The organism is Pseudomonas sp. 22526, assembly GCF_052044735.1.
Classification (GTDB): Bacteria; Pseudomonadota; Gammaproteobacteria; order Pseudomonadales; family Pseudomonadaceae; genus Aquipseudomonas; species Aquipseudomonas piscium.
The window spans coordinates 37,390-149,291 of sequence record NZ_JBQENK010000016.1 but is presented as its reverse complement, the minus strand read 5'-3'; the positions used below and the strand labels follow the sequence as shown (position 1 = coordinate 149,291).

105 protein-coding genes, 2 tRNA genes and 1 pseudogene are annotated in these 111,902 nt (G+C 62.7%); 66 read left to right on the top strand and 42 right to left on the bottom strand.

What is annotated here, in order from left to right:
* Positions 1–95: 95 nt before the first annotated feature.
* The 4 genes from gpmI (at position 96) to ACTJKT_RS23045 (ending at position 5,313) form a co-directional block, all read left to right on the top strand.
* Complete coding sequence (gpmI, locus tag ACTJKT_RS23060) at positions 96–1,625, top strand: 2,3-bisphosphoglycerate-independent phosphoglycerate mutase (protein WP_440788704.1); 1,530 nt, start codon at positions 96–98, stop codon at positions 1,623–1,625.
* 136 nt (positions 1,626–1,761) lie between these two features.
* Positions 1,762–3,048 carry a murein hydrolase activator EnvC family protein gene (locus ACTJKT_RS23055; RefSeq protein ID WP_440788703.1) on the top strand — a complete coding sequence of 429 codons (1,287 nt, stop codon included), beginning with the start codon at positions 1,762–1,764 and terminating at the stop codon, positions 3,046–3,048.
* Positions 3,049–3,079: 31 nt separating this feature from the next.
* Positions 3,080–4,390, top strand: a complete 1,311-nt coding sequence (locus ACTJKT_RS23050; protein ID WP_025808279.1) for a S41 family peptidase — start codon at positions 3,080–3,082, stop codon at positions 4,388–4,390.
* A gap of 164 nt (positions 4,391–4,554) precedes the next feature.
* Complete coding sequence (locus tag ACTJKT_RS23045; protein ID WP_440788702.1) at positions 4,555–5,313, top strand: divergent polysaccharide deacetylase family protein; 759 nt, start codon at positions 4,555–4,557, stop codon at positions 5,311–5,313.
* Between the two features lie 146 nt (positions 5,314–5,459).
* Here the strand turns inward: ACTJKT_RS23045 and ACTJKT_RS23040 are convergent, their stop codons facing one another.
* From ACTJKT_RS23040 to ACTJKT_RS23010, 7 genes are all read right to left on the bottom strand, one after another.
* A complete protein-coding gene (locus tag ACTJKT_RS23040) occupies positions 5,460–6,215 on the bottom strand; it encodes a substrate-binding periplasmic protein (RefSeq protein ID WP_440788701.1) in 756 nt (251 codons plus the stop codon).
* 63 nt (positions 6,216–6,278) lie between these two features.
* Positions 6,279–7,049 carry an imidazole glycerol phosphate synthase subunit HisF gene (gene hisF / locus ACTJKT_RS23035; RefSeq protein WP_007921812.1) on the bottom strand — a complete coding sequence of 257 codons (771 nt, stop codon included), beginning with the start codon at positions 7,047–7,049 and terminating at the stop codon, positions 6,279–6,281.
* A gap of 9 nt (positions 7,050–7,058) precedes the next feature.
* Positions 7,059–7,796, bottom strand: a complete 738-nt coding sequence (gene hisA / locus ACTJKT_RS23030; protein ID WP_007921811.1) for a 1-(5-phosphoribosyl)-5-[(5-phosphoribosylamino)methylideneamino]imidazole-4-carboxamide isomerase — start codon at positions 7,794–7,796, stop codon at positions 7,059–7,061.
* Positions 7,797–7,838: 42 nt separating this feature from the next.
* The gene (locus tag ACTJKT_RS23025) at positions 7,839–8,099 is read right to left on the bottom strand and encodes a DUF2164 domain-containing protein (protein ID WP_169915872.1); all 261 of its coding nucleotides are present in this window, start codon (positions 8,097–8,099) and stop codon (positions 7,839–7,841) included.
* Entirely contained in the window at positions 8,100–8,738 is a 639-nt protein-coding gene (gene hisH / locus ACTJKT_RS23020) for an imidazole glycerol phosphate synthase subunit HisH (RefSeq protein ID WP_025808284.1), read from the bottom strand. It lies immediately after the preceding gene.
* A complete protein-coding gene (gene hisB / locus ACTJKT_RS23015) occupies positions 8,738–9,331 on the bottom strand; it encodes an imidazoleglycerol-phosphate dehydratase HisB (RefSeq protein WP_007921806.1) in 594 nt (197 codons plus the stop codon). The genes hisH and hisB overlap by 1 nt, the downstream gene beginning before the upstream one ends.
* A 263-nt stretch (positions 9,332–9,594) precedes the next feature.
* Positions 9,595–11,256, bottom strand: coding sequence for an OFA family MFS transporter (locus tag ACTJKT_RS23010; RefSeq protein ID WP_440788700.1), 1,662 nt, complete (start codon positions 11,254–11,256; stop codon positions 9,595–9,597).
* Between the two features lie 409 nt (positions 11,257–11,665).
* Here ACTJKT_RS23010 and ACTJKT_RS23005 point away from each other — a divergent pair, with 409 nt between their 5' ends.
* The 5 genes from ACTJKT_RS23005 (at position 11,666) to ACTJKT_RS22985 (ending at position 15,885) form a co-directional block, all read left to right on the top strand.
* Positions 11,666–12,076: an acetyl-CoA sensor PanZ family protein gene (locus tag ACTJKT_RS23005; RefSeq protein WP_440788699.1), complete on the top strand. Its 411-nt coding sequence runs from the start codon at positions 11,666–11,668 to the stop codon at positions 12,074–12,076.
* Positions 12,077–12,144: 68 nt separating this feature from the next.
* Positions 12,145–14,373, top strand: a complete 2,229-nt coding sequence (locus ACTJKT_RS23000) for an AsmA family protein (protein WP_440788698.1) — start codon at positions 12,145–12,147, stop codon at positions 14,371–14,373.
* A complete protein-coding gene (gene mutY / locus ACTJKT_RS22995; protein WP_440788697.1) occupies positions 14,370–15,437 on the top strand; it encodes an A/G-specific adenine glycosylase in 1,068 nt (355 codons plus the stop codon). The genes ACTJKT_RS23000 and mutY overlap by 4 nt, the downstream gene beginning before the upstream one ends.
* Positions 15,434–15,706 (top strand): oxidative damage protection protein, encoded by a 273-nt coding sequence (locus tag ACTJKT_RS22990; RefSeq protein ID WP_023970060.1) that lies wholly within the window; start codon positions 15,434–15,436, stop codon positions 15,704–15,706. Before mutY ends, ACTJKT_RS22990 begins: the two co-directional genes overlap by 4 nt.
* A 103-nt stretch (positions 15,707–15,809) precedes the next feature.
* Positions 15,810–15,885 (top strand) — tRNA-Phe (locus tag ACTJKT_RS22985).
* Between the two features lie 87 nt (positions 15,886–15,972).
* Here ACTJKT_RS22985 and ACTJKT_RS22980 read toward each other — a convergent pair.
* Positions 15,973–16,431, bottom strand: coding sequence for a carboxypeptidase regulatory-like domain-containing protein (locus tag ACTJKT_RS22980; RefSeq protein WP_440788696.1), 459 nt, complete (start codon positions 16,429–16,431; stop codon positions 15,973–15,975).
* A gap of 347 nt (positions 16,432–16,778) precedes the next feature.
* Between ACTJKT_RS22980 and ACTJKT_RS22975 the strand changes: the two genes are divergently transcribed.
* Together ACTJKT_RS22975 and ACTJKT_RS22970 are read left to right on the top strand one after the other, a co-directional pair.
* Positions 16,779–17,747 (top strand): alpha/beta hydrolase family protein, encoded by a 969-nt coding sequence (locus ACTJKT_RS22975; RefSeq protein ID WP_440788695.1) that lies wholly within the window; start codon positions 16,779–16,781, stop codon positions 17,745–17,747.
* 104 nt (positions 17,748–17,851) lie between these two features.
* Positions 17,852–18,250 carry a hypothetical protein gene (locus ACTJKT_RS22970; protein ID WP_440788694.1) on the top strand — a complete coding sequence of 133 codons (399 nt, stop codon included), beginning with the start codon at positions 17,852–17,854 and terminating at the stop codon, positions 18,248–18,250.
* A gap of 284 nt (positions 18,251–18,534) precedes the next feature.
* On the opposite strand, the gene gabP is transcribed toward ACTJKT_RS22970, so the two are convergent.
* On the bottom strand, positions 18,535–19,932 hold the full coding sequence (gene gabP / locus ACTJKT_RS22965; RefSeq protein ID WP_169915860.1) for a GABA permease: 1,398 nt from the start codon (positions 19,930–19,932) through the stop codon (positions 18,535–18,537).
* Between the two features lie 565 nt (positions 19,933–20,497).
* Between gabP and ACTJKT_RS22960 the strand changes: the two genes are divergently transcribed.
* The 13 genes from ACTJKT_RS22960 (at position 20,498) to wrbA (ending at position 32,563) form a co-directional block, all read left to right on the top strand.
* The gene (locus ACTJKT_RS22960) at positions 20,498–21,271 is read left to right on the top strand and encodes an ABC transporter ATP-binding protein (RefSeq protein ID WP_009046514.1); all 774 of its coding nucleotides are present in this window, start codon (positions 20,498–20,500) and stop codon (positions 21,269–21,271) included.
* 13 nt (positions 21,272–21,284) lie between these two features.
* Positions 21,285–22,040 (top strand): ABC transporter substrate-binding protein, encoded by a 756-nt coding sequence (locus ACTJKT_RS22955; RefSeq protein WP_009046513.1) that lies wholly within the window; start codon positions 21,285–21,287, stop codon positions 22,038–22,040.
* Positions 22,041–22,117: 77 nt separating this feature from the next.
* Positions 22,118–22,813 carry an ABC transporter permease gene (locus ACTJKT_RS22950; RefSeq protein ID WP_092306006.1) on the top strand — a complete coding sequence of 232 codons (696 nt, stop codon included), beginning with the start codon at positions 22,118–22,120 and terminating at the stop codon, positions 22,811–22,813.
* A complete protein-coding gene (locus ACTJKT_RS22945; RefSeq protein ID WP_007922607.1) occupies positions 22,810–23,499 on the top strand; it encodes an ABC transporter permease in 690 nt (229 codons plus the stop codon). Before ACTJKT_RS22950 ends, ACTJKT_RS22945 begins: the two co-directional genes overlap by 4 nt.
* Positions 23,500–23,636: 137 nt before the next feature.
* Positions 23,637–24,848 (top strand): methyltransferase, encoded by a 1,212-nt coding sequence (locus tag ACTJKT_RS22940; RefSeq protein WP_440788693.1) that lies wholly within the window; start codon positions 23,637–23,639, stop codon positions 24,846–24,848.
* Between the two features lie 354 nt (positions 24,849–25,202).
* Positions 25,203–26,024: an FkbM family methyltransferase gene (locus ACTJKT_RS22935; RefSeq protein WP_440788692.1), complete on the top strand. Its 822-nt coding sequence runs from the start codon at positions 25,203–25,205 to the stop codon at positions 26,022–26,024.
* A 79-nt stretch (positions 26,025–26,103) separates the two neighbouring features.
* Positions 26,104–26,179, top strand: a tRNA-Thr gene (locus ACTJKT_RS22930).
* Between the two features lie 339 nt (positions 26,180–26,518).
* Positions 26,519–27,502, top strand: coding sequence for a helix-turn-helix domain-containing protein (locus ACTJKT_RS22925; RefSeq protein WP_440788691.1), 984 nt, complete (start codon positions 26,519–26,521; stop codon positions 27,500–27,502).
* A 338-nt stretch (positions 27,503–27,840) separates the two neighbouring features.
* Positions 27,841–28,875: a DUF1254 domain-containing protein gene (locus tag ACTJKT_RS22920; protein ID WP_440788690.1), complete on the top strand. Its 1,035-nt coding sequence runs from the start codon at positions 27,841–27,843 to the stop codon at positions 28,873–28,875.
* Positions 28,876–29,021: 146 nt separating this feature from the next.
* A complete protein-coding gene (locus ACTJKT_RS22915) occupies positions 29,022–29,873 on the top strand; it encodes a MipA/OmpV family protein (RefSeq protein WP_440788689.1) in 852 nt (283 codons plus the stop codon).
* 53 nt (positions 29,874–29,926) lie between these two features.
* Positions 29,927–30,754 (top strand): acid phosphatase, encoded by an 828-nt coding sequence (locus ACTJKT_RS22910; protein ID WP_440788688.1) that lies wholly within the window; start codon positions 29,927–29,929, stop codon positions 30,752–30,754.
* A gap of 13 nt (positions 30,755–30,767) precedes the next feature.
* Positions 30,768–31,562 carry a hypothetical protein gene (locus ACTJKT_RS22905; protein ID WP_440788687.1) on the top strand — a complete coding sequence of 265 codons (795 nt, stop codon included), beginning with the start codon at positions 30,768–30,770 and terminating at the stop codon, positions 31,560–31,562.
* A gap of 401 nt (positions 31,563–31,963) precedes the next feature.
* Positions 31,964–32,563, top strand: a complete 600-nt coding sequence (gene wrbA / locus ACTJKT_RS22900; protein WP_038582938.1) for an NAD(P)H:quinone oxidoreductase — start codon at positions 31,964–31,966, stop codon at positions 32,561–32,563.
* Positions 32,564–32,923: 360 nt separating this feature from the next.
* Here the strand turns inward: wrbA and ACTJKT_RS22895 are convergent, their stop codons facing one another.
* Positions 32,924–33,352 (bottom strand): hypothetical protein, encoded by a 429-nt coding sequence (locus ACTJKT_RS22895; RefSeq protein ID WP_440788686.1) that lies wholly within the window; start codon positions 33,350–33,352, stop codon positions 32,924–32,926.
* Between the two features lie 432 nt (positions 33,353–33,784).
* Between ACTJKT_RS22895 and ACTJKT_RS22890 the strand changes: the two genes are divergently transcribed.
* On the top strand, positions 33,785–34,339 hold the full coding sequence (locus tag ACTJKT_RS22890; RefSeq protein WP_063427811.1) for a hypothetical protein: 555 nt from the start codon (positions 33,785–33,787) through the stop codon (positions 34,337–34,339).
* Between the two features lie 30 nt (positions 34,340–34,369).
* Here ACTJKT_RS22890 and ACTJKT_RS22885 read toward each other — a convergent pair whose 3' ends face one another.
* From ACTJKT_RS22885 to ACTJKT_RS22865, 5 genes are read right to left on the bottom strand one after another with little or no spacing between them, the layout of a single operon-like run.
* Positions 34,370–34,687, bottom strand: coding sequence for a cytochrome C oxidase subunit IV family protein (locus ACTJKT_RS22885; protein ID WP_025808376.1), 318 nt, complete (start codon positions 34,685–34,687; stop codon positions 34,370–34,372).
* Between the two features lie 21 nt (positions 34,688–34,708).
* Entirely contained in the window at positions 34,709–35,419 is a 711-nt protein-coding gene (locus ACTJKT_RS22880; protein ID WP_440788685.1) for a heme-copper oxidase subunit III family protein, read from the bottom strand.
* A gap of 4 nt (positions 35,420–35,423) precedes the next feature.
* Positions 35,424–36,101: a cytochrome c oxidase subunit 3 gene (locus tag ACTJKT_RS22875; protein ID WP_440788684.1), complete on the bottom strand. Its 678-nt coding sequence runs from the start codon at positions 36,099–36,101 to the stop codon at positions 35,424–35,426.
* Positions 36,098–37,873, bottom strand: coding sequence for a cbb3-type cytochrome c oxidase subunit I (locus tag ACTJKT_RS22870; protein WP_440788683.1), 1,776 nt, complete (start codon positions 37,871–37,873; stop codon positions 36,098–36,100). Before ACTJKT_RS22870 ends, ACTJKT_RS22875 begins: the two co-directional genes overlap by 4 nt.
* A gap of 40 nt (positions 37,874–37,913) precedes the next feature.
* Positions 37,914–39,380 (bottom strand): cytochrome c oxidase subunit II, encoded by a 1,467-nt coding sequence (locus tag ACTJKT_RS22865; protein WP_440788708.1) that lies wholly within the window; start codon positions 39,378–39,380, stop codon positions 37,914–37,916.
* A 308-nt stretch (positions 39,381–39,688) separates the two neighbouring features.
* On the opposite strand from ACTJKT_RS22865, the gene ACTJKT_RS22860 reads away from it, so the two are divergent.
* Positions 39,689–40,084 carry a c-type cytochrome gene (locus ACTJKT_RS22860; protein ID WP_440788682.1) on the top strand — a complete coding sequence of 132 codons (396 nt, stop codon included), beginning with the start codon at positions 39,689–39,691 and terminating at the stop codon, positions 40,082–40,084.
* A gap of 206 nt (positions 40,085–40,290) precedes the next feature.
* Positions 40,291–40,554: a DUF3077 domain-containing protein gene (locus ACTJKT_RS22855; RefSeq protein WP_440788681.1), complete on the top strand. Its 264-nt coding sequence runs from the start codon at positions 40,291–40,293 to the stop codon at positions 40,552–40,554.
* A gap of 195 nt (positions 40,555–40,749) precedes the next feature.
* On the opposite strand, the gene ACTJKT_RS22850 is transcribed toward ACTJKT_RS22855, so the two are convergent.
* The 3 genes from ACTJKT_RS22850 to ACTJKT_RS22840 all read right to left on the bottom strand — a co-directional run bounded on the left by ACTJKT_RS22850 (position 40,750) and on the right by ACTJKT_RS22840 (position 43,409).
* The gene (locus ACTJKT_RS22850; protein ID WP_102678141.1) at positions 40,750–42,054 is read right to left on the bottom strand and encodes an OprD family porin; all 1,305 of its coding nucleotides are present in this window, start codon (positions 42,052–42,054) and stop codon (positions 40,750–40,752) included.
* A 236-nt stretch (positions 42,055–42,290) separates the two neighbouring features.
* Positions 42,291–42,686, bottom strand: a complete 396-nt coding sequence (locus ACTJKT_RS22845) for a nuclear transport factor 2 family protein (RefSeq protein WP_440788680.1) — start codon at positions 42,684–42,686, stop codon at positions 42,291–42,293.
* Positions 42,687–42,713: 27 nt separating this feature from the next.
* Positions 42,714–43,409 carry a DsbA family protein gene (locus ACTJKT_RS22840; RefSeq protein WP_440788679.1) on the bottom strand — a complete coding sequence of 232 codons (696 nt, stop codon included), beginning with the start codon at positions 43,407–43,409 and terminating at the stop codon, positions 42,714–42,716.
* A gap of 256 nt (positions 43,410–43,665) precedes the next feature.
* Between ACTJKT_RS22840 and ACTJKT_RS22835 the strand changes: the two genes are divergently transcribed.
* A complete protein-coding gene (locus tag ACTJKT_RS22835) occupies positions 43,666–45,759 on the top strand; it encodes a TonB-dependent receptor (protein ID WP_440788678.1) in 2,094 nt (697 codons plus the stop codon).
* Positions 45,760–45,997: 238 nt separating this feature from the next.
* On the opposite strand, the gene ACTJKT_RS22830 is transcribed toward ACTJKT_RS22835, so the two are convergent.
* The 4 genes from ACTJKT_RS22830 to ACTJKT_RS22815 form a co-directional block, all read right to left on the bottom strand.
* On the bottom strand, positions 45,998–46,198 hold the full coding sequence (locus tag ACTJKT_RS22830) for a hypothetical protein (RefSeq protein WP_025808394.1): 201 nt from the start codon (positions 46,196–46,198) through the stop codon (positions 45,998–46,000).
* Positions 46,199–46,444: 246 nt separating this feature from the next.
* Positions 46,445–47,554 carry an agmatine deiminase gene (gene aguA / locus ACTJKT_RS22825; RefSeq protein ID WP_106696271.1) on the bottom strand — a complete coding sequence of 370 codons (1,110 nt, stop codon included), beginning with the start codon at positions 47,552–47,554 and terminating at the stop codon, positions 46,445–46,447.
* 4 nt (positions 47,555–47,558) lie between these two features.
* Positions 47,559–48,437, bottom strand: coding sequence for an N-carbamoylputrescine amidase (gene aguB, locus ACTJKT_RS22820; protein ID WP_440788677.1), 879 nt, complete (start codon positions 48,435–48,437; stop codon positions 47,559–47,561).
* Between the two features lie 308 nt (positions 48,438–48,745).
* A complete protein-coding gene (locus ACTJKT_RS22815; RefSeq protein WP_440788676.1) occupies positions 48,746–51,658 on the bottom strand; it encodes an aminotransferase in 2,913 nt (970 codons plus the stop codon).
* 223 nt (positions 51,659–51,881) lie between these two features.
* Between ACTJKT_RS22815 and rfbB the strand changes: the two genes are divergently transcribed.
* From rfbB to ACTJKT_RS22780, 7 genes are read left to right on the top strand one after another with little or no spacing between them, the layout of a single operon-like run.
* Complete coding sequence (gene rfbB, locus ACTJKT_RS22810) at positions 51,882–52,964, top strand: dTDP-glucose 4,6-dehydratase (RefSeq protein ID WP_440788675.1); 1,083 nt, start codon at positions 51,882–51,884, stop codon at positions 52,962–52,964.
* Positions 52,961–53,836 (top strand): glucose-1-phosphate thymidylyltransferase RfbA, encoded by an 876-nt coding sequence (gene rfbA, locus ACTJKT_RS22805; RefSeq protein ID WP_440788674.1) that lies wholly within the window; start codon positions 52,961–52,963, stop codon positions 53,834–53,836. The genes rfbB and rfbA overlap by 4 nt, the downstream gene beginning before the upstream one ends.
* Positions 53,833–54,378 (top strand): dTDP-4-dehydrorhamnose 3,5-epimerase, encoded by a 546-nt coding sequence (gene rfbC, locus ACTJKT_RS22800; RefSeq protein ID WP_063427800.1) that lies wholly within the window; start codon positions 53,833–53,835, stop codon positions 54,376–54,378. The genes rfbA and rfbC overlap by 4 nt, the downstream gene beginning before the upstream one ends.
* Positions 54,375–55,256, top strand: a complete 882-nt coding sequence (rfbD, locus tag ACTJKT_RS22795; protein ID WP_440788673.1) for a dTDP-4-dehydrorhamnose reductase — start codon at positions 54,375–54,377, stop codon at positions 55,254–55,256. The genes rfbC and rfbD overlap by 4 nt, the downstream gene beginning before the upstream one ends.
* A gap of 36 nt (positions 55,257–55,292) precedes the next feature.
* The gene (locus tag ACTJKT_RS22790; protein WP_023970035.1) at positions 55,293–57,101 is read left to right on the top strand and encodes a sensor histidine kinase; all 1,809 of its coding nucleotides are present in this window, start codon (positions 55,293–55,295) and stop codon (positions 57,099–57,101) included.
* Positions 57,098–58,501, top strand: coding sequence for a sigma-54-dependent transcriptional regulator (locus tag ACTJKT_RS22785; RefSeq protein ID WP_440788672.1), 1,404 nt, complete (start codon positions 57,098–57,100; stop codon positions 58,499–58,501). The genes ACTJKT_RS22790 and ACTJKT_RS22785 overlap by 4 nt, the downstream gene beginning before the upstream one ends.
* A 51-nt stretch (positions 58,502–58,552) precedes the next feature.
* Positions 58,553–59,008 carry a YiiD C-terminal domain-containing protein gene (locus ACTJKT_RS22780; RefSeq protein ID WP_025808406.1) on the top strand — a complete coding sequence of 152 codons (456 nt, stop codon included), beginning with the start codon at positions 58,553–58,555 and terminating at the stop codon, positions 59,006–59,008.
* Positions 59,009–59,115: 107 nt separating this feature from the next.
* Here the strand turns inward: ACTJKT_RS22780 and cysQ are convergent, their stop codons facing one another.
* Positions 59,116–59,943, bottom strand: a complete 828-nt coding sequence (cysQ, locus tag ACTJKT_RS22775; RefSeq protein WP_440788671.1) for a 3'(2'),5'-bisphosphate nucleotidase CysQ — start codon at positions 59,941–59,943, stop codon at positions 59,116–59,118.
* 11 nt (positions 59,944–59,954) lie between these two features.
* On the bottom strand, positions 59,955–60,521 hold the full coding sequence (gene nudE / locus ACTJKT_RS22770) for an ADP compounds hydrolase NudE (RefSeq protein WP_007931715.1): 567 nt from the start codon (positions 60,519–60,521) through the stop codon (positions 59,955–59,957).
* Between the two features lie 89 nt (positions 60,522–60,610).
* On the opposite strand from nudE, the gene yrfG reads away from it, so the two are divergent.
* Entirely contained in the window at positions 60,611–61,273 is a 663-nt protein-coding gene (gene yrfG, locus ACTJKT_RS22765) for a GMP/IMP nucleotidase (RefSeq protein WP_440788670.1), read from the top strand.
* A 102-nt stretch (positions 61,274–61,375) separates the two neighbouring features.
* Here yrfG and lysM read toward each other — a convergent pair whose 3' ends face one another.
* Positions 61,376–61,816, bottom strand: coding sequence for a peptidoglycan-binding protein LysM (gene lysM, locus ACTJKT_RS22760; RefSeq protein ID WP_440788669.1), 441 nt, complete (start codon positions 61,814–61,816; stop codon positions 61,376–61,378).
* A 138-nt stretch (positions 61,817–61,954) separates the two neighbouring features.
* On the opposite strand from lysM, the gene ACTJKT_RS22755 reads away from it, so the two are divergent.
* The 4 genes from ACTJKT_RS22755 to ACTJKT_RS22740 all read left to right on the top strand — a co-directional run bounded on the left by ACTJKT_RS22755 (position 61,955) and on the right by ACTJKT_RS22740 (position 66,942).
* On the top strand, positions 61,955–62,842 hold the full coding sequence (locus ACTJKT_RS22755) for a LysR family transcriptional regulator (protein ID WP_440788668.1): 888 nt from the start codon (positions 61,955–61,957) through the stop codon (positions 62,840–62,842).
* A 94-nt stretch (positions 62,843–62,936) separates the two neighbouring features.
* On the top strand, positions 62,937–63,776 hold the full coding sequence (gene fdhD / locus ACTJKT_RS22750; RefSeq protein WP_440788667.1) for a formate dehydrogenase accessory sulfurtransferase FdhD: 840 nt from the start codon (positions 62,937–62,939) through the stop codon (positions 63,774–63,776).
* Entirely contained in the window at positions 63,773–66,121 is a 2,349-nt protein-coding gene (locus tag ACTJKT_RS22745) for an FdhF/YdeP family oxidoreductase (RefSeq protein ID WP_440788666.1), read from the top strand. Before fdhD ends, ACTJKT_RS22745 begins: the two co-directional genes overlap by 4 nt.
* A gap of 335 nt (positions 66,122–66,456) precedes the next feature.
* Positions 66,457–66,942 (top strand): glycine zipper domain-containing protein, encoded by a 486-nt coding sequence (locus tag ACTJKT_RS22740; RefSeq protein WP_440788665.1) that lies wholly within the window; start codon positions 66,457–66,459, stop codon positions 66,940–66,942.
* 131 nt (positions 66,943–67,073) lie between these two features.
* Here ACTJKT_RS22740 and ACTJKT_RS22735 read toward each other — a convergent pair whose 3' ends face one another.
* The 6 genes from ACTJKT_RS22735 to ACTJKT_RS22710 all read right to left on the bottom strand — a co-directional run bounded on the left by ACTJKT_RS22735 (position 67,074) and on the right by ACTJKT_RS22710 (position 73,998).
* Positions 67,074–67,505: an acyl-CoA thioesterase gene (locus ACTJKT_RS22735; RefSeq protein ID WP_440788664.1), complete on the bottom strand. Its 432-nt coding sequence runs from the start codon at positions 67,503–67,505 to the stop codon at positions 67,074–67,076.
* 218 nt (positions 67,506–67,723) lie between these two features.
* Positions 67,724–69,658, bottom strand: a complete 1,935-nt coding sequence (locus ACTJKT_RS22730) for a RecQ family ATP-dependent DNA helicase (protein ID WP_440788663.1) — start codon at positions 69,656–69,658, stop codon at positions 67,724–67,726.
* Between the two features lie 188 nt (positions 69,659–69,846).
* Positions 69,847–70,971: a polysaccharide deacetylase family protein gene (locus tag ACTJKT_RS22725; protein ID WP_440788662.1), complete on the bottom strand. Its 1,125-nt coding sequence runs from the start codon at positions 70,969–70,971 to the stop codon at positions 69,847–69,849.
* A gap of 69 nt (positions 70,972–71,040) precedes the next feature.
* Positions 71,041–72,216, bottom strand: coding sequence for a tetratricopeptide repeat protein (locus tag ACTJKT_RS22720; protein ID WP_009046468.1), 1,176 nt, complete (start codon positions 72,214–72,216; stop codon positions 71,041–71,043).
* Between the two features lie 278 nt (positions 72,217–72,494).
* Positions 72,495–72,749, bottom strand: coding sequence for a colicin E3-like toxin immunity protein (locus ACTJKT_RS22715; protein ID WP_440788661.1), 255 nt, complete (start codon positions 72,747–72,749; stop codon positions 72,495–72,497).
* A gap of 7 nt (positions 72,750–72,756) precedes the next feature.
* On the bottom strand, positions 72,757–73,998 hold the full coding sequence (locus ACTJKT_RS22710) for a colicin E3/pyocin S6 family cytotoxin (RefSeq protein WP_440788660.1): 1,242 nt from the start codon (positions 73,996–73,998) through the stop codon (positions 72,757–72,759).
* Between the two features lie 191 nt (positions 73,999–74,189).
* On the opposite strand from ACTJKT_RS22710, the gene ACTJKT_RS22705 reads away from it, so the two are divergent.
* Together ACTJKT_RS22705 and ACTJKT_RS22700 are read left to right on the top strand one after the other, a co-directional pair.
* Positions 74,190–74,543 carry a DUF1493 family protein gene (locus ACTJKT_RS22705; RefSeq protein ID WP_440788659.1) on the top strand — a complete coding sequence of 118 codons (354 nt, stop codon included), beginning with the start codon at positions 74,190–74,192 and terminating at the stop codon, positions 74,541–74,543.
* 12 nt (positions 74,544–74,555) lie between these two features.
* Positions 74,556–74,852 (top strand): annotated as a pseudogene (locus ACTJKT_RS22700) (EamA family transporter); the annotation flags it as partial.
* Positions 74,853–74,991: 139 nt separating this feature from the next.
* Here ACTJKT_RS22700 and ACTJKT_RS22695 read toward each other — a convergent pair.
* Both ACTJKT_RS22695 and hslO read right to left on the bottom strand, forming a co-directional pair.
* Positions 74,992–76,533, bottom strand: coding sequence for a phosphoenolpyruvate carboxykinase (locus ACTJKT_RS22695; RefSeq protein WP_440788658.1), 1,542 nt, complete (start codon positions 76,531–76,533; stop codon positions 74,992–74,994).
* Positions 76,534–76,712: 179 nt separating this feature from the next.
* The gene (gene hslO, locus ACTJKT_RS22690) at positions 76,713–77,615 is read right to left on the bottom strand and encodes an Hsp33 family molecular chaperone HslO (protein WP_007931739.1); all 903 of its coding nucleotides are present in this window, start codon (positions 77,613–77,615) and stop codon (positions 76,713–76,715) included.
* Between the two features lie 102 nt (positions 77,616–77,717).
* Between hslO and ACTJKT_RS22685 the strand changes: the two genes are divergently transcribed.
* Positions 77,718–78,521, top strand: coding sequence for a phosphatase PAP2 family protein (locus ACTJKT_RS22685; protein WP_440788657.1), 804 nt, complete (start codon positions 77,718–77,720; stop codon positions 78,519–78,521).
* 127 nt (positions 78,522–78,648) lie between these two features.
* Here the strand turns inward: ACTJKT_RS22685 and ACTJKT_RS22680 are convergent, their stop codons facing one another.
* On the bottom strand, positions 78,649–79,047 hold the full coding sequence (locus tag ACTJKT_RS22680; RefSeq protein WP_038582992.1) for an RNA-binding S4 domain-containing protein: 399 nt from the start codon (positions 79,045–79,047) through the stop codon (positions 78,649–78,651).
* Positions 79,048–79,266: 219 nt separating this feature from the next.
* On the opposite strand from ACTJKT_RS22680, the gene rimB reads away from it, so the two are divergent.
* The gene (gene rimB / locus ACTJKT_RS22675) at positions 79,267–79,749 is read left to right on the top strand and encodes a retropepsin-like aspartic endopeptidase RimB (protein ID WP_007931742.1); all 483 of its coding nucleotides are present in this window, start codon (positions 79,267–79,269) and stop codon (positions 79,747–79,749) included.
* The gene (gene rimK, locus ACTJKT_RS22670; RefSeq protein WP_007931744.1) at positions 79,746–80,651 is read left to right on the top strand and encodes a 30S ribosomal protein S6--L-glutamate ligase; all 906 of its coding nucleotides are present in this window, start codon (positions 79,746–79,748) and stop codon (positions 80,649–80,651) included. Before rimB ends, rimK begins: the two co-directional genes overlap by 4 nt.
* A 108-nt stretch (positions 80,652–80,759) precedes the next feature.
* Here rimK and ACTJKT_RS22665 read toward each other — a convergent pair whose 3' ends face one another.
* On the bottom strand, positions 80,760–82,073 hold the full coding sequence (locus tag ACTJKT_RS22665; RefSeq protein WP_007925244.1) for an ATP-binding protein: 1,314 nt from the start codon (positions 82,071–82,073) through the stop codon (positions 80,760–80,762).
* A gap of 107 nt (positions 82,074–82,180) precedes the next feature.
* Positions 82,181–82,921, bottom strand: a complete 741-nt coding sequence (gene ompR / locus ACTJKT_RS22660; protein WP_007925257.1) for an osmolarity response regulator transcription factor OmpR — start codon at positions 82,919–82,921, stop codon at positions 82,181–82,183.
* Positions 82,922–83,282: 361 nt separating this feature from the next.
* Here ompR and ACTJKT_RS22655 point away from each other — a divergent pair, with 361 nt between their 5' ends.
* The 8 genes from ACTJKT_RS22655 to ACTJKT_RS22620 all read left to right on the top strand — a co-directional run bounded on the left by ACTJKT_RS22655 (position 83,283) and on the right by ACTJKT_RS22620 (position 92,172).
* Positions 83,283–85,607, top strand: a complete 2,325-nt coding sequence (locus ACTJKT_RS22655; RefSeq protein WP_440788656.1) for a Tex family protein — start codon at positions 83,283–83,285, stop codon at positions 85,605–85,607.
* Complete coding sequence (locus ACTJKT_RS22650) at positions 85,607–85,990, top strand: PaaI family thioesterase (protein WP_210475860.1); 384 nt, start codon at positions 85,607–85,609, stop codon at positions 85,988–85,990. Before ACTJKT_RS22655 ends, ACTJKT_RS22650 begins: the two co-directional genes overlap by 1 nt.
* A 293-nt stretch (positions 85,991–86,283) precedes the next feature.
* Positions 86,284–87,867, top strand: a complete 1,584-nt coding sequence (gene gshA, locus ACTJKT_RS22645; protein ID WP_440788655.1) for a glutamate--cysteine ligase — start codon at positions 86,284–86,286, stop codon at positions 87,865–87,867.
* Positions 87,868–88,152: 285 nt separating this feature from the next.
* Positions 88,153–89,130, top strand: coding sequence for a taurine ABC transporter substrate-binding protein (gene tauA, locus ACTJKT_RS22640; RefSeq protein WP_440788654.1), 978 nt, complete (start codon positions 88,153–88,155; stop codon positions 89,128–89,130).
* 109 nt (positions 89,131–89,239) lie between these two features.
* Complete coding sequence (tauB, locus tag ACTJKT_RS22635; protein ID WP_023970012.1) at positions 89,240–90,034, top strand: taurine ABC transporter ATP-binding subunit; 795 nt, start codon at positions 89,240–89,242, stop codon at positions 90,032–90,034.
* Positions 90,031–90,870: a taurine ABC transporter permease TauC gene (tauC, locus tag ACTJKT_RS22630; RefSeq protein ID WP_440788653.1), complete on the top strand. Its 840-nt coding sequence runs from the start codon at positions 90,031–90,033 to the stop codon at positions 90,868–90,870. Before tauB ends, tauC begins: the two co-directional genes overlap by 4 nt.
* A 149-nt stretch (positions 90,871–91,019) precedes the next feature.
* Positions 91,020–91,859, top strand: a complete 840-nt coding sequence (gene tauD / locus ACTJKT_RS22625; protein ID WP_440788652.1) for a taurine dioxygenase — start codon at positions 91,020–91,022, stop codon at positions 91,857–91,859.
* Between the two features lie 97 nt (positions 91,860–91,956).
* Positions 91,957–92,172: a FitA-like ribbon-helix-helix domain-containing protein gene (locus tag ACTJKT_RS22620; RefSeq protein WP_440788651.1), complete on the top strand. Its 216-nt coding sequence runs from the start codon at positions 91,957–91,959 to the stop codon at positions 92,170–92,172.
* 193 nt (positions 92,173–92,365) lie between these two features.
* On the opposite strand, the gene mgrA is transcribed toward ACTJKT_RS22620, so the two are convergent.
* The 4 genes from mgrA to ACTJKT_RS22600 form a co-directional block, all read right to left on the bottom strand.
* Positions 92,366–93,403, bottom strand: a complete 1,038-nt coding sequence (gene mgrA / locus ACTJKT_RS22615) for an L-glyceraldehyde 3-phosphate reductase (RefSeq protein ID WP_440788650.1) — start codon at positions 93,401–93,403, stop codon at positions 92,366–92,368.
* Between the two features lie 589 nt (positions 93,404–93,992).
* The gene (locus ACTJKT_RS22610; protein ID WP_440788707.1) at positions 93,993–94,394 is read right to left on the bottom strand and encodes a type II toxin-antitoxin system HicB family antitoxin; all 402 of its coding nucleotides are present in this window, start codon (positions 94,392–94,394) and stop codon (positions 93,993–93,995) included.
* A 29-nt stretch (positions 94,395–94,423) separates the two neighbouring features.
* Entirely contained in the window at positions 94,424–94,606 is a 183-nt protein-coding gene (locus tag ACTJKT_RS22605) for a type II toxin-antitoxin system HicA family toxin (protein WP_009041685.1), read from the bottom strand.
* A 124-nt stretch (positions 94,607–94,730) separates the two neighbouring features.
* Complete coding sequence (locus ACTJKT_RS22600) at positions 94,731–95,621, bottom strand: LysR family transcriptional regulator (protein WP_440788649.1); 891 nt, start codon at positions 95,619–95,621, stop codon at positions 94,731–94,733.
* Positions 95,622–95,750: 129 nt separating this feature from the next.
* On the opposite strand from ACTJKT_RS22600, the gene ACTJKT_RS22595 reads away from it, so the two are divergent.
* Positions 95,751–96,491: an SDR family oxidoreductase gene (locus tag ACTJKT_RS22595; RefSeq protein WP_440788648.1), complete on the top strand. Its 741-nt coding sequence runs from the start codon at positions 95,751–95,753 to the stop codon at positions 96,489–96,491.
* 169 nt (positions 96,492–96,660) lie between these two features.
* Positions 96,661–96,918, top strand: a complete 258-nt coding sequence (locus tag ACTJKT_RS22590; RefSeq protein WP_097306138.1) for a hypothetical protein — start codon at positions 96,661–96,663, stop codon at positions 96,916–96,918.
* Between the two features lie 75 nt (positions 96,919–96,993).
* On the opposite strand, the gene betT is transcribed toward ACTJKT_RS22590, so the two are convergent.
* Both betT and epsC read right to left on the bottom strand, forming a co-directional pair.
* Positions 96,994–98,958: a choline transporter BetT gene (gene betT / locus ACTJKT_RS22585; protein ID WP_440788706.1), complete on the bottom strand. Its 1,965-nt coding sequence runs from the start codon at positions 98,956–98,958 to the stop codon at positions 96,994–96,996.
* 381 nt (positions 98,959–99,339) lie between these two features.
* Positions 99,340–100,266 (bottom strand): serine O-acetyltransferase EpsC, encoded by a 927-nt coding sequence (epsC, locus tag ACTJKT_RS22580; RefSeq protein WP_025808447.1) that lies wholly within the window; start codon positions 100,264–100,266, stop codon positions 99,340–99,342.
* A gap of 191 nt (positions 100,267–100,457) precedes the next feature.
* On the opposite strand from epsC, the gene ACTJKT_RS22575 reads away from it, so the two are divergent.
* The 11 genes from ACTJKT_RS22575 to ACTJKT_RS22525 all read left to right on the top strand — a co-directional run bounded on the left by ACTJKT_RS22575 (position 100,458) and on the right by ACTJKT_RS22525 (position 111,881).
* The gene (locus ACTJKT_RS22575; RefSeq protein WP_440788647.1) at positions 100,458–101,453 is read left to right on the top strand and encodes a D-cysteine desulfhydrase; all 996 of its coding nucleotides are present in this window, start codon (positions 100,458–100,460) and stop codon (positions 101,451–101,453) included.
* 304 nt (positions 101,454–101,757) lie between these two features.
* Positions 101,758–102,555 (top strand): cystine ABC transporter substrate-binding protein, encoded by a 798-nt coding sequence (gene tcyJ, locus ACTJKT_RS22570; protein WP_025808450.1) that lies wholly within the window; start codon positions 101,758–101,760, stop codon positions 102,553–102,555.
* Between the two features lie 50 nt (positions 102,556–102,605).
* On the top strand, positions 102,606–103,271 hold the full coding sequence (gene tcyL, locus ACTJKT_RS22565) for a cystine ABC transporter permease (protein ID WP_037005081.1): 666 nt from the start codon (positions 102,606–102,608) through the stop codon (positions 103,269–103,271).
* Between the two features lie 4 nt (positions 103,272–103,275).
* Complete coding sequence (gene tcyN / locus ACTJKT_RS22560) at positions 103,276–104,037, top strand: L-cystine ABC transporter ATP-binding protein TcyN (RefSeq protein WP_097306144.1); 762 nt, start codon at positions 103,276–103,278, stop codon at positions 104,035–104,037.
* Between the two features lie 506 nt (positions 104,038–104,543).
* The gene (locus ACTJKT_RS22555; protein WP_440788646.1) at positions 104,544–105,785 is read left to right on the top strand and encodes an SfnB family sulfur acquisition oxidoreductase; all 1,242 of its coding nucleotides are present in this window, start codon (positions 104,544–104,546) and stop codon (positions 105,783–105,785) included.
* A gap of 24 nt (positions 105,786–105,809) precedes the next feature.
* Positions 105,810–107,015: an SfnB family sulfur acquisition oxidoreductase gene (locus tag ACTJKT_RS22550; RefSeq protein WP_440788645.1), complete on the top strand. Its 1,206-nt coding sequence runs from the start codon at positions 105,810–105,812 to the stop codon at positions 107,013–107,015.
* A complete protein-coding gene (locus ACTJKT_RS22545) occupies positions 107,015–108,382 on the top strand; it encodes an LLM class flavin-dependent oxidoreductase (RefSeq protein WP_440788644.1) in 1,368 nt (455 codons plus the stop codon). Before ACTJKT_RS22550 ends, ACTJKT_RS22545 begins: the two co-directional genes overlap by 1 nt.
* 92 nt (positions 108,383–108,474) lie before the next feature.
* Entirely contained in the window at positions 108,475–109,284 is an 810-nt protein-coding gene (locus ACTJKT_RS22540) for a MetQ/NlpA family ABC transporter substrate-binding protein (protein ID WP_440788643.1), read from the top strand.
* Position 109,285: 1 nt separating this feature from the next.
* On the top strand, positions 109,286–110,434 hold the full coding sequence (locus tag ACTJKT_RS22535) for a methionine ABC transporter ATP-binding protein (protein ID WP_025808462.1): 1,149 nt from the start codon (positions 109,286–109,288) through the stop codon (positions 110,432–110,434).
* Entirely contained in the window at positions 110,424–111,068 is a 645-nt protein-coding gene (locus tag ACTJKT_RS22530; RefSeq protein ID WP_440788642.1) for a methionine ABC transporter permease, read from the top strand. Before ACTJKT_RS22535 ends, ACTJKT_RS22530 begins: the two co-directional genes overlap by 11 nt.
* Positions 111,069–111,254: 186 nt before the next feature.
* A complete protein-coding gene (locus ACTJKT_RS22525) occupies positions 111,255–111,881 on the top strand; it encodes a class I SAM-dependent methyltransferase (RefSeq protein WP_440788641.1) in 627 nt (208 codons plus the stop codon).
* The last annotated feature ends 21 nt before the right edge of the window (positions 111,882–111,902 follow it).

The following is a 111,902-nucleotide window of genomic DNA, read 5'->3' as shown; positions in this document are numbered from 1 at the left end:
CCAAACCCCGCCCGGCGGTGACGCCGATGGAACTTGGCTTTAAACTGCCACTCCCTTTTTCCAACATTCTCCCAATCCAGCCACGAGTGGAATCTATGACTACCACGCCTAAACCTTTGGTCCTGATGATTCTGGATGGCTTCGGTCACAGCGAGAGCCAGGAATCCAACGCTATTTATGCGGCCAAGAAGCCGGTCCTCGACCGCCTGTACGCCAGCGTGCCGAATGGCCTGATCTCGGGTTCGGGCATGGATGTCGGCCTGCCGGACGGCCAGATGGGCAACTCCGAAGTCGGCCACATGAACCTCGGCGCCGGCCGCGTGGTGTACCAGGACTTCACCCGTGTCACCAAAGCCATCCGCGATGGCGAGTTCTTCGAGAATCCGACCATCTGCGCCGCCGTGGATAAAGCCGTGGCCGCCGGCAAGGCCGTGCACATCCTCGGCCTGCTGTCCGATGGCGGCGTGCACAGCCACCAGGACCATCTGGTGGCCATGGCCGAACTGGCCTTCAAGCGTGGCGCCGAGAAGATCTACCTGCACGCCTTCCTCGACGGCCGCGACACCCCGCCGAAAAGCGCCGCCTCGTCGATCGAACTGCTGGATGAAACCTTCAAGACCCTGGGCAAGGGCCGCATCGCCAGCCTGATCGGCCGTTATTTCGCCATGGACCGCGACAACCGCTGGGACCGCGTGGCCCAGGCCTACAACCTGATCGTCGACGGCAAGGGTGAATTCAACGCCGCCACCGCCCAGGAAGGCCTGCAGGCCGCCTACGAGCGTGGCGAGAGCGACGAATTCGTCAAGGCCACCACCCTCGGCGAGCCGGTGAAAGTCGAAGACGGCGACGCCGTGGTGTTCATGAACTTCCGCGCCGACCGCGCCCGCGAGCTGAGCCGGGTGTTCGTCGAGGACGGGTTCAAGGAATTCGAGCGCGCCCGCCAGCCGAAACTGGCCGGTTTCGTCATGCTGACCCAATACGCGGCAAGCATTCCGGCCCCTTCGGCCTTTGCCCCGGGCAGCCTGGAAAACGTGCTGGGCGATTACCTGGCGAAAAACGGCAAGACCCAGCTGCGCATCGCCGAAACCGAGAAATACGCCCACGTGACCTTCTTCTTCTCCGGTGGCCGCGAAGAGCCGTTCCCGGGCGAAGAACGCATCCTGATCCCGTCGCCGAAAGTCGCCACCTACGACCTGCAGCCGGAAATGAGCGCGCCGGAAGTCACCGACCGGATCGTCGACGCCATCGAAAACCAGCGCTACGACGTGATAGTGGTCAACTACGCCAACGGCGACATGGTCGGCCACAGCGGCGTGTTCGACGCAGCGGTCAAGGCCGTCGAGTGCCTGGACCTGTGCGTCGGCCGGATCGTCGAGGCCCTGGAAAAGGTCGGCGGCGAAGCCCTGATCACCGCCGACCACGGCAACGTCGAGCAGATGTCTGACGCTTCCACCGGTCAGGCCCACACCGCCCACACCAGCGAGCCGGTCCCTTTCATCTATGTGGGCAAGCGCAACCTGAAAGTCCGCGAAGGCGGAGTCCTGGCTGACGTGGCGCCGACCATGCTCAAGTTGCTGGGCCTGCCGCAGCCTGCGGAAATGACTGGCACTTCGATACTGGTCTGATATCAAAAACGCCGAATAATGGGCCGGAAACGGCTTTTTATGACGAACGCCTCAAAGCAGTTGGCTTTGAGGCGTTTTTTTTGCAGCGAGGGGCGGGCATACTAGGCCGTCCCTTTCCCTGGTGTCGCCCGCCTCTATGCTTCGCGCCCTGATTACCCTTGCTCTGATCTGCCTGCTCCAACCGGCCTTCGCCGACGAGCGCGCGCAAACCCAACAACAGTTGGACGCCACGCGTCAGGATATTGCCGAGCTGAAAAAGCTGCTGGGCAAGCTGCAGGAAGAAAAATCCGGCGTGCAGAAAGACCTGCGCGGCACCGAAACCGAGATGGGCAAGCTGGAAAAGCAGGTCGATGCCCTGCAGAAAGAGCTGAAGAAAAGCGAATCCGAGCTGCAGCGTCTCGATGAGGAGAAAAAAAAACTCCAGAGCGCGCGCATTGAACAGCAACGACTGATCGCCATCCAGGCCCGCGCGGCCTACCAGAACGGCCGTCAGGAGTACCTCAAGCTGTTGCTCAACCAGCAGAACCCGGAAAAATTCGCCCGCACCCTGACCTATTACGACTACCTGAGCCAGGCCCGCCTGGAGCAGCTGAAGAATTTCAACGAGACCCTGCGCCAGCTGGCCAATGTCGAAAAGGAAATCTCCCTGCAGCAAGCCCAACTGCTGGTGCAGAAAAGCAGCCTCGACACCCAGCGCGACGAACTCGACAAGGTCCGCAAGGAACGCCAGGTGGCCCTGGCCAAGCTCAACGACGACGTGAAGGCCCGCGGCGACAAGCTCAAGGCCCGCGAACAGGACCAGGCCGACTTGGGCAAGGTACTGAAAACCATCGAGGAAACCCTAGCCCGCCAGGCCCGAGAGGCAGAGCAAGCGCGACAGAAAGCGCTGATCGCCCAGCAGGAAGCCGAAAAAAAGCGTTTGCGTGAGGCCCAGGCCAATGCCGACGACAGCCCGCGCCAGCCGCCCCGAGCGACGCCCGGCCCCTTGGTCTCCAGCGCAGGCGCCTCCTTTGGAGGCCCTTTTGCTTCATCCCGGGGAAAACTTCCATGGCCGGTTGATGGTCGACTGCTGGCGCGCTTCGGCGAAAGCCGCGGCGACGATACCCGGACCAAGTGGGACGGGGTGATGATCAGCGCCTCGGCCGGCAGCCAGGTGCATGCCGTCCACGGCGGCCGCGTAGTGTTCGCCGACTGGTTGCGTGGCGCCGGCCTGCTGGTGATCCTCGACCATGGCAACGGCTACTTGAGCCTCTACGGACACAACCAGACGCTGCTTAAAGAAGCAGGCGATGTGGTCAAGGCCGGCGAGTCCATCTCCACTGTGGGTAGCAGTGGCGGACAGGGCGCGCCTGCGCTGTACTTCGCTATTCGCCAGCAGGGTCGCCCAAGCGACCCGGCACAATGGTGCCGCGCGCAAGGATAAGCGCGCCATCTCATTCAGGAGTTCGTTCGACATGCTGCATTTGTCCCGCCTCACCTCGCTGGCCCTGACGATCGCTCTGGTGATCGGTGCGCCCCTGGCGTTTGCCGCCGAAACCGCTCAATCGACAGCCGCCACGACCACCAAGGCGCCATTGCCGCTCGAAGAGCTGCGCACCTTCGCCGAGGTCATGGACCGGATCAAGGCCGCCTATGTCGAACCCGTCGACGACAAGACCCTGCTGGAAAACGCCATCAAGGGCATGCTCAGCAACCTCGACCCGCACTCGGCCTACCTGGGCCCTGAAGACTTCGCCGAGCTGCAGGAAAGCACCAGCGGCGAATTCGGCGGCCTGGGCATCGAAGTCGGCTCCGAAGACGGCATCATCAAGGTGGTGTCGCCGATCGACGACACCCCGGCGTCCAAGGCCGGCATCCAGGCCGGCGACCTGATCGTCAAGATCAACGGCCAGCCGACCCGCGGCCAGAGCATGACCGAAGCCGTGGACAAGATGCGCGGCAAGATCGGCCAGAAGATCACCCTGACCCTGGTACGCGACGGCGGTGCGCCGTTCGACGTGACCCTGGCCCGCGCCACCATCCAGGTGAAGAGCGTGAAGAGCCAGCTGCTGGAGTCGGGCTACGGCTACATCCGCATCACCCAGTTCCAGGTCAAGACCGGCGAGGAAGTGTCCAAGGCCCTGGCCAAGCTGCGCAAGGACAACGGCAAGAAGCTCAACGGCATCATCCTCGACCTGCGCAACAACCCGGGCGGCGTGCTGCAATCGGCGGTGGAAGTGGTCGACCACTTCATCACCAAGGGCCTGATCGTCTACACCAAGGGCCGCATCGCCAACTCCGAGCTGCGTTTCTCCGCCACCGGCAAGGACGAAAGCGAAGCGGTACCTATGGTGGTGCTGATCAACGGTGGCAGCGCCTCGGCTTCGGAGATCGTCGCCGGCGCCCTGCAGGACCAGAAACGCGCGGTGCTGATGGGCACCACCAGCTTCGGCAAGGGCTCGGTGCAAACCGTACTGCCGCTGAACAACGAGCGCGCGCTGAAGATCACCACCGCGCTGTACTTCACCCCGAACGGCCGCTCGATCCAGGCCCAGGGCATAGTGCCGGACATCGAGGTGCGCCGCGCCAAGATCACCAACGAAGCGCAGGACAACGAGTACTTCAAGGAAGCCGACCTGCAAGGTCACCTGGGCAATGGCAACGGCGGCGCCGACAAGCCGACCGCTTCCGGCAGCAAGCCCAAGCCGATGCCGCAGGACGATGACTACCAGCTGGCCCAGGCCCTCAGCCTGCTCAAGGGCTTGAGCATCACCCGCAGCAAGTGATGGAACCCGTCGCGAGCAAGCCCATCGCCCCTTCCGTAGGAGCGAAGCTTGCTCGCGATAGCGTCCTGATGACCGCCACACCCCGCCAAGGCCCTACCCGAACCCTATGCTTCATCCCCATGACCCACCAACGCCAATCCCACCCACGGTTGTCGTGGAGGCTCATGATCGGGCTTCTGTGCCTCCTTGCCTTCACCTCGACCCAGGCCGCCGAGCCCGCTCCGCGCAAGGCCTACCTGAGCCTGATCATCGACGACCTCGGGCAGAACCTGCCCCGCGATCGCCGCGTACTCGCCCTGCCCGGCCCCGTGACCACGGCGATCATGCCCGACACGCCCCACGCCGCCGAGTTTGCCCGCGAAGCCCATCGCGCCGGCAAGATCGTCATCCTGCACATGCCCATGGACCCGGCCACCGGCCCCTTCGCCTGGCACCCCGAGCTGCCCATCGAAGAGCTGGAAAGACGCCTCGATGCCGCCTTCAAGGCCGTGCCCTACACCAGCGGCATCAACAACCACATGGGCAGCCGCATGACCTCCCAGCCCCAGGCCATGGCCTGGCTGATGGCCGAGCTGCAGCGCCGCCACAAGTTCTTTGTCGACAGCCGCACCAGCGCCAAGACCGTGGCCGCCGCCGAGGCGCAGAAGATCGGCCTGGCCAGTGTGTCCCGCGATGTGTTCCTCGACGACGAACGCACCGAAGCCGCCATCGGCCACCAGTTGCAGACCGCGATCGAGCTGGCGCGCAAGCAGGGTTCGGCGGTGGTGATCGGCCATCCCTACCCGCAGACCCTGGCCGTGCTCGAACGCGAACTGCCCAGGCTCAAGGCCCAGGGTATCGACTGGATCGATATCGAGCTGATGATCAGCGTGCGCAGTAATAGGGCTATGTCCGGGCACGGCAAGGATGGGGTTTATCGCTGAGGATTGGCGGCGGACGTTCGAATGTCTCGCGGGCAAGCCTCGCTCCTACAGACTCAGGTCATTTGCGGCAACTGCGCCCGACACGGCTTCTGTAGGAGCGAGGCTTGCCCGCGATGACGGCCCCAGGCTCAGGCACAGCCGCCTGCCTACAGGTAGCGCCCCATGACCTCTTCCACCACGCCTTCCTCGCGCAGTTGGTCCAGAGCGGCCTGCAGTTGGGCGACGGTCTCGTCCGGCACTTCTTTGTTCAGCGCCAGGTACAGCTGGGCGCTGTGGAAGCGCAGCACAGTCTTGAGCCCGGTCACGCCTTCCTGCCTGGCCAGATAGCGCCCAGCAGGGTCGCCGGTGGCCCATAGGTCGATCTGGCCGCCCACCAGTTTCCTGGCGTTGTCCTGGTCCCTCAGCACCACCAGCGGCTTGAGTCCTTGCTTGGCCAGGGTCTCGGCGATGGCGTCGCCCTTGTAGGCGCCGATCCGGTATTTGCGCGCCTGCTCCAAGGATTGCAGGGCGATCTTGCTGTCGTCCCGGGCCAGCATGATCCAGTCATCCGGGCCGATGGGGCCGACCCATTTGAACAGCGGCTCCCGGTCCGGCAGCCGCGCCATGACAAACACGCCGTACCCCGGCTGCTCCAGGGCGAGCTTGTAGATGCGCTCCCAGGGAAAACGCAGGGTCAGGCTGTAATTGATCCCGGCACGCTTGAACATTTCGCGGACGATATCCACGGCGATGCCGTTGATATTCTCGCCCTGGGCGAAGTTCTTGCCGTTCCTGGCCATGTTGTAGGGAGGGAAGTTTTCCGTCAGCAGCACCAGGGAGGTGCCAGGCGTTTGCGCTGCGTGAGCGCTTGCGGCGAAGAGAACCGAAGCGCTGGCAAGAACAAGAAGAAGACGTTTGAACATGACGGGCTACCGGAATCCATGGCGTGCTCAAGAGTGCCGCGAGCCCGCCATGCTGTCCAGTGGCTATCTGACGACGATACCGCGGTGCGCCATGTAGGCCTTGGCCTCAGGCACGGTGTACTCGCCGAAGTGGAAGATGCTCGCCGCCAGCACTGCGCTGGCGTGGCCTTCGAGGATGCCGTCGGCCAAGTGCTGCAGGTTGCCGACGCCACCCGAGGCGATCACCGGAATGCCCAGGGCATCGCTGATGGCGCGGGTCACACCCAGGTCGAAGCCGTTCTTCATGCCGTCCTGGTCCATGCTGGTCAGCAGGATTTCGCCGGCGCCCAGGCCTTCCATCTTCTTCGCCCACTCCACCGCGTCCAGCCCAGTAGGCTTGCGCCCGCCGTGGGTGAAGATCTCCCAGCGCGGGGTTTCGCCCGGCCCGGAAACCTTCTTCGCATCGATGGCGACGACGATGCACTGCGAGCCGAAATGCTGCGCCGCTTCGCCGACGAACTCGGGGTTGAACACCGCCGCGGTGTTGATCGAAACCTTGTCCGCACCGGCGTTGAGCAGGTTGCGGATGTCCTGCACGGTACGCACGCCACCGCCTACGGTCAGCGGGATGAACACCTGGCTGGCCATGCGCTCGACGGTATGCAGCGTGGTGTCGCGGCCATCGACGCTGGCGGTGATGTCGAGAAAGGTAATCTCGTCCGCGCCCTGCTCGTCGTAGCGACGGGCGATTTCCACCGGGTCGCCGGCGTCACGGATGTTCTCGAACTTGACGCCCTTGACCACCCGGCCGTTGTCCACGTCCAGGCAAGGGATGATGCGTTTAGCCAGCGCCATGGTGAGTCCTCAGCCTTGGTACGAGTCGCAGAAGGCTTGCGCCTCGGCGACGTCGAGGGTGCCTTCGTAGATCGCGCGGCCGGTGATGGCGCCGATGATCCCCGGAGCCTTGGCATCCAGCAGGGCCTTAATGTCGCCCAGGTTGTGGATACCGCCGGAAGCGATCACCGGGATCTTGGTAGCAGCGGCCAGGGCAGCGGTGAAGGGTACGTTGCAGCCCTGCATCATGCCGTCTTTGGCGATGTCGGTATAAACGATGGCGGACACGCCATCGGCTTCGAAACGCTTGGCCAGGTCGATGACCTGCACGCTGCTGACCTCGGCCCAGCCGTCGGTGGCGACGAAGCCGTCCTTGGCGTCCAGGCCGACGATCACCTTGCCCGGGAAGGCGCGGCAGGCTTCGGCGACGAATTCCGGCTCTTTCACCGCCTTGGTGCCGATGATCACGTAGCTCACGCCGGCCTTGACGTAGTGTTCGATGGTTTCCAGCGAGCGGATGCCGCCACCGATCTGGATCGGCAGGTTCGGGTAGCGCTTGGCGATGGCGGTGACCACTTCACCGTTGACCGGCTGGCCTTCGAAAGCGCCGTTCAGGTCGACCAGATGCAGACGGCGGCAGCCGCCCTCCACCCACTTGGCAGCCATGCTCACCGGGTCATCGGAGAACACCGTGGAATCTTCCATGCGGCCCTGGCGCAGACGTACACAGGCACCGTCTTTGAGATCGATAGCGGGGATAATCAGCATCTGGCAAACCTTCAAATTCGATTGTTCAGCTTCACTCGGAAATCAGTTTTTCTCGAGCGCCCACAGGTCGCTTTCGATGCTTTCGAACCGCTCTTTGAGTTGGGTCTGCACATCGAAAATCGCCCTGTTGTAATAGTGCGGAGCAATTTCGCGGGTAAAGAGTTCAAGAATCTCGGCCGCCTCGAACGAGCCCAGGTCGAGCTCGAAGCGATCTTCCATGAAGCGCTGGATCTTGTGATTGGCCTCACTCTCCTGCTCGGGCGTGAGGGTCAGGATCGGCGCTTTAGCCTTCTTGACCGCCATTTACCAGCGACCGTCCCACGCCGCGAAGTTCTGCAGCAATTGCAGGCCATGGGTATGGCTTTTCTCCGGGTGGAACTGCACGGCGAAACGCGAGCCTTCGGCCAGCGCCGCGGCGAAATCGACGCCGTAGTGACCGCTACCGACCACCTGCCGCGCGTTGCCGGCGGCGATGTAGTAGCTGTGCACGAAGTAGAAACGCGCCAGGTCCGGGATGTTGTGCCACAGCGGGTGGCTCACCGCCTGTTTCACTTCGTTCCAGCCCATGTGCGGGACTTTCAGGTGCTCGCCGTCTTCATGCAGGCCCTTGCCGAAGAACTTCACCTGGCCGGGGAACAGGCCGATGCAGTCGACGCCGTCGTTCTCTTCGCTGTGGTCGAGCAAGGCTTGCATGCCCACGCAGATGCCGAGGAACGGACGGTCCTGGCTGACTTCACGCACCAGCGCGTCGAAGCCCAGGCGACGGATCTCCGCCATGCAGTCGCGAATCGCGCCGACGCCGGGGAATACCACCCGGTCGGCTTCGCGAATCACATTGGCATCGCTGGTGATCAGCACCTTGCCGGCACCGACGTGCTCGAGGGCCTTGGCCACCGAGTGCAGGTTGCCCATGCCGTAATCGATAACCGCGACCGTCTGCATTACAGCACGCCCTTGGTCGAAGGCATCTGCCCGGCCATGCGGTCATCCAGCTCCACGGCCATGCGCAGCGCGCGGCCGAAAGCCTTGAACACGGTTTCGATCTGGTGGTGGGTGTTGTGCCCACGCAGGTTGTCGATGTGCAGGGTGACGTTGGCGTGGTTGACGAAGCCCTGGAAGAATTCCTGGAACAGGTCGACATCGAAGCCGCCCACGGTGGCGCGGGTGTAAGGCACGTGCATCTGCAGGCCAGGGCGGCCGGAGAAGTCGATCACCACGCGCGACAGCGCTTCATCGAGCGGCACGTAGGCGTGGCCGTAGCGACGGATGCCCTTCTTGTCGCCGATGGCTTTGGTGAAGGCCTGGCCCAGGGTGATACCGACGTCTTCCACGGTGTGGTGGTCGTCGATATGCAGGTCGCCTTTGCTTTCGATATCCAGGTCGATCAGCCCGTGACGGGCGATCTGGTCCAGCATGTGCTCAAGGAAGGGAACCCCGATATCGAATCGGGCCTTTCCGGTGCCATCCAGGTTGATCGAGGCTTTGATCTGGGTTTCCAGAGTGTCGCGCTCGACGGACGCCTTACGTTCGGCCATCACCAGCTCCGCAAAATCATTGGGCGAAAAAGGCGATCATTATAGGCCGGACGGCGGCTAAACAGGAACACGCAGGACAAGATCCTGACGGGCTGAACCCAATAAAGCCGGGGGTGTACCTGTCATGACAAGCAATATGCAACCTGTAGCCGCTGCCGCAGGCTGCGATCGGCCGGAACGGCCGTGGCGATTCTGAAATCGCTGAAGGTCCTGCGGACCTTATCGCAGCCTTCGGCAGCGGCTACATCCTTGCCAGCGAAGCCTTAGTGGAACAACACCGCAGTCTTCTGCAGGGTGACCCACACGCCCCACGCCAGCGGAATGCCCACCACCAGCCAGGCAGCAACCGCCAGCGGCACGCTGCCGGACGAGGCTTTCCACTCCAGCACCGTGGTGCTGTCCGCGCCCTTGTCGTGGCCCAGCGCCTGTTCGGCGGCCAGCTCGGCATCAGTCATGAAGTACTTGTCGGCCACCGGACGCACCAGCAGGTTGCACAGGAAACCCAGCACCAGCAGGCCGGCGAGAATGTACAGGGTGATGTCGTAGGCCGCGGCCCGCTCGACGCCGATGCTCAACTGATACTCACGCAGGTAGTTCACCAGCACCGGGCCAAGCACGCCCGCCGCCGCCCAGGCAGTCAGCAGGCGACCGTGGATCGCGCCCACCATCTGGGTGCCGAACAGGTCCGCCAGGTAGGCCGGAACCGTGGCGAAACCGCCGCCGTACATCGACAGGATGATGCAGAACGCCGCCACGAACAGCGCGACGTTGCCCAGGTGCCCGAGGTTCGGGATCAGCGCGTACAGGGCAAAACCCAGGGCGAAGAACACGAAGTAGGTGTTCTTGCGTCCCAGGTAGTCGGAGAACGACGCCCAGAAGAAACGACCACCGATATTGAACAGGCTCAGCAGGCCAGTGAAACCGGCGGCGATCGCGGCGATCGACGCCAGTTGCGAGGCATCCAGCTGACCGAAGGCCAGTTCGTTGCCCAGCAGCTTGCCGGCGAAGACTTCCTGCAACAGCGGCGACGCCATGCCAAGGATGCCGATACCGGCGGAAACGTTCAGGCACAGCACCAGCCACACCAGGCGGAACTGCGGGGTTTTCCAGGCCACGTTCACATGCACGTGGCGGTGGGTGATCATCGCGTTCGCGGCTTTTTTCGCCGGCGGGGTCCAGCCTTCAGGCTTCCAGCCGGTCGGCGGCACGCGGTACGCCAGCGCGCCACCGATCATGAACACGAAGTAGATCGCCGCCATCACCAGGAAGCTCTGCCAGACGCCAACACCGGTTGGCGAAGCGAAGTGGCTCATCAGCGCAGCCGCCAGCGGCGCACCGACCATCGCGCCACCGCCGAAGCCCATGATCGCCATACCGGTGGCCATGCCGCGCTTGTCCGGGAACCACTTGATCAGGGTCGACACCGGCGAGATGTAGCCCAGGCCCAGGCCGATACCGCCGATCACGCCGGAGCCGAGCCACATCAGCCAGATCTGGTGGGTATAGATACCCAGCGCCGAAATCAGCAGGCCGCCGCACCAGCACAGCGCCGATACCACACCGGCCTTGCGCGGGCCGGCGTGTTCCAGCCAGCCGCCCCAGATCGCCGCGGAGCAGCCGAGGAAGATGAAGAACAGGGTGTAGATCCAGCCGAGCATCGAGATCGGCCAGTCGCACTGGGACGAAAAGACCTGAGCGATAAAGCTCATGTCCGGGGCACAGGCCACCGGAGCGGTCACGCCCAGGGCCTTGGACAGCGGCAACCAGAACACCGAGAAGCCGTAGGCCATGCCGATGCACAGGTGGATGGCCAGAGCGGCCGGTGGAACCAGCCAACGGTTGAAACCGGGTTTGGCGATGATGCGTTCTTTGGACAAGAACGCCGGCTGGGCGGCAATGGCGCCCGCCTCGGTGCTAGTGCTCATGAATGTTTCCCCCAATTATTGGAATTATTCGCCGGCCACTCTTCACTCACGACCTTTGCACGCAGACGTGGCCGTTTTATCGAGTGAAGCTCCATAGAGTGCGACTTTTAGTCGCAGAAGGGCAGATGAACTGCGAGAGATTACCATTTGCTCGTGACAGAAAGAGCAAACTGCCATCACCTTTTCCGCGTCATCTGTACTGAAAGCCCGCAGAAACCCACGATCACGCCCTTGTAGGAGCGAGGCTTGCCCGCGAAGCGCATTGCCTGACACACCGCGCAGCGCCCATCGCCGGCAAGCCTGGCTCCTACAGAAGCGCACGGCCCCACCGACGACGCCAGCCCCTCGCCAGCCCGCGCGCTGCTGCCGATAATGGCCAGCCATTCCTTCGCTCTGCACAGGATCCCCCATGCCCATCGTTGTCGAGTCGCTGAAACAAGCCAGCTATCAGGATCAGCAGGACCTGCAGAAGATCTACCGCGATGCCCCGCCCTGGCTGTTCGCGCCGCAACGCGACGACCAGGAACTGATCGAAACCGCCCTGGGCGACGGCAGCCTGATCGCCGGGCGCTTCAACGACCGCCTGCTGGGCGCCGCCCGCCTGCAACGGCACCAAGGCGTCTGGCACCTGTCCCAATTGTGTGTGCGCCAGATCACCCGGCGTCGTGGCGTGGCCGAGCGACTGGTGAGCGAAGCACAGAAAATGGCCACCCGGCACGGCGCCACCTTGCGCCTGCTGGCACCCGCCGGGCACCTCGAAGCCCAGGCGCTGGCGGCCAAGCTGCAGATACCGCTGGATGTGCTCCAAAGCGATCAGTGACCAGTGGCCAGGCCCGGGGCGTTATACTCCCTGGCTAAATTCGAATTCGACACTACAAGGACTCGCCCATGAAAGCGTTCGGCAAAATCCTGGGTCTGGTACTTCTCGGGCTGTTGCTGATCATCGTGGCTCTCGGCTTCGCCCTGACTCACCTGTTTGATCCCAACGACTACAAAGAAGAAATTCGCCAGATAGCCCGCGACAAGGCCCACATCGAGCTGACGCTCAATGGCGATATCGGCTGGAGCCTGTTCCCCTGGCTCGGCCTGGAACTGCATGAAGCCGGCGTCGCCACCCTGGCCAACCCGACCCAGCCATTCGCCGACCTGCAAATGCTCGGCCTGTCGGTCCGCGTGCTGCCGCTGCTGCGCCGCGAAGTGCAGATGAGCGATGTGCGTGTCGAAGGCTTGAACCTACGCCTGACCCGCAACAAGGACGGGCACGGCAACTGGGAAGACATCGGCAAGGTCGCCCCCGCCGACAAGCAGGCCGCAACCCCGGCCACCAGCACCGGCGAAACCACCGCCGCCGCCCCGGCCACCACGGAAAAACCGGCGCAGCCGATCCGCCTGGATATCGACAGCCTGACCGTGAACAACGCCCGGGTGGAATACAACGACGAACAGAGCGGCAAGCAGTTCACCGCCGAAAGCATCCAGCTGAGCACCGGGCCGATCCACGAAGCCACCAATACCCCGGTCAAGCTCACTGCCTTCCTCGCCAGCACCCAGCCGGCCGTGCGCGTGCGCACCGAGTTGAAGGGCGAGCTGCGCTTCGACCGCGTGCTCAAGCGCTACCAGTTCGAAGACATGAAGCTGTCCGGCGAAGCCGCCGGCGATCCGCTGCAAGGCAAGACCCTGACCTTCTCCGCCCAGGGCCAGCTGCTGCTGGACCAGGCCGCCAACGTTGCCGAGTGGAACAGCTTGAAGCTCTCGCTCAACCAGCTGCGCGCCATCGGCGAGCTCAAGGTCAACGACCTGGACAAGACTCCGCAACTCAACGGTGGCATCTCTATCGCCCAGTTCGACCTGGCCAAGTTCGTCGACAGCATCGGCCAGACCCTGCCGGCCATGGCCGAAGGCAGCCTGAGCAAGGTCGAGCTGGTCAGCCGCCTGTCCGCCACGCCGAACAGTATCGCCCTTGAAAACATCAACCTGAAACTCGACGACAGCAGCTTCAGCGGCCGCCTGGCGGTCGAAGACCTGGCCAAGCAATCCCTGCGTGCCCAGCTCAAGGCCGACACCTTCAACGTCGACCGCTACCTGCCGCCGAAGTCCGCCGAAGCCAACAGTGCCGCGGTGGCGCGCAAGGCCGAAGTGCAGAGCAGCGAAGCCAGCGCCGTCGCCGGACCCGCCAACTCGCCGCTGCCGGACGCGCCGACCAAGGGCGCCTGGAGCACCGAGCGCCTGCTGCCGGTGGAGCGCCTGAGCAAGCTGGATGTGAATGCCGACCTGAGCTTCGGCCAGCTGACCCTGGACAAGCTGCCGATCCAGAACGCCACGCTCAAGGCCAACGGCCAGGACGGCCTGCTGAAACTCGAAGGCCTGCGCGGCGAGCTGTACAACGGCAGCTTCGAGGCCAGCGGCAACCTCGACGTGCGCCAGCCAACGCCGCAGTTGAGCCTGCAGACCAAGATCAACCGGGTACCGGTGGAACGCATCCTGGAAAGCCAGGGGCAGACCCCGCCGGTCAAGGGCCTGGTGACCCTCGACAGCAACCTGACCAGCAGCGGCAACAGCCAGAAGGCGCTGATCGACAGCCTCAACGGCAACGCCAGCTTCGTCGTCAACAATGGCGTGCTGCTCAATGCCAACCTCGAACAGCAAGTGTGCCAGGGCATCGCCACGCTGAACCGCAAGACCCTCAGCAGCGAGCCACGGGGCAAGGACACTCCCTTCCAGGAACTCAGGGGCAACCTGACCCTGCGCAACGGCGTGGCCAACAACCCGGACCTGAAGGTGCGCATCCCGGGCATGAGCGTCAAAGGTAATGGCGACATCGACCTGCGCGTGCTGGGCATGGATTACCGCGTCGGCATAGTCGTCGAAGGCGACAAGAGCGACATGCCGGACCCGGCCTGCCAGGTCGGCGAACGTTTTGTCGGCATCGAACTGCCGCTGCGCTGCCGCGGCCCGCTGGAACTGGGCGCCAAGGCTTGCCGCCTGGACCGCGACGGCCTGGGCCAGGTCGCGGCCAAGCTGGCTGGCGATCGCCTCAGCGAAAAGCTCGATGAAAAACTCGGCGACAAGGTCAGCCCGGAACTGAAAAACGCCCTCAAAGGGCTGTTCAAACGATGAGGGCCGAGCAGTTCGCACCGGCGGTACTGGACTGGTACGACCGCCATGGCCGCCATGACCTGCCCTGGCAGCAGGAGATCAACCCGTACCGGGTATGGGTCTCGGAAATCATGTTGCAGCAGACCCAGGTCAGCACCGTGCTCAACTACTTCGACCGCTTCATGGCCTCGCTGCCGACGGTCCAGGCCCTGGCCGCCGCGCCGGAAGACGAAGTGCTGCACCTGTGGACCGGCCTGGGTTACTACACCCGCGCGCGCAACCTGCAAAAAACCGCGAAGATCGTGGTCGCCGAGTACGGCGGCGAGTTTCCCCGCGACGTGGAAAAACTCACCGAGCTGCCGGGCATCGGCCTGTCCACCGCTGGCGCCATCGCCAGCATCAGCATGGGCCTGCGCGCGCCAATCCTCGACGGTAACGTCAAGCGGGTGCTGGCGCGCTTTACCGCGCAGGAGGGCTACCCGGGCGAACCCAAGGTGGCCAAGCAGCTGTGGGCCGCGGCCGAGCGCTTCACCCCGCAGACCCGGGTGAACAACTACACCCAGGCGATGATGGACCTGGGCGCCACCCTCTGTACCCGGAGCAAACCCAGCTGCCTGCTGTGCCCCCTGGAAAGAGGCTGCGAAGCGCACATGCTGGGCCTGGAAACCCGCTACCCGATCCCCAAGCCACGCAAGGCCGTCCCGCAGAAACGCACGCTGATGCCGATGCTGGCCAACCACGAAGGCGCCATCCTGTTGTACCGCCGGCCCTCCAGCGGCCTGTGGGGCGGTTTGTGGAGCCTGCCGGAGCTGGACGACCTGGCGGACCTGGAGCACCTGGCTTCGCAGCACTCGCTGGAACTGGGCAAGCAACAGGCAATGCCCGGCCTGGTGCACACCTTCAGTCACTTCCAGCTGGCCATCGAGCCCTGGCTGGTAGAGGTCCAGGCTGCCGCCCATCACGTGGCCGAGGCCGACTGGCTCTGGTATAACCTCGCCACCCCGCCGCGCCTGGGCCTTGCCGCCCCGGTGAAAAAACTGCTCAAACGCGCGGCCGACGTATTGAACGCAGGAGAGTTGCAATGACCCGCACCGTAATGTGCCGCAAGTACAAAGAAGAGCTGCCAGGCCTGGAGCGCCCTCCCTATCCGGGCGCCAAGGGCCAGGAGATTTTCGAGCACGTGTCCGCCAAGGCCTGGGCCGACTGGCAGAAACACCAGACCCTGCTGATCAACGAAAAACGCCTGAACATGATGAATGCCGAAGACCGCAAATACCTGCAGGGCGAGATGGACAAGTTCTTCTCCGGCGAGGAATACGCCAAGGCCGACGGCTACGTGCCGCCGTCCGAGTAATTGCGCTCAAATCGGGGCGGGAACGTAAGCGGCGGTAATAATTAAACTTTTTTTCAAAACTTGCTTGACGCCCCCCCGAAAAACCCGTTTAATGCGCCCCGTTGCCCAGATAGCTCAGTCGGTAGAGCAGGGGATTGAAAATCCCCGTGTCGGCGGTTCGATTCCGTCTCTGGGCACCACTAATACCGAAACCCCTGAATCGCAAGATTCAGGGGTTTTTTATTGCCTGCGATTAACTGGCACCTGTCTGCGCCCCTCCTCCTCGCTCAATAACCTTCATTCCAATGCAGGTTGAGATCGCGAATGCCCGCTACCTTCATATCCACCGTGTTGCGCTCGGTACGCCCGCCACGGGTGGCGACAACCTGGTACTTGCCGGCCGGCAGTTGCACAAAGACGATCGGACCCACCTGATTCAGGGTCAGGACCGATTGCCCTTGCGGATTCTGGATCGCCAGGTCGACATCCGAGGTGTATTTGTTTTCCGGGCCGACGGAAAAGGTCATGTGCAGGTTATACCCCTTGGTCTGCAAGAGCGCCCGCGACTCGTCCAGGCCGATACCGCCGGACAGATAGCTAATGCCGTTCTGCTGTTGAGGTTCCAGCTGCACGCCCGCCGGGTCGATGGGTTCGTTGCTGGGGGTGGCGGACTGCACGCTGAACGGTGCGAGTGACAGGAACGCCGCGAGAACGCCTGTTACGACACACGAAAAAAAGGATTTCATGATGAGCACTCCCGGTTCGTCTCGAACCACTGAATGGGATGCCACCGCCAAGAGTTCAGCCCAGCGCGGCAGCGTCCGGGTCTCCCCTTTCCTCTCGAATGGCTAAGCCACGTTTCAGCAAGCGATGCTCGAATGAAAAGCCCGTCAGGCGGCTTGCCCGCAGGCCTTGATAGTCAGTGTACGCCCCGATTCCGGGCCGTTTAGATCGATTCGGTGTGATGCTTTTAACCAAAAGTACCTAGCAGCGGCGCCTATCCCGACGGTTGCCAGGCTGCGGACTCTGCGGTTATTAATGCTTGGATCCAAAAGCGTCGCCCCCCCCTTTCCCGGTAAAGGAATACGCGCCGATGACCGTGCAATCCCCACCCTCGCCCCTGCTCCCGGCAAGTGCCACGGCCAGCAGCCCTGGCGCAGCCTTTCGTGAACCCGCCGCCGACAGCTTTGTCCTGGGCGGTTTCACCTGGCGCCATGCAGAGCCGGACCGCGCTCGCCCGGTGGTGATCATCAATGCCGCCACTTCGGTGCGCTGCCGGCACTATTCGCGGTTCGCCGACTACCTGTTCAGCCATGGCTTCGATGTCATCACCTACGACTACCGCGGCATCGGCGAGTCGCGGCCGGCCTCGATGCGCAAGTTGAAGGCGTCCTGGTCGGACTGGGGCAGCCTGGACTTCGAAGCCATGCTGCAACGCGCGCAGCGGGAATTCCCCGGCCAGCCCATCGATGTGGTCGGGCACAGCTTCGGCGGCTGCGCGGCGGGGCTGGGGGCGTCCGGGCAGTTGATCCGCCGCGTGGTGACGGTGGGCGCGCAGTTCGCCTACTGGCGCGACTACGCCCCGGCGAGCCGCTGGCGCATGCTCGGCAAATGGCATGTGGTGATGCCGCTGCTGACGGCGCTTTACGGCTACTTCCCCGGCAAGCGCCTGGGCTGGCTGGAGGACACCCCCGCCGGCGTGGTGCGCGACTGGGCCACGCCCACCGCGCACTATCAACGGCGGCCCAGCGGACGCCACCTGGCGCGCCGGGATCCGGCGCTGCCCTTCGCCCGGGTCAAGGCGCAGCTGCTGGCCATCAGCATCAGCGACGACCCTTACGGCACCGTGCCGGCCATCGAGCGCCTGCTGGATTACTTCACCTCCAGCCAGCGCAGCCATTGGCGCATCGAGCCCGGGGACATCGGCGAGCGGGAAGTCGGGCACTTCGCGTTTTTCCGCAGCCATTACCAGGACCGCCTGTGGCCGATCGCCCTGGCCTGGCTGCAACACGCGGCGCTGCCCACGGATGCGCCGGGACGCCTGATCAGCGGTAGCCATTGAGCGTGCCAGGCGGCGCATTTACTGGCATCCTCTGCCGCCTTAAAGCCAGGCCGGACGCGGTATCGATGCCTGGCCCTCCTATTTGCGCAAAAGGTACGACGCCCATGGCATCTGCGAACAAGCAACACAAAAGAGCCCAGCGGGCGAAAACCAAGGCCAAGCAGAACCGCACCCAGCGCAACGCCGCGCCGGCGGAACTGGACCCGAACGACGACCGCATCGACTTCGAATCGGTGGACCTGACTGAGCTGTTCAAGAAAATGATCGACGCCGAGAAGACCAGCCAGCAGGCGATGTGCGCGGCGTTCCTGGAAGACCCGCTGCTGGAGATCGTCTACGAGCAGGAAGGCGAAGAAGGCGCCATGGACTTCATCCTTGCCGCCCTGATCGAGTACCGCCAGTGGTCCACCGAAACCGACGAGGCCGGCGCCCTGGCCTGGATCGAAAGCCCCGAGTTCCAGGCCGCTTACCTGGCCGCCTCCGAAGCGCTGATGCAGAAGTAAGGCTCAACACCATCTGTAGCCGCTGGCGCAGCCTGCGATCGGCCGGGCACCGGCCGCAAACCCGGCGAACCGATAACGACTGACACACCGCAGACGACCGCTTCGTCGGAGTGCCGCCCAACCCGATCGCAGCCTTCGGCAGCGGCTACAGCGCGTCATGCATGGCCCTCACTGCTGCGTCGAATATTCAATCGTCATCGCGGGNCCCGCGAAAGCGTCGGTACAGACCACAAAAAAGGCCGCTGTCATCGCTGACAGCGGCCTTTTTACTTACCGGGAAAGACTCAGGCGCGACTCAATACACCGGCCGCCTGCTTCTCCAGCTTGCGCCGACGGGCCACCAGCAGGCCCGCCGCGATCACAGTGATACTCAACAGGCCGGTGGCAATGATTTCCATGCGATGGGCATCCTGGAACAGCATGATGGTCAGCACCCCGACGATGAACACAATCACCGCGTAGGTCAGGCCCGGGAACAGCCACATCCGGTAGGCGATCTTCTCGCCGGCCGCGGTGCGTTTCTGGCGCATGCGCAGTTGCGATACCGCGATCACCAGGTACACCAGCAAGGCGATGGCGCCGGAACTGGCCAGCAGGAAATTGAACACCGCAGCTGGTGCTACATAGTTGGCGAATACCGCGAGGAAGGCGGCTGCGGTAGACAGGATCACCGCCCAGTAAGGCGTGCCGCTGCTGTTGGTGCGCTTGGAAGCGGCCGGGGCGTCGCCACGCTTGCCCAGGGAGAACAGCATGCGCGAGGCAGTGTAGAGCGCCGAGTTCAGGCAGCTGGTCACCGCCACCAGCACCACCAGGTCGACGATCAGCTTGGCGTTGGGGATGCCCATGCGATCGAGCACGGTCTGGTAGGAACCGACCTGGGCCAGGCTCGGGTCATTCCATGGCACCAGCGACACGACGATAAAGATCGACACCAGGTAGAACAGGCCGATCCGCCAGATCACCGAGTTGGTGGCCTTGCTGATCTGCTGGCCCGGGTTCTTCGATTCGGCGGCGGCGATGGTGACGATCTCGGTGCCCATGAACGAGAACATGGTGGTCAGCATGGCGGCGAGCACCGCGCCCATGCCGTTAGGCAAAAAGCCCTGGGTATCGAACAGGTGCGACACACCGCTGACATTGCTGGTCGGCAGCAGGCCGAAGATCGCCAGCAGGCCGAGCACCACGAAGCCGATGATCGCCACGACCTTGATCAGGGCGAACCAGAACTCGAACTCACCGTAGTTCTTCACGCTGAACAGGTTGGTCGCGGTCAGCAGCAAGGTGATGACCAGGGTGAACACCCAGATCGCGATGTCGGGGAACCAGGCATGCAGGATGGTCGCGGCGGCGTTGGCCTCCAGCGGAATCACCAGCACCCAGAACCACCAGTACAGCCAGCCGATGGTGAAACCGGCCCAGTGGCCGATGGCGCGGTCGGCATAAGTCGAGAAGGAACCCGTGTCCGGCGAGGCGACGGCCATTTCGGCCAGCATGCGCATCACCAGCACCACCAGGGTGCCCGCGGCCGCGTAGGCCAGCAGCACCGCAGGGCCGGCTTCGGCGATGGCGTGGCCGGAACCGACGAACAGCCCGGCGCCGATTACCCCGGCGATCGACAGCATGGTCACATGCCGCGGTTTGAGCCCCTGTTCGAGGTCATTGGAGGTCTGCGTACTGCTCATTGAAACTACCTTTGCGAAGAAAGCGAAAGCGTCCACCCGGTCTGGCTTTTCCTTTCACACAGGCAGTCGTAAAAAGAATCCAACAAGGCGTTGTTTATTTCTTACGCAAGATTTGCGCCAAAATGTTACAGGCTCCCAGCCGGCGCGGCCTGCGAAGGCGACCGACGGATGATCGCAAGTCCTTGAGATTAATGGCCTTGCGCCAGAACGTTACCGCACCACCCATTTGTAGAACGAACCAGCGCACCAGAAACACACATAAAAAGTGTGCGATGCACAAATAGAGGGCGGATACGCAACCTTTGGCCGTTTTACCCTTCCAACACCCGGCCAAAGCTGGCACCATCGCGCCTTTTTTTACGCGACACCCGCTGGGAACAGGGTTCAAACGGGCGTTCGGTTGTTGATGGGGCGACAGTCTGCTGTGCCGATGCGACAACCTGTCACACGCCGTCTGCTTACACCCTGAAGCGCTGTTGGCTGTCATTCGAACGCTATGCTAGGTTGGCGCCTCGCCAGGAAAGCCGCTACCAGCAGGAGCGCAATGAACTCATGAGGACCGCACATGGCTGAGGCCACGCCCGCGCTTGAAATCCGCAACTTGCACAAACGCTACGGCTCGCTGGAGGTACTCAAGGGTGTCTCGCTGACCGCACGCGACGGCGATGTGATCTCGATCCTGGGTTCCTCCGGTTCCGGCAAGTCCACCTTCCTGCGTTGCATCAACCTCCTGGAAAACCCGCACCAGGGCCAGATCCTGGTGGCCGGCGAAGAACTCAAGCTCAAGGCCGCCAAGAACGGCGAACTGGTTGCCGCCGACGGCAAGCAGATCAACCGCCTGCGCAGCGAAATCGGCTTCGTGTTCCAGAACTTCAACCTCTGGCCGCACATGAGCGTGCTCGACAACATCATCGAGGCCCCGCGCCGGGTGCTCGGCCAGAGCAAGGCCGAAGCCATCGAAGTGGCCGAAGCGCTGCTGGCCAAGGTCGGTATCGCCGACAAGCGCCATGCCTACCCGGCCCAGCTCTCCGGCGGCCAGCAGCAACGCGCCGCCATCGCCCGCACCCTGGCGATGCAGCCCAAAGTCATCCTGTTCGACGAGCCGACCTCGGCACTGGACCCGGAAATGGTCCAGGAAGTGCTCAACGTGATCCGCGCCCTGGCCGAAGAAGGCCGGACCATGCTGCTGGTCACCCACGAAATGAGCTTTGCCCGTCAGGTCTCCAGTGAAGTGGTGTTCCTGCACCAGGGCCTGGTGGAAGAGCAAGGATCGCCACAGCAGGTGTTCGAGAACCCGCTTTCGGCGCGCTGCAAACAATTCATGTCCAGCAACCGCTAACGGAGCAACACGCATGCAGAGCTATAAGAAATTCCTCCTGGCCGCTGCCGCCACTCTGGTGTTCTCGGCCAATGCGATGGCCGCCGACAAACTGAAGATGGGCATCGAAGCGGCCTACCCGCCGTTCAACAACAAGGATGCCAGCGGCCAGGTCGTCGGCTTCGACAAAGACATCGGCGATGCCCTGTGCGCCAAGATGAAAGTCGAGTGCGAAGTGGTCACCTCCGACTGGGACGGCATCATCCCGGCCCTGAACGCCAAGAAGTTCGACTTCCTGATATCCTCGATGTCGATCACCGACGAGCGCAAGCAGGCGGTGGACTTCACCGACCCGTACTACTCCAACAAGCTGCAGTTCATCGCCCCTAAAGACAAGGCCGACTTCAAGACCGACAAGGCTTCCCTCAAGGGCAAGATCATCGGTGCGCAGCGCGCCACCCTGGCCGGTACCTGGCTGGAAGACAACCTGGGCGACGACATCACCATCAAGCTCTACGACACCCAGGAAAACGCCTTCCTCGACCTGACTTCCGGCCGCCTGGACGCGATCCTGGCCGACAAGTACGTCAACTACGAGTGGCTGAAAAGCGAAGCGGGCAAGCCTTACGAGTTCAAGGGCGACCCGGTTGAAGAAAGCGACAAGATCGGCATCGCCGTGCGCAAGAACGATCCGATCCGCGAGAAGCTCAACGCCGCCCTGAAAGAAATCGTGGCCGACGGCACCTACAAGAAGATCAACGACAAGTACTTCCCGTTCAGCATCTACTGATACTGACTGGCCTGCCCGGCGCCCTCCCCGAGGGCGCCGGTCCTTAGCAAAGCCTGCCGCGACTTGAATAACCATCCATGAATATCGATCTCTACGGATTCGGCCCGGCGCTTGCCGCTGGCGCGCTGATGACCGTCAAGCTGGCTCTTTCGGCGCTGTGCCTGGGCCTGGTGCTCGGCCTGCTCGGCGCCTTGGCCAAGACTTCCCCCTACAAGCCGCTGCAATGGCTTGGCGGCACCTATTCGACCCTGGTGCGCGGCGTTCCCGAGCTGCTCTGGGTGCTGCTGATCTACTTCGGCACCGTCAACCTGATGCGCGCCCTGGGTGAGTTCTTCGGCAACCCGGAGCTGGAACTCAACGCCTTCGCCGCCGGGGTCATCGCCCTCGGCCTGTGCTTCGGCGCCTACGCCACCGAAGTGTTCCGTGGCGCGATCCTCGCCATCCCCAAGGGCCATCGTGAGGCCGGCGTGGCCCTGGGCCTGTCGAAATGGCGGATCTTCACCAAGCTGATCATGCCGCAGATGTGGCGCATCGCCCTGCCGGGCCTGGGCAACCTGTTCATGATCCTGATGAAGGACACCGCGCTGGTTTCGGTGATCGGCCTGGAAGAAATCATGCGTCACTCGCAGATCGCCGTGACCGTGTCCAAGCAACCCTTCACCTTCTATATGGTGGCGGCCTTCATGTACCTGGGCCTGACCGTGCTGGCCATGACCGGCATGCACTTCCTGGAAAAACGCGCCGCACGCGGCTTCGCGAGGAGCGCCCAATGAACTGGGAAGTGATCATCAAGTGGCTGCCCAAGCTGGCCCAGGGCGCCACGCTGACCCTGGAGCTGGTGGCCATCGCGGTCATCGCCGGCCTGCTGCTGGCCATTCCGCTGGGCATCGCCCGCTCGTCGCGCCTGTGGTACGTGCGCGCCCTGCCCTATGCCTACATTTTCTTCTTCCGCGGTACGCCGCTGCTGGTGCAGCTGTTCCTGGTCTACTACGGCCTGGCGCAGTTCGACGCGGTGCGCAACAGCGCGATGTGGCCGTACCTGCGCGATCCGTTCTGGTGCGCCACCGCCACCATGACCCTGCACACTGCGGCCTATATCGCCGAGATCCTGCGCGGGGCGATCCAGGCCATCCCGCCGGGCGAGATCGAAGCGGCGCGGGCGCTGGGCATGTCCAAGCCCAAGGCGCTGTTCTACATCATCCTGCCCCGGGCCGCGCGCATCGGCCTGCCGGCCTACAGCAACGAAGTGATCCTGATGCTCAAGGCCAGCGCCCTGGCCAGTACCGTGACCCTGCTGGAACTGACCGGCATGGCCCGCACCATCATCGCCCGCACCTACCTGCCGGTGGAGATCTTCTTCGCCGCCGGGGTGTTCTACCTGCTGATGTCCTACGTGCTGGTGCAAGGCTTCAAGCTGCTGGAACGCTGGCTGCGCGTCGAGCAGTGCCAAGGCCGCTGACGCAATGCTTCTGTAGGAGCGAGGCTTGCCCGCGATAAACGATAACGCGGTATATCAAACAACCCGCGACGGTCTTATCGCGGGCAAGGACTAGGCGTCCCCCCTGCTCCTACAGACCACACCCTGAGCTGCCCGCCATGCCCTCCATCCTCCAAGGCCCCGAACTCCTCACCCGCTTCCAGGCCCTGGACCGCTTCCTGCTCGACCATCAACAGCTCTGGCGTCCACGCCCCTTCACCGAGCTGCAACTACCCTGGGAAGCCCAACACCACGAACTCGCCCAATGGCTGCGCCAGCGCAGCCTGGACGACGCCGAGGCCAGCCATAACCACCCCGAGTTGCTCGACGCGCCCGCGCCCTTCCCCGATCTGGCGCGGACTGCCGCCACCCTGGGCGCCGTGGCCGAGCTGCGGACGCACCAGGTGCCAGCCGCCCGCCAGCGTCTCAACGTCGATGTGCCCGGGCGTAAATGGCAACAGATCGAAGCCTTCGCCGCCTGCCTGGAATTCACCCAGACACCCAGCCACTGGCTGGACTGGTGTTCGGGCAAGGGCCACCTCGGCCGCCGCCTGCTGCAACCCGGGCAACAGCTGACCTGCCTGGAATACGACCCGGCCCTGGTCGCCAGCGGCCGACAACTGAGCGAACACCATCGGCTGCCGGCCAGCCACCTGCAGCAGGACGTGCTCGCCGCCGACGCCGCTGCCCGCCTGAACGCCGAACACACCCCGGTGGCCCTGCACGCCTGTGGCGACCTGCATGTACGCCTGATGCAACTGGCCAGCGCGCGCGGCTGTCGCCAACTGGCCATCGCACCCTGCTGCTACAACCGCATCCACCACGCCGAATACCAGCCGCTCTCCGGCCCTGCCAAGGGCTCGGCGCTGCACCTGTCCCTCGACGACCTGGGCCTGCCCCTGAGCGAGACCGTTACCGCCGGCGCCCGGGTACGCCGCCAGCGCGACAGCTCCATGGCCCGGCGCCTGGCCTTCGACCTGCTGCAACGCCAACTGCGCGGCGTCGATGACTACCTGCCCACCCCGTCGCTGCCCGCCAGCTGGCTGGACAAACCCTTCGCCGACTACTGCCGCGACCTGGCCGCCCTCAAGCACTTATCCACAGTCGGTGCGCAGGACTGGCCGGCACTGGAAGCCGCCGGCTGGCAACGCCTGGCCCAGGTGCGCAACCTGGAGCTGCTGCGCGGCCTGTTCCGCCGCCCCCTGGAGCTGTGGCTGGTGCTCGATCGCGGGCTGTTTTTGCAGGAACAGGGTTACCGTGTGCAACTGGGCCTGTTTTGCCCGGCACCGCTCACCCCACGCAACCTGATGCTGCTGGCGGAGCGTGGATAACTTGGATCCACCACCCCATCCAGCCTGTGGATAACTCTGTTGATGAATTCATGACAAAGCCGCTGAAAGTGCCTGCTACAGGCCTGATACATAGCTGGTCATTTTTTGTTCATAAAAATAAATCAACGCAAAAACAGCCAGTTGCGGCGAATTGAGAACGGATCCACAAAATCGGCCGGAATCGCCGCGCAACGGCAATCGATTGTGCATAAGCGTTAACACCAAAGGACATAACCGCCGAAAACCGGCACCTGGTAGACAGCAAATTGCGCCGGTTGGCGGCGCTTGTTATACAGACGCAGGCGCTCGCGGACGCGTCCGAGCCAGAACCTTTGTGACTGACGGGAAAAGACAGTGACGTTCATTTCTTATGCACAGAATTTCGAAGACATCCGCCTGTGGCGCGCGCTCAAACATGTCGAAAAAGGCTTCTACATCGACGTCGGCGCCAACCATCCCACCACGGACTCCGTAACCCGCGCCTTCTACGATCGCGGCTGGAGCGGGATCAACGTCGAACCGGTACCGAGCTATTACAACGCCCTGTGCCAGGAGCGCCCCCGGGACACCAACCTGCAATGCGCGGCCGGCGACAACGCCGAGGCCCTGACCTTCTACAGCATCGCCGATACCGGCCTGTCCACCCTCGACCCCACCATCGCCCAGCAGCACAAGGACGCCGGCATGCCGGTGCAGACCCAGATCGTCAGCTCGCGCACCCTGAGCGATATCTGCGAAGCCCACGTCGACGGCCCCATCCACTTCCTCAAGATCGACGTCGAAGGCCACGAAGAAACCGTGCTGCGCAGCATGGACTTCAGCCGCTGGCGGCCGTGGATCCTGCTGATCGAAACCCCGTGGAACCGCGACCAGACCTGGGAAAGCCTGGTTACCGGCGCCGGCTATCACCCAGTAGTGTTCGATGGCATCAACACCTTCTACCTGGCCGAAGAACACCTGAACCTCAAGGGCGCCTTCGACCTCCCGCCGTGCAACCTCGACGAATTCCAGTTCCGCCCCGGCCACAGCTTCGTCGCCCCCGACACCGACCTGGAACAGGCCCTGATCGCCGAACGCCAACGCGCCGACCGCGCCGAAGCCGAACTCCACGCCCTGCGCAACAGCCGCTCATGGCGCACCATCGAAAAACTCAAGAAAGTGCTGGTCCGCGGCTAGTGCCCGGCACTAGGCAAAAATAGTCAGATTTCAGGGGTTTACAGAACCCCGCCAATCGCTATAATCGTCGCCCTGACACGCCGGTATAGCTCAGTTGGTAGAGCAACTGACTTGTAATCAGTAGGTCCCGGGTTCGACTCCTGGTGCCGGCACCATACAAGGTTCCAGAGAAGGCTTTCAAAATCTCTGGAACTCCCGAAAAACCCGCCTTCTGGCGGGTTTTTTCGTTTTGGGGCTCTGTCGGGTTATGGCAAAACCTGGTGGATTGCGGCCGTTTTAGGGCTAAGGCAATTCGATACAAGGGGAGTCCCCTTATGTCGCACACCACGGCTCCACTCTCCGATTCGGCTTGCCGCTCAGCCAAGCCCACCAACTGCGCCTACAAGCTTTCGACGGCGACGACCTCTACCTTGGCAAAAGTTTTGCGCTAGTGTTTCCCTGCGGGCTAAGACGGTTTTCACGTGCATTGCCTTTAAAAACAGGTGCAAACGCTTATGACGAATGCTACGCCGTCCATCAAACTCAGCACTCTTCGGCACATAGCCCCCTATCTGAGCATGCGAGGGGTGTCGCCGCTGGAGTTCTTTCGGCGTTATGGTATTTCCCCTCATGTTTTTCAAAACCCTGACGCCTGGGTACCGCGAGCGGCCTGCTTTCATATAGCCAACGAAATGGCAGCTATCGCACAGGACCCCTTCGGTGGTGCATGTGTGGGACACCTGATCGAAGTACGCTCTCTCGGTGCCTGGGGCGAGTTGATATTGGACTCAACCAACCTCGCCCAGGCTTGTGCAGTGGCGTCGATCTATACGGACTTACTGCATCAAGGAGGAGAAGTAGAAATCGTCACCGAAGGCCGTACGACGAAACTGATCCACCAATTTACCGGACAGCACGGGGCTGATCCGAAGCAAGTCATTCTCGGCACTCTTGCGCTGCTTAGAAAAGTACCGCTCATGTCCGGTGAGCCTGGCGCCATACGCGTGCATCTGCAAAACCCAAGGGAAAGAGGAGACGAGGCGCTTGAAGAATACCTGGGGCCGAATCTCGAAATGAATGCGCAGTACAACATGATCGAATTCGACCGTGAGCTGCTAGGCACGCCCCTGCAACCTGTTCGGGATGACGCCTGGAAAGTCACCGAAGCCTTGAGGTCGACAGCGGAAGCGGCAGGCGTGCTTATCGAGCAGATATCGGACCAGGATCAATCCAAACTTACCGCTATTTCCAGAAACATCGGACTGTCTTCTCGAACACTGCAGCGTCGTCTCAAATATTGCGGCATCGACTTCGAAGATTTACGCGACGAGACGCGTCGCAGCGAAGCCCTTCAGCTCATTGCCAGCGGTAAATACACCGCGACCGAAATTGCCTACATGGTGGGTTACAGCGATCAAGCGCACTTTACTCGAGCCTTCAAACGCTGGACTGGGAGTTTACCGTCGCGCTACCGCTCGGCCTTGAAACATGATTATTAAAATTCAAGACAGCGTCTTCGCCTAACCACCTCCCCCCTCCCGCCAGACCATCTGGCCCACTTCGGGCTATGCCTTCCAATAGAGACCCGCGAAGCCTGCAACTACCGGGATATGGCTTGTCGTCCTGATCTCGGCAGCCATTTCTGTGCGAACTCCGCCAACGGCGCTGCGTAATGGCTTCGCCTTTTGGCACCAAATGGCAAGTTTCCATGAAGACGTTCTTATACAGTCTGAAAAGGTAATGCCAACACCAGCGAGCGGTGCAGCAAGCAATCCAGGCACAAGAAAAGTCTGAAGCTGGTGAATGGAATCACTTCTTATAAGATCAAGAGGTTTAAATGTCCTATTCATCCACGGTCTGCATCGTCGCATTGACGCTGGCAACTCTTGCGAGCGCAAACGCTCAGTCATCCTCCGATGCGGCGACGCAGGTGGGTGTCGATAATTTTGTCCGTGCCGAGTCCGACCTCTACATGGGCAAAATGGTGACCAGTGGAGGTTTTGGTCGGTTTGTTCATAGCCGCGAACCGGTTCCCATCGACGATCAGAATGTCATCCGAATGAATCGGGACACGCTTTACTCGTCAGCTGTGTTCGATCTCGATGCCGGTCCAGTCACCATCACATTGCCTGAGGCTGGTGAGAGGTTCCTGTCGATGCAAGTGGTCAACGAAGATCACTACGTAACCGCCGTCGTTTACGGTGCCGGCCGCCATACGCTGACGAAAGAGGATATCGGTACACGCTATATTTTTGTCGCTGTCCGCATGTTCTTCGATCCCACAGATCGGGAAGACCTTGAGCAGGTGCATGTGCTGCAGGACGCAATCAAGGTCAGCCAGGCCAAGCCAGGGGAGTTCGCAGTACCGAAGTGGGATCAGGCGAGCCAGAAAAAGATGCGTGATGCCCTGGCTGTTCTTGGATCGACGATTCCCAACTACAACCAGTCCTTTGGCCCTAAAGGCAAGGTCGATCCGATCCACCACCTGATCGGAACTGCGACGGGGTGGGGCGGAAATCCGAGCAAGGACGCAATCTACCTCGGCGGTGTGATGCCGCAGAACGATGGGAAAACCGTTTACCGTCTCAAAGTTGGACATGTCCCGGTCAACAGTTTCTGGTCTGTGAGTGTTTACAACGCAGACGGATACTTTCAGAAAAACCCATATGACGCCTATTCGTTGAATAACCTCACTGCCAAAAAAAGTGATGATGGCTCGATTGTCATTCAATTCGGTGGTTGCGACGGAAAGATCGCCAATTGCCTGCCTATTACGCCCGACTGGAACTATACGGTCAGGCTTTATCAGCCGAGTAACGAAATACTGAATGGCCAATGGAGTTTTCCACAGCCGCAGCCCGTCGCTCTATAAGTTCAATCATTCGAATAGTCGCTGGTTCGTCAGATTAATTGGCTGGCACCTCAGTAGCGTTAAACGCAAAGGTCACCAAGTTTGATATGGCTTATTAAGTCAGGGATGGCTCTGAACTACAGAGTTCACGCCAAAGGAAATAAACAATGACAACCGAAGATAATCCAAATTCTTTCAGATATCCGGTGATGTTCATCATAGGTGCAGCCCTCGCATTGACGCTGGCGTTGCCTGCACACGCAGCCATTGACGATTCAAACGGCACTCCATCCGTGACGGTAGGTGGCGGAGTTGCCGTTGGCCCGTTGTATGAAGGCTCTTCACATTACGCCGCGTTCCCGTCGCTGAAACTGAAAGCGGTCTTGCCTACCGAAGACTGGGGCACCTTTACCGCGGCCTTCCCGGATGGACTGCGTTGGGACTTGCCGGGGCTGGCGCCTTTCGGGGTGGCTCTGCTGATCGGTTATGACCAGGGGCGCAAGGAAAGAATTCATACCCTGGACGGTCGTGATGACTACTTGAAGGGAATGGGCAACCTGGACAGCACTGCCCTGGTCGGGGCGGAAGTGTACTGGATCCTGCCGGCCGGCCGCCTGTTCGTTCGCGGTCTGCAATCGAGCCAGAACCGCAACTACGGTGGCGAAAGCCTGGGGCATACGGCGTACCTGGAAGCCGGGGTCGCCACTGCATACCCACTGTCTTCGACATTGACCCTGGACTCGACGCTGTACGGCACCTGGAGCAATGAGAACGACATGATGGCCCGCTTCGGTGTCACGGCCCAGCAAGCCGCACGCACCCGGTTCGATGAATACCACCCGGGTGGCGGGATGCGGGACGTGACCTTGAAGCTGGGCCTCACCTGGCAATGGCAGCCACAGCTGGCACTGGAAGGCGGCATCAAGACCTACGCCCTGGTCTCCGACGCCCGCAACAGCCCGCTGACAGGTGAGAAGGTCGGTGCAGGTGCCTATCTGAACGCCTTGTACCGATTTTGATAAACCGCTGGTACCGACACCGTCCGACACATGGATAGACAAGGAAGCAATCGATGAAAAAAGTACAGGAACAGTTGGGGCTGACGCTATCGCTGGCCGGCTTGCTTTGGTCAGGGCTGGTGCTTGCCGACGATGCTGCCACGAAAGTAACGGACCCTGACTTCGAACTGGCTAAAGGCTATCTTGACCCGGCTGATTTGCCAGTACGCCTGGCTTTGCTTGGCGCCCCACCAAAGCCTGACTCTGCGGCGCTTGCACGGGATGAGGAAGCACGCCGTGCGGCGCTGGCGCTACGTGGTACGGCCCGGGAGAAACTCGCAGCAGCGGACGCGGAATTGTCATTCCCGGGCCCGGCGAAAACATTCTCCTGCGCGCTGGGTACGCAGATCACCGAGAAAAGCACACCGCATCTTTATACCTTGATGCAGCGCACCCTAACGGATGCGGGCGGTTCCACCTACGCCGGGAAAAATGCCTACAACCGTACCCGCCCATTCGTGGCGCATAACGAAGGCACGTGCCGCAAGGACATGGAGCCACTGCTGCGCACAGATGGCTCCTGGCCGTCCGGCCACTCCGCTGCGGGCTGGGCGTGGGGCCTGGTCCTGGCCGAGATCAATCCTGCACGCGCCACCGAACTGATGACCCGTGGCCTGTCATACGGCCAGAGCCGGGTGATCTGCGACGCACACTGGCAGAGCGACGTGGATGCTGGCCGCATCATGGGGGCCGCCACTGTGGCGAGCCTGCATGGCAATCCGGCGTTCCTGGCGGACCTCGCGGCGGCGAAGGAAGAGGTCAAGGCTGCTCAAAAGACAGGCCTGAAACCTACAGAGGATTGTGCGGCCGAGAGCGTGGCGCTCTCGCTGACCCAGCACTGACCGGAGAAGCACCATGATGCACAGTGACAACCCGCGCTCGCCGTTGTGGCGTCAGCACGCCCGCCTGGCTCTGCTGTTCAGCGCCTTTACGACCGCCGGATCCAGTCTGCCGATGGTGGCCATGGCGGCAGACGGTGATGGCTGGCAGTTCAACGGCGGGCCTTACCTGTGGGGCGCCGGGATCCGTGGGCACGTGGGCCACCGTAGCACCGGGACCCAGTTTATAAAGTCCGACTTCTCGGACATCGCGCGCACTGTCGATATGTCGGTGATGCTGATGGGCGAGGCGCGACGCGGGCCGTACAGCGTGCTCGCCGACCTGATGTACATCGACACCGACACCCGTAATCGTCTGCCAGAGGGCGCCCCGGCGTCCAAGCTTGAGGTGGAAAGCAAGACAGCTTCCGGATTCCTGGGGGGCGGCTACACCGTGCTGGGGGATGACGATCATCGGTTGGACGTCGCGGGCGGCGTGCGCGTCTGGTACAGCAGCACCACCATCACCCTGCATGGTGGACCTGCTGGCGGCCTGTCCGGGTCCGACAAGGCTACCTGGGCGGACGCCATGGCGGGGCTGCGTGGGCACTATGCCGTGAATGACCGATTCTGGTTGTCATCCTGGGGCATGGTGGGCGCCGGGCAGTCCCGGGAAGACTGGGATCTGGCCGCACTGGCGGGCTGGGAGTTCTTGCCCGGCTTTTCTGCGGTGGCCGGTTACCGGGCCATGGGGGTGAATTATCGCCATGACGGTTTTGTCTACGACATTGTCCAGAAGGGGCCACTGTTGGGTATCAGTGGGCGATTCTGAGGCTTTCATAGAACCTTGTCCGACATCCCCCTCGCTTTCAAATCCCCTTCAGTACTACGCCGCGCTTCAAGCCCCATCAAGGGTGCTATCAATTATTTAATCCAAATATATTTCTTATACTTTTCAATCAATTAAAAACGTATTCCTGCCGCAAAAAATAAAAACATTCATGACCTGCTCCTAAAAGAACAGTCATCCTCATCAGTTATCGTTGTTTTACAACGATCAATTTTCTCGAACATCCCGTTCGATATTTTCTCATATTCACAGAAGCCAATTAGATCGATCATGCGCCACGACTCACGCAGATGCAGGGTGAAACGGTGGGATGGATAACTAATCTGATCGCCTATTTAACAGGCAGTCAGTCAGCTCAAAACACACCTCAAGAGGAAGTACGCATGGCTAAGGTATTGGTTCTTTATCATTCGATGTACGGTCATATCGAAACAATGGCCCAGAGCGTGTCGGAAGGTGCCCGGAGCGTTCCCGGGGTCGAGGTCACCCTCAAACGTGTACCAGAGACCATGGACCCGGAAGCCTTCAAGGCTGCCCATGGGAAAGTGGATCAGAGCGCTCCGGTTGCCACACCAGGCGAGCTGGGCGACTACGACGCAATCATCCTGGGTACTCCGACCCGCTTCGGCAATATGTCGGGCCAGATGCGCAACTTCCTCGACCAGACTGGCGGGTTGTGGGCCAAGGGCGGCCTGGTTGGCAAGCTCGCCAGCGTATTCACCTCGACGGGTACGGGTGGTGGCCAGGAGATGACCATTACCTCCACTTGGACCACCCTGGCTCACCACGGCATGATCATTGTGCCCATCGGCTATAGCTCGCCAGCCTTGTTCGATACTTCCAGTGTCGGCGGTGGCACGCCTTATGGCGCATCCACCATTGCCGGTGGTGACGGCTCTCGTCAGCCTGATGCTCGTGAATTGGACATCGCTCGTCACCAGGGCCAGTACGTGGCACAACTGGCGGTCAAACTGAGCAAGTAACAAATCGCCAGGTGTACGCAGAGGCAGACACTGCATAAGCAGTGTCTGGATTCGACTCCCGGTGCGGCACCCTACAAAACAAAGCCCTCGCAACGATGCGAGGGCTTTGTTGTTTCTACCAGACGTACATTGTTCTAGCGGCTCTTGAGTTATCCACACCTGCCGCTCATACAAAACATAATCGTGGCTCCGTCGCACATCGGTCCGGCTATCCGGGAGCGGGCAACTGATCTTGCAATACGAGTAAGCCGGCATCCATTTTGATCCACGTGCCCAAATGAGGCATCGCGCTCTACCGCCAAAGCTCAATTCAAAAGAGTTACAGGGGCCGCCAGTTTTAGCTACTCCCAAACTTGCTGATCATTGCTTTGGTGGCGGGCAGTCAGCCTGTAGGAAAACCATCGAATAAGTGAAATGCCTATCGAAAGACAGGGGCGGAGTACCGGGGGCGGTCCACTCCGCATAGTTGCCTGTCATGGCGGTAGGGCTGTCCAGCTTACCCATCGCCATGCTCGCAATAGTACCGATCTGGGAGATGGGAATACTTCCATACCAATGGACATCTTTTTCGTTCTTGAACCAGTTGCCGTTCCAATTGGGTTCGCTTGTGGAATACCAGGTGTTATCGGCTTTTAAGCAAACCGTCTGAACAGTCGCCGCCGCTCCGCCTGGAATGGTGAGCGTCGACATCCGCCATAAGCCAACAGGCGAACTATCAGCATGCGCTGCGCCAACAGCCCCAGCAGCAAGGCCAAGCGAAAGCACAAGACGGATAAAGCTTCCCTTCATAAATTCTCTCCATGGAAAAATGTTGCATTGAGTTGAACTGGATAGAATCCCAGCCAAAATAACTGTACATACATACAGTACTTCGACGCAACCCCATGCCGATGAAATTTCTCCGGAAGGCCAATCATTTGTCCCCTGCATGCACAAAAGCTCGGCAGGCTTTAAGCGCAAGGGCTGCCAGGTCTCCTACGGGCAACAAACCGCTAATACCCACTTCACCAGGCCAAATCGAACAGAAGGACTCCCCCCCTCGGATTGCCCTATGTGCCCGTAGCCCCCGGCTGGCAAGGCGTTGCCAAGGTGGGTGCTATACTTTTTTAGCTAGCAACAAGCGTGCAGTGTTATCCAGAGCGACAGGAAAACGGTCTGGAGTTTCAGATAACGACTGCAGAAAAAGGGGGGCCTCTGCGACGATGAAGTAGGAGGTGACTCATGAACCGACACTTTTACATCAGCGATAATCTCGACGATCTGGAAACCGTTGAAAGCGAACTGGAAGCCAGCGGCATCAGTACCGAGCAGATTCATGTGCTCAGCGACCGGGATGCGGACGTGGAACAGCATCACCTGCATGATGTGAACTCACTCATGAAGCAGGATGTCGTTCACTCTGGCGAGATTGGCGCGGTCATTGGCATACCGCTCGCGGCATTGGTACTGCTCGGTGCCTATCTGGCAGGTTGGACCGAGTCCGCGGCAGGCTGGGTGCCGTTCATCTTTCTGGCGATCGTGATCCTGGGCTTCTGTATCTGGGAAGGCGGCTTCTTCGGTATCCAGGTACCCAATGCCCACTTCAGCAATTTGAAAAAGACGCTAAGAGACGGCGAGCACATCTTCTTCGTGGATGTAGAACCCGCTCAGGAAACAGTCCTGGATCGGGTCATCAGCCATCACCCACAGCTACAGCTCGCCGGAACCGGCGCAGCAGCTCCTCACTGGGTAGTGGCCTGGCTGCAGAAATGGCATCAGTTCAAGCGCACGATATAGCGGCGCTTGAATGCCGGAGGCGGAAGCCGGTCATTGCCCGAGGAAAATCCCCCGGGTGGAAAACACGTAGTCCGCCTCGGCTGCCATCAGGCCAACCAGCACCAGCAAGCACAATGGCGGGACGAGTATGGCGTAGACCATCGCCAGGCGTTCCCAGGCCATGTGCATGAAGATGGAAACGATCAGGCCAGCCTTCAACAACATGAGCACCAGGATCATCGACCACCTGAAGTAGCCCTGGAAGTGAAAGTAGTCAACCAAGTAGGACAGGGTACTGAGTACGAACAACAGTCCCCAGATCTTCAGGTACAAGCTCACTGGATGCTGTTGACCTTGTGCATGTGCCATCGCCGGTACTCCTCTGCGGGCTCACCATAAGTAGAAGAAAGCGAAGATAAATACCCACACCAGGTCCACGAAGTGCCAGTACAAGCCGGCTATCTCGACGATCTGATAGTTGCCGGAGCGCTCGTAGTCACCGCGCAATACCTTGAAGGCGACGATGCACAGGTAAATGACGCCGACCGATACATGCAGCCCGTGGAAACCGGTAATCATGAAAAAGCTGGCACCGAATTGCGCGGCGCCCATGGGGTTCGACCAGGGGCGTACGCCTTCGGCGATGAGCTTGCTCCACTCGAACGCCTGCATGCTGACAAAGGTCGCCCCGAAGGCTGCGGTAGCCAGCATCAGGGCCGCGCATTTGCCGCGCACGCGGCGATAGGCGAAGTTCACGGCCATGGCCATGGTGCCGCTGCTGCTGATCAGCACGAAGGTCATGATGGCGATCAGGATCAAGGGGATTTCAACGCCACCGATGGTCAGGGCGAACACTTCGCTGGGGTTCGGCCAGGGAGCGGTGGCACTCATGCGCACCGACATGTAGCCGGTCAGGAAGCAGGTGAAGATGAAGGTGTCGCTGAGCAGGAAGATCCACATCATCGCCTTGCCCCAGGGCACCCGCTTGAACGCATCCTGATCCGAGGCCCAGTCGGTGGCGATGCTCTTCCATCCCGCTACCAGCGTATCGGCTGGGGGCGGGACGGGATCTTCCGGAGGGGTTGCTGAGGGCAATGCCATGGCTTCACCTCAGGCCGCAGAATGCGGCGATGGCTTGATAGGTTTCCGGCGTGCTGGTCAGCAGGGCGAAGAGGACGATCCAGAGCCCCAGCAGGTAGTGCCAGTAGATGGCGCAGAGCTCCACGCTGGGCGCCAGTTGCGACAGCGGAACCCGTCGCAGGAACCTGGCACCGACGCTGCCCCAGGCCGCCAGGCCTCCCAGCAGGTGCAGCCCGTGCACGCCGGTCAGCAGATAGAAAAAGCTGTTGGCTGGATTAGCGGAGACGAAATAGCCCCAGTCGACGAACTGCTTCCAGACCCAGAGTTGCCCCCCCAGGAAGGCAATCGCAAAGACCCCGCCCAGGGTGAAGCCGAGGGTGGCCCCGTTCAACGCGCCCCGCCGAGCGGCCATCCGTGCCCACTGCAGGCTGATACTGCCTAGCACCAGCAGGAGCGTGTTCAACCAGAGTTGCCGTGCGCTGGCCAACGGCGCCAAAGGCTCGGTCAGAGGCTGCCAGTCGGCCATTTGCGAACGCGCGATAAAGGCCAGCAGGAACAGCAGGAACAGCGAGGTCACCACCCCCAGAAACACGCGCAGGCCCACTTTCGCGGCTTTCGCCCTATCGAAGCCTTCCGCTGGGGGCTGGCTCCAACTGCCTCCGGCGCCGGCGCTTTCGGTGTTTTTCAGTAGCGGCCCGTTCATGGTCTTTCGCCCGCGATCCTGGCTTCTGCGTCGCGCTGCCTCATCTGCTCCAACTCCTCGGCGGAGACTGTCTGTGGCACGAAGTCCTGCTCTATCCCGGGCACGCTGTAGTCATAGGCCCAACGGTGCACCACCGGCAGCTCCGCGCCCCAGTTGCCATGGACTGGCGGAGTGTCCGGCGTCTGCCATTCCAGGCTGGCCGCGCCCCATGGGTTCGGGCCTGCCGGCTTGCCTTTGAAGGCGCTCCAGACCAGGTTGAAGAGGAACAGCAGCTGGAATACGCCGACCGTCAGCGCGACAACGGTGATGAACGCATTCAGTTGCTGCGCCGATTGCGGGATGAAGTCGTAGTTCTGCCAGGCGTAATAGCGCCGAGGCATGCCCAGCAGCCCCAGGTAGTGCATGGGGAAGTAGATGCAGTAGGTACCCAGGAAGGTTATCCAGAAATGCAGCTTGCCCAGGGTGTCGTTCAGCAGGCGCCCGGTGATCTTCGGAAACCAGTGATAGATGGCGCCAAATACCACCAGGATCGGCGCGACCCCCATAACCATATGGAAGTGGGCCACCACAAAGTAGGTGTCCGACAGCGGGATATCCACAATCACGTTGCCGAGAAACAAGCCGGTGAGACCGCCGACCAGGAAGGTGACGATAAAGGCCAGGGCGAACAGCATCGGCACCGTCAGGTGAATGTCGCCATGCCACAGGGTCAGCACCCAGTTGTAGACTTTCAGCGCGGTCGGCACGGCGATGATCAAGGTGGTGGCGGCGAAAAAAAAGCCGAAGTACGGGTTCATCCCGCTGACGTACATGTGGTGCGCCCAGACCACGAAGCTCAACACGCCGATGGCGACGATGGCCCACACCATCATGCGATAACCGAAGATGTTCTTACGCGCATGGGTGCTGATCAGGTCGGAGACCAGGCCGAACGCCGGGAGGGCGACGATGTAGACCTCCGGATGGCCGAAGAACCAGAACAGATGCTGGAACAGTATCGGGCTGCCGCCCTGATGCGCGAGCTGCTGCCCCATGGAGACCACCGCCGGCATGAAGAAGCTCGTGCCCAGCAGCTTGTCGAACAGCATCATCACGGCGCTGACGAACAAGGCCGGAAAGGCCAGCAGGGCCAGGATCGAGGCCATGAAGATGCCCCAGACGGACAGCGGCATGCGAAACAGGGTCATGCCGCGAGTGCGTGCCTGCAGCACCGTGGTCACGTAGTTCAGCCCGCCCATGGTGGCGGCGACGATGAAGATCGCCAGCGACACCAGCATCAACACGATGCCCCATTCGGTACCCGGGGTGCCCCGTGTGATCGATTGCGGCGGATAGAGTGTCCAGCCCGCCCCGGTGGGCCCGCCCGGGACGAAGAAGCTGGAAAGCAGCACCAGGACCGAGAGCAGGTAGAACCAGAAGCTCAGCATGTTGACGTAGGGGAAGACCATGTCCCGGGCGCCAACCATCAGCGGAATCAGATAGTTGCCGAAACCGCCCAGGAACAGGGCCGTCAGCAGGTAGATGACCATGATCATGCCGTGCATGGTCATAGCCTGGTAATAGGTGCTGGCGTCCATGAACTCGAGGCTGCCGGGAAAGCCGATCTGCATGCGCATCAAGCCGGACAGCACCAGGGCGACGAGCCCCACGGATATGGCCGTCAGGGAATATTGGATGGCGATGACCTTGTGGTCCTGGCTCCAGATATAGCGCGTGAAGAAGCTCTTCGGTTCGTGAAGAACTTCTGTTTCTGCGTGCTCGACATAAGCCATCAGGTCATCCTCCGGTAAGTTTCGGAGCATTTCCGGCTATCTACGGCGACTTGCCCGATTCCACCTTGCCGGCATCAGCGTCGACAGCAGCTTTCGACTTGATGAAGGCGATCAGAGCGTCCAGTTCCTTGTCATTGGGGGTAAAGGTCGGCATCACTGCGGCATAACCCTTGACGATCGCAGCGCCAGGCTGGCGCACGGAATCCTTCAGGTAGCCCTCATCGACCTTGATCTGAGAACCATCGGCCAGGGTTTCCGTCTTGCCGTACAAACCCTGCCAGCTCGGGCCGATACCCTGGCTGCCATCGACACTGTGGCAGGCCAGGCAACCCAGCGATTCGGCCAGCCGCTGTCCCTGCGCCGCCAACTCATCCTGTGCGCTAGCAGGGCCTTGCTCGTTCTGCCCCGCGGCACTCAGCGACTTGATGAAGGCCACCACGGCGGCCAGGTCATCCTGGGTGAAAGTATAGGCCACCATGACCGGCGGAAAGCCCTGGGCCAGCCTGGCCTGCGGCTCGAGAATCGATTCCTTGAGGTAAGCCTCGTCGACCTGGACGCTGCTGCCATCGGCCAGTTGTTCCGCGCGGCCGTACAGGTCCTTCCAGCCCGGGCCCAGGCTGGCGCTGCCGTCCTGGCTATGGCAGGCGCGGCAGCCATGGTTTTCCACCAACTGGCGGCCTTTTTCCAGCAGGCTGTCCCGGCTCGGCGTGGCGACGCTGGTCAGCGTCTGGGCAAAGGTCGGCTGGCTGGCGAACCATTGGTCGAAAGCGCCCTGCTCCTCGACGATCAGATGGCCGCGCATGTTGTAGTGGCCCAGGCCACAGTACTCCGCGCAAAGCACTTCAAACTTGCCGAGCCGGGTCGGGGTGAACCAGAAGTGGGACACCATGCCCGGCACCATATCCATCTTCGCGCGCATCTGCGGAACATAAAAATCGTGCAAGACATCCTTTGCCCGCAGCAGGACTTTTACCGGCCGATCGATGGGCAGGCGCACTTCATTGTTCATGACCAGCACATCGTCCTGCCCCGCAGGGTCGTTGCGATCAAGACCGAAGGGGTTGCCGGGATCGATCCATTTGACATCCGCCTTGCCGAGCTTTCCGTCCTGTCCGGGAAAGCGAAAGGCCCACTGCCACTGCTGGGCAACCACTTCGAGCTGCGTGGCCTCTTGCGGCACCTGGACGAAATCGTTGTAGACCACCAGCCCGGGCGCCAACATGCCGACGATGCCCAGCGAGGTGAGGATGACCAGCCATCCTTCCAGTTTCTTGCTTTCCGGCTGGTAGTGCGCCCGGGAACCTTCCCGGTGACGGAAGCGAATCACGGCGATGGCCATGAATACCGTGATAGCGATGAAAAAGATTCCGGTGATGACCAGGGTGATCAGCAGCGTGGTGTCTATCGACCCCCAGTTGGAAGCCGCCGGCGTCATCTGCCAGGGAGCAAGCAGGTGAAACAGCACTGAAGCGACAACGACTAGAACCAAGATGATTGCTATCGCCATTTTCTCGTCATCCCGTGCCGGTTGTTCTGTGGCCATGCAAACGCAACGTCGCCCAACCGCAGCGTCACACCGATGCTTAACCCTCCTCCCAAGCCTGCTGGAACATTGCCTCTATCCCCGGGGCAAATCTTTTGAAAAGTATAGTGCGCCCCAACGGACGTGCGGCGCCGGGTCCCTACGCGACACAGGGCCAGGGAGCTGTGGTACCACCCCGTCCCTTTCCCCTGATGACCATCCCCAACACCCGCCAACCATGCTCAAATAGCCCCCCGCTTTTGCCACAAGCCACACCCGATCCGGAGCCGAACATGAAAAGAACCGCCGCCCTGACCTTGGCCCTGATGCTCAGCCTGCTATCGCTCCACGCCCAGGCAGAAGCGGTGGGCGATGCCGAGGCCGGTGGCAAGCTGTTCAAGCGCATCTGCGGTGGCTGCCACAATATCGGGCCTTCGGTGCGCAGTTCCTTTGGGCCGCAACTGAATGGCATTTTCGGGCGCACGGCGGGGAGCGTGGCGGACTATCACTACTCCGACGCGATGAAGTCATCCGGCATCATCTGGACCCGCGACAAACTGGTGGCCTACCTCGAAGATCCAAAAGCAGTGGTGCCCGGTACGCGGATGATCTTCTGGGGGCTGAGCGATCAGGAGAAGATCGATAATCTGCTGGCTTATCTGCAGAGCTTTCAGGCGCAACAGCCCTGAGTGACCTGACAAATCAAAGCGGACAACAAGCGTCCTAAACCTGCGAATTGTCACTTTGCTTTGCCCGCTGTTGTCGCACCCAAATCCTTCACGCTAACCTCCCTCTCGTCGTTGCCCATTCAGCGACCGGGTGTGAGAACTCGAACCAGTCAAGGCGCACGAGCGCCACAAAAAAGTGGCGGCTTCCCATCTCAAGGAGCCAGACCATGTACGCAAGCAATCCACAGGACCTAAAAACCCCCGGCCTCACCCCCTGCCCCCACCACTCAGGCGAACCCCTGTTTCACTTCAGCAGCGGCATTCCGATCCGCGAGGCCCTGTCCCATGCCTCGGACCTGCTGCATATCGCCAAGCGGTTGGCCGAAGACGCGGCCATGGAGCGCAGCACCGACCGCCATGCCTGGGCATCGCATTACTTGCAGGCGATGAGCAAGGCGCTGATCGATGATGTGGTGAGGGTGTTGGAGTAACCGGGCGATAGGGCGGCGGATTTACCACAGCCCCTAAAAGCACGGCTGCTTCGCAGCCGATCGCAGCCTGCGGCAGCGGCTACAGGGATTTTTGTTGCTCTTGGGGTTTGAGTTCGCTGCGCCCACAAAAAAGCCCCGAGCCAGTCGGGGCTTTTTCTATTGCCGGCCTTGCATCAGGCCGCGATCAGACGTGCATCAGAACACGTTGATCGGGTAGTCGACGAACACACGCAGTTCGTTACCGCTGTCGTTGTAGCCGCTGGATTTCTGCGACACGCGCAGGATCGAGCTACGCACCTTGACGCTCAGGTCCTTGGCCGGGCCGCTCTGGACCACGTACTTGAACTGGTTGAAGATTTCGCGCTCGGTGCCGCCAGTGGTGGTGTGGCCCTCGCTGTTGGTGGAGGTGATGTTGTCACCACGCACGTAAGCCAGGTTGTAGGTCAGGCCCGGTACGCCGAAGGCGCCGAAGTCCAGACCGTAGCCCAGCTGCCAGCTGCGTTCGTCTTCAGCGTTGAAGTCGGACCAGTAGGAGTTGGCCAGGTAGATGGTATTGCCACCGTCACCCACGCGGCGCTGCTCTTTCTGGTAGCCGCCGTAGGCGTAGCCCAGGTTGCTGTCGCCGGTGCTGCGCTGGTGCGCCAGGGTGAAGGAGTGCGGGCCGGTGGCGTAGGTGGCCGCCAGGCTCCAGATTTTGTTGTCCTGGCCGCCTGCTTCTTTGAACTCGGCGTAGGATTTGTCCAGCTTGGTGCGGTAGCCGTTGAAGTCGAAGGTCAGGGACTGATCGGTGGCCAGCGGGAACACGTAGTTCAGGTTCACGTACTGCTTCTTCAGCACGTCTTCGACGTCGGAAGCGTACAGCGAGCCCTTGAACTGTTCGGTGAACTGGTAGCTGCCGCCCAATACGTTGATCGACTTCAGGCCACCGCTGTCACGGCCTTCGGCGCTTTTACGCGACTCGGCGGTGAAACGACCGGCGTTCAGCTCCAGGCCCTTGATCTCTTTGGAGGTGATCAGGGTACCGGTGTAGCTTTCCGGCAGCAGACGGCCATTGTCGTAGCTCAGCACCGGCAGGGCCGGCATCTGGTCACCGTAGGTCAGCACGGTGTTGGACAGGCGGAATTTGACCGCGGCGCCGGCCTTGGCCAGGTCGCCTGCCGGGCTCTTGTTGCCGCCTTCGCTTGGCTTGAAGAAGTCGATGCCCTGGCCGCCGCTGTGGCTGCCTTTGTCCAGGCGCAGGCCGTACAGGCCGAAGGCGTCGACGCCCACGCCCACGGTGCCTTGGGTGAAGCCCGACGAGAAGGTACCGATGGCCGCTTGACCCCACTCGCGCTGGTCATCGTTACCGTCTTTCTTGTCGCGATTGATGTAAGCGTTGCGCAGCAGAATTTTCAGGCTGCTGTCTTCGACAAAGCCCTTGGACTCAGCCTGGTCGTTAGCCATAACTTGAGTACTGCTCAGAATCCCCAGTGCGATCAGACCGATCCGCTTGTTCAACATTTTATTTTCCTTATTACGGGTTGATGACGCGCTGTGGTGCTCCTTGGAAACGGCGCTTAAGCGCTCTTTTTTCAGGCCAGAACAAAAAGACCCGCCCACGAAGAATCGCGGCGGGCCTTTTATTTTTTTAATGTTATGGCCGTTGGCCACAGGCGTTGGCGCGAATCCTATCTGCGCCCCGAACAATGTGTCAATTTCAAGAATCGTCTGAAAATAGGCGAAAATCGTCTAAGAACTTAACGATCCTTGATGGCCAGTTGCACGGTATGGCTGTCGACGAACTGTTCGAAGTGCGTGACCTTGCCATCCTTGAGGGTCCACAAATGGGCCACGCGGGCGTTCAGCGGTTTGCCCGTAGCTTTATAGACGCCGCTGTAATTGCCGTAGGCGAACACCTTGTCGCCCTGGGCCACATAGTTCTCGACGGTGAAGGCAAAGCCTTCCCACTCGGTGGCCAGGCGCTTGAAGACATTCTCTACCACAGCATCGAAACCGAAGTAGGTACCGGCGTAGGGAAAGCCTGCCGCTTCAGTCCAGCGCGCATCGGCGGCCAGGGCGGCGGCGGTGTTTTTCGCGTTCTCCTGGGAGTTGGCCCCTTCGTAGGTGCTTTTGATCAGTGCCAGGTTATCCATGGGTGACTCCGTCAATAAGTGGGTGGTTCAAAGGGCGCAACCGCTCAGGCCACAGGCCTGCAGACTGGGTGAAACTTCGACCGCGGGCGCACCGAAGGCCTCGCTCAGCCAGTCGGCGAACGCCTGCGGCTTGCCCAGCCAGGGGCTGATATCGATCAGCCTGAACTGGCCGTCCTGCTCCAGCACCAGGGTCGGGAAACCCTGGCCACCGACCCGGGCCAACAAGGCGCGACTGGCCTTGATGTGCTCATTCAGGCTGTTCGCCGCGGCGTACTCGAAGGCCTCTTCGAACTCGCCGCGCTCGAAGCCCAGGCCTTCGGCGAGCTCCAACAGTACGCCGACATCGGCGATGCGTCGCCCTTCGACGTAATGCGCCGTCTGCAAGCGTCCGAGCAATTCCAGGCCGCGCCCGGCGAGTGCCTGCGCCGCCAGGACCGCGGCGATCGGCGGGGCCGAATCGAAGACCGCCGAATAATCGCGCAGCAAACCGTCGAAGTAGGCCTCGCCGAACGGCTGCCCGGTGTATTCGGCAATGCGCCGGTCATGGGGCATGACGTAATCGCGCAGTTGCGGCGAAACCTGCTGGCAGTTGCGCCCGGTCATCATGCCGCCGCCATGGGTCACCACCGGCAGCACCGCTTGGGCCGCCTGTACCAGCGGCTTGGCGCCGTAGCACCAGCCGCACAAAGGATCGTAGATGTAATGAAGGGTCGCTGCCGACATGCAAAAGCTCCGGGACAAGGCCGATAAATTCGATGGCGGCAGACTATGCCTCTGACCCTGGATGAAAAACGCCGGAATGGCTTTTAGTTTGTTTCGCGAATCGGTCGAATCGGCCATGTACCCGGTCCATGACAATCAAGACACAAATTGAAACAAACCACTCCGGGAACTTTTCAGGAATAATTAACTAAAGCAAATAGCAAGCATTATCATTCGCGCCGATTGTTTCTTTCCCCCTTCTGGATGCGTTTTTTTCATGCCTGCCCCCTTCCGCCTGACGCCCCTCACCCTTGGCTTTTGCGCCTCGCTGACCGCCGGTTTCACCTGCGCCGCCCCGACCACCCTGCCGGCCACCGCCATCAGCGCAGAAGTCGATGCCGACGACCCAAGGGTCAAGGAAGTCAGCACCGCGACCCGCACCGCCACGCCGGTGCGCTACGTGCCGCAAGCCATCGACTCGGTGAAGACCAGCAACGTGCTGGACTACGGCATCAACGACCTGGGCACGGCCCTGAGCGGCATTCCCAACGTCAGCAGTGGCGCCGACACCCGCTTCGACAGCCTGCGCATTCGCGGTTTCGACGCCAGCAACGACTTCTACCTCGACGGCGTCCGGGACGACAGCCAGTACGTGCGCGACCTGCACAACATCGAGCGCATCGAGGTGCTCAAGGGCCCGGCGGCGGTGCTCTACGGCCGTGGCAGCCAGGGCGGGATCGTCAACCGGGTGAGCAAGCTGCCGCAGTTCGGCCGCCACTCCAGCGTCGAAGTCAAAGGCGGCAGCGAAGACCTGCGCAGCCTGTATGCCGACCTCAGCGCCGACCCCAGCGAGAACATCAGCCTGCGCCTGAACATGGGCAACCAGGACAACAACAGCTTCCGCGATGGCGTCAGCGGCAGTCGCCAGCTGTTCGCGCCGTCCATGAGCTGGCAGCTGACGCCGGACCTGAACTGGCTGGTGCAATACGAATACAGCCGCTACAACCGCACGCCGGACCGCGGCATCCCGGGGATCGACGGGCGCCCGGCGGACGTGAGTCGCGACACCACTTACGGCGACAAGCGCGACTACATCGACGACAAGTCCCAGTCCCTGCGCTCCAAGCTCAGCTATGAGCTGAACGACAACTGGCAACTGCGCCATACCCTGAGCCTGTTCAAGCTCAACAGCGACTTCGACAACACCTACCAGACCGGCTACGACAGCCGCACCAAGCGGGTGAACCGCCAGCGCTGGCAGCAGGACCTGAACACCCGCAACCTCTACAACAACCTCGAAGTGGAAGGCACCTTCGATACCTTCGGCCTCGAGCACCGGGTGCTGACGGGTGTCGAGCTGGGCAGCCAGCGACGCGATCCGAAGCTCTACACCGCAGCGGCGGTCAGCGCCGGTGGCCAGGCCGTGCCGTCCCTGGACCCGTTCAACCCGGATAAAAACCTGCGCCACACCGGGAAAATGGTGGCGTCCAGTTACAACCACAGCGAGGTGGAAAGCCGCGCCGTCTATGTCCAGGACCAACTGCGCCTGAACGATCAGTGGCAAGTGCTCGCCGGCCTGCGCTACGACAACTTCAACGTCGAGACCCACAACAAGCTCCTGGATCGCAAGGACGACCGCGACAGCCACAGCACCAGCCCGCGCCTGGGTGTGGTCTGGACCCCGCTGGAGAACCACTCCTTCTACGCCTCCTGGAGCAAGAGCTTCTCCCCCGTCGGCGGTGGCCTGATCGGCATCACCCCGAACGCCAACGGCAACACCAACGACCTGAGCCCCGAACGCACCCGGCAGAAGGAGATCGGGGTCAAGAGCGACTGGCTCGACGACCGCTTCAGCACCACCCTGGCGGTCTATGAGCTGGAGCTCTACAACCGTCGTAGCCGCAGCGTGGAAGACCCCAACGTGATCCTGCTGACCGGCCTGCAGCGCTCACGCGGCGTGGAGCTGACCGCGGCCGGCAAGATCGTCGGCAACTGGTCGCTACGCGGTGGCATCGGCCTGCAGGACGCGACCGTGGTCAAGAGCAATAACGGTGACGAAGGTAACCGGGTGAACAACGTGGCCAAGCGCAATGGCAGCCTGTTCGTGACCTGGAAACCGGAAATGGGCTGGTACGCCGAGACCGGCCTGACCCTGGTGGGTGATCGTTATGCCGACAACGCCAACACCGTGATGCTTCCAGGCTATGGCCGCTGGGACGCCCTGGCCGGCTTCCGGCAGAAGGACTGGGACCTGCGGGCCGCGCTGAACAACATCAGCGACCGCACTTACTACTCCTCGGCCACCAGCGCCGGGCAGATCCAGTTCGGCGATCCACGCAGCCTGGTGGTGACCGGTACCTACAGCTTTTAAGCGGATACGCGGGCATCAGCCAGACCGCGCTGTCCTTATCGCGGGCAAGCCTCGCTCCTACAGAAGCCCCCAATCCTGTAGGAGCGAAGCTTGCTCGCGATGAAGGATAACGCGATGCATCAGACAAACCCCGATGTTGCCATCACAGGCAAGCAAGGGTCGCCGATCCCCTCCGACAAAACCCGCGCAAAAAAAAGCGCTGCCATCCGGGCAGCGCCTTTACCAATCCGTTGTTTGCCTATCCTTCCAACACATCCCACAACGCTTCGAGTTCCGCCTCGCTGAACAAACCAGCTGGGTAACGATCGAGGATCATCCGGCGCGGGTCGGTTTCCCGGACCTGTCGCGTTCCATTGGACTTCAACCATCGCGCCAGAACCTGAAGCGATTCGCTATTCATTGCCAAGGGATGTGAAGTCCGCTCGCTGACCATATTCATCTCCAGCGCTCTCTCCCGGTTTGTGAGCGGCTAACTTATCCAAGGTTTATGACAGAACATCGCAGTTCCACCGGCCTCAGAGTGACCTCTCAAGAGATACAAGAGCTATGCCAAGGTCCCGTGATTGCTGGCTTTCGGATATAAAAAAACCCGCAGTCCATAAGGGCTGCGGGCTCGCCGGGCGACGCCGGATTGGATCCATGTAACAGCCTGCCAATCAGGCGTCACAGGCTGTTACAACAACACTCAAACCTTGTGCGGCGCCGGTTGCTGTTGGGTAAGGCAATGGATATTTCCGCCCCCCAGTAACAACTCGCGCCCCGGCACCATCACCACTTCGTGTTGCGGGAACAGGTTCTGCAGAATTTCCTTGGCCTGGGCATCCAGCGGGTCGTCGAAACTCGGGGCGATGATGCCGCCGTTGACGATCAGGAAATTCACATAGGAACCGGCCAGGCGCACCGACGGATTGCGCTCCTGGGTGCCGTCCACCGGGTCGACGCCCGCGCACTCTTCTTCGGTGGCGTACAGCGGCCCCGGAATCGGCATCTTGTGCACTGTGAACGGGCGACCCTTGGCATCGGTGCTGTCTTGCAGCACTTTCAGCGCCGCCTGGCAGCGCGGGTAGTTCGGGTCCTGCGGGTCGTCGGTCCAGGCCAGCAGCACTTCGCCCGGACGCACGTAGCAGCAGAAGTTATCCACATGGCCGTCGGTTTCGTCGTTGTACAGGCCATCCGGCAGCCAGATGACCTTATCCACAGCCAGGTTGGCGCTGAGCACCGCTTCGATCTCGGCGCGGTTCATGTGCGGGTTGCGATTGCGGTTGAGCAGGCACTCTTCGGTGGTGATCACCGTGCCTTCGCCGTCGACATGGATCGAGCCGCCTTCGAGCACGAAGCCCTCGGTGCGGTAACGCGGGCTGCGCTCGATCTCGAGGATCTTGCCGCCCACCTGCGAGTCACGGTTCCACGGCGAATACAGGCCGCCGTCGAAACCGCCCCAGGCGTTGAAGTCCCAGTTCACGCCACGGACTTCGCCCTTGTCGTTGATGACGAAGGTCGGGCCGGTATCCCGGACCCAGGCGTCGTCGCTGGACATCTCCACCAGGCGGATATTCGGCGCATCCAGCAGCCGCGCCCGGGCGTTTTCATACTGGCCCGCGGACACGGCCACGGTCACCGGTTCGAAGCGGGCGATGGCCTTGGCCACCGCTACGTGCGCGGCTTGCGCCGGCTTGCCGCCCAGGCGCCAGTTGTCCGGGCGCTCGGGCCAGATCATCCAGGTCTGGGTCTGCGTCGCCCACTCGGCTGGCATGTAGAAGCCGTCGGCGCGAGGGGTGCTGTGCAAAGTGGTCATGGGTTCAGGACTCCAGGGAACCGTCGAGGGTTTTGATCGCGCTGTACAGGTTCGGCCGACGGTCGCGGAACGAACCCCAGGCGCTGCGAATGTGTTCCAGCTCGTCGAGGTCGAAACTGTGGACAAGAATACCTTCTTCAGTCTCGTTCAGTTCTTCAACCTTCTCGCCGAACTGGTTGGCGATGAACGACGAGCCGTAGAAGGTGATGTCATAGCCGTCCTGCTCTTCGTTGCCGATGCGGTTGCTGGCGATCAGCGGCATCAGGTTGGCGCCGGCATGGCCTTGTTGCACGCGCTGCCAGTGGTCGCGGGACGAGATGCTCTTGTCGTGGGGTTCGCTGCCGATGGCGGTCGGGTAGAACAGGATTTCCGCGCCTTGCAGCGCCATGCTGCGGGCGCACTCGGGGAACCACTGGTCCCAGCAGATGCCCACGCCGATTTTCGCGTAGCGGGTGTTCCACACCTTGAAGCCCGTGTCGCCCGGGTTGAAGTAGTACTTTTCGTGGTAACCGGGGCCGTCCGGGATATGGCTTTTACGATAAATCCCGAGGTTGCTGCCGTCGGCGTCGATGATCGCGATGCTGTTGAAACGTGCACGCCCGGCCAGCTCGAAGAAGCTGATCGGCAGCACCACCTGCAGCTCGCGGGCGACCTTCTGGAAGTGGGCGATGGCCGCGTTGCCTTCCACCGGGGTGGCCAGCTGCAGGTAGTCCGGGTTCGGCTTCTGGCAGAAGTACGGGGTCTCGAACAGTTCCTGGATCAGGATGATCTGCGCGCCTTTGGCGGCGGCCTCGCGAACCAGCTTTTCGGCGGTCTCGATATTGGCTTCGAGGTCCCAGGAACAGGCCATCTGGGTTGCGGCGACGGTAAGGATACGGCTCATGAATCATCTCCTGGGCAGCAGCAAAGGACCGATGGTGGCATCGGCCGATGACAGAAAGGGGAAAGGCCGGACGCGGCTTGACCGGGTCCTGACTGGGAGGGATTTATAACCGATAAAAATCGACTTTAGAAGCCATAAAGATATAAATACAAAAATAAAACCCGATAAATACCGATTGTTATCGGTATTTATCGGATCGTTCTGGGGATGGGGTTGTCTGTTCTGGCGCTATCGCGAGCAAGCTCGCTCCTANGCCAACCTGTAGGAGCGAGCTTGCTCGCGATCCGGTTATGACCGGATCAGGAGCTTCAGAGCCCCTCGTCCAGCACCTTGGCCAACATGTCGACAAAGAAGTCGACGCTCTGGCGCGTGGTGACCATCGGCGGCTTGATCTTGAGGATGTTCAGGTAGTCGCCGGTGGGCTGCATGAAGATTCCCAGCTCGCGCAGGCGATCGCAGAGCAGGGCGGTCTCCTCCGTGGCCGGTTCCAGGGTCTGGCGATTGCGGATCAGCTCCAGGCCCAGGTAGAACCCCGAGCCATGCACCGCGCCCACCAGCGGATAACGGTCGATCAGGGCTTCGAGGCGCTGCTTGAAGTGATCGCCGACCCGCTGGGCGTTTTCCCAGAGTCTTTCTTCCTGCATCACGTCGAGCACCGCCATGCCGATCCGGCAACTCACCGGGCTGCCGCCGGCCGAGGAGAAGAAATAACCTTCGGCCTCCAGCGCTTCGGCGATCTCCCGGCGGGTGATCACCGCCCCCAGCGGCTGGCCGTTGCCCATGCCTTTGGCCATGGTGATGATGTCCGGCACCACGCCCTGCTCTTCGAAGCCCCAGAAGAACTTGCCCATGCGCCCGTAACCGACCTGCACCTCGTCAGCGATGCACACCCCGCCCCGGGCGCGGACCAGCGCGTAGACCTGCTCCAGGTAACCCGGCGGCAGGGCGATGCCGCCGGCGTTGCCATACACCGGTTCACAGATGAAACCGGCCAACTGGCGATTCTGCTCCGCCAGCTTGGCCAGGTTGTGTTCGACGCTGCGCACATAGTCCGGGGTGCTGTCCTGGCCGCGGAACTCGCCGCGATAGGTATTGGGCGCGGTCACCGGGTGCACCCAGTCCGGGCGGCTGCTCAGGGCCTGGGGATTGTCGGCGATCGAGGTGGACACCGCGTCCGCGCCCACCGTCCAGCCGTGATAGGCCTCCAGCACGCTGAGCATGTCGCGCCCACCGCTGTAGGCCCAAGCCAGGCGGATCGCCAGGTCGTTGGCCTCGCTGCCGCTGTTGACCAGGAACACCCGGTCCATGGAGTCCGGCGCCAGCGCCAGCAGACGCTCGGAGAACTCGGCAATCGCCGCGTAGTGGAAACGCGAGTTGGTGTTGAGCAGCGACCACTGGCGCGCGGCCTCGGCGGCCATGCGCGGGTGGCCGTGGCCGAGCACCGCGACGTTGTTGAGCATGTCCAGGTAGGAGCGGCCCTGCATGTCGATCAGGTGGTTGCGCCAGCCGCGCTCGATGCGCGGCGGGTCGAGGTAATAGTGCTTCTGCATGCGGGCGAAACTGGCGTCGCGCCGCGCCAGCAGGGCTTGCGGGTCCAGCTCCGGCTCGGCGTCGCAGGCCAGGCCCAGCAGCGCCGCCGGCGAAGGGCACAGCGCCTGCCATGCCAGGGCTCGCGAGGGCGTGCAGAACAGCGGCGGATCGAGCTGCGCACCACGGCACAGCTGGACCTTGAGCCCACCGTCCACCGCCCCCAGCACCTGGCCTTTGACCAACGCCGCGCCGGTATGCACCGAGGGCGTAACGCCCCACAGCCGCACACTCAATTGCGGGCCGTCGAGGCGCAACGCACCATCGGCGGCGCGGTGCAGCACCCCGGCAAAAGGCGCTTCGACCGCGGTGCCCGACGGCACCTGCAACTGCACATGCAAGGGGAAGGTGTCCGGCTCGACGGCACTGTCCGGGCAGGTCCGGGACAGGCGGTACTGCCCGTAACGACTGGCTGCCAGCCCATGGGCCGCCGCGGCCTGCTGCAACAGCTGGGTATCGATCTCCGGCTGCTCCCAGTTGCCGGCCTCGAAGTGCGGGCTGAGCACGCCCAGGTCGATCAGGGCGAACTCGCGCCCCACCAGGCCCGGCAACAAGGGCGCGAAACCTTCGCTGGCGATGGCTGGCAGCGTCTGGCCCACAGCCCCGAGGATGGCCGCTTCCATCAATTCGAACGGCACCGAGGTGGCGACGCGGAAGATCTCCCATTCATGGCTCAGGTTGTCGCGGCTGTACTGGTTGCCGGGGTCGATGCTCACCTGCTGTTCGCCGCTGAGCACCAGCACCGCGGCGCGGGCCACGATCAGCGGCCACAGCGCCAGCAACTCGGCCTGCTGCAACGGATTGACCGCGTGATAGGCGCGGACCGCCGGCAGGATGCACAACGGATCGCCCTCGGCATGGTGCAGCAACGCCGCGCAGGTCACCGACAGGTCGGTGATGCGCCAGGTGCGGATCAGGTCGCCGAAATCGATCACCCCCTGCACCTGCCAGTGACGCTGGGCATCACGCTGCCAGACCACGTTGTCGTCAGTGATATCCAAATGGATCGCCTGCACGGGCAACTGCTCGGCCAGGCGCTGCACACGGCGCTCGGCCTGCTCGGCCACTTCGGTGATCAGGCTGCGCTGCTGTTCATCGGCGATCACCGGCAACAGGTGCTTGATCAGGCTATGGGCGTGACGCGCGTCCCATTGCAGGGTGCGCGTAAGTCCTGGGTGCTGGAAGTCCGCCAGGGCCAGGTCCATCTGCCCGCACAAGCGGCCGAAGCCGGCTGCCAGCTCAGGGCCCAGGTGCTTGAGGTGGGTCAGCGGCTGGCCTTCGATGTAGTCGAGCAGCCGCACATGCACCGGCTGGCCATCGAGCTCCAGGGACAGCAGGTCGGCACCGTTCTTCGCCGGGATCACTCGGGGGACGTGCAGTTCGGGGTGGCTGCCAAGGTGCTTGAGCACCGCATGCTGGGCCTGCAGTTCCAGGGCGGCGTAGTCGCCACGGCAGATCTTCAGGACAAACCGCCCCTGGGGGCTGTCGAGCCGGTAGTTGAGATCCTGCTGGCTGCCCAAGGATTGCAGCGTGCCGCCAAGGCCGTAATGCACCTCGAGCAGGTCCAGCGCCTGCTGTGGGGTGACCTGCGGACCGGGCAGACTGGCGCGATGAATCAACGTGGCGAGCAACATGGAACGACCCCTGGAATTATTGTCAGATGCGTATATCGCCACTGCGCCAGGCGTTACGCAACCCCCCGGCCCGGGCAGTCGACAAGGGCTTCACCGCCGCCAGGAAGGTAAACAGGATGCGAATACCCGGGCCAGACGTCGGCGCCCCTTGCAGCGGCCGCTGGCTGCCGACAAGCTATGCTCCATTTGCGACTCCATGTCTTAGGGAAGAAGGCCTACCCATATGCGCATTCTCGTTACCGGCGGTGCCGGTTTTATTGGATCGGCGCTGATTCGCCACCTGATCCGCAACACCGAACACGAAGTGCTCAACCTCGACAAGCTGACCTACGCCGGCAACCTGGAGTCGCTGTCGAGCATCGCCAGCGACACCCGCTACGAGTTCGTCCAGGCCGATATCGTCGACCAGGCCACCGTCAGCGCCCTGCTTGAGCGTTTCCAGCCCCAGGCGATCATGCACCTGGCCGCCGAGTCCCATGTCGACCGCTCCATCGACGGCCCGTCGGACTTCATCCAGACCAACATCGTCGGCACCTACAGCCTGCTGGAAGCCACGCGCGCCTACTGGCAGGCCCTGCCGCCGGCAGAGAAAAGCGCCTTCCGCTTCCACCACATTTCCACCGACGAGGTGTACGGCGACCTGCACGGCGTCGACGACCTGTTCACCGAAACCACGCCCTACGCCCCCAGCTCGCCCTACTCCGCCAGCAAGGCCGCGTCCGACCACCTGGTCCGCGCCTGGCAGCGCACCTACGGCCTGCCGGTACTGGTCACCAACTGCTCGAACAACTACGGGCCGTTCCACTTCCCGGAAAAACTCATCCCGCTGGTGATCCTCAACGCCCTGGCCGGAAAACCGCTGCCGGTGTACGGCAACGGCCTGCAAGTGCGCGACTGGCTGTTCGTCGAAGACCACGCCCGCGCCCTGCTCAAGGTGGTGACCGAAGGCGTGGTCGGCGAGACCTACAACATCGGCGGCCACAACGAACAGAAGAACATCGATGTGGTGCGCGGCATCTGCCAGTTGCTGGAAGAACTGGCGCCCCGCAAACCCGAAGGCGTGCAGCACTACGCCGACCTGATCACCTTCGTCCAGGACCGCCCCGGCCACGACCTGCGCTACGCCATCGACGCCGGCAAGATCGAGCGCGAACTGGGCTGGGTGCCGCAAGAAACCTTCGCCAGCGGCCTGCGCAAGACCGTGCAGTGGTACCTGGACAACCTGGAATGGTGCCAGCACGTACAGGACGGCAGCTATCAAGGGCAACGGCTTGGCTTCACTGACTTCAAGGATCTGATCGCATGATGAAAGGTATCGTTCTGGCGGGTGGCTCGGGCACCCGCCTGCACCCGATCACCCTGGGTGTGTCCAAGCAACTGCTGCCGGTCTACGACAAACCGATGATCTATTACCCGATCTCGGTGCTGATGCTGGCCGGCATCAAGGACATCCTGCTGATTTCCACCCCCCAGGACCTGCCGCAGTACCGCAACCTGCTGGGTGACGGCAGCCAGTTCGGGGTGCGCTTCAGCTACGCCGAACAACCGTCGCCGGACGGCCTGGCGCAGGCGTTCCTGATCGGCGAGGAATTCATTGGCGACGACCCTGTGTGCCTGATCCTCGGCGACAACATCTTTCACGGCCAGCACTTCACCGAGAAGCTGCAGAACGCCGCGGCGAAACCTTCCGGAGCGACGGTCTTCGGCTACTGGGTCAAGGACCCGCAGCGCTTTGGCGTGATCGATTTCGACGAACAGGGCAATGCCCTGTCGATCGAAGAAAAGCCTACGCAACCCAAGTCCAGCTATGCCGTGACCGGCCTGTATTTCTACGACAACTCGGTGGTCAGCATCGCCAAGGCGGTCAAGCCTTCGGCACGCGGCGAACTGGAAATCACCGACGTCAACAATGCCTACCTGCAACGCGGCGACCTTAGCGTCGAACGTTTCGGCCGTGGCTTCGCCTGGCTCGACACCGGCACCCACGACAGCCTGCTGGAAGCCTCGCAGTATGTGCAGACCATCGAGCACCGCCAGGGCCTGAAAGTCGCCTGCCTCGAGGAAATCGCCTACAACCAGGGCTGGATCGACCGCGAGCACTTGCTCGAGCACGCCAAGTACTTCGGCAAGACCGGCTACGGCCAATACCTCTACAGCCTGGCGGGAGAAACCCAATGAAGGTCCTGGCCACCGAACTGCCCGGCGTGCTGATCATCGAGCCCAAGGTGTTTGGCGACGAGCGCGGTTTTTTCTACGAGAGCTTCAATGCCAAGGCGTTCGAAGCCGCGACCGGCGTGAGCACCCAGTTCGTCCAGGACAACCATTCGCGTTCGCAAAAAGGCGTTCTGCGCGGCCTGCACTACCAGATCGAAAATACCCAGGGAAAGCTAGTGCGGGTGGTCGCCGGCGAAGTGCTCGACGTCACGGTGGACATCCGCCGCAGTTCGCCACACTTCGGCAAATGGGTCGGGGTGCGGCTGTCCGCGGATAACCATCGCCAGCTGTGGGTACCGGAAGGCTTCGCCCATGGTTTTGTGGTGCTGAGCGAGTACGCCGAGTTCCTCTACAAGACCACCGACTACTACACGCCGGCGTCCGAACGCTGCATTCGCTGGGACGATCCGACCCTGGCCATCGACTGGCAACTCACAGGCCCGGCGCAGCTCTCGGCCAAGGACCAGGCCGGCAAGCTGCTCAGCGAAGCAGAGCTGTTCCCATGAGCGGCCGGTTGAAGATCCTGATCAGCGGCCAGCACGGCCAGGTTTCCCAAGCCCTGCAACAATGCCTGGGAAACCAGCACGAATTGATCGTGCCCGGGCGCGGCCTGCTCGACCTGACGCAACCGGATGCCATTCGCCAGCAGGTGCGCAACCTGCGCCCGCAGTTGATCATCAACGCGGCCGCCCACACCGCCGTCGATCAGGCCGAGAGCGAACCGGAGCTGGCCTTTGCGATCAATGCCAGCGCTCCCGGGGTGTTTGCCGAGGAAGCGCGGGAACTGGGGATCCCGCTGATTCACTACTCCACCGATTATGTCTTCGACGGCAGCAAGCAGGCGCCCTACACCGAAGACGATGAACCCAACCCGCTGAGCGTCTACGGCCAGAGCAAACTCGCCGGCGAACGGGCCATCAGCGCGGCCGGCGGCGCGCACCTGATCCTGCGCACCAGCTGGGTGTATTCGAACACCGGCAAGAACTTCCTCCTGACCATGCAACGCCTGCTGCAGGAAAAACCGCACTTGCGCGTGGTGGCCGACCAGATCGGTGCGCCGACCTGGGCCAGCACCATCGCCGCCAGCACCGCTGCCCTGATCGAGCGCTGGCAGGCGGGCCAGTCAGAAGCATGGGGGACCTACCACCTGACCGCTGCTGGCGAGACCTCCTGGTTCGGCTTCGCCCAGGCCATCGGTGAACACCTGCTGGCCCAGGGCAAGGCCTGTGCGACCCTGGAGGCGATCCCCTCCAGCGCCTACCCGACACCCGCGCCGCGGCCCCTGAACTCCCGCCTCGACTGCAGCCGCCTGGCGCGCGAGTGGGGCGTGCGCCAGCCGCAGTGGCGCAGCGCATTGCACGAGTGTCTTGCCGGTCAGGCCTAGGCATAATGCGCCTGTACCCACAGGCGCATGTCCCCCATGACCCCACCTCTCCCCCGACGCCCCCGCTGGCGTAGCCTGGCTTTGCTGGCCCTGTGCCTGGCGCCGCTGCTGTGGCCGCTGGAGCATCTGGCCGAGCGTTATTACCGCAGCGAACTGGCAGGGCAGAACCGCCAGACCCTCGACCTCTACGTTGCCAACCTGCTGGGCACCCTGCACCGCTATGAAGTGCTGCCGCAGATTCTCGGCGAGCTGCCGGCGCTGCGCGCGGTCCTCGGGGCGCCGGACGACGGGGTGACCCAGGGCAACGCCAACCGCCTGCTGAAAAACATCAGCGCCCAGACCGGGGCCGAAGTGATGTACCTGATGGACACCTCCGGCAACACCCTGGCGGCGTCCAACTGGGACAAGCACGACAGTTTTGTCGGCCGCAACTTCTCCTTCCGTCCGTATTTCAGCGAGGCCATGGCCGGGCGCCTGGGGCGTTTCTTCGGCCTGGGCACCACCTCGGCCAAGCGTGGTTATTTCTTCGCCGCCGCCGTGCGCAAGGGCGAGAAAATCATTGGCGTGCTGGTGGTCAAGGTCGACCTGGACCACACCGAAAGCCTCTGGGGCAAGACCCCTGAGCAACTGGTGGTCACCGACCACAATGGCGTGGTGATTCTCACCTCGCGGGCGGAATGGCGTTTCCGCTCGACCCGCCCGCTGAGCGAAGACGAAAGCAAGGCCATAGTCGCCATCCAGCCCTACCCGACCCGCGATCCGCGGCCGTTGAACCTCGACTCCAGCGCCTGGCTGACCCAGACCCGGCAGATCGACGAAACCGGCTGGAGCGTGAGCATCCTTGCCCCGCGCACCCTGATCGACCGTCCGGTGCGCACGGTGGTGGCGGTGGGCGGCGCCACGCTGCTGGTGCTGATGCTGCTGCTCGGGCTGATGATGCAGCGCCGTCGCCATTACCTGGAACGCATTGCCTTCGAAGCCAAGGCCCGGCGCGAGCTGGAAATGCGCGTGGCCGAACGTACCAGCGACCTGGAAGGCCTCAACCGCCGCCTCAGGCAGGAAGTGCTGGAGCGCGAGCACGCCCAGCAGGAACTGGTGCGCGCCCAGGACGACCTGGTGCAGGCCGGCAAGCTCTCGGCCCTGGGCACCATGTCGGCGAGCATCAGCCATGAGCTCAACCAGCCGCTGGCGGCAATCCGCAGCTACGCGGAAAACGCCGAGGTGCTGCTGGACCACCAGCGTACCGAGGACGCCCGCGGCAACCTCAAGCTGATCAGCGAGCTGACCGGGCGCATGGCCTCGATCATCGCCCACCTGCGCGCCTTTGCCCGCCGCGACCGCCACGCACCGGAAAGCGTTGCCCTGCAACCGGCGCTGGACGATGCCCTGGCGCTGCTGGCCAAGCGCCGACGGGCGATGGAAGTGGAGCTGATCCGCGACCTGCCGGCGGCCACCCTGTGGGTCGAGGCCGGGGAGACGCGGCTGCGCCAGGTGCTCGGCAACCTGCTGGCCAACGCCCTGGACGCGCTGACCGAAAAAGGCCCGCCGCGCAAACTCTGGCTGAGTGCCGAATCCACCGCCACGGGCGTCAATCTGTACATTCGCGACAACGGTCCGGGCTTCTGCATGGAGGCCCTGGGCCGCGCCGGCGAGCCTTTCTACACCACCAAGACCCGTACCCAGGGCCTTGGCCTGGGCCTGGCGATCTGCGACACCCTGATGCGCGCCTTTGGCGGTGAACTGTCGTTCTCCAACCACCGCGAAGGCGGCGCCCTGATTACCCTGCGGCTGCGCGCCGGCGCGCCGGGAGTGAGCCTGCAACCGTCCGAGGACCGCAGCGTATGAGTACAGCTATCACCAGTGACGTGCAGGTGGTGTTGATCGACGACGATCCGCACCTGCGCCAGGCCCTGAGCCAGACCCTGGACCTGGCGGGGTTGAAGATTCTGCCGCTGGGCGAAGCCCAGGGCCTGGCCGCGCGCCTGGAGCGCGACTGGCCGGGGGTGGTGGTCAGCGACATCCGCATGCCCGGCATGGACGGTCTCGAACTGCTCAGCGAACTGCACGGCCAGGACCCTGAGCTGCCGGTGCTGCTGATCACCGGCCACGGCGACGTGCCGCTGGCGGTGCAGGCGATGCGCGCCGGGGCCTACGACTTCCTGGAGAAACCCTTCGCCAGCGATGCCCTGCTCGACAGCGTGCGCCGGGCGCTGGCCCTGCGGCGCCTGGTCCTGGACAACCGCAGCTTGCGCCTGGCCCTGAGCGATCGCCAGGAACTCAGCGCGCGGCTGGTCGGGCTGTCCGCGCCGATGCTGCGTCTGCGCGAGCAGATCGGCGCCCTGGCGGCGACCAAGGCCGACGTGCTGATCCTCGGCGAGACCGGCGCCGGTAAGGAAGTGGTGGCGCGGGCGCTGCACGACCTGTCGAGCCGGCGCAATGGCCCGTTCGTGGCGATCAACGCTGGCGCCCTGGCCGAATCGGTGGTCGAAAGCGAACTGTTCGGCCACGAGCCGGGGGCCTTTACCGGCGCGCAGAAACGCCGCATCGGCAAGTTCGAATTCGCCAACGGCGGCACGCTGTTCCTCGATGAAATCGAAAGCATGAGCCTGGACGTACAGGTCAAGCTGCTGCGCATGCTGCAGGAGCGGGTGGTGGAACGCCTGGGCGGCAATCAACTGATCCCGCTGGACATCCGCATCATCGCCGCGACCAAGGAAGACCTGCGCCAGGCGGCCGACCAGGGACGCTTCCGCGCCGACCTGTACTACCGCCTGAATGTCGCGCCGCTGCGTATTCCACCGTTGCGCGAGCGCGGCGAAGACGCCCTGCTGCTGTTCCAGTATTTCGCCGACGAGGCCAGCGCCCGCCACGGCCTACCGCCCCACGAACTGCAACCGGGGCAGCGCGCCCTGCTGCTGCGCCACAGCTGGCCGGGCAATGTGCGCGAACTGCAGAACGCCGCCGAACGCTTCGCCCTCGGCCTGGAGCTGGCCCTGGACAACAGCGCGGCGGATGGCGGCTCCTCGCAGCCGGCGCCGACGGTGGTCGAGGGCGGCCTGAGCGAACAGGTGGAAAACTTCGAAAAGAGCCTGATCGCCGCCGAGCTGGCACGCTCCCACAACTCGCTGCGCAGCCTCGCCGAAGCCCTGGGTATTCCACGCAAGACCCTGCATGACAAACTGCGCAAACACGGCCTGAGCTTCGGCGACAGCGGCGCCAGTTCCGGCGGCGACGACATCGATTGAGCGATGCCGACTAATCTTGTTAAAGCACCATCTTCACAACCGAGGCCCTGCATGAACCGCGACAGTCGTCACCTGGAATCCATCCTCCATCACGACATTCCCCTGACGCGGGACATGGGCCTGAAAGTGCTCGACTGGCGCGAACATGAGCTGCGCCTGCAACTGCCGCTGGAAGCCAACGTCAACCACAAGAGCACCATGTTCGGCGGCAGCCTGTATTGCGGCGCGGTGCTGGCCGGCTGGGGCTGGCTGCACCTGCGATTGAAAGAAGCGGGGATCGACGACGGGCACATCGTGATTCAGGAAGGGCAGATCAACTACCCGCTGCCGGTGACCAGCGACGCCACGGCCATCTGCGCCGCGCCGAGCGAAGAGGTGTGGCACAGGTTCGTGACTATGTATGAGCGCTACGGTCGCGCGCGGCTGATCCTGCACACCCGGGTGGTGAATGCCGGCAGCGATGAAGATGCGGTGCGCTTTACCGGGCAATACGTGTTGCACCGGTAGATTTTTTCGCGAGCAAGCTCGCTCCTACAGGGCCGGTGCACACCACGAAATGACGCTGTCCGGTGTAGGAGCGAGCTTGCTCGCGATCGAGCGCAAAGCGCTCGCCCTCAGCCCCGCGCCAGCTCCAGCAAGCGCCCACGCCATGCGGCCTTGGCCGGCAGCGCCAGGAAGAAGCCATTGAGCAGCGACTCCCGCGCCGGGTAGCAGAACGGCGCGCCACCGAGATCCAGCACCTCGCCTCCAGCGCCCTCCAGCACACCTTGGGCCGCCGCGGTGTCCCACTGCGAAGTCGGTGCCAGTCGCGGATAACAATCCGCCGCGCCTTCGGCCAGCAGGCAGAACTTCAACGAGCTGCCGATATTCGCCAGCTGCAACTCGCCCAGGGTCGCGCTCAGGCCGGCCAGCAGACGTTCCTGCTCGGGGCTGGTATGCCGACGGCTGGCAACCACGGTGAAGGCTTCGCCCGCCGTCAGACTGTCACGCACGTGGATCGCCACCGGCGCCTCGCCCTTGTCCGCGCGCCAGGCACCGAGGCCGGCGCCGCCGAAATAGCAGCGACCGCTGGTCGGCATCGACACCACGCCGAACACCACCCGACCTTCTTCGATCAAGGCGATATTGACGGTGAACTCTTCACTGCCGGAGATGAATTCCTTGGTACCGTCCAGCGGGTCCACCAGCCACCAGCGCTGCCAGCCGGCACGCACGTCTTGAGGGATATCGGCGTCTTCTTCGGAGAGCACCGGGATGCTCGGATCCAGCGCGGTCAGGCCTTGCACGATCAGGTGGTGGGCCGCCAGGTCGGCCGCGGTCACCGGCGACTCGTCGGCCTTGCTGGTGACGGCGACGTTGGCGCGCCAGAACGGCAGGATCGCCTCACCGGCCTTCAAGGCCAGGTCGATCACCGGCGCCAGCAATGGGTGGGGAAAATTCATCGATTGTTCGCTCATGCTTGAAAGGCGCCGCGCTGGGTCAGCAGGTCGCGGGCCAGGTACAGCGCGGCCAGGGCGCGGCCCTCGGTGAATTGCGGGTTCTGCGCCAGGCTCGACAGCTCGCGCAGGTTGATCTTGTCCACGCGCATCGGCTCGGGCTCGTCGCCCTCCAGCCGCTCTTCGTAGAGGTCGGTGGCCAGCACCACCTGGATCTTCTGGCTCATGTAGCCGGGGGACAACGACAGCTCGGTCAGGTGCTCCAGCTGCCGCGCGCCAAAACCGGCCTCCTCCTTGAGCTCACGCTCGGCCGCCGCCAGCACATCCTCGCCGGGCTCGATCAGGCCCTTGGGCAGCGACAGCTCGTAGGCGTCGGTGCCGCCGCAATATTCCTCGACCAGCACTGCGTGATCGGCATCGAGCATCGCCACGATCATCACCGCGCCGTAGCCCGCGCCCTTGCCCACCAGGCGCTCGTAGGTGCGCTCCACACCGTTGGAAAAGCGCAACTGCACCGCTTCGACGCAAAACAGACGGCTGGTGGCGACGATCTCGCGGGCGAGTACGGTGGGTTTCTGGCGCATAAAAGGCTCCTTGGCGTGAACGCGCTACTATAACGCGGCTTTCCCGATTGTTTGTGTCGGATATCTTTCTACCGTTCGAGACGTTTTCCATGCCTTCACTGCCCTGGCGCGACATCGATACCGTTCTGCTGGATATGGACGGTACCTTGCTGGACCTGCACTACGACAATCACTTCTGGATGGAGCACCTGCCCCAGCGCTACGCCGAGCTGCATGGCGTCAGCCGCGCCATGGCGGAAATGGAACTGCAGCCACTGTTCGAGCGTAACGCCGGACAATTGCAGTGGTATTGCCTGGACTTCTGGAGCGCCGAACTGAAGTTGCCGGTGCGCGAACTGAAGCTGGAGACCGCCCACCTGATCGCCCTGCGCCCGGACGCCGATACCTTTCTCGCGGCGATCAAGCAGGCCAGCAAGCGTGTGGTGCTGATCACCAATGCGCACCGCGACTCGTTGTCATTGAAGTTGGAAAAAGTCGAGCTGGCGCCCTATTTCGAACGTTTGATCAGCTCCCACGATTACGGCTTCGCCAAGGAGAACCCGCAGTTCTGGGACGCGCTGCAAGCGGATATCGGCTTCGATCCGGCACGCAGCCTGTTTATCGACGACACCCTGCCGATCCTGCGCAGTGCGCGGGATTTCGGTGTGGCCCATTTGTTGGCGGTGAGTGAACCGGACAGCCGCAAGGGGCCGAAAGACACGGCGGAGTTTGCCGCGCTGGGGGATTATCGAGAATTGATCGAAGGCTTGTAGAGCAACCCTGTAGCCGCTGCCGCAGGCTGCGATCGACCGTGAAACGGTCCGAAGGTCCTTCGGACCTTATCGCAGCCTTCGGCAGCGGCTACAGACCGAGCCTTACTCGGGGATACGCAGTACCTGGCCCGGATAGATCTTGTCCGGGTGCGACAGCAGCGGCTTGTTGGCCTCGAAGATTTTGTTGTACTTGTTGGCGTCGCCGTACACGGCCTTGGAAATGGCGCTGAGGGTGTCGCCTTTTTTCACGGTGACAAAACGCGCGGCAGCAGCCACAGGACCGGTGACGGTGATCTGGTCGTCCACGCTGCCGACACCTTCGATGTTGCCCACGGCCAGCAGAATCTTTTCCTTCTCTTCCTGGCTGGCCACTTCGCCGGTCACGATGACCTTGTCACCTTCCACGGTAGCCTGGACGTTGGGGTTACCCAGGCCGACCTTGGCGATGTGCGCCTTCAGCTGTTCGCCCGCATTGGCATTACCCGGCGTCAACAAATCGATAAGCTTTTCGCCCGCTTCTTTCACAAAGCTAAAAATACTCATGGTGCACACTCCTTGGGTTTAATAGGTCCAGACGCGAAAGACTAGACCAGCCCTGAGAGACGAGGTTCAAAATCGACCAATGACTCTGTGCATGGCAAGCACGTTAGAATCGCCTCCCCCCGCGCCCAGGAAGCGAAGATGGACATCAAACAGCTGAAATTCCTCATCGCTCTCGACGAAACCCGCCACTTCGGCCAGGCCGCCGCGCGTTGCCACATCACCCAGCCGACCCTGTCCATGCGCTTGCGCAACCTCGAGGAGGAACTCGAGCTGCCGCTGGTCAACCGCGGCCAGCGTTTCGAGGGCTTCACCGCCCCGGGGGAACGGGTGTTGGCCTGGGCCCGCAGTGTGCTGGCCGCCTACGACGGGCTACAGGCCGAGGCGGCCGCCTGTCGCGGCAATCTGGTCGGTACCCTGCGCCTGGGGGTGGTCCCGCTGTCGAGCTTCGACCCGCTGCCGCTGATGCAGCGCCTGCACCAGGCGCACCCGAACCTGCGCTTCGAGTTGTCGGCGCTGAGTTCCGAGCAGATCCTCGAACAGCTGGCGAGCAATCGCCTGGATATCGGCGTCTCCTATCTGGAGCGCCTGGACGGCGAACGCTTCGAATCCCTGGCCCTCGGCGAAACCCGCATGGGCCTGCTCTACGATCAACGCTTCTTCAGCTTCGGCGAGCAGCCCCTGAGCTGGGAGACCTTGATCGAACTGCCGCTGGGCATGCTGACCAGCGGCATGCATTTTCGCCAGTCCATCGACCATAACTTCCACAGTCGCGGCCTCACCCCACAACCGCTGCTGCAGACCGATGCCGTGCATCAACTGCTGCAAGCCGTGCATGGCGGCCTGTGCTGCGCGATCATGCCGCTGGACGGCGGCCTGGAAGCCCTCACCGAACACCTGCGCCTGCAGCCCATAGCAGACGCCAACACCCTGGCGCACCTGGGCCTGATCATGCGCCGCAGCGCACCGCGCTCGGCCCTGGCCGAGGCTTGCTTCGCCCTGCAGCAGAAATCACCGAGCGAGTCTTGATCGACGGCATCTATCGGCACATCAGTACTAGCAATTAGACGCGACACTTTGACGCGCTTAGTCTTAGGGCTGGATATTCCGCCGGTGATGCCCCATGAAACCCCAGCGCCCGGCTTGCGCGACGCCCACTGCGAAAACGCCCGCGCCCGCCGCCAGTCAGAACTACCGCTACAGCAATCTCGACCACTCGGAATCGGCCAGCACCGCGCTCGCCGAGGAAGTCGCGCTGGCGATCGCCTATAACGGCATCAGCCAGGCCGTGATGCTTGTCACCCCCAGCGACCTGGAAGACTTCATCGTCGGCTTCAGCCTCGGCAGCGGCATCATCGGCGACGCCTCGGACATCTATGACCTGCAACTGAGCGGCAGCGGTTCGGCCCAGTACGCCCAGGTCCAGATCTCCAGCCGCGCCTTCTGGAACCTCAAGCAGCAACGCCGGCAACTGGCCGGTACCAGCGGTTGCGGCCTGTGCGGCGTGGAAGCCGTGGAGCAGGCCCTGCCGGACCTCAAGGTGCTGCCCGGCGCGCCGTTGCCGCCGGCCCAATGGCTCGATGGCCTGCGCCAGCGCATCAGCGCCTTCCAGCCCCTGGGCCAGCATTCCGGCGCGGTGCATGCGGCGGTGTTCATGAACGCCCAGGGCGAGCTGCTGCTGGGCCGTGAAGATATCGGTCGGCACAACGCCCTGGACAAGCTGATCGGCGCGCTGATCCGCCAGAACATAGCCACTGCCGGCGGCGTGGCCATCGTCACCAGCCGCTGCAGCCTGGAGCTGATCCAGAAAGTCCTGCGCGCCGGCATCCAGACCCTGGTCAGCCTGTCGGCGCCCACCGGCCTGGCCCTGCAATGGGCACGCCGGCACAACCTCAACCTCATTCACCTGCCGCAAAAAAGTGCGCCACGGGTCTATAGCCCTGCGATGGAGAAACAAGCGTGACCACTCATCATCAAGCCGACCAGACACCCACCCCGCGCTACAAGCCCTACAAGGGTCCGGCCGGCGGCTGGGGCGCGCTCATCAGCGTCGCCCAGGCCTGGCTGACGAGTGACAACGCACTGAAAAACATCCGCATGATGCTCAAGACCAACCAGAACGGCGGTTTCGACTGCCCGGGCTGCGCCTGGGGCGACTCGCCGGAAAGCGGCATGGTCAAGTTCTGCGAAAACGGCGCCAAGGCGGTGAACTGGGAAGCCACCAAACGCCGCGTGGATGGCAAGTTCTTCGCCAAGCACAGCGTCAGCTCGCTGCTGGAGCAGAGCGACTACTGGCTCGAATACCAAGGCCGCCTGACCGAGCCCCTGAGCTACGACGCCGAGACCGATCGCTATAAGCCCATCAGCTGGGAAGCGGCCTTCGCCCTGATCGGCAAGCACCTGCGAGCGCTGCCCAGCCCGGACATGGCCGAGTTCTACACCTCGGGCCGCGCCAGCAACGAAGCGGCGTACCTGTACCAGCTGTTCGTGCGCGCCTACGGCACCAACAACTTCCCCGACTGCTCGAACATGTGCCACGAGGCCAGCGGCGTAGCCCTGGCGCAAAGCGTCGGCGTCGGCAAAGGCACCGTGACCTTCGACGACTTCGAGCATGCCGATGCGATTTTCGTCTGGGGCCAGAACCCCGGCACCAACCACCCGCGGATGCTCGAACCGCTGCGTGAAGCAGTGAAACGCGGGGCCCAGGTGGTGTGCATCAACCCGCTGAAAGAGCGTGGCCTGGAGCGTTTCCAGCATCCGCAGCACCCGATCGAAATGCTCACCAACGGCAACAAGCCGACCAACACCGCCTACTTCCGCCCGGCCCTGGGCGGCGACATGGCAGTGGTGCGCGGCATGGCCAAATTCCTCCTGCAATGGGAACGCGACGCCCAGAAGACTGGCGCGCCGTCGGTGTTCGATCACGACTTCCTCAACGAACACACCGCCGCCGTGCTGGATTACCTGAGCGTCATCGACGACACCCCATGGGACGAGATCGTCGAGCAGTCCGGCCTGACCCTGGTGGAGATCGAGCGCGCGGCGCGCATGTACGCCAAGGGCAAGAACGTGATCATGTGCTGGGCCATGGGCATCACCCAGCATCGCCACTCGGTGCCGACCATCCAGGAAATCGCCAACCTGATGTTGCTGCGCGGCAATATCGGCCGTCCGGGCGCCGGCCTGTGCCCGGTGCGCGGCCACAGCAACGTGCAGGGCGACCGCACCATGGGCATCAACGAACAGCCGCCGGTGGCCTTCCTCGACGCCCTGGAGCGACGCTTCCAGTTCAAGGTGCCGCGCGAGAACGGCCATAACGTGGTCGAGGCGATCCACGCCATGCTCGAAGGCCGCTCGAAAGTCTTCATCGGCCTGGGCGGCAACTTCGCCCAGGCCACCCCGGACAGCCCACGGACCTTCCAGGCCCTGCGCAACTGCGACCTGACCGTGCAGATCAGCACCAAGCTCAACCGCAGCCACCTGTCCCACGGCAAGGAAGCGTTGATCCTGCCGTGCCTGGGCCGCACCGACATCGACCTGCAGAGCGAAGGCGCGCAAGCGGTGACCGTGGAAGACTCCTTCAGCATGGTTCACGCCTCCAACGGCCAATTGCAGCCGCTGTCGCCGCAGATGCGTTCCGAGCCGTCGATCCTCGCCGGCATCGCTGCCGCCACCCTGGGTAGCCACCCGGTTGACTGGAACTGGCTGGTGGCCGATTACAGCCGTATCCGCGACCTGATCGCCGACACCATTCCCGGCTTCAAGGACTTCAACGAGCGAGTGAAAAACCCTGGCGGCTTCTACCTCGGCAACTCGGCCGGCGCGCGGCGCTGGAACACTCCGTCGGGCCGCGCCAATTTCCGTCCGAACCTGCTGCCCAAGGATCTGCTGCACGAACGCACCCGCGCCACCGGGCAGTTGCCGGACCTGATCATGCAGTCGATGCGCTCCCACGATCAGTACAACACCACCATCTACGGCCTGGACGACCGCTATCGTGGCGTGAAGGGCCAGCGCGACGTGCTGTTCGTCAACGAGGCCGACATCATCCGCCTGGGCTTCAAGCCGGGGCAGAAAGCCGACATCGTTTCGTTGTGGGATGACGGCCGCGAGCGTCGGGTCAAGGGTTTCACCCTGCTGGCCTTCGATATTCCGGCGGGACAGGCAGCGGCCTACTACCCGGAAGTGAACCCGCTGGTGCCGCTGGAAAGCACCGGGGACGGCAGCCATACCCCGACCTCGAAGTTCATCGCGATCCGCCTGGAAGCGGCCAGCAACAGCGGCTTGATCATGGCCCGGTCGGCCTGATTCCCTGTAGCCGCTGCCGCAGGCTGCGATAAGGCGCGCAGCGCCTTACAGGGCCCTCGAGAGCAACGCCTCCTGCGGAGCCGATCGCAGCCTGTGGCAGCGGCTACAGTCAGACAGCGGTTCCAGCAGCGGCGAAATCGCAGGCACAAAAAAGGCCGCTTTCCTACGAAAGCGGCCTTTTCCAAGTAGCTACAGACTCGCAAAAACGGGATAAGTTCCCTACTAAAAACAATAAGTTACGGGATTGTGTACAACTCGTGCTATTCGTCGGATTTCGATTGTAAGCGCCCCGCCACAGCCTCAGGATCGCGCCGTCATCCCTTTGAGGCTCCTCTATGAAGTTCTCCTCGATTCTCTTGTTGTCCCTTGGCCTGGTCAGCGGCATCGCCTCTGCCGGCGGCACCACTGAAGCAGGTGTGGGTGGCGCATTGGGCGGGGTTCTAGGCTCGGTCGTCGGTCAGTCGATTGGTGGCAGCACCGGCTCCACCATCGGTGCAGCCCTGGGCGGCGCGGGCGGCAGTGCCGTGGGCGCCGACAGACGCAGCCGTGGCGAAGCCGCTATCGGTGGTGCGCTGGGCGCAGCCGGCGGTAACGTGGTCGGTCGCAGCATGGGGGGCACCACTGGCAGCCTGATCGGCGCAGCAGCAGGTGGTGGCGTCGGCGGTGCGTTGGGCAACCACATGGGTAACTCCAGCGATCGCGACGACCGCCGCTACCGTGATCGGGACGACGACCGTCGTTACTACCGCGACGGTCACCGCGGTCGTGGCCATGCCTATGGGCATCGCAAGCACAAACGTCACTGGCACGACGACGATTAAGACCTGAAAAGGTCGCGGCCTGCTGACCACAACGACCGCAGCCAGACGGCAGCGCCTACCAGACAGGGTTCATCATCACCCCCGGGATGAACCCCAAGGAGCTCCCCGAAGGCTGCGGTCTTTTTTGTGCTTCACACCAGCAAGCGTTCCAGCGCCGCACGCAGCCCGGCAGGAATCCCTACCGGCTGGTTCGATGCCCGATCGACGAACACATGCACAAAGCGCCCCGCCGCGCAGGCATCGGCTTCCCCCGCCTTGAACACCGCCAACTCGTACTGCACCGAACTGTTGCCCAGCTTGCCGACGCGCAAGCCGATCTCGATGCGTTCGGGAAAAGCGATCGACGCGAAATAGTCGCAGGCCGAACTCACCACGAAGCCCACCACTTCGCCATCGTGGATATCCAGGCCGCCCTCTTCGATCAGATAGGTGTTCACCGCCGTGTCGAAGAAGCTGTAGTAGGTGACGTTATTCACATGACCGTAGACATCGTTGTCGTGCCAGCGCGTGATGATGGGCTGGAAGTGGCGGTAGTCGGTGCGTTGCGGCATACGGTCGGTCATTGGCTGGCTCTCGGGGTGAGGTGTGGTCAATCAGGCAACGCCTATTTCAACCGATGGTCCGGTGATCAGCAAACCCTTTGCCAGCCTGCACCAGCTCGCCGATCCAGCGCGAAGCGGTCGCAAATCCTGAGGCTCATTCCTCCAGACATATTGAAGTGTCCGGATTTGCGGCTGCTATGCAGCCGATCGCAGGCTGCGCCAGCGGCTACAGGTGCGTCTCAGTCCTTAAGATAATGTTCAGCCCAATCGCGCACTTCGGCGTAGGGGTAATCCTCGAGCACCGCAAAACCCTGGATCGACCGCGCCTTGAGTTTGGTGAACAGCGGCACGCTGATCCCGCAGAGGAAACGCGTCAGCCGTTCCGCCCCCGGAACCGTGCCGCTGTGCTGTTGGTGCCTGTGGATAAAATCGCTGCACAGCGCCTCGAAGTTTTTATCCACAAGCGCGGGCAAGGCTGGCGGCTCCGGCAGGCGGGCCACCTGGCCGTGGCACACCGAGCAATGCCCGCATCGCTGCGGTGCCTGGTCATCGCCGAAGTACTGCGCCAGGCGATACCCCAGGCACTGCTCGGTGGCGAACAGCGCAAGCATCGCGTGGATCCGCGCGATCTCGCTGCTTTCGTGCTGCTTGAAATAGGCGTGCAATTGCTGGCTCAGGGTCGCGGCATCGAAGCCCGTCTCCAGCAGGTTGTAGACCTCGGTCATCTGCTTGCTTTCCAGCTCGACCCAGCCCTTTTCCTGGAAGTAATCCAGGGCCTTCACCACCCGGCTGCGCTCGGCCCGATGCTGCTGATAAAGCGCGTCGAAGTTCACCGTGGCCCAGGTCCGGGCACGGCTGGAGGTCTCGATGATCGCCGCCACGAACTCTCGGCGCTCACCCTCGAAACGCGCCAGCAGCACTTGCGGCTCCTCGAGGAACTTGAAGCGGTATTCGGCGAAGTAGGCGTAACGCGGCGCGATCAGGCCACGCAGTTCCAGCTGCACCAGCAAGGTCTTGAGCGGCAGCTGACGAATGTTGCTCTGGTCCGCCAGCGGCCCCAGCAGGAACTCCCATTGCCCGTCAGGCGCCGCGCCCTGCAGCTCGTCCAACACACAACGAATGCCTTCCAGCTCCGGCGTGTCGCCGTAGACGAAGTTTTCCAGCACGTTGAGGCTGTCGCGGTTGGCCAGCACCAGGCAGTCGGAAGGTTGGCCATCACGCCCGGCGCGGCCGATTTCCTGGCTGTAGTTCTCGATGGATTTGGGCAGGTCGAAATGCACCACGTTACGGATGTCGCTCTTGTCGATGCCCATGCCGAAGGCGATGGTGGCGACGATGCAATTGGACTGGCCAGCCATGAACTGACGCTGGATAGCCTCGCGCTGCTCATGGGGCAGACCGGCGTGATAGGCCTGGGCCTGGATGCCGTTGCGACTCAGATGCTCGGCGATGTGCTCGGCGGTTTTTTGCAAAGTGACATAGACAATGCTCGGCTGCCCGGGACGCTCGCTCATCCACTGCACCAGGCGCCGGCGCTTGTCCTGGCCGCGCACCGGTTCCACCAGCAGGTTGAGGTTGGGCCGGTAGAAACCGGTGGTCACCACATCCTGCCCGGCAATGGCGAATTTCGCCTGCATGTCGGCGATCACCTTGGGCGTGGCGGTAGCGGTCAGCAGCAGTGCCTGGGGAATGTTGAACTGGCGCTGGTAGTCCGGCAGCTTGAGGTAGTCGGGGCGAAAATTGTGGCCCCATTCGGAGATGCAGTGCGCCTCATCCACCACCAGCAGGGAGATCCGCACCTGCTGCAGGAAGTTGCGAAAGCGCTCGTTCTTCAGACGCTCCACCGAGATCATCAGGATCTTCAGTTCACCGGAGCGCGCCCGCGCCATGACCTCGTTGGCGTCGTCGCGGCTCTGCGCCGAATCGATGCTCGCCGCGGCGATGCCGTGCCGCTGGAGGAACGCCAGCTGGTCCTGCATCAGCGCCAGCAACGGCGAGACCACCAGGGTCAGGTGCGGCAGCAGCAAGGCCGGCAGCTGGTAGCACAGGGACTTGCCGGAGCCCGTAGGAAAGATCGCCGCCGCCGAGCGCCCGGCCAGTACCGCGCTGACCGCCGCCTCCTGGCCGGGACGGAATTGTGGATAACCGAAGACCTGTTCGAGGGTGTCGTGCATGAGCTGTCACTCCTTTGACCGCTGACGTGCCTTGCAGACTGGCACAGGGTCGGGAAAAGGTCGGGGAAGAAAGGATACGGGATGATACAGGGAGGCGGAGAAGGCTGTCCGGCTGGGGTTATGCGGAGTTTTTCAGGGTGTATCGCGAACCACCAGGCACCCGATGGTTCGCGATAAAAATCCTATGCTCACCGCGTTGCGCGGCAATCCACCCACTTCACGCCATTGCTCTTGTTCGCGGCGATCAGCGCTGGCACCGCCAGGGGGGCCTTGTTGTGAATGTCGTGAAACAAAATGATCCCCCGGCGCCACAGCAGCATCAGGGTCTGCACCCGCTGGCTTGCCGCACTGGCGCTGAGGCTCTTGCTCCAGTCCTGGGAGTCGATGCCCCAGAGCATCACCTTGATGCCCTGGGCCTTGAAGAACGCCGCACTGTCACTCTGACGCTGGCCATAAGGCGGGCGGAACAGCGACTGGTAGTCATCCGGCAACGTGCCGCGCACCAGGGTCGCGGAACGGGTGATGGACTGCTGCCATTCGCTCCAGGCGCTATGAGACTTATGCGCCCAGCCATGCAGGGCAACGCACTGGCCGCTGTACAACTCGCGCATTTGCGCCGGCGACGATTTGCGCAGACGCGCCTGGAACGGCTCGCCCAGCACGAAGAACAGGCCATGCAGATCGTTGGCCCGCAGCACATTGGCCAGCGTATCGGTGTGGCCGCCCGCGGCCGTCGGGCCGTCGTCGAAGGTCAGCAGAAACTGCCGGTCCGCCAACTCGTCGCCCATCAGCTCGGCGCTGTCGAAACGTTCGATCTCACTGCTGATCTTCGGGAACAAGGCTGCCAGGCGCAGCTGTTCGGTCAGGTACTGCTCATGAAACTGGCGGCTCGCCTGGGCCCAGGCGTCATAGGCCGGGCTGACCGTTCCGGTGAACCCCTGGGCCAGTTGCCGCAAGTCATCCAGGTTACGCACCAGCGGGCAGAAGGCGGCGCCTTCACAGTCCTGGCTGGCGCTGTGGTAACTGCTGAGCAGGCGTATCCAGAAACGCTCGCGCACTTGCTCGACCGAATGATGGTCCAGCGCCTTGACGCCCAGGCGCTGCTTGAGGCTGACATCGTCCAGCGCCTCGCTGGCCAGCAGGGCCTTGCCGAACATCAGGATTTCCGCGCGCGAGGCGGTATCGAAACCCGCTTGCGTGGCCAGCGAACCCGGCCAGGTGCCACGGTCGATGGTGGCGAACACCATCGGGCCGGCAGCCTGGGCAACGGACGTCCACAGGGACAACATCAACGCAACAACCAGAACCCGCATAACAACCTCCATAAATGCATAACGCGCCGTGGGACGGCGCGTTATGGGGGTCAGATCAACACCCGTGAATCAACGGTTTTGCACACGCTCGATGGCTTTGTCGTACACCGGGTTGGCCTTCTGCTGCTTGGCCAACTGATAGTGACGCAGGGCATCGGCGAACTGGCCGGCCGCTTCGTAGATACGCGCGATGTTGTAGTAGGAACTGGCGCGCACGGTGGCTGCCGAGCTGCCGCTGGCCAGGGCGATGGCCTTGCGGTTGGCCCAGATCGATTCGGCGGTGTTGCCGGCTTTCTGATAGGCCAGGCCGAGGTTGCTGTAGGCCTGACCGTAGCCGTTGTTCAGCTCGATGGCCTGACGGTAGAAGTCGATGGCTTGCTGCAGGTTACCGGCGTGGTAAGCCTCTTCGCCCTTGCGGTTCAGGGTTTTCGCATCGGCTTGTGCGCTGCTGCTGACGGCAACGGCGGCAACTTCCACTTTGTCGTCGAGCAACGGCGACACTTCGTTCAACACGTCCTGCGCATCGACGGTCACGCCGCTGAGGGTGTTGATGTCCTGGAAGTCACCATTGCCGGTCATGCGGAACACAGTCCACAGGTTACCGCTGCGGTCCTGCGGCACGTAGTAGGTGCGCACCAGCGACTGGCCCATGTACACGAACACCTTGGCCTGGCTGGCGGCAAGCTGACGGGACTCCGGGCGGGTCTGGTTGCTGTAGTCATGTACCGCGTACACATAGCTTTCGCCGTAGTGTTTCTTTTCCAGGGTGATGGTTTCCGGGCCGTAGCCGTCGATATCGTCGACGTCCAGATGGGCATCTTCACCTTGCTGGTTGCGGAAGTAGATATTGTTGCCCGGGAAAATCATGTGCGAATCGAGATCGCTGGGGGTAGCGCCCCAGGTCAGCACCACGCGCAGACCGTCGAGGTTCTGCATCACCGGGCTGATGGCGTAGGTCATGCCGCTGCACGGGCACTTGACCACCAGGTTGGAATAGCCGGGTTTCTTGATGATCAGCAGGTTGCTGGGGTCATCGGCAAAGTCGGTGGTCAGGGTCACCTGGCCTTGAGCATTGGTACGACCGACCACGCTCTGGGCCCCATTGCGCTGCACCAGCACTTCTGCGTCGGCGATCTTCTGGTCCTTGACCACCGCACTCAGCACCTCGACCGGCAGCTGCTGCGCCGTCACCGAAAACGCCAATGCCCACAACGAAAAAATCGAAGTCACGCGAAACAAGCGCATACCTAATTCCCTTTAAGTGTATGAAGTCGGCACCCAAAGGTACCCGGCAGATTTCGCGCGCACCATACACAGTTTTTCCGGGGTTTGCTCGCTAATCCATCGGGAAAGGTGGGGGGCTGCGGGAATCCCTGAAGTTTGCTGAGGGGCAAAGAGTAAAAGATGAAGCGCTCCGAGGAAAAGCCTTACACCTGCGCTACTCAGTTGTGCTGACTCGTCATCGCTCCGAACGGGGAACAAGTGCTACATAGCACCATAAACGCTGCCCCTTGCCTTGATGATTACCACTGATCTCGATAATCAAAAGACACCTGGTAGTCATAGGCCGACAAATCAATGGCATGGGAAAAATGGTGCTGGAGTACTGAAACCCAAGCGCTCTCCACATCAAACCCTCCGTTATTCACATTGTTTTCTACCGGTAACCCGAGAGCGCCGAGAATCGACGCATCATCACCCAAGTCCTCTGAATACTCCTGCCCTTCGCCTAAATCAGTTTTTTTGTCGTACCAGTCCAACCTGACTTTCAATCCCATTTTGTCCTCACAGATACTTTTTTATGTTTCGTCCGGGTTTAGGGGCATCTATCCGCTCACCCGTTACGTGATCAAAAGAGCCAAGGTGGCTGCCATCGCTTGCACGATAAGCTTCTAGCTCACCATGCATAGAGTCCCACTCGTAAATAGTTCTACCTTTTGCATCCATCCAGCGATCCCGAAGCCCCCCTCCACCCTGCGACGGCGTTCTTTTCCTTGCCACTCTCAAACCTGGAAATGCAGTGATTTCCTGAGTCTTAGGAGGATGGTGGTATGCATGCCCTGCTTCAGTAAGCCCTTTACGAGGCACATTCAAAACGATGTACAGGGGCCGAACACCCGACCCCACCGGAAACACCAGAATAAAATCCCGATACTCCGGCGGATAAATCGGTCTGACGATGATCCGCTCCGCCGCTTCAGTCGGTGGAAAAATCCAGATCGGAGGTGTCTGTGGCGCTGCTTCCAGCGGTGGTATACCTATGGTGCTCGAAGGGTCCACAGCCGGGGTCCAGGTGAGAGTGATGCCATCCCCCAAGTCGGCCACTTGCTGCTCGCCACGGGCCTCGAATTGAGCCACCGGAATCATTTCCCACTCGCGGCGTCCCTGGGTGTTGAAACCGTAGCCCTTGAGGCTGCCATCGGCCTGTTGTTCCACTCGTAGGCGTAACCGGGTGCGGGCTTGCTTGAGGTTGCGTAGCTGCTCTTCGCTGTACAGCGCTCCATCACCCAGGCTCGATGGAGCGAGCAAGGCCACTAACCCCAGCAACGCACCGGCCGCCACGCCCGAGGAAATCAGCCCCAAGCCACTGCCGGTGGTACCAGAACCCACGGCGCCCCCACCCAGAGTCAAGGCGCCAAGATTGGCCGGCAGCGCACCGCTGATGCGCTTGAGGGGCACTCGCCCACCCGCCTCGACCTCACGACCGCCCAGCAGCGTCAACGCGCCGTAATTCCCTACCGCATCAGTTGGTATGAAGCCTGTCGGGGTGACGTAGTCGATGATTGCGTTCGGCAGCTTGCAAGACTTGGTGAATACGCAACCGACGGGCTCTGGTTGCGACTCCACCGGTGTAGTCGGAAGCCGCTCCTCATAGGCCTGCTGGCGAGCGAGCATCTGCTCATAATGCCGCTGCGCCTCATCACGCTCCGCCAATTCGCTCGCGGTCATATCGCGCAGGCGGTGATAACCGCCGCCGTCAGCGTCGTAGAGTTGCCATACCTGGGGCACATCCTTGTTGCGGGCCATAGTCCTTTGCTCGGTCGCCAGGGAAACCCCGGTCTTCAACCGGGGCTCTCACGGTAACCAGGGCAAGGGGGTCCTGGCTGTCAGGCAAATCCGAGTTGGTCGAGCGACTTTTCTTTTTCGTTGAAGTCCAGCGATTGCCCCTAAACTGGAGGCCGACTGGCACCACCGACAGACCTTGCGGACGACCCACCATGCACTTCGCCCCCGGCTTCCCCGACGATCCGACCATGCGCCAGCTCATGCAGTTGCTGCACGAAGAAATCGGCCTGCCCGAACGCAAAGGCATCAGCCTGAAGACCGCCATCAACCTCGACCTGGGCTGCGACGGCGCGGACGCCGAACAGCTGATGCAGGAACTGGAAGAACTGTTCGTCATCGACTTTATCGACTACGACGCCTACCGCTATTTCCAGCCCGAAGGCTACGACGTATTCCTCAAGCGCCGGGCCAAGGGGCGCGGCGACAAGATCCCGCTGACCATCGGCATGCTTTACCAGGCGATCAAAGCGAAACGCTGGGATACTCAGGAGCTGGAAAGCCTCTAGGGATCGCGACCAGGCCTTGGCGTACTGCTGCTTATGGTTCTGAGAATCAAGGACGGGTTGCGCATACCGCCGCTGAAAAACTGCACCGCCCTGACTGGCGCCAGTCTGATGAACCTCGGCGGCTTTTCGGCGTTCTCCTGGGGAGCAATGGCTGGCTCGGTGTCCGTGGTTACGGTGATCAGTACCCTGTCCGGTGGCATCGCAGCGATCCTGGGGTATGTGTTCTTCAAGGAACGCCTGTCTGCGATACAGATGATCGGAGTGGTATTGGTGCTGGTCGGGGCAATTGTGTTGCACCTGAAGGCGTGACCGGCAATTCCCACTAATGCCCCAGCAGACCTGCACAGCTGCGATCGCAGCCTTTGGTAGCGGCTACAGGAGTCCTCCTGAATAACGCCCACAAAAAAGCCGCCCCGAAGGGCGGCTTTCTAAACCACTTATCCGATGCTTACAGCTTCGGACCAGCAGCCTTGATGGCGTCGCTCACGTCGAACTTCTTGAAGTTCTCGATGAACAGGCCGGCCAGGGCCTTGGCGGCTTCGTCGTAGGCGGCTTTGTCAGCCCAGGTGTTGCGTGGGTTGAGCAGGCCGGTTTCGACGCCTGGAACGGCCAGTGGCACGTCCAGGTTGATGGTGTCCAGGTGCTCGGTCGCGGCACCGACCAGAGCGCCGCTCTGGATGGCCGCGATCACGCCACGGGTGGTCGGGATGTTGAAGCGCTTGCCGACGCCGTAGCCACCGCCGGTCCAGCCGGTGTTGACCAGGTAGACCTTGGAGCCGAAGCCGCGGATGCGCTTGATCAGCAGCTCTGCGTATTCGCCTGCCGGACGCGGGAAGAAGGGTGCGCCGAAGCAGGTGGAGAATGTGGACTTGATGCCGCTGCCCGAACCCATTTCGGTCGAGCCCACCAGAGCGGTGTAGCCGGACAGGAAGTGGTAGGCGGCTTGTTCTTCGCTGAGGATCGACACTGGCGGCAGTACGCCGGTCAGGTCGCAGGTCAGGAAGATCACGGCGTTCGGCTCGCCACCGAGGTTTTTCGCGGAACGCTTCTCGACGTGCTCCAGCGGGTAGGCGGCGCGGCTGTTCTGGGTCAGGCTGCCGTCGGCGTAGTCGGCCTTCTTGGCGTCGTCCAGCACAACGTTTTCCAGCACGGCGCCGTGCTTGATGGCTTTCCAGATGACCGGCTCGTTCTTCTCGGACAGGTCGATGCACTTGGCATAGCAACCGCCTTCGATGTTGAACACCACGCCCTCGCCCCAGCCGTGCTCGTCGTCACCGATCAGGTAACGGCTTTCATCGGCGGACAGGGTGGTCTTGCCGGTACCGGACAGACCGAAGAACAGGGTCACGTCGCCTTCTTCGCCAATGTTGGCGGCGCAGTGCATCGGCAGCACGTCGGCGGCCGGCAGCAGGAAGTTCTGTACCGAGAACATGGCTTTTTTCATTTCACCGGCGTAGCGCATGCCGGCGATCAGCACTTTCTTCTGAGCGAAGTTGAGGATCACGCAACCGTCGGAGTTGGTGCCGTCACGCTCTGGAACACATTCGAAGTTGGCAACGTTGAGCACCTGCCACTCATCACGGCCAGCCGGGTTGTACTGGGCCGGGTTGATGAACAGGCAACGACCGAACAGATTCTGCCAGGCAGTCTGGGTGGTCATCTTCACGGCCAGGTAGTGCTCTTCAGCCGCACCTACATGCACATGGGAAACGAAGTGCTCTTGCGCGTTGTTGAACGCCTCGACGCGAGCCCACAGGGCATCGAACTTGTCGGCCGGGAACTTGCGGTTGATCGGGCCCCAGGCGATAGCGTCCTGGGTGCTCGGCTCTTCAACGATGAAACGATCGACTGGCGAACGGCCGGTACGGTGACCGGTACGAACAACCAGCGCGCCGGTATCGGCAAGCTCGCCTTCACCGCGGTTCAGGGCTTCTTTAACCAGATCATCAACACTCAGATCGGTGTACACGGCGTTATTGGCTTGCGTCATGAGGTTCCCCGTCGGCCAGTGGCCGAGTGCTCCAAACGTTTTGTAGTAGAAAGTCGTGCACTACTACCGCGAAAAAAGTGCGCCGGATTATGCCAGAAAAGCCCAAAAAGAGTAGGGCCCTCCCGTCAGAACGGCGTTAATCCGGCGCTTGCCAGGTGATTTACCTGCGCTGAACCGTTTTAGTGACGAGTATCTGACGGCGACTCGACACCCGCTCCGGCGAACAATTGGCTGATATCGGCCGCATCGAACAGGTAGCGCTCGTTGCAGAACTGGCAATCGATCTCGATGCTGCCGCCGTGTTCGACCACAAGCTTCTGCGCATCTTCCAGACCCAGACTGACCAGCGCATTGCCCGAGCGTTCCCGCGAGCAGCTGCAACGGAAGCGTAGCGGCTGCACATCGAACAGGCGCACGGCTTCTTCATGGTAGAGGCGATGGAGCACGGTTTCGTTGTCCAGGCTCAGCAGTTCATCGGCGGTCAGGGTGCTGCCCAGCGCGGTGATGTGCTGCCAGCTGGCGGCGCGTTCTTCTTCATCCTTGAGGCGGTCGGCCGGCAGTTGCTGCAGCAGCAGGCCACGGGCGCGACGACCGTCGGCGTGCAACCAGAAACGGGTGCCGACCTGCTGGGACATGACGAAGTAGTTGGTGAAGCATTCCGACAGGGTGGCGCCGTCCAGGTCGACGATGCCCTGGTAGCGCTGGCCGTGGGTCGGGTCGACGGTCAGGGCGAGAACGCCATTGGGCATCAGGTCGGCCAGGGTCGCGTCCGGGGCGATCTGCTCCGCGTCGTAGCGGGCCAGGCCACGGATCTCGCGCTCGCTGGAGCACTCGATCATCAACAGCGGCACCGGGCCTTCGGAGCGTGCCTGGAGGATCAGCAAGCCATCGAACTTCAGCGTGCCGACCAGCAGCGCGGCCGCCGCCATCAGCTCGCCGAGCAGTTGCGCGACTGGCTCCGGGTAAGCGTGTTTGGCGAGGACTTCGGCATAGCTGCGCTCCAACGCCACCAGCTCGCCGCGGGCGTCGCTGTCATCGAAGATGAAGCGTTGGGTGAAGTCGGTATCCGGCAAATGAGTCATAGGTCTGGGTATCTGAAGTGATGACAAAATGGTTACAAGACATGAAAATTGCGATTTTTCGCACCGTTATGGTGCGCGATTTTCTGCCGTTGGAGGCATTTTATGAACAATCCGGGTTTGTTCCAAGCAAGGTGGAACCTCGGCAAGCTGGTGTTGTGCAATCTGCTCCCTCTGGCGCTGTTGGGTTTCTGGTTATGGCCAAGCGGGCACATGCTCTGTGTGATGTTCGACGAATGGCTGTTCCGCCTGCTGAATGCTCCCCTTGCGAGCAACTCCACCTGGCTGCATATCTGGGCTGTGGCCAGCCTGCGACCTTTCGACGCGATAGTCGGGCTGATCCTGCTGACCCTGTTGATTCGCGGGGACTGGGTATTCAAGGCCGTGGACGTGCGTCGGGCCTTTTTCGGCTTCCTGTCGATCCTGCTATTGATGCTGATTATCCGCCTGTTGTTCTCCCGGCTCGCCGACACCATGGGTTGGCAGCACGACAGTCCGTCGATGATGCTCGCGGATGCCGTGCGCATGAGCGACTACTTCCCGCACTGGGAAAAAACCTGGGAGCTCAAGGATCGTTCCAGCCAGAGCTTCCCCGGCGATCACGCTTCGGTGCTGTTGATCTGGGGGCTGTTCATGGGAGTCTTCAGCCGCAGCGTCGGCCAGTTCCTGGTGATCTGGGGCCTGACCCTGCTGTTCATGATGCCGCGCCTGGTGGCCGGCGCGCACTGGGGCCAGGACGACTATATCGGCGGCGTGCTGCTGGCGGTCTGGGCGCTCGGCTGGGGCTACTACACCCCGTACGCGGCCAAGGCCTCGAACCTCCTGCTGCGGCTGACCGAGCCGCTGTTCAACCTGTTGGGCAAGCTGCCGTTGCTGTCGCACCTGAACGTGGTGCGGGCTACGGCCTGAGCAGGAGCCGGCTTGCCGGTGATTGAATGCAGAAGATGCGCCCTCTGGAGAATAGTGAGAGGGCTGCAACCGCTGCTTCGCAGCTGATCGCGGGCAAGCCTCGCTCCTACAGGGGCAGAGCATCTGCTTATTCGTGGCTGTGGAACTTGAACAGGTCGCGTCGTTGTTTCTTGGTCGGCTTGCCGTCGGTGCTCACACCCAGGGCGCCGGCCTTGCGCAGGGCAGCGGCGTTTTCCCGCTTGGCGATGCTGGCTTCGGTTTCCGTATAGAGGGTCTGCGCTTCCGGCGCCCCACGGCGCACGATCGACAGGGCCTGGACCACTACGGTGCGTTCGTCGAAACCGGTGCGTATCTCATACTCGTCGCCGACCCTCGGCTCCTTGCCCGGTTTGCAGCGCTCGCCACGGTGATGCACCTTGCCGCTTTCGATGGCGGCCTTGGCCAGCGCACGGGTCTTGTAGAAGCGCGCCGCCCACAGCCATTTATCCAGACGGACCTTGTCGTCGTCTTCGGCTTTTTGTGCCATGGCATTTCCTCATTCTGAAATATTTTCGAACTGTACTACCGTTTCTCTCGTGCCATGAATTGCGATGGCTCGGTTTAGAATGCAAGGCTTTGCAGCAGCCCGTCCGGGTGCTGCGGGACCGGGCTTAGATATCTGTCGCCTTTTACCCATTATTCTGCGTGAATACCGCGAATTCGGCCGCTTGACGGTACGAGCGGGTTCCTCAGCGGTTGAGCACATTTGAAGACATTTGACCATTTGACCGTCGTGGGTCTGCGCGAGTGGGTGGCGCTTCCGGATTTGGGAGTCGCCGGCCTGCGCGCCAAGATCGATACCGGCGCCAGCACCTCCAGCCTGCATGCCACCGAGATCGAGCCGTTCGAGCGCGACGGTGAGCAGTGGGTGCGCTTCAACGCGCATCTGGGCAGCGTGGTGCAGTTGCGTCACCGGCGTTGCGAAGCGCCGCTGGTGGCAATGAAAACCATCAAGAGCTCCAACGGCCAGGCGCAGGTGCGCTATGTGATCAGCACCACCCTGGCGCTCGGCGATCGGGTCTGGCGGGTGGAGTTCACCCTCGCCTGCCGCAAAGCCATGCGCTACCGCCTGCTGCTCGGTTCCAAAGCCCTGATCGATGGCCAGCTGGTGGTCAATCCGGGGATCAAATACGTTCAAGACAAACCGGTGTTCCCGGTGTCCACTACCTCTGCCACAGGTGTTGCATGAAGATCGCTGTGCTGTCGCGTAACCCGCGTCTGTATTCCACTCGTCGCCTGGTCGAAGCCGGCACCGAGCGTGGCCATGAAATGGTGGTGGTCGACACCCTGCGCGCCTATATGAACATCGCCAGCCACAAACCGCAGATCCACTACCGCGGCAAGCCGCTGGAGGGTTTCGATGCGGTGATTCCACGGATCGGCGCCTCGGTGACCTTCTATGGCTGCGCGGTGCTGCGCCAGTTTGAAATGATGGGCGTGTTCCCGCTCAACGAGTCGGTGGCCATCGCCCGCTCGCGGGACAAGCTGCGCTCCCTGCAACTGCTGTCCCGGCGTGGCATCGGCCTGCCGGTGACCGGCTTCGCCCACTCGCCGGACGACATTCCCGACCTGATCGAGATGGTCAACGGCGCGCCACTGGTGATCAAGGTACTGGAAGGCACCCAGGGCATAGGCGTGGTGCTGTGCGAAACCGCCACGGCGGCCGAGTCGGTGATCGAGGCCTTCATGGGCCTGAAGCAGAACATCATGGTCCAGGAGTACATCAAGGAAGCCGGCGGCGCCGACATCCGCTGCTTCGTGGTCGGCGACAAGGTGATTGCCGCGATGAAGCGCCAGGCCAAACCGGGCGAGTTCCGCTCCAACCTGCACCGTGGCGGCAGCGCCAGCCTGATCAAGATCACCCCGGAAGAACGCATGACCGCCCTGCGCGCGGCCAAGGTCATGGGCTTGAGCGTGGCGGGCGTGGATATCCTGCGCTCGAACCACGGGCCGCTGGTGATGGAAGTGAATTCCTCACCGGGCCTGGAGGGCATCGAGACCACCACCGGCAAGAACGTCGCGGGGATCATCATCGAGCACATCGAGAAGAACGGTGGCCCGAACATGACTCGGACTAAAGGAAAAGGCTGAGTTGTAGCCGCTGCCGCAGGCTGCGATCGGCTGCGTAGCAGACGCAGCACTCGCAAATCGAACGAAGGTCCTTCGGCCCTTATCGCAGCCTTCGGCAGCGGCTACAGGTCAAACCGCATCCCTGGGCAGCAACAACCCCAACGGCAAGCGCACCCGCGCCTCCAGGCCGCCATCGGCGCGGTTGCGCAATTCGACATTGCCGCCGTGCATCGAGGCGATCCGCTTGACGATGGCCAGGCCCAGGCCGGTGCCCTTGCCACCCCGGGCACGGTCGCCGCGGGTGAAGGGGTTGAAGATCGCTTCCAGCTCCGACGGATCGATACCCGCGCCACGGTCCATCACGCTCAGCACCACATAAGGCGCGCTGGTGTCGCCCGAGACATAGGCCGCCACTTCGACTTCGGTACCGGCGTGGTTCAACGCGTTGCCGATCAGGTTGTTCAGCAGGCGCTTCATCGACACCCGACGCAGCGGGAACGGCGGGATCGGCTCCAGGCGCAAGTGCACCTTTTCATCGTTCTGGTTGTAGGGCGCCGCCACTTCGCGCACCAGGTCGCTGAGATCGACCTCCTCCACCGACTCGTCGCGGCCGTCGCGGATAAAGGCCAGGAACTGATCGAGAATCGCGTCCATGTCTTCGATGTCGCGGACCATGTCGTCAGTCAGGTCGTTGTGGCTGCCCATCAGCTCCAGCGACAGGCGCAGACGGGTCAGCGGCGTGCGCAGGTCGTGGGACACCCCCGCCAGCATCAGCTCGCGTTCGCGCCCGGCCTGTTCTACGTCCTCGGCCATCTGGTTGAAGGCGCGGTACACCTCGGTCATCTCGCTCGGTGTGTCGCTGATCGGCAGGCGCACGCTGCGCCCCTGCCCCAGTTGCCGGGCGGCATAGACCAGGCGCTTGAGGGGCTGGTTGAGCTGGCTGACGAAGATCCATGCCGAAGCTGTGGACAACAGGCCGATTGCCAAGAACCAGCCGAGCACGCTCCAGATCTTCTGCCCGCGCAGCGGGTGCGGATACAGCGGCACTTTCAGCCAGCCATCACCCAGGCTCGGCGCGCGCACCCAGAGCGCCGGCGGGGCATGCATGCGCAGGCGCACTTCAGTGTCGGCGCCCAGTTCGGCCTGCATCTGCCGCTGATAGATCTCGCTGTAGGGCCAATGCTGCTCGCCCGCCGGCACGCCGCTGCCGACCACCTTGATCAGCCCAGCGGCCTCGGCGATCTGGTCGCGGTTAGATTCGTCGGCGGCCCAATAGGCGCGCAGGGTCAGGGCCACGCCGTGGCTGTACTGGCGGTCCACCAGCACGTCCTCGTTCATCAGCAGATAAACCAGGGTCAGCGCCTTGGAGAACAGCACCACGATCAGCACCAGCCAGAGGGTGCGGGAGAAGAAGCTTTGCGGGAACCACAGCGGGGTTTTCATAAACAGCCATTACACGCTTTGCAGGAGCGAGTCGCGCTCGCAGAGTTGCGGAATGCGAGCGCCCGGGTCGTTTGCCGGCCCGGGCGCTCGCTCCTACAAATCATCGGTCACTTGGTGGTGGTGCCATCCGGCACGAACACATAACCCACGCCCCAGACCGTCTGGATATAACGCGGCTTGGACGGATCGGGCTCGATCATCCGGCGCAGGCGGGAGATCTGCACGTCGATGGAACGCTCCAAAGCATCCCACTCGCGGCCACGGGCCAGGTTCATCAGCTTGTCGCGGGTCAGCGGCTGGCGAGCGTTCATCACCAGGGCCTTGAGCACCGCGAACTCACCGGTGGTGAGCATGTGCACTTCGGCGCCGCGCTTGAGTTCGCGGGTGGCCAGGGACAGCTCGTAGTCGCCGAAGGTGACGTTTTCGTCTTCGCTGCCCGGCGCGCCCGGCACCGGAGCCGACTGGCGACGCAGCACGGCCTTGACCCGCGCCATCAGTTCGTCGGGGTTGAACGGCTTGGCCAGGTAATCGTCGGCGCCCAGCTCCAGGCCCTTGATCCGGCTCAGCTCGTCGCCCTTGGCGGTAAGCATGATGATCGGGATCTGGTTGTTCGCACTGCGCAGGCGGCGGCACGCGGTCAGGCCGTCTTCGCCAGGCAGCATCAGGTCGAGGACGACCAGGTTGAATACTTCGCGACCCAGCAGACGGTCCATCTGCTCGGTGTTGGGAACCGCGCGGGCACGGTAGCCCTTGCTGACGAAGAAGCGCTCCAGCAGGCTGCTCAGCCCCGGGTCGTCGTCAACAATAAGAATTTTTTCGCCTTCGGCAGTTTGTGCAGTGCTGCTCATCAGATGCTCCTTTTATCTCGGTGCGCATTATGGCGTAGCTGCCGTTATACGCACCGTGTGCATTGTTAGCAGATTTTTCCTCAACCGCCAGAAAACCCGCCGTCGGCCGCCAGTGGGCCGATACCCCCGAAGACTGGAACGCTGGTTATAATGCGCCGCCTTTTGTGTCAGGCAACCTCTGATCGTTATCGCCCGTGGCCACTTTTTATTTTTCCCGGCCAGGCAGTAATTGTTCGATTTCACGGGTCAACAGGCAGCCTTTTGATCCAGGCAGCGGCGCACGCCAGGCCGCTCAACCAGACTCGACGAGCCCAATTTTCCGTGCCGGCGAGCCTGCTTTGACAATTTTTCAGGTGGTTTTATGGACAGCATCAACAGCCGCATTGCCGAGGAACTCGGTGTACGCCCACAACAGGTCGAAGCGGCCGTCGCTCTATTGGATGAAGGCTCCACCGTGCCCTTCATCGCCCGCTACCGGAAGGAAGTGACCGGCAGCCTCGATGACACCCAACTGCGTCATCTGGAAGAGCGCCTGCGCTACCTGCGAGAACTCGACGAACGGCGCATCAGCATCCTCGCCAGCATCGAGGAACAAGGCAAGCTGACCCCGGAACTGGCCCGCGACATCAAGCTCGCCGACACCAAGACCCGCCTCGAAGACCTCTACCTGCCGTACAAGCAGAAGCGCCGCACCAAGGGCCAGATCGCCCTGGAAGCCGGCCTCGGCGAACTGGCGGACGGCCTGTTCAACGACCCAAGCCTGACCCCGGAAAGCGAAGCCGCGCGCTTTGTCGACGCCGAAAAAGGCGTGGCCGATGTGAAGGCCGCACTGGAAGGCGCCAAGTACATCCTCATGGAGCGTTTCGCCGAAGACGCCAGCCTGCTGGACAAGCTGCGCAACTTCCTCAAGCAGGAAGCCACCCTCAGTGCCCGCGTGATCGCCGGCAAGGAAGAGGAAGGCGCCAAGTTCCGCGACTACTTCGAACACGACGAACCGCTGAAGAGCATGCCGTCGCACCGCGCCCTGGCGATTTTCCGTGGCCGCAACGAAGGCATCCTCAGCTCCGCGCTGAAAGTCGGCGACGAACTGCCGGGCACCATGCACCCATGCGAAGGCATGATCGGCCAGCAGGTCGGCATCCAGAACCAGAACCGCCCGGCGGACAAATGGCTGGGTGAAGTGGTGCGCTGGACCTGGAAGGTCAAGCTCTACACCCACCTGGAAACCGACCTGCTGGGCGAGCTGCGCGACAGCGCCGAAACCGAGGCGATCAACGTCTTCGCCCACAACCTGCACGACCTGCTGCTGGCCGCGCCGGCCGGCCCGCGCGCGACCCTGGGCCTCGACCCGGGCCTGCGCACCGGCTGCAAGGTGGCGGTGGTGGATGCCACCGGCAAGCTGCTGGACCACGCCACCGTTTACCCCCACGTGCCGCACAACAAATGGGACCAGACCATCGCCGTGCTGGCCGCGCTGTGCGCCAAGCACTCGGTGGACCTGATCGCCATCGGCAACGGCACCGCCAGCCGGGAAACCGACAAGCTGGCCGCCGAGCTGATCAAGAAATACCCGGCCATGCGCATGACCAAGGTCATGGTCTCCGAGGCGGGCGCTTCGGTGTACTCGGCGTCGGAACTGGCCGCCAAGGAATTCCCTGATCTCGACGTGTCGATCCGTGGCGCGGTGTCCATCGCCCGCCGCCTGCAGGACCCGCTGGCCGAGCTGGTGAAGATCGATCCGAAATCCATCGGCGTCGGCCAGTACCAGCACGACGTGTCGCAACTGAAGCTGGCCCGTGGCCTGGATGCGGTGGTCGAGGACTGCGTGAACGCCGTCGGCGTGGACGTCAACACCGCGTCGGTGGCCCTGTTGGCGCGGATCTCCGGCCTCAACACCACCCTGGCACAGAACATCGTCAGCCACCGCGATGAAAACGGTGCGTTCAAGACCCGCGCCGCGCTGAAGAAGGTTGCCCGCCTGGGTGAAAAGACCTTCGAACAGGCCGCCGGCTTCCTCCGTGTGATGAACGGCGACAACCCGCTGGACGCGTCCGCGGTGCACCCGGAAGCCTACCCGCTGGTGCAGCGCATCGCCGCCGAGACCGACCGCGACATCCGCTCGCTGATCGGCGACAGCGGCTTCCTCAAGCGCCTGGATCCGAAGAAGTTCACCGACGAGACCTTCGGCCTGCCGACTGTCACCGACATCCTCCAGGAACTGGACAAACCCGGCCGCGACCCGCGTCCCGAGTTCAAGACCGCCGAGTTCCAAGAAGGCGTCGAAGACCTCAAGGACCTGCAACTGGGGATGATCCTCGAAGGCGTGGTGACCAACGTCACCAACTTCGGCGCCTTCGTCGACATCGGCGTGCACCAGGACGGCCTGGTGCACATCTCGGCGCTGTCGGAGAAGTTCATCAAGGACCCGCGTGAGGCGGTGAAGGCCGGTGACGTGGTCAAGGTCAAGGTCATGGAAGTCGACATCCCGCGCAAACGCGTCGGCCTGTCGATGCGCATGAGCGACACCCCGGGCGAGAAGATCGACGGCGCTCGCGGTTCGCGTCCAGGCTCGGCGCCGCGCTCGTCGGGCAACAGCGCCCCGCGCAAGGAAACTGTGGCTGCGGCTCCGACCAACAACGCCATGGCTTCGCTGTTCGCCAACGCCAAGCAGTTGAAGAAACGCTGATGGAGATCCCGGCCGGCTTGACCGAAAGCGCGTTCAGCCAACTGCTCGGCTGCCGTCTGCAGCGCCTGGAGGTCGGGGAAGCCGACGTCGCCCTGACGCTGACGCCGCAGCTGCGCAATCGCGGCCAGAAGCTGCACGGCGGGGCGATCTTCAGCCTGGTCGACATTGCCATGGGGCTGGCCTGTTCCAGCGCCCACGGCTTCGACCAGCAGAGCGCGACCATCGAGTGCAAGATCAACTACATCCGCGCCGTCGCCGAGGGCGACGTGGTCTGCCACGCCCGGGTGATCCACCCGGGCCGCCGCACCCTGGTGGTCGAGGCCGATGTGATGCAAGGCGACAAACTGGTCGCCAAGGCACAAGGCACGTTCGCGGTCCTCTGAGGGCCCCTTTGGTGACAGCCACGACGCCAATTCGTCCGCTAGCGACGCGGCCCGCCTTCGAACATCGACAAACCTAGCTCCCCGTCATCGATTTGAGTTAATTTCGGCGCTGCGAAAGCGGCGTCGGAGTTTTCTGCCTGCGCTAAAGCCAGATTCAGGGATGAAGCGTGGTGCTTGCAAAACAGGGCCAGGCCGGCTCAACGACCAGGCGAAAACGCCAGTTTCAACTTCACCCTTGTAGACCGTCCTGCCCACCCCCATATTGGGGCGACTGACGCGTGAAGGAATCCAACTTGAGCGAACTTCTCAACCGCCGCCTGGCTCTGCTCGGCGAGCGCGCTAACCTCTCCCTGCTCGAGCAGTGCCTGCACGGTATCGAGCGCGAATGCCTGCGCGTGACCGGCGAAGCGCGCCTGGCCCAGACCCCGCACCCGGAAGAACTGGGTTCCGCGCTGACCAACGAACAGATCACCACCGATTATTCCGAGTCGCTGCTGGAGTTCATCACCCCGGCCCTGTCCGATCCGGCGGATACCCTGGCCAGCCTCGACAAGATTCACCGTTTCGCCTACAGCAAGCTCGGCAACGAGTACCTGTGGAGTCCATCGATGCCGTGCCCGTTGCCGGCCGAGGAAGACATCCCGATCGCCTATTACGGCACCTCCAACATCGGCCAGCTCAAGTATGTGTACCGCAAGGGCCTGGCCCTGCGTTACGGCAAGACCATGCAGTGCATCGCCGGGATCCACTACAACTTCTCCCTGCCGGAGCAGCTCTGGCCGCTGCTCAAGCAGGCCGAAGGCTTCGTCGGCAGCGACCGCGACTATCAGTCGTCGGCGTACATCGCGCTGATCCGCAACTTCCGTCGCTACAGCTGGCTGCTGATGTACCTGTTCGGCGCCTCGCCGGCGCTGGACGCGGGCTTCCTGCGCGGGCGCTCGCACCAGCTGGAACAGCTGGACGCCGAGACCCTGTACCTGCCGTACGCCACCAGCCTGCGCATGAGCGACCTGGGCTACCAGAGCAACGCCCAGGCCGGCCTGACCCCTTGCTACAACGACCTGAACAGCTACACCGACAGCCTGCGCAGGGCCGTCGCCACGCCGTACGCGCCTTATGTGGAGATCGGCACCCACCAGGACGGTGAGTGGGTCCAGCTCAACACCAACATCCTGCAGATCGAAAACGAGTACTACTCCAACATCCGCCCGAAACGCGTGACCTACACCGGCGAGCGGCCGATCCAGGCGCTGATGGCCCGTGGCATCCAGTACGTCGAAGTGCGTTGCCTGGACATCAACCCGTTCCTGCCGATGGGCATCGACGTGCAGGAAGCTCGCTTCCTCGACGCCTTCCTGCTGTATTGCGCGCTCAACGAAAGCCCGCTGCTGGAGAACAACGAGTGCGGCAACGCCACCTCGAACTTCCTCAAGGTGGTCAAGGAAGGACGCCGTCCGGGCCTGCACTTGCTGCACCAGGGACAGCTGGTGGACCTCAAGGAATGGGCCGGCGAACTGCTGGAAAAGATCGCGCCGCTGGCCGCCCTGCTCGACCGCAGCCACGGTGGCGACGCCCACAGCAAGGCGCTGGACGACCAGCTGGCCAAGGTCAAGGATGCGTCCCTGACGCCTTCGGCCCAGGTCCTGGCCGCCATGCAGGAGCACAAGGAAAGTTTCAGCCAGTTCTCCCTGCGCCAGAGCCTGGCCCACTCCGAGTTCTTCCGCAGCGAGTCCCTGGACAAGGAAGACCAGGCGCGTTTCGAAGAAGCGGCGCGCAGCTCCCTGCAACAACAGGCCGAGCTGGAACAGAACGAAGTCGGCGATTTCGACGTGTTTGTCGGCTCGTATCAGGCAAGTATCCTGGCGATCAGCAACTAAGCGCCTGCGGCGCTTATCGCGGGCAAGCCTCGCTCCTACGGGAGCGAGCAACTGATAGACACACCGCGCCGCCTACATCGCGAGCAAGCTTCGCTCCTACACAGCGCTGTTCTGTAGGAGCGAGGCTTGCCCGCGATGGAGCGCAAAGCGCTCCCCCTCAAAAAAGTGCTCTCTTTAGAAGATTCCTCTTTTAAGCTAATTCTAAAAAGTTATTTATTTTTAGATTCTTAGATCATTTAGTCTCCTCCCACGTCCACACTTGGTCGCCTGCTGAGGAGCTTCATGATGAAACTGCACTTTCCCCTTCGCCTCCTGGCGGCCGTCTCCCTGGCCACCGCGAGCTTCTTCGCCCAGGCAGCCGACGTCACCGTCGCCTACCAGACCACCGTCGATCCAGCGAAAGTCGCCCAGGCCGACGGCACCTACGAAAAAGTCACCCAGGCCAAGATCGACTGGCGCAAGTTCGACAACGGCGCCGACATCATCGCCGCCATCGCGTCGGGCGATGTGCAGATCGGCTACCTCGGTTCCAGCCCGCTGACCGCCGCGATCACCCGCAAGGTGCCGGTGGAAACCTTCCTTATCGCCACCCAGATCGGCGCCGCCGAAGCCCTGGTGGCCCGCGACGGGTCCGGGATCAAGACGCCCCAGGACCTGGTCGGCAAGAAAGTCGCCGTGCCCTTCGTTTCCACCGGCCACTACAGCCTGCTGGCCGCGCTCAAGCACTGGAAAATCGACCCGGCGAAAGTACAGATTCTCAACCTCGCGCCACCGGCGATCATCGCCGCCTGGAAGCGCGGCGACATCGACGCCACCTACGTCTGGGACCCGGCGCTGGGCGTGGCCAAGGAAAACGGCAAGGTGCTGATCACCTCCGGCGAACTGGCCCAGTTCGGCGCGCCGACCTTTGATGCCTGGATCGTGCGCAAGGACTTCGCCGAGAAGCACCCGCAAATCGTCACCGCCTTCGCCAAGGTGACCCTGGATGCCTATGCCGATTACCGCAAGGACCCAAAAGCCTGGCTGGCCGAGCAGAGCAACGTCGACAAGCTGGTGAAACTCTCCGGCGCCAAGGCCAGCGACATTCCGCTGCTGTTGCAGAGCAACGTCTACCCGCTGGCGGCCGACCAGGTCATCAGCCTTGGCGCGCCGACCACCAAGGCCATCACCGACACCGCGGTGTTCCTCAAGGAGCAAGGCAAGGTCGAGGCGGTTCTGCCGGACTACGCGCCGTACGTCAGCGCCAAGTACATCACCAACTGAAGGTTCGCCGCAGAAGTCGCCGGGCCCAGGCCCGGCGCTTCTCGTAGCACGTCTTGCACCTGCAAAAGCAGCATCTAAAAAGGCTGCATCTAATAAGGAGAGCGCCGCCATGGCCTTGCTACAACTGGAGCGCATCAGCGCACAGTACCCCGGCGCCGCCGAACCGGTGCTGGCGGATATTTCCCTGACGCTCGGGCCCCAGCAGCTGCTGGTCGCCCTCGGCCCTTCCGGCAGTGGCAAGACTTCGTTGTTGAACCTGATCGCCGGTTTCGTCGAACCCAGCGCCGGGCGCATCACCCTGGATGGCGTGCCGGTTGCCGGCCCGAGCGCCGAACGCGGCGTGGTGTTCCAGGACGATGCCCTGCTGCCCTGGCAGGACGTACTGGCCAACGTCGGTTTCGGCCTCGAACTGGCCGGCATCGCCCGCGACCAACGTGAAGCCCGCGCCCGGGAAATGCTCGCCCTGGTGGACCTGGCCGGCTTCGACAAGCGGCGCATCTGGCAGCTCTCCGGCGGACAACGCCAGCGTGTAGGCCTGGCCCGCGCCCTGGCCGCTGACCCACGGGTACTGCTGATGGACGAGCCCTTCGGCGCCCTCGATGCCTTCACCCGCGAGCAGATGCAGGAGCTGTTGCTGCAAGTCTGGCAACGCACTGCCAAGCCGGTGTTCCTGATTACCCACGACATCGAGGAGGCGGTGTTCCTCGCCACCGACCTGATCCTGCTGGCGCCCAACCCGGGGCAGATCGTCGAGCGCTTGAGCCTGGACTTCGGCCGGCGTTACGCGGCCGGCGAATCGGCCCGGGCAATCAAATCCGACCCGCGCTTTATCGAAACCCGCGAACACGTGCTGGCCCGGGTGTTCTCCCAACGCAGTGCCGTCTTGCGGCAGGAGCGCGCATGAACAGCTACGACCTCCCGGCCACCACGACCAAAGCCGCCACCCCACGCACCGCGGCGCCCCTGCGCCGCAGCCTGAGCACCCGCTGGATCAGCGTGCTGACCCTGGTGGTCCTGCTCGCCCTGTGGTGGGCGGTGACGGCCAGCGGCCTGATCGAACCGCTGTTCCTGCCGCCACCTTCCGCCGTGCTGCAAAAGGGCTGGCTGCTGGTCACCAGCGGCTATATGGATTCCACCCTGTGGCAGCACCTGGGCGCGAGCCTCGGACGCATCGGCCTGGCCCTGGGTTTTGCCGTGCTGACCGCGATTCCGGTGGGCATCGCCATCGGCCACAACCGCATCGCCCGTGGCGTGCTGGACCCGCTGATCGAGTTCTACCGGCCGATTCCACCCCTGGCCTACCTGCCGCTGATCGTCATCTGGTGCGGCATCGGCGAGCTGTCCAAGGTGCTGCTGATCTACCTGGCGATCTTCGCCCCGATCGCCATCGCCACCGCCACCGGCGTGCGCACCGTGGACCCGACCCGGCTGCGCGCCGCGCAGTCCCTGGGTGCGACCCGGGCCCAGCTGATTCGCCATGTGATCCTGCCCAGCGCCCTGCCGGACATCCTCACCGGCGTGCGCATCGGCCTCGGGGTGGGCTGGTCGACCCTGGTCGCCTCCGAACTGATCGCCGCCACCAGCGGCCTGGGGTTCATGGTGCAGTCCGCCGCGCAGTTCCTGGTCACCGATGTGGTGGTGCTGGGGATCCTGGTCATCGCCCTGATCGCCTTCGCCATGGAAATGGGCCTGCGCGCCCTGCAGCGCAAGCTGGTGCCCTGGCATGGCCAGGCCCATTGAAACCCCGATAACCCTGTAGCNTTTTGCGAGCGCTTTGCGCTCGATCGCAGCCTCGCCGGGGCTCGGCAGCGGCTACAGGGGTAGCGGGCAAGATTTCTTACAGACAGAACTGACCACGCCGGCAATTCGGCGCTCCATTCGAGAACGACATGAGCCTGACCATCACCCCTTTAAGCTCCGCCCTGGGCGCCCAGATCAGTGGCGTCGACATCAGCCAGCCACTGGCCAGCGAACAGCGCGATACCATCGAGCAGGCGCTGCTCCAGCATCAGGTGCTGTTCTTCCGCGACCAGCCGATCGACCCGCAGCAACAGGCGCGCTTCGCGGCGAACTTTGGCGACCTGCATATCCATCCGATCTACCCCAACGTGCCGGAACAGCCGGAAGTGCTGATCCTCGACACCGCGGAAACCGATGTGCGCGACAACGCCATCTGGCACACCGACGTGACCTTCCTGCCGACCCCGGCCCTGGGCGCGGTGCTCAGCGCCAAGCTGTTGCCAACCTACGGCGGCGATACCCTGTGGGCCAGCGGCATCGCGGCCTATGAGGCGCTCTCGGAGCCGATGAAGAAGCTGCTGCAAGGCCTGACCGCGACTCACGAGTTCATCAAGTCCTTTCCCCTGGAACGCTTCGGCAATACCCCGGAGGGCCTGGCGCGCTGGGAAGAAGCCAAGCGGAAAAACCCGCCGCTGTCGCACCCGGTGATCCGCACCCACCCGGTCAGCGGACGCAAGTCGCTGTTCGTCAACGAAGGCTTCACGACCAGGATCAACGAGCTGTCGGACAGCGAAAGCGAAGTCATCCTGAAACTGCTGTTCGCCCACGCCACCCGCCCGGAATTCACCATCCGCTGGCGCTGGCAGACCAACGACGTGGCCTTCTGGGACAACCGCGTGACCCAGCACTACGCGGTCGACGACTACCGCCCGCAACGCCGCGTGATGCACCGCGCGACGATTCTTGGGGATGTGCCGTTTTTTCGTTGAGTCTACTTGGGAGAAATCTGAATAAGACCGAGGGCGGCCCAGATCAGGGCCGCCGATGTTAGCTTCTCGATTTCTTGCGAGTTGAGAGGTGCCTCTCATGACCATTGCCCTATACAAGCTCATCGGCCCGATCATGTTGCCTCTGCAAAAACAGACGACATCCCACGGATATTCGATAGAAGAGGAAGCACGCCAGATACTGCTCAAGGCCTTCCCTCAAGAAATCGACATCCGGAGTCTTGGCAGCCGAATCCGTACCCGCTTTGGCGAATGCAACGGGGTTGAACTTGAATTGCCAAGTCGCAATCCCTGACAAATAGAATTTGCCTGCCCCTCCATGAAGAGGCGCTTCCCTTCATTACAGCTACAGCTGGATTCCGCCCTGCTCCAAGTAGGAGCGAAGCTTGCTCGCGATAGCGGTATGCCTGACACCACACACCGCCTCGATCGCCGGCAAGCCTGGCTCCTACAGAAGCCGCGATAGCCTCACAACCCGCAGGCAGGTTTCACTCCGCGGTTGAAGGTTTCTCCCACAGATTGATCCCGCCTTCCCGGGCGAAACGATCGATCTCTGCCAGTTCTTCCGCGCTGAAGTTCAGGTTCTGCAACGCCCCGACGTTCTCGACTATCTGCTCTGGCCGGCTGGCACCGATCAGGGCCGAGGTCACCCGCGGGTCGCGCAGGGTCCAGGCCAGGGCCAGTTGCGCCAGGCTCTGGCCGCGACGCTTGGCGATTTCGTTTAGGGCGCGCACCTGGGCGAGGTTGGCTTCGGACAGGTGCGAGGCTTGCAGCGAACCACCGCCCGGGCGATTGACCCGCGCGTCCTCGGGAACGCCATTGAGGTACTTGTCGGTCAGCAACCCCTGAGCCAAAGGCGTGAAGGCGATCACCCCGGCGCCGAGCTCGTCGGTGGTGTCCAGCAGGTCTTTCTCCACCCAGCGGTTGAGCAGGTTATAGGCCGGCTGGTGGATCAGCAGCGGCACCTTCCACTCCTTGAGCAGGGCGGCGATCTCGCGGGTTTTCACCCCGGAATAGGACGAGATGCCAATGTACAGCGCCTTGCCCTGCTGCACCGCGGTGGCCAGGGCGCTGGCGGTTTCTTCCAGCGGGGTGTCCGGGTCGAAGCGGTGGGAATAGAAGATATCCACATAGTCCAGGCCCAGGCGTTGCAGGCTCTGGTCGAGGCTGGCCAGCACGTACTTGCGCGAGCCACCGCCCTGGCCATAGGGACCGGGCCACATGTCCCAGCCGGCTTTGCTGGAGATGATCAGCTCGTCGCGGTAGTGCTTGAAGTCTTCACGCAGCAGGCGACCGAAGTTGATCTCGGCACTGCCATAGGGCGGGCCGTAGTTGTTGGCCAGGTCGAAGTGGTTGATGCCCAGGTCGAAGGCGGTGCGCAACAACGAACGCTGGGTGTCGATCGGCGTGCTGTCGCCGAAGTTGTGCCACAGGCCCAGGGACAGCGCCGGCAGCACCAGGCCGCTGCGTCCGACGCGGCGGTAGGGAATGGAGTCGTAGCGGTTTTCGGCAGCAAGGTAAGTCATCGAACCCTCTCTATTTATCCTGAACACCCAGGTTTAAGCACATGCACATTGGTGCAGGGCAAGCGCCCTCGCAACTTCTGAATCAGCGGAGCGCCTGAACGTTGCCCAGCATACGCCCAGGCGAGATCGCGGCCACTTCAGGATCGGCCAATGACTGAAACCATCTGACACCTGCTGGCGGAACGCCCGGACACGACATTGGCACAGCACTGCTGCCGAAATGAAATGACCAGAAAACAGAAGGAAAATATGACAATAGAAATATTTTATTACGTACCACGTAATACAGTACGAAATCGTCGCTCAGAGGCAGCCTCGATCGACGCAATATCCCGGTTAATGGCAATGCTGGCTGGGAGCAGGAATAAGGGGCGAAAACACCGGAAACACAGGGCCCTGTCGGTGCCGGCGCTGCCTGGAAAAGCCAGGAATACGGCATCGAACAAAGCGCTGCATCAGTTGTTTATAGACGGTAAAACACCGCCCTGCCGGGCCGAACCGAAGGTTCCCAAGCCTGGGCGGTACAGGAAAATTGCCGAGGGGCAGATGCCAGGCATGCCCCCATGAGGACCATGGGGACGGGCAATGCCTAGGCGGAGAGCTCGCGTAGTGCCGCTGCCGCGAGAAAACCCGAGCGCGAACGGTAACGCTGGTCGCGCTTCACTGTCTGGTCGATGCGCTCCAACAGTTGCTCCGGCAACGTCGCATTGAAACGCACCGCCTTGCCGAAGTAAGGCGTGATATCGAACTCGACTACCCCCCATACGCCGCCGGCGTAGTCGGGATTGTCGATATGCGCGTCGACCTCATGCACCTGGGGCAGCGGCTCACCATCGGCGACCAGGCCTTCGTAATGCAGCGACAAGGCCTCTTTCACATTCTCGAAGGCTTGCGCAGCGGTATGGCCGGCGGAAAAACAGCCCGGCACATCGGGGACGATAACCCCGTACTCGGAGTCGGCATCCTTGTGCAGCACGACCGGGAATTTCATCTCGTTGACCTCTTCGTTCAAGGCCGGCCTCATTTCAGGCCCGCCTGTTTCAAGATGCTGTGGATCGTGCCCCTGGGCAGATCCGCATCCGGGTGAGGGATAGTGACCCGCCCCGGCTTGTGCAGATGCTTGTACTGGTGATGACTGCCTTTGACCGCGATCAGATACCACCCGTCCTCCTCGATCATCCTGATCAGTTCCCGACTGCGCATTGCCGTGTCCTTTCGATACGTCCCGAAAAGCCACAATACCCAGCCGAAGGCGAACAATACACACTATACACATCTGGATAAGCAATACAGAAAGCGGCGATGACCGGCGCCGCCCTGGCACTGCTCAGACCGCCCTGGCGAAAACCTCCGCCAACCAGTCGACGAACACCCGCACCCGTGGCGACATCTGGCGGTTGTGCGGGTACAGCACGGAAACCGGCATGGGGGGCGGCGGCGTGTCAGTGAGGATTTCCTGCACCAGCCCCTGGGAAATCTGCTGCACCATGCGATAGCGCGGGCACTGGATGATGCCCAGCCCGGCCACGGCCGAGGCGGCGTAGATCTCGGCGCCGAACACCGACAGCGCGCCATCGATGGCGACTTCCCGCAGTTCGCCATCGACCATGAATTCGAAGGGGAACAGCTTGGCCGTAGTGCGCGAGACGTAGTTCACCGCACGGTGCCGCGACAGCTCGTCGAGGCTCTTCGGCTCGCCGTATTTGCGCAGGTACGCCGGGCTGGCACAGGTGATCTGCTGCAGGCTGGCCACGCGCCGGCCGATCAGCGACGAGTCCCCCAGGGTGCCGGCGCGCAGCACGCAGTCCACCCCTTCGGCGATCAGGTCGACAAAACGATCGGCCTCGCTGATGGACAACTCGATCTCCGGGTAGCGCGCCATGAACTCGGGCAAGGCCGGAATCACAAAGTACTTGGCCAGGGTGCCATGCAGATCGACCCGCAAACGCCCTTTCGGCGCCACAGTGCGAAATGCCAGCTCGGCCTCTTCCAGCTCCGCCAGCAACTGTACGCAGCGCAGGTAATAGGCCTCGCCGTCGAGGGTCGGGCGCACGCGGCGGGTACTGCGCTCCAGCAAGCGGGTGCCGAGCCAGGCTTCGAACTGGTTGAGGGTATGGGTCAGGGTCGCGCGCGGCAGGTTCAGGTCGTCGGCGGCCAGGGTGAAGCTGCTGCGCTCGTAGATCCGCACGAACACCTTCATCGCTTTGACTTGATCCACGATTGGCTCCCGGGCAGTTGATTGTTGGCGATTATTGAACAGTAAAGCCAACCCTGGCGCATTTATCGCCCAGGGTAAACATGTGAACCTGCTTCCACACCCCAGCCGTTACCCAGAAGGAAATTCGCCATGACTACCCAGACTTCGAAAGTGGCCATCGTGACCGGCGCCTCCCGCGGCATCGGCGCGGTCATCGCCAGACAACTGGCCAACGAAGGTTTCGCCGTCGCCATCAACTACGCCAGCAGCGCCACCGAGGCCTCGGCCCTGGTGGTGGAACTGCGCCAGGCCGGCCACCGGGCCATAGCGATCAAGGCCGACGTGGCCAATGCCGATGACGTGCGCCGCTTGTTCGACGAGGCCGAAACCCAACTGGGCAAGGTCGACGTGCTGATCAACAACGCCGGTATTCTCAAGGTCCTGCCGCTGGCGCAACACAGCGACGAGCTGTTCGAACAGACCTTCGCCATCAATACCCGCGGCACCTTCAACACCCTGCGCGAAGCCGCCACCCGCTTGAACGCCGGCGGGCGCATCGTCAACTTCTCCAGCAGCACCGTCGGCCTCAACCTGCCGGGCTACGCCGTGTACATCGCCAGCAAGGCGGCGGTGGAATCCCTGACCCAGGTGTTCGCCAAGGAACTGCGCGGTCGCAACATCACCGTCAACGCTGTCGCCCCCGGCCCGGTGGCCACCGAATTGTTCCTGCACGGCAAGAGCGAAGAGCAGATCCAGAACTTCGCCAAGATGCCGCCCCTGGAGCGCCTCGGTCAGCCGGAAGACATCGCCAGCGTCATCGCCTTCCTGGTCAGCCCGGCGGCCGCCTGGGTCAACGGGCAGATCCTGCGCGCCAACGGCGGGCTTGTCTGAGCCCAGGCCTTTTACTGCCGGGAACGGTGATTCGGGGACGGATCGATTTCCCCGGCAGGACATCGCGCCCTCGACCACACTTCTGATCAGCAGGTTGGAAAGGACATCGCGAGCCTGCCCGCGATAACCGCATCAAGGCCAACCCTGAATCCCCCGCGAGGACTTCATCATGCACACCGCGATCATCACCTCCTTCGGTCTGGTCCTCCTGGCGCTGATGCTGTTTATCGGCGAAAAAATCGGCCTCGGCCGCCAGATCCTGGCCTACAGCTTCGTCGTGCTCTGGCTGGCGCTGACGGTGATCAATGGCGCGGTGGGCATGGTCCACGCCGGCCAGTCCCTGAGCACGGAGCTGGCGGTCGGCAGTGTGGTATTCGGCGTGCCGGTGGCGGCGCTGGTGCTGTTCACGGTAATGAGCCCGGCCTGAGGGCCCTGATCGCGGGNACCTGTAGGAGCGAGGCTTGCCCGCGATGGTGGTGGCACAAACGCCACCGCCCCGCGATCAACGCACCAGGTGCAGGAACTGCATATGGCGTTCGTACTGGTCGAGGATGTCGTTGATGATCTGCTCCTTGCTGTAGCCCATCAGGTCGTAGTCCTGGCTACCCTCGGCCAGGTGCACTTCGGCCCGGTAGTAACGCCGGTTGCGCATCTCCTTGGGGCCCATGCCGCCACGGGCGAAGGACGGGGTGAAGTAGCCGCGCATCTGCACCTGATAGACGAAGGGATGCTGGTCGCCATGGCCGATTTCCAGGCTGACGTTGTCGTTGGCCGGGTCCGGCTGGGTGATCACGTTCAGGCCTTTCTCGACGAACACCGCAGTCACTTCTTCGATGGCCGGGCGCACCGTCTGATCGAGGAAGCGATACACCTCGTCGCGTGACGGGAAATGCACCGCCTGGCTCAGGCGCTGGCGCCAGCCGCCCTTGCCGCGACGCGAGGACGACGACACCGGCGCCAGCGAATGCAACTGGGCGATCTGCTTCTGCGATTCGAGGTAGAAGGCCTTGTGCAGCCCCCACATCATCAGCAGCAGGATCATCGAAAACGGCAGCGAAGTCAGCACCACCGCCGACTTCAGCGAGTCGATGCTGCCGGCGAACAGCAGCGCGCTGGTGACCAGCGCGGTCATCGCGCCCCAGAACACCCGTAGCCATTTCGGCCCGTCTTCGTCGGCGTTGCCGCCACGGGCCGAAAGAGTCGAGAGCACCACAGTACCGGAGTCGGCCGAGGTGACGAAAAACACGAAGCTGATGAACACCGTCACGGCGATGACGGTCTTGCTCCAAGGGTAGGTTTCCAGCAGCAGGTAGAGGGTCATCGAGGGGTTCTCGATGGCCGACATGCCCAGCGCGCTCATGCCGTGGTTGAGCACCTGGTCGATGGCGCTGTTGCCGAAGATCGACATCCAGGCCAGGGTGAAGCCCAGGGGAATCAACAGCACGCCGAACACGAATTCGCGGATGGTCCGGCCACGGGAAATCCGCGCGATGAACAGGCCCACGAACGGCGACCATGCGATCCACCAGGCCCAGTAGAAGACGGTCCAGCCACCCAGCCAATCGCTGGGTTCGTCATAGGCGTAGAGGTCGAAGCTCTTGGTCGGCAAGGCGCCGAGGTAATCGCCGAGGTTCTGGATCAGGGTGTTGAGCAGGTGCTGGGTGGGACCGGCGAACAGCACGAACAGCAGCAGCGCACAGGCCAGCAGCATGTTGATGTCGGACATCACCCGCACGCCCTTGTCGACGCCGGACACCGCAACGATGATCGCCGCGCCCATCATCAGGCTGATCAGGCCCACCTGGACCCACTGGGTGTGGGCGATGCCGAACAGGTAGTCTAGGCCGGAGTTGAGGTGCAGCACGCCAAAGCCCATGTCGGCGCCGAGGCCGAACACCGTGGCGATGATGCCGAAGCCATCCACCGCGTAGCCGATGGGGCCGTTGATGCGCTTGCCGATCAGCGGGTACAGCGCCGAACGCAGGGCCAGCGGCAGGTTATGCCGGTAGGCGAAATACGCCAGGGCCATGCCGACGAAGGCGAACACGCCCCAGCCGTGCAGGCCCCAGTGCAGGAAGAGAATCTGCATGGCCTGGCGCGCCGCGTCCGCGGTCCCGGCCTCGCCCTGGGGCGGTTGCAGCATATGGGTCAAAGGTTCCGAGACGCAGAAGAAAAACAGCGTGATGCTGATCCCGGCGGCGAACAGCATGCCGGCCCAGGACAGGTAACTGAATTCGGGTTCGTCGTGGTCGGCACCGAGCTTGATCTTGCCGTAGCCGGACAAGGCGGTGACCACCACGAAGACCAGGTACAGGGTCATGGCCAGCATGTAGTACCAGCCGACCGTATTGGCCGCCCAGTTTTGCGCAGCCAGCAACCAGGCGCCGGCTTGTTCCGGCAGGGCAATGACCACCAGGCCGAAGGCCAGGATAAAGCTCGCGGCGAAGTAGAACACCGGCGGATTCATGCGGATCAGGCCGCTGGCGGGAATGGACGATGCACTCATGAAAGGTGCACCTCGAGGGGGTAAAGCGCGGCTGAAAAGATCGGACTCAGCAAAGGTAAGCCTCCTGTTGTGAGCGGGCAGCGAGCTGCCGGTTTAACTTGAACAAGCGTTCAAGTTAAACACGGTTAGGCGCGCAAGGACTAATCGCCGGGCTCGGCGGTCACCTGATTTCACAGGTTTTAGGAAAGGTCTGATGTGTGGCGGAGGGAATCGTTCAGCGCTAAATAAGCGGATTGCCATCAGGCATGCAAACCGCTGAAAAGCATCGCGGGCAAGCCNACTACACATGCTTCTGTAGGAGCGAGGCTTGCCCGCGAAAAATCCAACAGGCGCAGAAGATTCCTACTTCTGCGACCCATCGTCATGTTGCAGGTTGGCCTGGGTCAGGTTGCACCCGGCCGGCACGCTGCGGGTCAGCCAGACGTTGCCGCCGATGGTCGAACCCTTGCCGATGGTGATGCGCCCGAGGATGGTCGCGCCGGCGTAGATCACCACGTCGTCTTCGACGATCGGGTGGCGCGGGTGGCCCTTCTGCAACTGGCCGTCCTCGTCCGCCGGGAAGCGTTTGGCGCCCAGGGTCACGGCCTGGTAGATGCGCACCCGCTCGCCGATGATCGCGGTTTCGCCGATCACCACACCGGTGCCGTGGTCGATGAAGAAACTGCGGCCGATCTGCGCCCCCGGGTGAATGTCGATACCGGTGGCCGAGTGGGCGATTTCCGCGCTGATCCGCGCCAGCAGCGGCAGGCCGGCGCGGTACAGGTGGTGGGCCAGGCGATGGTGGATCACCGCCAGGATGCCCGGGTAGCACAGCAGCACTTCATCGACGCTACGCGCCGCCGGGTCGCCGTGGTAGGCGGCCAGCACATCGGTATCGAGCAGCACCCGCAGGCCCGGCAGGGCCAGGGCGAAGTCCTGGATGATGCGGATGGCCCTGGCGTTGACGTCTTCGTCCGACTCGCCGCTCTGGCGCGCAGCGTAACGCAGCTCCAGGCGAGCCTGGGCGAGCAACGAATTGAGGGCCGCGTCCAGGGTATGGCCGACGTAGAAATCTTCGCTTTCCTCGCGCAGGTCCACCGGGCCCAGGCGCATCGGGAACAGGGCACCGCACAGCGCTTCGAGAATCTCGGCCATGGCCGCGCGCGACGGCAGTTCCCGACCGCCCTGCTCACCGCTGACCCGCCCGTTGCGGGTACGCCACTGGTCGCGGGCATCACGCAGTTGACCGACTATGGTCTGCAATTGCCAATGGCTGGAACGCTCGCTCACGATAGGACTCCTCACTCAGGCGGCCGGACTGTCTGGCCGCGTAAACGACGCCACTTTACGGTATGCGCCCCAGGCCAAATTAAGAACTAATTGTGCTGGCCTAAGTACCTTTTGGCATAAGCGATTGACGGTTGCCCCGGCAAATATCGCTGCCTATAGTCCCTGACACCTCTGACAACCCGTGCGGCCTCATGATCAAACGACAGCTCGACCGTTTTAACCGTCTCGACCTGCTGGGCGGTGCCACCGCCCTGGAAAAACTCGAACGCCTGTCCACCTGGCTGGGCCGCGATGTCTACGTCAAGCGCGACGACGCCACGCCGCTGGCCATGGGCGGCAACAAGCTGCGCAAACTCGAATACCTGGCCGCCGATGCCCTGGCCCAGGGCGCGGACACCCTGATTACCGCCGGCGCCATCCAGTCCAACCACGTGCGCCAGACCGCGGCCCTAGCTGCCAAGCTGGGCCTGGGCTGCGTTGCCCTGCTGGAAAACCCCATCGGCACCGATGACGGCAATTACCTGGGCAACGGCAACCGCCTGCTGCTCGACCTGTTCGACGCCAAGGTCGAGCTGGTGGACAACCTGGACAACGCCGACGAGCAGTTGCAGGCCCTGGCCGAGCGTCTGCGCAGCAGCGGCAAGCAACCGTACCTGGTGCCGATTGGCGGCTCCAACGCCCTGGGCGCTCTGGGTTACGTGCGCGCCGGCCTGGAGCTGGCGGAGCAGATCAACAACACCGGGCTCGACTTCGCCGCCGTGGTCCTGGCCTCGGGCAGCGCCGGCACCCACAGCGGCCTGGCCCTGGCCTTGAGCGAAGTGCTGCCGCAACTGCCGGTGATCGGCGTCACCGTGTCGCGCACCGACGAAGCACAGCGGCCAAAGGTCCAGGGCCTGGCCGAACGCACCGCCGAATTGCTCGGGGTGGCGCTGCCGGACAGCTTCAAGGTGGAACTGTGGGACGAATATTTCGCCCCGCGTTATGGCGAGCCGAATGCTGGCACCCTGGCCGCGGTGAAACTGCTGGCGAGCCAGGAAGGCCTGCTGCTGGACCCGGTCTACACCGGCAAGGCCATGGCCGGCCTGCTCGACGGCATCGGCCGCCAGCGCTTCGACGACGGCCCGATCATCTTCCTGCACACCGGTGGCGCGCCGGCGCTGTTCGCTTATGCCGGATCCTTTGCCTGAACACTGTGTAGCCGCTGCCGCAGGCTGCGATGGTCCGGGCCACNGATCCTGCGCGCCCCCTTCGGGGTCGATCGCAGCCTGCGGCAGCGGCTACAGGGACCGAGAACGTATATATAAATAAAGAATAACAATGTGAATTTATATTATTTTTACATCTATAAGCAGCCACTTATAGTCGCGCCGCAGGCGAATTTGCCGAGAGACGCATACGCTGCATTTAGTGCAGGATAAGGCGCTCGTTCCCGCTCACCGATTGACCTGCATTTCCCAACCGCATCTTCATAAGAAAACACAGGGGCTTGTCATGATTTTTTCCGCACTACGTCGAAATATCCTCGTTGGCTCGCTGGGTCTGGCACTGAGTGCCGGGTTGCTGGGGCAAGCGGTTGCCGGTGAGCAACTGCAGAAGATCAAGGACGCCGGCACCATCAACGTCGGCCTGGAAGGCACTTACCCACCCTTCAGCTACGTCGACGAAAGCGGCAAGCTGGCCGGCTTCGAAGTGGAGTTCTCCGAAGCCCTGGCGCAGAAGCTGGGGGTGAAGGTCAAACTGCAGCCGACCAAGTGGGACGGCATCCTCGCCGCCCTCGAGTCCAAGCGCCTGGACGCGGTGATCAACCAGGTGACCATCTCGGATGAGCGCAAGAAGAAATACGACTTCTCCACCCCCTACACCGTTTCCGGCATCCAGGCCCTGACCCAGAAGAAGGACGAAGGCAAGTTCAAGAACGCCGCCGATCTGGCCGGGCACAAGGTCGGTGTCGGCCTGGGCACCAACTACGAACAATGGCTCAAGGACAACGTGCCCAAAGCCATCATCAAGACCTACGACGATGATCCGACCAAGTACCAGGACCTGCGCGTAGGCCGTATCGACGCGATCCTGGTGGACCGCCTGGCCGCCTTCGAACTGATCAAGAAAACCAACAACACCCTGGCCGTATCCGGCGAGCCCTTCTCCCGCCAGGAAGCCGGCGTGGCCCTGCGCAAGGGCGAACCCGAACTGTTGGCCGCGGTGAACAAGGCGATCGAGGAACTGCGCGCTGATGGCACGCTGAAAAAGCTCTCGGAAAAATACTTCAACGCTGACGTCACTCAATAATGGAAGCAGGTTTTCAGTTCGAACTGTATTTTCCGCAGTTGAGCCAGCAAATCGCCGAAACCACACAGCTGTTGCTGAACTCCGCGCCCTTTCTGCTCAAGGGCGCGTATTTCACAGTGATCCTCAGCCTCGGCGGCATGTTCTTCGGATTGGCGCTGGGGTTCGCCCTGGCGCTGATGCGCCTGTCGCGCTTCAAGCTGCTGAGCTGGATCGCCCGCGTCTATGTGTCGTTCTTTCGCGGCACGCCGTTGCTGGTGCAACTGTTCGTGATCTATTACGGCCTGCCGCAGCTGGGTATCGAGCTTGACCCACTGCCGGCGGCGCTGATCGGCTTCTCGTTGAACATGGCGGCCTATGCCTGCGAGATCCTGCGCGCAGCCATCGGCTCCATCGAGCGCGGGCAGTGGGAAGCGGCGGCCAGCATCGGCATGACCCGGGCCCAGACCCTGCGCCGGGCGATCCTGCCGCAAGCCATGCGCACGGCCCTGCCGCCCCTGGGCAACAGCTTTATCTCGCTGGTCAAGGACACCGCCCTGGCCGCCACCATCCAGGTCCCGGAACTGTTCCGCCAGGCGCAGCTGATCACCGCCCGGACCTTCGAAGTCTTCACCATGTATCTTGCCGCCGCGCTGATCTACTGGGTTCTGGCCAGCGTGCTGGCGCACCTGCAGAACCGACTGGAAGAGCGGGTCAATCGGCACGACCAGGAGTCCTGAACCCATGATTGTGGTTGAAAAACTGACGAAGCAGTTCAAGGGTCAGACCGTCCTCAATGGTATCGACCTGACAGTGGCGGAAGGCGAGGTGGTCGCCATCATCGGCCCCAGCGGCTCGGGCAAGACCACCTTTTTGCGCTGCCTGAATTTTCTCGAAGAACCTACCAGCGGCCGGATCAAGGTCGGCAACATCGAAATCGATGGCAGCCGGCCGCTGACCCAGCAGCAGGGCCTGGTGCGGCAACTGCGCCAGCAGGTGGGTTTCGTGTTCCAGAACTTCAACCTGTTCCCCCATCGCACCGCGCTGGAAAATGTTATCGAAGGCCCGCTGGTGGTGAAGAAGACGCCCCGCGAGCAGGCGCTGGCCCTGGGCCGCGGACTGTTGGCCAAGGTCGGCCTGGCGGGCAAGGAAGACGCCTACCCGCGACGCCTCTCCGGCGGCCAGCAACAGCGCGTGGCGATTGCCCGGGCGCTGGCGATGGAACCGGAAGTGATCCTGTTCGACGAACCGACCTCGGCCCTCGACCCGGAGCTGGTGGGCGAAGTGCTGGCGACCATCCGCGGCCTGGCCGAGGAGAAACGCACCATGGTCATCGTCACCCACGAAATGGGCTTCGCCCGCGACGTGGCCAACCGGGTGATCTTCTTCGACAAGGGCGTGATCGTCGAACAGGGCGAAGCCAAGGCGCTGTTCGCCAACCCCAGGGAAGAACGCACCCGGCAATTCCTCAGCAAGTTCCTCACCGCGGGCCATCCCCAGGCCTGACCTGTGCCTCGCTGCCGGGCCCAGGATGGGCTGTGCAGCGAACGCTAACCCGCCACATCCCATATCCCGGTTTACGACGGCTACGCCGCCGAGCGCAGGCTACGCCAGCGGCTACAGAAACCGCGCCCCCTGTAGCCGCTGCCGAGCCCCGCGAGGCTGCGACAAGGCCCGCAGGGCCTTGCGCCGGAACCACAAACCACGTCTTCTTCGAAGCCGTTCGCAGCCTGCGGCAGCGGCGCAAAAATCTCCCTGACCCAAGCCCTGTTACCCCTGATCCCACCCTACCTGCCGTATACGTAAACCCCTTCTATGCATATTCATAAAAGTTAGTTTATTTAATTTTTATACGCGCATAGGGTATATGCACCGGACCACCGGACATTCTTGAACCCGATTTCGCCGCTCATGACGCGGCACTTCCAAAGATGTGAGGTAGGTATGGTCCGGAACACAATCACCCCAGTGCAAATCGCCAGGGCATTGCGTGCAGCCAAGGAGTGGCACTGATGTCCAATCTGGCCGATGCAAATGTCCAGAGCGATCTGGATATCGCCCCCCTGTTGTTGCCCGCACGGGTTCTGCTGAACGACGCAGAAGCCCTTCAAGCCGCCCATGAACTGGCCACCGTCGCCCGCCAGCAGGCGGCCCGGCGCGACCAGCAGCGCAAGCTGCCATGGGCGGAAATCGAACACTTCACCCGCAGTGGCCTGGGCAGTATTGCCATCCCCCGCGAATACGGCGGCCCGCAGGTTTCCTTCGTGACCCTGGCGGAAGTCTTCGCGATCATTTCCGCGGCCGACCCGGCCCTGGGACAGATCCCGCAGAACCAGTTCGGCATTCTCAACCTGATTCTCGGCAGCGCCACCGAACGGCAGAAAAAGCAGCTGTTCCAGAGTGTGCTGGAAGGCTGGCGCATCGGTAACGCCGGCCCGGAACGCGGGACCAAAAACACCCTGGAACTCAAGGCGCGGATCACCGCCGACGGCGACGGTTACCTGCTCAATGGCCAGAAGTTCTATTCCACCGGCGCCCTGTTCGCCCACTGGGTAGCGGTCAAGGCGCTGAACGACGACGGCAAGCAGGTATTGGCCTTCGTCCGGCGCGGCACCCCGGGGCTGCGCATCGTCGACGACTGGTCGGGCTTCGGCCAGCGCACTACCGCCAGCGGCACCATTTTGCTCAAAAACGTGCGGGTCGATGCCGACCTGGTGGTGGACAACTGGCGCATCAACCAATCGCCGAATATCCAGGGCGCGGTCTCGCAGCTGATCCAGGCGGCGATCGACGCCGGCATCGCCCGCGCCGCCATCGACGACGCCATCGACTTCGTGCGTGAACGCTCGCGGCCGTGGGTCGACGCCAACGTCGAACGGGCCAGCGACGACCTCTATGTAATTGCCGACATCGGCAAGCTGAAAATCGAACTGCACGCCGCCGAGGCCCTGCTGCGCAAGGCCGGCCAAGTGCTGGACCAGGTCAGCGCCGCGCCGATCAGCGCCGAGTCCGCTGCCCGCGCCTCGATCGCCGTAGCCGAAGCCAAGGTGCTGACCACCGAGATCTCGCTGCTGGCCAGCGAAAAGCTCTTCGAACTGGCCGGCAGCCGCGCCACCCTCGCCGAGTTCAACCTCGACCGGCACTGGCGCAACGCCCGGGTCCACACCCTGCACGATCCGGTGCGCTGGAAATACCACGCCGTCGGCACCTACCACCTGAACGGCACTCTGCCGGCTCGCCATTCCTGGATTTAAGCGACCAGATCTCTGGAGAAGTACATGACTCTTTCTCAACACGTCGCGGTCATAACCAGCGATGAGCAAGCCCTGATCGTCGCCAGCGACCTGGCCGAGGATTTCAAGCGCGACAGCGCCCTGCGCGACAGCGAACGCCGCCTGCCCCACCCCGAACTCGAAGCCTTTTCCCGCTCCGGCCTGTGGGGCATCAGCGTGCCCAGGGAATACGGCGGCGCCGGCGTGTCCAACGTCACCCTGGCCAAGGTCATCGCCCTGATCGCCCAGGCCGACGGCTCCCTGGGGCAGATCCCGCAGAACCATTTCTACGCCCTCGAAGTACTGCGGGTGAACGGCAGCGAGGCGCAGAAAAAACGCCTGTACGCCGAGGTCCTGGCCGGCCAGCGCTTCGGCAATGCCCTGGCCGAGCTGGGCACCAAGACCGCCCACGACCGCACCACTCGCCTGACCCGTGACGTGCAGCAAGGACGCGACGGCTATCGCATCAACGGCCGCAAGTTCTACTCCACCGGCGCCATCTACGCCCAGCGCATCCCCACTTCGGTGGTGGATGAAAATGGTGTGCAGCAACTGGCCTTCGTCCCGGCGGACAGCCAGGGCCTGAACGTGATCGACGACTGGAGCGGCTTCGGCCAGCGCACCACCGGCAGCGGCTCGGTGGTGTTCGAGGATGTGTTCGTCGCCGCCGAGGACGTGATTCCCTTTCAAAGCGCCTTCGAACGCCCGACCACCGTCGGCCCGCTGGCGCAGATTCTCCATGCCGCCATCGACACCGGTATCGCCCGTGCCGCCTATGAAGACGCCCTGCATTTCGTGCGCACCAAGACCCGGCCGTGGATCGACTCCGGCAACGACAAGGCCACTGAAGATCCGCTGACAATCAAGAGCTTCGGCCACCTGAGCATTCGCCTGCACGCCACCGAGGCGCTGCTGGAGCGTTCCGGGGAGTTCCTCGACGCGGCCCAGGCCGAGCCCAACGCCGAGACTGTGGCGGCTGCGTCCATCGCGGTCGCCGAGGCCCGCGCCATCAGCACCGAAATCTCCCTGGCCGCCGGCAGCACCCTGTTCGAACTGGCCGGCAGCCAGGCGACCCTGGCCGAACACGGCCTCGACCGTCACTGGCGCAACGCCCGGGTGCACACCCTGCACGACCCGGTACGCTGGAAGTACCACGCGGTGGGCAACTACTACCTCAACGAGACGAACCCGCCACTGCGGGGGACCATCTGATGAGTGCTCTTGAGAACGGCAAAAAAAAGATCCTGCTCAATGCCTTCAACATGAACTGCATCGGGCACATCAACCACGGCCTGTGGACCCATCCGCGGGACAACTCGACCCAGTACAAGACCCTCGAATACTGGACCGAACTGGCGCAGCTGCTGGAGCGCGGGCTGTTCGACGGGCTGTTCATCGCCGATATCGTCGGGGTCTACGACGTCTACCAGAACTCGGTGGACGTGACGCTCAAGGAGTCGATCCAGCTGCCGGTCAACGACCCGCTGCTGCTGGTCTCGGCCATGGCCGCGGTGACCCGCAACCTCGGCTTCGGCCTCACCGCCAACCTCACCTACGAGCCGCCGTATCTGTTCGCCCGGCGCATGTCCACGCTGGACCACCTGAGCCGTGGCCGGGTCGGCTGGAACATCGTCACCGGTTACCTCGACAGCGCCGCCAAGGCCATGGGCCTGAGCGAACAGGCCGAGCATGACCGGCGCTACGACCAGGCCGACGAATACCTGGAAGTGCTCTACAAGCTCTGGGAAGGCAGCTGGGAAAACGACGCGGTGATCAACGACCGCGAACAGCGGATCTACGCCCGGCCGGAGAAGGTGCACAAGGTCGAGCACAAGGGTGAGTTCTACCAGGTCGAGGGCTATCACCTGTGCGAGCCCTCGCCACAACGCACGCCGGTGCTGTTCCAGGCCGGCAGTTCGGATCGCGGCCTGCTGTTCGCCGGGCGCCACGCCGAATGCGTGTTCATCAGCGGGCAGAACAAGCCTTCGACCAAGGCCCAGGTGGACAAGGTCCGCGCCAGCGCCGTGGCGGCCGGGCGCAACCCCGAGGACATCAAGGTGTTCATGGGGCTCAACGTGATAGTCGCCGAGACCGAGGAACTGGCCTGGAAGAAGCACGCGGAGTACCGCAGCCATGCCAGCGCGGAGGCCGGGGTGGCGCATTTCTCGGCGTCCACCGCCATCGACTTTTCCCAGTACGAGATCGACGAACCTATCCAGTACGTGAAGAGCAACGCCATCCAGTCGGCCACCCGAAACCTGCAGAACAACGACTGGACCCGGCGCAAGCTGCTCGACCAGCACGCCCTCGGCGGGCGCTACATCACGGTGGTCGGCTCGCCGCAGCAGGTGGCCGACGACCTCGAATCCTGGATCGCCGAAACCGGCCTCGACGGCTTCAACCTGACTCGCATCGTCACCCCGGAAAGTTATGTCGACTTCATCGACCTGGTGATCCCCGAGCTGCAACGCCGCGGCTCGTACAAGACCGCCTATGACAACGGCACCCTGCGCGAAAAGCTGTTCCAGCGCGAAGCGCAATTGCCGGAGCAACACACGGGCGCGGCTTTCCGCCGCTAACGGCATCGNTGTGTCTGTAGGAGCGAGGCTTGCCCGCGATGAGGCCAGTACAAACACCCCCAAACTTCAATGCACTGACTGGAACCACAACCATGAAAACCAAGCTCTTAAGCCACCCAGTCAAAGCACTGGCCCTCACCCTCGGACTGTTCAGCAACGCGGTATTCGCCGCCGACGCGCCGCTGAAAGTCGGCACCACCGCCGCCTTCGCCATTCCCCTGGAGGCCGCCGTCGAAGAGGCGGGCAAACAGGGCCTGAAAGTCGAACTGGTGGAGTTCAGCGACTGGATCGCGCCGAACGTCAGCCTGGCCGCCGGCGATATCGACGTGAACTACTTCCAGCACATCCCGTTCCTGGAAAACGCCAAGGCCGCCGCCGGTTTCGACCTGGTGCCGTTCGCCCCGGGGATCATCAACAACGTCGGCCTGTACTCGAAAAAATACAAAAGCTTCGACGAGCTGCCCGAAGGCGCTACCGTCGCCATCGCCAACGACCCGATCAACAGCGGCCGCGGCTTGCAGCTGCTGGCCAAGGCCGGCCTGATCAGCCTCAAGCCAGGCGTCGGCTACAAGGCCACCGAAGACGACATAGTCGCCAACCCGAAGAAACTGAAGATTCTCCAGGTCGAGGCCGTGCAACTGGTACGCGCCTATGACGACGCCGACCTGGTGCAGGGCTACCCGGCCTATATCCGCCTGGCCAAGACCTTCGACGCCAGCTCGGCACTGCTGTTCGACGGCCTCGACCACAAGGAATACGTGATCCAGTTCGTGATCCAGCCCAAGAGCAAGACCGACCCGCGGCTGATCAAGTTCGTCGACATCTACCAGCATTCACCGGCTGTGCGCGCCGCCCTGGATAAAGCCCACGGCAAGCTCTACCAAGCCGGCTGGGAAGGTTGAGATGAGCGTCGCCTACCTCCCGCACAAGGCCTCCAAGCAGCCGCCCGAACAGCTGCAAAACGCGCAGCAGACCGAACTGCATCCGGATCTGAATCACGCCCATGTACGCTTCATCGGCCTGACCAAAACCTACCAGGGCCAGCAAGGCCCGGTGCAGGCCCTGCACGGTATCGACCTGGCAATCCAGCGCGGCGAAGTGTTCGGCATCATCGGCCGCAGCGGCGCCGGCAAGTCATCGCTGATCCGCACCATCAATCGCCTGGAACAGCCTTCGGGCGGCCGGGTGCTGATCGATCAGGTGGACATCGGCGACTTCGACGAAGATCGCCTGGTGGAGCTGCGCCGGCGCATCGGCATGATCTTCCAGCACTTCAACCTGATGTCGGCCAAGACCGTGTGGCAGAACGTCGAGCTGCCGCTGAAGGTGGCCGGCGTGCCCAAGGAACAGCGCGAGCGCAAGGTGCGCGAACTGCTGGAACTGGTGGGCCTGAAGGACAAGCACAAGGCCTACCCGGCGCAGCTCTCGGGCGGGCAGAAACAGCGGGTGGGCATCGCCCGGGCGCTGGTGCATGACCCGGCGATCCTGCTGTGCGACGAGGCCACCTCGGCGCTGGACCCGGAGACCACCCAGTCGATCCTCGGCCTGCTCAAACAGATCAACCAGCGCCTGGGCCTGACCATCATCCTGATCACCCACGAGATGGCGGTGATCCGCGATATCTGCGACCGGGTGGTGGTGCTGGAGCACGGGCATATCGTCGAGCAGGGGCCGGTCTGGGAAGTGTTCGGCAACCCGCAGCACGAGGTCAGCAAGACCCTGCTGGCGCCCTTGCAGCACGGCTTGCCGGAGGAGCTGCAAAACCGCCTGCAAAGCCAGCCGAAGTCTTCGGACGCGGCGGTGGTATTGCGCGTGCAGTTCACCGGCAGGACCAGCGACGAGCCGGACCTGGCCGCGCTGTTCAGCACCCTGGGCGGGCGCGTGCGGCTGCTGCACGGCGGCGTGGAACGGATCCAGGGGCATGCCCTGGGGCAACTGCTGCTGGCGGTCAGCGGCTCGTCCCTGGGCGCCGAGGAACAGCGCCTGCGCGCGCAGCACTTTTTGCAGAAGCAATGGACACAACAGGTAGAGGTGCTGGGTTATGTGGTTTGATCGCTTGCTCCAGGGCGTTATCGATACCTTCCTGATGGTCGGCGTGTCGTCGCTGATCGCCTTGCTGGCGGGCATTCCGCTGGCGGTGATCCTGGTCACCAGCGGCAAGGACGGGATCTACGAAGCTCCCAGGCTGAACAGCGTGCTGGGGGCCTTCGTCAACCTGTTCCGCTCGATCCCGTTCCTGATCCTGATGGTGGCGCTGATCCCCTTCACCCGGCTGATCGTCGGCACCACCTACGGCGTCTGGGCGGCCGTGGTGCCGCTGACCATCGCCGCCACGCCGTTCTTCGCGCGGATCGCCGAGGTCAGCCTGCGCGAGGTCGACCACGGCCTGATCGAAGCCGCCCAGGCCATGGGCTGCCGGCGCTGGCACATCGTCTGGCATGTGCTGTTGCCGGAGGCGCTACCGGGCATCGTCGGCGGTTTCACCATCACCCTGGTGACCATGATCAACTCCTCGGCCATGGCCGGGGCCATCGGCGCCGGTGGCCTGGGGGACATTGCCTATCGCTATGGGTATCAGCGTTTCGACAGCCAGATCATGCTCACGGTGATAGTGCTGCTGGTGATCCTCGTCGCCGCGATCCAGCTCGGCGGCGACCGTTTGGCGCGGGTGCTCAACAAGCGTTGAGCAACGCCACCTTGTCGTGGCGAACGCCCTGTAGCCGCTGCCGCAGGCTGNGCCCGAAGGGCCTTCGAGGCCCTCAAGAGCACGGCCGCTTCGCAGCCGATCGCAGCCTTCGGCAGCGGCTACAGAGGGCCGGCGTGATGGGCATGGAGTATATTCGGCACACCACCTCAACCAACGCAGCCCGCCATGAAACTCGCTCCCGCCGACCTCGACCAGATCACCTCCACCACCCTGGGTCACTACAACCAAGTGGCCGAAGACTTCCGCGAAGGCACCCGCGACCACGATGTCAGCCAGAACATCGATGCCCTGTTGCGGCATATCCAGGGCACGGCGCCCTTCACCCTGCTGGACTTCGGCTGCGGCCCCGGGCGCGACCTGCAGACCTTCACCCGCCTCGGCCATATCGCCATCGGCCTCGACGGCTCCGAGCGTTTTACCCAGATGGCCCGCGACGACAGCGGTTGCGAGGTCTGGCAGCAGGACTTCCTCAAGCTCGACCTGCCCGCCGAACGCTTCGACGGCATCTTCGCCAATGCCGTGCTGTTCCATATCCCCTCGCAGGAGTTGCCGCGAGTGCTGCGCCAGCTGCGCACCACGCTGAAACCCGGCGGCGTGCTGTTCAGCTCCAACCCGCGCGGCGACAACCGCGAAGGCTGGAACGGCCCGCGTTATGGCGCCTACCACGACCTGGTGGCGTGGCAGCACTTGCTGACGGCGGCGGGGTTTGTCGAGCTGGAGCATTACTACCGGCCAGCCGGTTTGCCGCGGGAGCAGCAGCCGTGGCTGGCCAGCGTGTGGCGCAAGGTTTGATAGATCGTGGCGCCTGCATCG

Bases quoted from the DNA above. Each gene is read 5' to 3' on its own strand.
- gpmI (WP_440788704.1), top strand. From the start codon at position 96: ATGACTACCACGCCTAAACCTTTGGTCCTGATGATTCTGGATGGCTTC.
- ACTJKT_RS23055 (WP_440788703.1), top strand. From the start codon at position 1,762: ATGCTTCGCGCCCTGATTACCCTTGCTCTGATCTGCCTGCTCCAACCG.
- ACTJKT_RS23050 (WP_025808279.1), top strand. From the start codon at position 3,080: ATGCTGCATTTGTCCCGCCTCACCTCGCTGGCCCTGACGATCGCTCTG.
- ACTJKT_RS23045 (WP_440788702.1), top strand. From the start codon at position 4,555: ATGATCGGGCTTCTGTGCCTCCTTGCCTTCACCTCGACCCAGGCCGCC.
- ACTJKT_RS23040 (WP_440788701.1), bottom strand. From the start codon at position 6,215: ATGTTCAAACGTCTTCTTCTTGTTCTTGCCAGCGCTTCGGTTCTCTTC.
- hisF (WP_007921812.1), bottom strand. From the start codon at position 7,049: ATGGCGCTGGCTAAACGCATCATCCCTTGCCTGGACGTGGACAACGGC.
- hisA (WP_007921811.1), bottom strand. From the start codon at position 7,796: ATGCTGATTATCCCCGCTATCGATCTCAAAGACGGTGCCTGTGTACGT.
- ACTJKT_RS23025 (WP_169915872.1), bottom strand. From the start codon at position 8,099: ATGGCGGTCAAGAAGGCTAAAGCGCCGATCCTGACCCTCACGCCCGAG.
- hisH (WP_025808284.1), bottom strand. From the start codon at position 8,738: ATGCAGACGGTCGCGGTTATCGATTACGGCATGGGCAACCTGCACTCG.
- hisB (WP_007921806.1), bottom strand. From the start codon at position 9,331: ATGGCCGAACGTAAGGCGTCCGTCGAGCGCGACACTCTGGAAACCCAG.
- ACTJKT_RS23010 (WP_440788700.1), bottom strand. From the start codon at position 11,256: ATGAGCACTAGCACCGAGGCGGGCGCCATTGCCGCCCAGCCGGCGTTC.
- ACTJKT_RS23005 (WP_440788699.1), top strand. From the start codon at position 11,666: ATGCCCATCGTTGTCGAGTCGCTGAAACAAGCCAGCTATCAGGATCAG.
- ACTJKT_RS23000 (WP_440788698.1), top strand. From the start codon at position 12,145: ATGAAAGCGTTCGGCAAAATCCTGGGTCTGGTACTTCTCGGGCTGTTG.
- mutY (WP_440788697.1), top strand. From the start codon at position 14,370: ATGAGGGCCGAGCAGTTCGCACCGGCGGTACTGGACTGGTACGACCGC.
- ACTJKT_RS22990 (WP_023970060.1), top strand. From the start codon at position 15,434: ATGACCCGCACCGTAATGTGCCGCAAGTACAAAGAAGAGCTGCCAGGC.
- ACTJKT_RS22980 (WP_440788696.1), bottom strand. From the start codon at position 16,431: ATGAAATCCTTTTTTTCGTGTGTCGTAACAGGCGTTCTCGCGGCGTTC.
- ACTJKT_RS22975 (WP_440788695.1), top strand. From the start codon at position 16,779: ATGACCGTGCAATCCCCACCCTCGCCCCTGCTCCCGGCAAGTGCCACG.
- ACTJKT_RS22970 (WP_440788694.1), top strand. From the start codon at position 17,852: ATGGCATCTGCGAACAAGCAACACAAAAGAGCCCAGCGGGCGAAAACC.
- gabP (WP_169915860.1), bottom strand. From the start codon at position 19,932: ATGAGCAGTACGCAGACCTCCAATGACCTCGAACAGGGGCTCAAACCG.
- ACTJKT_RS22960 (WP_009046514.1), top strand. From the start codon at position 20,498: ATGGCTGAGGCCACGCCCGCGCTTGAAATCCGCAACTTGCACAAACGC.
- ACTJKT_RS22955 (WP_009046513.1), top strand. From the start codon at position 21,285: ATGCAGAGCTATAAGAAATTCCTCCTGGCCGCTGCCGCCACTCTGGTG.
- ACTJKT_RS22950 (WP_092306006.1), top strand. From the start codon at position 22,118: ATGAATATCGATCTCTACGGATTCGGCCCGGCGCTTGCCGCTGGCGCG.
- ACTJKT_RS22945 (WP_007922607.1), top strand. From the start codon at position 22,810: ATGAACTGGGAAGTGATCATCAAGTGGCTGCCCAAGCTGGCCCAGGGC.
- ACTJKT_RS22940 (WP_440788693.1), top strand. From the start codon at position 23,637: ATGCCCTCCATCCTCCAAGGCCCCGAACTCCTCACCCGCTTCCAGGCC.
- ACTJKT_RS22925 (WP_440788691.1), top strand. From the start codon at position 26,519: ATGACGAATGCTACGCCGTCCATCAAACTCAGCACTCTTCGGCACATA.
- ACTJKT_RS22920 (WP_440788690.1), top strand. From the start codon at position 27,841: ATGTCCTATTCATCCACGGTCTGCATCGTCGCATTGACGCTGGCAACT.
- ACTJKT_RS22915 (WP_440788689.1), top strand. From the start codon at position 29,022: ATGACAACCGAAGATAATCCAAATTCTTTCAGATATCCGGTGATGTTC.
- ACTJKT_RS22910 (WP_440788688.1), top strand. From the start codon at position 29,927: ATGAAAAAAGTACAGGAACAGTTGGGGCTGACGCTATCGCTGGCCGGC.
- ACTJKT_RS22905 (WP_440788687.1), top strand. From the start codon at position 30,768: ATGATGCACAGTGACAACCCGCGCTCGCCGTTGTGGCGTCAGCACGCC.
- wrbA (WP_038582938.1), top strand. From the start codon at position 31,964: ATGGCTAAGGTATTGGTTCTTTATCATTCGATGTACGGTCATATCGAA.
- ACTJKT_RS22895 (WP_440788686.1), bottom strand. From the start codon at position 33,352: ATGAAGGGAAGCTTTATCCGTCTTGTGCTTTCGCTTGGCCTTGCTGCT.
- ACTJKT_RS22890 (WP_063427811.1), top strand. From the start codon at position 33,785: ATGAACCGACACTTTTACATCAGCGATAATCTCGACGATCTGGAAACC.
- ACTJKT_RS22885 (WP_025808376.1), bottom strand. From the start codon at position 34,687: ATGGCACATGCACAAGGTCAACAGCATCCAGTGAGCTTGTACCTGAAG.
- ACTJKT_RS22880 (WP_440788685.1), bottom strand. From the start codon at position 35,419: ATGGCATTGCCCTCAGCAACCCCTCCGGAAGATCCCGTCCCGCCCCCA.
- ACTJKT_RS22875 (WP_440788684.1), bottom strand. From the start codon at position 36,101: ATGAACGGGCCGCTACTGAAAAACACCGAAAGCGCCGGCGCCGGAGGC.
- ACTJKT_RS22870 (WP_440788683.1), bottom strand. From the start codon at position 37,873: ATGGCTTATGTCGAGCACGCAGAAACAGAAGTTCTTCACGAACCGAAG.
- ACTJKT_RS22865 (WP_440788708.1), bottom strand. From the start codon at position 39,380: ATGGCGATAGCAATCATCTTGGTTCTAGTCGTTGTCGCTTCAGTGCTG.
- ACTJKT_RS22860 (WP_440788682.1), top strand. From the start codon at position 39,689: ATGAAAAGAACCGCCGCCCTGACCTTGGCCCTGATGCTCAGCCTGCTA.
- ACTJKT_RS22855 (WP_440788681.1), top strand. From the start codon at position 40,291: ATGTACGCAAGCAATCCACAGGACCTAAAAACCCCCGGCCTCACCCCC.
- ACTJKT_RS22850 (WP_102678141.1), bottom strand. From the start codon at position 42,054: ATGTTGAACAAGCGGATCGGTCTGATCGCACTGGGGATTCTGAGCAGT.
- ACTJKT_RS22845 (WP_440788680.1), bottom strand. From the start codon at position 42,686: ATGGATAACCTGGCACTGATCAAAAGCACCTACGAAGGGGCCAACTCC.
- ACTJKT_RS22840 (WP_440788679.1), bottom strand. From the start codon at position 43,409: ATGTCGGCAGCGACCCTTCATTACATCTACGATCCTTTGTGCGGCTGG.
- ACTJKT_RS22835 (WP_440788678.1), top strand. From the start codon at position 43,666: ATGCCTGCCCCCTTCCGCCTGACGCCCCTCACCCTTGGCTTTTGCGCC.
- ACTJKT_RS22830 (WP_025808394.1), bottom strand. From the start codon at position 46,198: ATGAATATGGTCAGCGAGCGGACTTCACATCCCTTGGCAATGAATAGC.
- aguA (WP_106696271.1), bottom strand. From the start codon at position 47,554: ATGACCACTTTGCACAGCACCCCTCGCGCCGACGGCTTCTACATGCCA.
- aguB (WP_440788677.1), bottom strand. From the start codon at position 48,437: ATGAGCCGTATCCTTACCGTCGCCGCAACCCAGATGGCCTGTTCCTGG.
- ACTJKT_RS22815 (WP_440788676.1), bottom strand. From the start codon at position 51,658: ATGTTGCTCGCCACGTTGATTCATCGCGCCAGTCTGCCCGGTCCGCAG.
- rfbB (WP_440788675.1), top strand. From the start codon at position 51,882: ATGCGCATTCTCGTTACCGGCGGTGCCGGTTTTATTGGATCGGCGCTG.
- rfbA (WP_440788674.1), top strand. From the start codon at position 52,961: ATGATGAAAGGTATCGTTCTGGCGGGTGGCTCGGGCACCCGCCTGCAC.
- rfbC (WP_063427800.1), top strand. From the start codon at position 53,833: ATGAAGGTCCTGGCCACCGAACTGCCCGGCGTGCTGATCATCGAGCCC.
- rfbD (WP_440788673.1), top strand. From the start codon at position 54,375: ATGAGCGGCCGGTTGAAGATCCTGATCAGCGGCCAGCACGGCCAGGTT.
- ACTJKT_RS22790 (WP_023970035.1), top strand. From the start codon at position 55,293: ATGACCCCACCTCTCCCCCGACGCCCCCGCTGGCGTAGCCTGGCTTTG.
- ACTJKT_RS22785 (WP_440788672.1), top strand. From the start codon at position 57,098: ATGAGTACAGCTATCACCAGTGACGTGCAGGTGGTGTTGATCGACGAC.
- ACTJKT_RS22780 (WP_025808406.1), top strand. From the start codon at position 58,553: ATGAACCGCGACAGTCGTCACCTGGAATCCATCCTCCATCACGACATT.
- cysQ (WP_440788671.1), bottom strand. From the start codon at position 59,943: ATGAATTTTCCCCACCCATTGCTGGCGCCGGTGATCGACCTGGCCTTG.
- nudE (WP_007931715.1), bottom strand. From the start codon at position 60,521: ATGCGCCAGAAACCCACCGTACTCGCCCGCGAGATCGTCGCCACCAGC.
- yrfG (WP_440788670.1), top strand. From the start codon at position 60,611: ATGCCTTCACTGCCCTGGCGCGACATCGATACCGTTCTGCTGGATATG.
- lysM (WP_440788669.1), bottom strand. From the start codon at position 61,816: ATGAGTATTTTTAGCTTTGTGAAAGAAGCGGGCGAAAAGCTTATCGAT.
- ACTJKT_RS22755 (WP_440788668.1), top strand. From the start codon at position 61,955: ATGGACATCAAACAGCTGAAATTCCTCATCGCTCTCGACGAAACCCGC.
- fdhD (WP_440788667.1), top strand. From the start codon at position 62,937: ATGAAACCCCAGCGCCCGGCTTGCGCGACGCCCACTGCGAAAACGCCC.
- ACTJKT_RS22740 (WP_440788665.1), top strand. From the start codon at position 66,457: ATGAAGTTCTCCTCGATTCTCTTGTTGTCCCTTGGCCTGGTCAGCGGC.
- ACTJKT_RS22735 (WP_440788664.1), bottom strand. From the start codon at position 67,505: ATGACCGACCGTATGCCGCAACGCACCGACTACCGCCACTTCCAGCCC.
- ACTJKT_RS22730 (WP_440788663.1), bottom strand. From the start codon at position 69,658: ATGCACGACACCCTCGAACAGGTCTTCGGTTATCCACAATTCCGTCCC.
- ACTJKT_RS22725 (WP_440788662.1), bottom strand. From the start codon at position 70,971: ATGCGGGTTCTGGTTGTTGCGTTGATGTTGTCCCTGTGGACGTCCGTT.
- ACTJKT_RS22720 (WP_009046468.1), bottom strand. From the start codon at position 72,216: ATGCGCTTGTTTCGCGTGACTTCGATTTTTTCGTTGTGGGCATTGGCG.
- ACTJKT_RS22715 (WP_440788661.1), bottom strand. From the start codon at position 72,749: ATGGGATTGAAAGTCAGGTTGGACTGGTACGACAAAAAAACTGATTTA.
- ACTJKT_RS22710 (WP_440788660.1), bottom strand. From the start codon at position 73,998: ATGGCCCGCAACAAGGATGTGCCCCAGGTATGGCAACTCTACGACGCT.
- ACTJKT_RS22705 (WP_440788659.1), top strand. From the start codon at position 74,190: ATGCACTTCGCCCCCGGCTTCCCCGACGATCCGACCATGCGCCAGCTC.
- ACTJKT_RS22695 (WP_440788658.1), bottom strand. From the start codon at position 76,533: ATGACGCAAGCCAATAACGCCGTGTACACCGATCTGAGTGTTGATGAT.
- hslO (WP_007931739.1), bottom strand. From the start codon at position 77,615: ATGACTCATTTGCCGGATACCGACTTCACCCAACGCTTCATCTTCGAT.
- ACTJKT_RS22685 (WP_440788657.1), top strand. From the start codon at position 77,718: ATGAACAATCCGGGTTTGTTCCAAGCAAGGTGGAACCTCGGCAAGCTG.
- ACTJKT_RS22680 (WP_038582992.1), bottom strand. From the start codon at position 79,047: ATGGCACAAAAAGCCGAAGACGACGACAAGGTCCGTCTGGATAAATGG.
- rimK (WP_007931744.1), top strand. From the start codon at position 79,746: ATGAAGATCGCTGTGCTGTCGCGTAACCCGCGTCTGTATTCCACTCGT.
- ACTJKT_RS22665 (WP_007925244.1), bottom strand. From the start codon at position 82,073: ATGAAAACCCCGCTGTGGTTCCCGCAAAGCTTCTTCTCCCGCACCCTC.
- ompR (WP_007925257.1), bottom strand. From the start codon at position 82,921: ATGAGCAGCACTGCACAAACTGCCGAAGGCGAAAAAATTCTTATTGTT.
- ACTJKT_RS22655 (WP_440788656.1), top strand. From the start codon at position 83,283: ATGGACAGCATCAACAGCCGCATTGCCGAGGAACTCGGTGTACGCCCA.
- ACTJKT_RS22650 (WP_210475860.1), top strand. From the start codon at position 85,607: ATGGAGATCCCGGCCGGCTTGACCGAAAGCGCGTTCAGCCAACTGCTC.
- tauA (WP_440788654.1), top strand. From the start codon at position 88,153: ATGAAACTGCACTTTCCCCTTCGCCTCCTGGCGGCCGTCTCCCTGGCC.
- tauB (WP_023970012.1), top strand. From the start codon at position 89,240: ATGGCCTTGCTACAACTGGAGCGCATCAGCGCACAGTACCCCGGCGCC.
- tauC (WP_440788653.1), top strand. From the start codon at position 90,031: ATGAACAGCTACGACCTCCCGGCCACCACGACCAAAGCCGCCACCCCA.
- tauD (WP_440788652.1), top strand. From the start codon at position 91,020: ATGAGCCTGACCATCACCCCTTTAAGCTCCGCCCTGGGCGCCCAGATC.
- ACTJKT_RS22620 (WP_440788651.1), top strand. From the start codon at position 91,957: ATGACCATTGCCCTATACAAGCTCATCGGCCCGATCATGTTGCCTCTG.
- mgrA (WP_440788650.1), bottom strand. From the start codon at position 93,403: ATGACTTACCTTGCTGCCGAAAACCGCTACGACTCCATTCCCTACCGC.
- ACTJKT_RS22610 (WP_440788707.1), bottom strand. From the start codon at position 94,394: ATGAAATTCCCGGTCGTGCTGCACAAGGATGCCGACTCCGAGTACGGG.
- ACTJKT_RS22605 (WP_009041685.1), bottom strand. From the start codon at position 94,606: ATGCGCAGTCGGGAACTGATCAGGATGATCGAGGAGGACGGGTGGTAT.
- ACTJKT_RS22595 (WP_440788648.1), top strand. From the start codon at position 95,751: ATGACTACCCAGACTTCGAAAGTGGCCATCGTGACCGGCGCCTCCCGC.
- ACTJKT_RS22590 (WP_097306138.1), top strand. From the start codon at position 96,661: ATGCACACCGCGATCATCACCTCCTTCGGTCTGGTCCTCCTGGCGCTG.
- betT (WP_440788706.1), bottom strand. From the start codon at position 98,958: ATGAATCCGCCGGTGTTCTACTTCGCCGCGAGCTTTATCCTGGCCTTC.
- ACTJKT_RS22575 (WP_440788647.1), top strand. From the start codon at position 100,458: ATGATCAAACGACAGCTCGACCGTTTTAACCGTCTCGACCTGCTGGGC.
- tcyJ (WP_025808450.1), top strand. From the start codon at position 101,758: ATGATTTTTTCCGCACTACGTCGAAATATCCTCGTTGGCTCGCTGGGT.
- tcyN (WP_097306144.1), top strand. From the start codon at position 103,276: ATGATTGTGGTTGAAAAACTGACGAAGCAGTTCAAGGGTCAGACCGTC.
- ACTJKT_RS22555 (WP_440788646.1), top strand. From the start codon at position 104,544: ATGTCCAATCTGGCCGATGCAAATGTCCAGAGCGATCTGGATATCGCC.
- ACTJKT_RS22550 (WP_440788645.1), top strand. From the start codon at position 105,810: ATGACTCTTTCTCAACACGTCGCGGTCATAACCAGCGATGAGCAAGCC.
- ACTJKT_RS22545 (WP_440788644.1), top strand. From the start codon at position 107,015: ATGAGTGCTCTTGAGAACGGCAAAAAAAAGATCCTGCTCAATGCCTTC.
- ACTJKT_RS22540 (WP_440788643.1), top strand. From the start codon at position 108,475: ATGAAAACCAAGCTCTTAAGCCACCCAGTCAAAGCACTGGCCCTCACC.
- ACTJKT_RS22535 (WP_025808462.1), top strand. From the start codon at position 109,286: ATGAGCGTCGCCTACCTCCCGCACAAGGCCTCCAAGCAGCCGCCCGAA.
- ACTJKT_RS22530 (WP_440788642.1), top strand. From the start codon at position 110,424: ATGTGGTTTGATCGCTTGCTCCAGGGCGTTATCGATACCTTCCTGATG.
- ACTJKT_RS22525 (WP_440788641.1), top strand. From the start codon at position 111,255: ATGAAACTCGCTCCCGCCGACCTCGACCAGATCACCTCCACCACCCTG.